Annotated in this window: 82 protein-coding genes and 5 pseudogenes; 44 read left to right on the top strand and 43 right to left on the bottom strand. The window is 73.0% G+C overall.

The window, feature by feature from the left end:
- The coding region (locus ACZ34W_RS10760) for a hypothetical protein (RefSeq protein ID WP_465603169.1) at window positions 1-327 on the top strand (327 nt) is incomplete at its 5' end.
- 25 nt (window positions 328-352) lie between these two features.
- On the opposite strand, the gene ACZ34W_RS10755 is transcribed toward ACZ34W_RS10760, so the two are convergent.
- The gene (locus ACZ34W_RS10755; RefSeq protein WP_465603167.1) at window positions 353-1,567 is read right to left on the bottom strand and encodes a D-alanyl-D-alanine carboxypeptidase family protein; all 1,215 of its coding nucleotides are present in this window, start codon (window positions 1,565-1,567) and stop codon (window positions 353-355) included.
- 142 nt (window positions 1,568-1,709) lie between these two features.
- Between ACZ34W_RS10755 and ACZ34W_RS10750 the strand changes: the two genes are divergently transcribed.
- Window positions 1,710-1,967 (top strand): SCO4848 family membrane protein, encoded by a 258-nt coding sequence (locus ACZ34W_RS10750; RefSeq protein WP_465603165.1) that lies wholly within the window; start codon window positions 1,710-1,712, stop codon window positions 1,965-1,967.
- 64 nt (window positions 1,968-2,031) lie between these two features.
- Here the strand turns inward: ACZ34W_RS10750 and ACZ34W_RS10745 are convergent, their stop codons facing one another.
- Genes ACZ34W_RS10745 through sdhC form a run of 4 tightly spaced genes read right to left on the bottom strand, consistent with a single transcriptional unit; the run spans window position 2,032 to window position 5,460 of the window.
- Entirely contained in the window at window positions 2,032-2,805 is a 774-nt protein-coding gene (locus ACZ34W_RS10745) for a succinate dehydrogenase iron-sulfur subunit (protein WP_329488025.1), read from the bottom strand.
- The gene (sdhA, locus tag ACZ34W_RS10740) at window positions 2,805-4,547 is read right to left on the bottom strand and encodes a succinate dehydrogenase flavoprotein subunit (protein WP_329488024.1); all 1,743 of its coding nucleotides are present in this window, start codon (window positions 4,545-4,547) and stop codon (window positions 2,805-2,807) included. The genes ACZ34W_RS10745 and sdhA overlap by 1 nt, the downstream gene beginning before the upstream one ends.
- Window positions 4,548-4,579: 32 nt before the next feature.
- Window positions 4,580-5,071 (bottom strand): succinate dehydrogenase hydrophobic membrane anchor subunit, encoded by a 492-nt coding sequence (locus ACZ34W_RS10735; RefSeq protein WP_329488023.1) that lies wholly within the window; start codon window positions 5,069-5,071, stop codon window positions 4,580-4,582.
- Between the two features lie 8 nt (window positions 5,072-5,079).
- Window positions 5,080-5,460 (bottom strand): succinate dehydrogenase, cytochrome b556 subunit, encoded by a 381-nt coding sequence (gene sdhC, locus ACZ34W_RS10730; RefSeq protein WP_329488022.1) that lies wholly within the window; start codon window positions 5,458-5,460, stop codon window positions 5,080-5,082.
- A 265-nt stretch (window positions 5,461-5,725) separates the two neighbouring features.
- Between sdhC and ACZ34W_RS10725 the strand changes: the two genes are divergently transcribed.
- A complete protein-coding gene (locus ACZ34W_RS10725; RefSeq protein ID WP_465603161.1) occupies window positions 5,726-6,493 on the top strand; it encodes a hypothetical protein in 768 nt (255 codons plus the stop codon).
- 13 nt (window positions 6,494-6,506) lie between these two features.
- On the opposite strand, the gene ACZ34W_RS10720 is transcribed toward ACZ34W_RS10725, so the two are convergent.
- The 3 genes from ACZ34W_RS10720 to ACZ34W_RS10710 form a co-directional block, all read right to left on the bottom strand.
- Window positions 6,507-6,992: a 2-oxo-4-hydroxy-4-carboxy-5-ureidoimidazoline decarboxylase gene (locus ACZ34W_RS10720; protein ID WP_329488020.1), complete on the bottom strand. Its 486-nt coding sequence runs from the start codon at window positions 6,990-6,992 to the stop codon at window positions 6,507-6,509.
- Window positions 6,993-7,304: 312 nt separating this feature from the next.
- On the bottom strand, window positions 7,305-8,954 hold the full coding sequence (locus ACZ34W_RS10715; protein WP_465603159.1) for an alpha/beta hydrolase: 1,650 nt from the start codon (window positions 8,952-8,954) through the stop codon (window positions 7,305-7,307).
- Between the two features lie 78 nt (window positions 8,955-9,032).
- Window positions 9,033-9,773: an SDR family oxidoreductase gene (locus ACZ34W_RS10710; RefSeq protein WP_396485561.1), complete on the bottom strand. Its 741-nt coding sequence runs from the start codon at window positions 9,771-9,773 to the stop codon at window positions 9,033-9,035.
- Between the two features lie 354 nt (window positions 9,774-10,127).
- Between ACZ34W_RS10710 and ACZ34W_RS10705 the strand changes: the two genes are divergently transcribed.
- The 7 genes from ACZ34W_RS10705 to ACZ34W_RS10675 all read left to right on the top strand — a co-directional run bounded on the left by ACZ34W_RS10705 (window position 10,128) and on the right by ACZ34W_RS10675 (window position 18,835).
- Window positions 10,128-11,372, top strand: a complete 1,245-nt coding sequence (locus ACZ34W_RS10705; RefSeq protein WP_329492130.1) for an amidohydrolase — start codon at window positions 10,128-10,130, stop codon at window positions 11,370-11,372.
- A gap of 309 nt (window positions 11,373-11,681) precedes the next feature.
- A complete protein-coding gene (locus ACZ34W_RS10700; RefSeq protein ID WP_329488017.1) occupies window positions 11,682-12,734 on the top strand; it encodes a BMP family lipoprotein in 1,053 nt (350 codons plus the stop codon).
- A 337-nt stretch (window positions 12,735-13,071) separates the two neighbouring features.
- Entirely contained in the window at window positions 13,072-14,643 is a 1,572-nt protein-coding gene (locus ACZ34W_RS10695) for an ABC transporter ATP-binding protein (RefSeq protein WP_465603356.1), read from the top strand.
- A 4-nt stretch (window positions 14,644-14,647) separates the two neighbouring features.
- A complete protein-coding gene (locus ACZ34W_RS10690; protein ID WP_329488016.1) occupies window positions 14,648-15,802 on the top strand; it encodes an ABC transporter permease in 1,155 nt (384 codons plus the stop codon).
- Entirely contained in the window at window positions 15,799-17,064 is a 1,266-nt protein-coding gene (locus ACZ34W_RS10685; RefSeq protein WP_329488015.1) for an ABC transporter permease, read from the top strand. Before ACZ34W_RS10690 ends, ACZ34W_RS10685 begins: the two co-directional genes overlap by 4 nt.
- Window positions 17,061-17,459, top strand: coding sequence for a cytidine deaminase (locus ACZ34W_RS10680; RefSeq protein ID WP_329488014.1), 399 nt, complete (start codon window positions 17,061-17,063; stop codon window positions 17,457-17,459). The genes ACZ34W_RS10685 and ACZ34W_RS10680 overlap by 4 nt, the downstream gene beginning before the upstream one ends.
- 98 nt (window positions 17,460-17,557) lie before the next feature.
- Window positions 17,558-18,835, top strand: a complete 1,278-nt coding sequence (locus tag ACZ34W_RS10675; protein WP_329488013.1) for a thymidine phosphorylase — start codon at window positions 17,558-17,560, stop codon at window positions 18,833-18,835.
- A gap of 27 nt (window positions 18,836-18,862) precedes the next feature.
- On the opposite strand, the gene ACZ34W_RS10670 is transcribed toward ACZ34W_RS10675, so the two are convergent.
- The 3 genes from ACZ34W_RS10670 to ACZ34W_RS10660 form a co-directional block, all read right to left on the bottom strand.
- Window positions 18,863-19,417, bottom strand: a complete 555-nt coding sequence (locus ACZ34W_RS10670; RefSeq protein WP_329488012.1) for a Uma2 family endonuclease — start codon at window positions 19,415-19,417, stop codon at window positions 18,863-18,865.
- Window positions 19,418-19,458: 41 nt separating this feature from the next.
- Window positions 19,459-20,133, bottom strand: coding sequence for an alpha/beta fold hydrolase (locus ACZ34W_RS10665; RefSeq protein WP_329488011.1), 675 nt, complete (start codon window positions 20,131-20,133; stop codon window positions 19,459-19,461).
- Between the two features lie 125 nt (window positions 20,134-20,258).
- Window positions 20,259-21,548 carry an MFS transporter gene (locus tag ACZ34W_RS10660; protein ID WP_465603154.1) on the bottom strand — a complete coding sequence of 430 codons (1,290 nt, stop codon included), beginning with the start codon at window positions 21,546-21,548 and terminating at the stop codon, window positions 20,259-20,261.
- 107 nt (window positions 21,549-21,655) lie between these two features.
- Here ACZ34W_RS10660 and ACZ34W_RS10655 point away from each other — a divergent pair, with 107 nt between their 5' ends.
- The 3 genes from ACZ34W_RS10655 to ACZ34W_RS10645 all read left to right on the top strand — a co-directional run bounded on the left by ACZ34W_RS10655 (window position 21,656) and on the right by ACZ34W_RS10645 (window position 24,445).
- A complete protein-coding gene (locus ACZ34W_RS10655; RefSeq protein ID WP_465603152.1) occupies window positions 21,656-22,618 on the top strand; it encodes a LysR family transcriptional regulator in 963 nt (320 codons plus the stop codon).
- A gap of 120 nt (window positions 22,619-22,738) precedes the next feature.
- Complete coding sequence (locus tag ACZ34W_RS10650; RefSeq protein WP_329488009.1) at window positions 22,739-23,887, top strand: adenosine deaminase; 1,149 nt, start codon at window positions 22,739-22,741, stop codon at window positions 23,885-23,887.
- Between the two features lie 204 nt (window positions 23,888-24,091).
- On the top strand, window positions 24,092-24,445 hold the full coding sequence (locus tag ACZ34W_RS10645) for a hypothetical protein (RefSeq protein ID WP_329488008.1): 354 nt from the start codon (window positions 24,092-24,094) through the stop codon (window positions 24,443-24,445).
- A 139-nt stretch (window positions 24,446-24,584) separates the two neighbouring features.
- Here ACZ34W_RS10645 and ACZ34W_RS10640 read toward each other — a convergent pair whose 3' ends face one another.
- The gene (locus tag ACZ34W_RS10640; protein WP_329488007.1) at window positions 24,585-24,767 is read right to left on the bottom strand and encodes a PspC domain-containing protein; all 183 of its coding nucleotides are present in this window, start codon (window positions 24,765-24,767) and stop codon (window positions 24,585-24,587) included.
- Between the two features lie 321 nt (window positions 24,768-25,088).
- On the opposite strand from ACZ34W_RS10640, the gene ACZ34W_RS10635 reads away from it, so the two are divergent.
- Genes ACZ34W_RS10635 through ACZ34W_RS10625 form a run of 3 tightly spaced genes read left to right on the top strand, consistent with a single transcriptional unit; the run spans window position 25,089 to window position 27,543 of the window.
- Window positions 25,089-25,499, top strand: coding sequence for a GntR family transcriptional regulator (locus tag ACZ34W_RS10635; RefSeq protein WP_465603354.1), 411 nt, complete (start codon window positions 25,089-25,091; stop codon window positions 25,497-25,499).
- Complete coding sequence (locus tag ACZ34W_RS10630) at window positions 25,496-26,455, top strand: ABC transporter ATP-binding protein (protein ID WP_329488006.1); 960 nt, start codon at window positions 25,496-25,498, stop codon at window positions 26,453-26,455. Before ACZ34W_RS10635 ends, ACZ34W_RS10630 begins: the two co-directional genes overlap by 4 nt.
- On the top strand, window positions 26,452-27,543 hold the full coding sequence (locus tag ACZ34W_RS10625) for a hypothetical protein (RefSeq protein ID WP_465603148.1): 1,092 nt from the start codon (window positions 26,452-26,454) through the stop codon (window positions 27,541-27,543). Before ACZ34W_RS10630 ends, ACZ34W_RS10625 begins: the two co-directional genes overlap by 4 nt.
- Before the next feature lie 165 nt (window positions 27,544-27,708).
- Here the strand turns inward: ACZ34W_RS10625 and ACZ34W_RS10620 are convergent, their stop codons facing one another.
- The 4 genes and pseudogenes from ACZ34W_RS10620 to ACZ34W_RS10605 all read right to left on the bottom strand — a co-directional run.
- Window positions 27,709-27,867, bottom strand: coding sequence for a hypothetical protein (locus tag ACZ34W_RS10620; protein WP_396485543.1), 159 nt, complete (start codon window positions 27,865-27,867; stop codon window positions 27,709-27,711).
- Window positions 27,861-28,100, bottom strand: a complete 240-nt coding sequence (locus ACZ34W_RS10615) for a hypothetical protein (protein ID WP_465603146.1) — start codon at window positions 28,098-28,100, stop codon at window positions 27,861-27,863. Before ACZ34W_RS10615 ends, ACZ34W_RS10620 begins: the two co-directional genes overlap by 7 nt.
- Window positions 28,088-28,351 carry a hypothetical protein gene (locus tag ACZ34W_RS10610; RefSeq protein ID WP_465603144.1) on the bottom strand — a complete coding sequence of 88 codons (264 nt, stop codon included), beginning with the start codon at window positions 28,349-28,351 and terminating at the stop codon, window positions 28,088-28,090. Before ACZ34W_RS10610 ends, ACZ34W_RS10615 begins: the two co-directional genes overlap by 13 nt.
- A gap of 29 nt (window positions 28,352-28,380) precedes the next feature.
- Window positions 28,381-28,806, bottom strand: a pseudogene (locus tag ACZ34W_RS10605) (ATP-binding protein); the annotation flags it as partial.
- 168 nt (window positions 28,807-28,974) lie between these two features.
- Between ACZ34W_RS10605 and ACZ34W_RS10600 the strand changes: the two are divergent.
- From ACZ34W_RS10600 to ACZ34W_RS10590, 3 genes and pseudogenes are all read left to right on the top strand, one after another.
- Window positions 28,975-29,865, top strand: coding sequence for a helix-turn-helix domain-containing protein (locus ACZ34W_RS10600; RefSeq protein WP_465603142.1), 891 nt, complete (start codon window positions 28,975-28,977; stop codon window positions 29,863-29,865).
- A 10-nt stretch (window positions 29,866-29,875) separates the two neighbouring features.
- Window positions 29,876-30,076: a DUF397 domain-containing protein gene (locus tag ACZ34W_RS10595; protein ID WP_465603140.1), complete on the top strand. Its 201-nt coding sequence runs from the start codon at window positions 29,876-29,878 to the stop codon at window positions 30,074-30,076.
- Between the two features lie 261 nt (window positions 30,077-30,337).
- Window positions 30,338-30,805, top strand: a pseudogene (locus ACZ34W_RS10590) (Scr1 family TA system antitoxin-like transcriptional regulator); the annotation flags it as partial.
- Between the two features lie 106 nt (window positions 30,806-30,911).
- Here the strand turns inward: ACZ34W_RS10590 and ACZ34W_RS10585 are convergent.
- A complete protein-coding gene (locus ACZ34W_RS10585) occupies window positions 30,912-31,355 on the bottom strand; it encodes a hypothetical protein (protein WP_465603138.1) in 444 nt (147 codons plus the stop codon).
- A 536-nt stretch (window positions 31,356-31,891) separates the two neighbouring features.
- Between ACZ34W_RS10585 and ACZ34W_RS10580 the strand changes: the two genes are divergently transcribed.
- Together ACZ34W_RS10580 and ACZ34W_RS10575 are read left to right on the top strand one after the other, a co-directional pair.
- Complete coding sequence (locus ACZ34W_RS10580; protein ID WP_465603136.1) at window positions 31,892-33,319, top strand: hypothetical protein; 1,428 nt, start codon at window positions 31,892-31,894, stop codon at window positions 33,317-33,319.
- A 104-nt stretch (window positions 33,320-33,423) separates the two neighbouring features.
- Window positions 33,424-33,780 carry a ribosomal protein L7/L12 gene (locus ACZ34W_RS10575; RefSeq protein WP_396485529.1) on the top strand — a complete coding sequence of 119 codons (357 nt, stop codon included), beginning with the start codon at window positions 33,424-33,426 and terminating at the stop codon, window positions 33,778-33,780.
- Here ACZ34W_RS10575 and ACZ34W_RS10570 read toward each other — a convergent pair.
- The 4 genes from ACZ34W_RS10570 to ACZ34W_RS10555 form a co-directional block, all read right to left on the bottom strand.
- Window positions 33,747-34,331 carry a VanZ family protein gene (locus ACZ34W_RS10570; RefSeq protein ID WP_465603133.1) on the bottom strand — a complete coding sequence of 195 codons (585 nt, stop codon included), beginning with the start codon at window positions 34,329-34,331 and terminating at the stop codon, window positions 33,747-33,749. The genes ACZ34W_RS10575 and ACZ34W_RS10570 overlap by 34 nt on opposite strands.
- 188 nt (window positions 34,332-34,519) lie before the next feature.
- The gene (locus ACZ34W_RS10565; RefSeq protein WP_465603131.1) at window positions 34,520-34,930 is read right to left on the bottom strand and encodes a hypothetical protein; all 411 of its coding nucleotides are present in this window, start codon (window positions 34,928-34,930) and stop codon (window positions 34,520-34,522) included.
- Window positions 34,927-36,522 carry an ATP-binding protein gene (locus tag ACZ34W_RS10560; RefSeq protein WP_465603129.1) on the bottom strand — a complete coding sequence of 532 codons (1,596 nt, stop codon included), beginning with the start codon at window positions 36,520-36,522 and terminating at the stop codon, window positions 34,927-34,929. The genes ACZ34W_RS10565 and ACZ34W_RS10560 overlap by 4 nt, the downstream gene beginning before the upstream one ends.
- Before the next feature lie 66 nt (window positions 36,523-36,588).
- Window positions 36,589-37,266, bottom strand: a complete 678-nt coding sequence (locus tag ACZ34W_RS10555; RefSeq protein ID WP_329487983.1) for a response regulator transcription factor — start codon at window positions 37,264-37,266, stop codon at window positions 36,589-36,591.
- 558 nt (window positions 37,267-37,824) lie between these two features.
- On the opposite strand from ACZ34W_RS10555, the gene ACZ34W_RS10550 reads away from it, so the two are divergent.
- Window positions 37,825-38,529: a SigE family RNA polymerase sigma factor gene (locus ACZ34W_RS10550; protein ID WP_380386853.1), complete on the top strand. Its 705-nt coding sequence runs from the start codon at window positions 37,825-37,827 to the stop codon at window positions 38,527-38,529.
- Window positions 38,530-38,763: 234 nt separating this feature from the next.
- Here ACZ34W_RS10550 and ACZ34W_RS10545 read toward each other — a convergent pair whose 3' ends face one another.
- From ACZ34W_RS10545 to deoC, 5 genes are all read right to left on the bottom strand, one after another.
- Entirely contained in the window at window positions 38,764-39,399 is a 636-nt protein-coding gene (locus tag ACZ34W_RS10545) for an ATP-binding protein (protein WP_359803612.1), read from the bottom strand.
- Window positions 39,400-39,446: 47 nt separating this feature from the next.
- Entirely contained in the window at window positions 39,447-39,866 is a 420-nt protein-coding gene (locus tag ACZ34W_RS10540) for a hypothetical protein (RefSeq protein WP_465603127.1), read from the bottom strand.
- A 283-nt stretch (window positions 39,867-40,149) separates the two neighbouring features.
- A complete protein-coding gene (locus ACZ34W_RS10535; protein WP_329487980.1) occupies window positions 40,150-41,052 on the bottom strand; it encodes an aldehyde dehydrogenase family protein in 903 nt (300 codons plus the stop codon).
- Window positions 41,045-42,526, bottom strand: a complete 1,482-nt coding sequence (locus ACZ34W_RS10530; RefSeq protein WP_329487979.1) for an aldehyde dehydrogenase family protein — start codon at window positions 42,524-42,526, stop codon at window positions 41,045-41,047. Before ACZ34W_RS10530 ends, ACZ34W_RS10535 begins: the two co-directional genes overlap by 8 nt.
- A 5-nt stretch (window positions 42,527-42,531) precedes the next feature.
- Window positions 42,532-43,518 (bottom strand): deoxyribose-phosphate aldolase, encoded by a 987-nt coding sequence (gene deoC / locus ACZ34W_RS10525; protein ID WP_329487978.1) that lies wholly within the window; start codon window positions 43,516-43,518, stop codon window positions 42,532-42,534.
- Window positions 43,519-43,763: 245 nt separating this feature from the next.
- On the opposite strand from deoC, the gene ACZ34W_RS10520 reads away from it, so the two are divergent.
- Window positions 43,764-44,441 (top strand): PH domain-containing protein, encoded by a 678-nt coding sequence (locus ACZ34W_RS10520; protein WP_329487977.1) that lies wholly within the window; start codon window positions 43,764-43,766, stop codon window positions 44,439-44,441.
- Between the two features lie 67 nt (window positions 44,442-44,508).
- On the opposite strand, the gene ACZ34W_RS10515 is transcribed toward ACZ34W_RS10520, so the two are convergent.
- The 3 genes from ACZ34W_RS10515 to ACZ34W_RS10505 form a co-directional block, all read right to left on the bottom strand.
- The gene (locus tag ACZ34W_RS10515) at window positions 44,509-46,224 is read right to left on the bottom strand and encodes a phospho-sugar mutase (protein WP_329487976.1); all 1,716 of its coding nucleotides are present in this window, start codon (window positions 46,222-46,224) and stop codon (window positions 44,509-44,511) included.
- 154 nt (window positions 46,225-46,378) lie between these two features.
- Complete coding sequence (locus ACZ34W_RS10510) at window positions 46,379-47,200, bottom strand: purine-nucleoside phosphorylase (RefSeq protein WP_329487975.1); 822 nt, start codon at window positions 47,198-47,200, stop codon at window positions 46,379-46,381.
- A 270-nt stretch (window positions 47,201-47,470) separates the two neighbouring features.
- On the bottom strand, window positions 47,471-47,908 hold the full coding sequence (locus tag ACZ34W_RS10505) for a gamma-glutamylcyclotransferase family protein (RefSeq protein WP_329487974.1): 438 nt from the start codon (window positions 47,906-47,908) through the stop codon (window positions 47,471-47,473).
- A gap of 78 nt (window positions 47,909-47,986) precedes the next feature.
- Between ACZ34W_RS10505 and ACZ34W_RS10500 the strand changes: the two genes are divergently transcribed.
- Window positions 47,987-49,441, top strand: a complete 1,455-nt coding sequence (locus ACZ34W_RS10500; RefSeq protein ID WP_352295404.1) for an NAD(P)H-quinone dehydrogenase — start codon at window positions 47,987-47,989, stop codon at window positions 49,439-49,441.
- A 236-nt stretch (window positions 49,442-49,677) separates the two neighbouring features.
- On the top strand, window positions 49,678-50,640 hold the full coding sequence (locus ACZ34W_RS10495; protein ID WP_465603351.1) for a DeoR/GlpR family DNA-binding transcription regulator: 963 nt from the start codon (window positions 49,678-49,680) through the stop codon (window positions 50,638-50,640).
- Between the two features lie 123 nt (window positions 50,641-50,763).
- On the opposite strand, the gene ACZ34W_RS10490 is transcribed toward ACZ34W_RS10495, so the two are convergent.
- The 6 genes from ACZ34W_RS10490 to ACZ34W_RS10465 all read right to left on the bottom strand — a co-directional run bounded on the left by ACZ34W_RS10490 (window position 50,764) and on the right by ACZ34W_RS10465 (window position 56,388).
- A complete protein-coding gene (locus ACZ34W_RS10490; protein WP_329487972.1) occupies window positions 50,764-52,539 on the bottom strand; it encodes an acetyl/propionyl/methylcrotonyl-CoA carboxylase subunit alpha in 1,776 nt (591 codons plus the stop codon).
- A 220-nt stretch (window positions 52,540-52,759) separates the two neighbouring features.
- Window positions 52,760-53,497, bottom strand: a complete 738-nt coding sequence (locus tag ACZ34W_RS10485) for a hypothetical protein (protein ID WP_465603121.1) — start codon at window positions 53,495-53,497, stop codon at window positions 52,760-52,762.
- Window positions 53,498-53,615: 118 nt separating this feature from the next.
- Window positions 53,616-54,215 (bottom strand): nucleoside triphosphate pyrophosphatase, encoded by a 600-nt coding sequence (locus ACZ34W_RS10480; protein WP_465603119.1) that lies wholly within the window; start codon window positions 54,213-54,215, stop codon window positions 53,616-53,618.
- 82 nt (window positions 54,216-54,297) lie between these two features.
- The gene (gene mmpB / locus ACZ34W_RS10475; protein ID WP_329487969.1) at window positions 54,298-54,423 is read right to left on the bottom strand and encodes a morphogenic membrane protein MmpB; all 126 of its coding nucleotides are present in this window, start codon (window positions 54,421-54,423) and stop codon (window positions 54,298-54,300) included.
- Between the two features lie 126 nt (window positions 54,424-54,549).
- Entirely contained in the window at window positions 54,550-54,771 is a 222-nt protein-coding gene (locus tag ACZ34W_RS10470; RefSeq protein WP_093861821.1) for an acyl-CoA carboxylase subunit epsilon, read from the bottom strand.
- 24 nt (window positions 54,772-54,795) lie between these two features.
- Complete coding sequence (locus ACZ34W_RS10465) at window positions 54,796-56,388, bottom strand: acyl-CoA carboxylase subunit beta (protein WP_329487968.1); 1,593 nt, start codon at window positions 56,386-56,388, stop codon at window positions 54,796-54,798.
- Window positions 56,389-56,624: 236 nt separating this feature from the next.
- On the opposite strand from ACZ34W_RS10465, the gene ACZ34W_RS10460 reads away from it, so the two are divergent.
- The 4 genes and pseudogenes from ACZ34W_RS10460 to ACZ34W_RS10445 all read left to right on the top strand — a co-directional run bounded on the left by ACZ34W_RS10460 (window position 56,625) and on the right by ACZ34W_RS10445 (window position 61,499).
- Entirely contained in the window at window positions 56,625-57,518 is an 894-nt protein-coding gene (locus tag ACZ34W_RS10460) for a biotin--[acetyl-CoA-carboxylase] ligase (protein ID WP_465603116.1), read from the top strand.
- 169 nt (window positions 57,519-57,687) lie between these two features.
- Complete coding sequence (locus ACZ34W_RS10455; protein ID WP_329487966.1) at window positions 57,688-58,812, top strand: adenylate/guanylate cyclase domain-containing protein; 1,125 nt, start codon at window positions 57,688-57,690, stop codon at window positions 58,810-58,812.
- Window positions 58,813-59,225: 413 nt separating this feature from the next.
- Window positions 59,226-60,368: pseudogene (locus tag ACZ34W_RS10450) on the top strand (GGDEF domain-containing protein); the annotation flags it as partial.
- A 765-nt stretch (window positions 60,369-61,133) separates the two neighbouring features.
- Window positions 61,134-61,499 (top strand): hypothetical protein, encoded by a 366-nt coding sequence (locus tag ACZ34W_RS10445; RefSeq protein WP_465603114.1) that lies wholly within the window; start codon window positions 61,134-61,136, stop codon window positions 61,497-61,499.
- Window positions 61,500-61,550: 51 nt separating this feature from the next.
- Here ACZ34W_RS10445 and ACZ34W_RS10440 read toward each other — a convergent pair whose 3' ends face one another.
- Both ACZ34W_RS10440 and fdhD read right to left on the bottom strand, forming a co-directional pair.
- Window positions 61,551-62,147, bottom strand: a complete 597-nt coding sequence (locus tag ACZ34W_RS10440; protein ID WP_396485514.1) for a TetR/AcrR family transcriptional regulator — start codon at window positions 62,145-62,147, stop codon at window positions 61,551-61,553.
- Window positions 62,148-62,265: 118 nt separating this feature from the next.
- Complete coding sequence (fdhD, locus tag ACZ34W_RS10435; RefSeq protein ID WP_465603111.1) at window positions 62,266-63,090, bottom strand: formate dehydrogenase accessory sulfurtransferase FdhD; 825 nt, start codon at window positions 63,088-63,090, stop codon at window positions 62,266-62,268.
- 324 nt (window positions 63,091-63,414) lie between these two features.
- Here fdhD and hutH point away from each other — a divergent pair, with 324 nt between their 5' ends.
- On the top strand, window positions 63,415-64,998 hold the full coding sequence (gene hutH / locus ACZ34W_RS10430; RefSeq protein WP_359803632.1) for a histidine ammonia-lyase: 1,584 nt from the start codon (window positions 63,415-63,417) through the stop codon (window positions 64,996-64,998).
- Window positions 64,999-65,029: 31 nt separating this feature from the next.
- On the opposite strand, the gene ACZ34W_RS10425 is transcribed toward hutH, so the two are convergent.
- Complete coding sequence (locus ACZ34W_RS10425) at window positions 65,030-65,443, bottom strand: hypothetical protein (RefSeq protein WP_352295420.1); 414 nt, start codon at window positions 65,441-65,443, stop codon at window positions 65,030-65,032.
- 210 nt (window positions 65,444-65,653) lie between these two features.
- Here ACZ34W_RS10425 and ACZ34W_RS10420 point away from each other — a divergent pair, with 210 nt between their 5' ends.
- The 6 genes from ACZ34W_RS10420 (at window position 65,654) to hutI (ending at window position 72,818) form a co-directional block, all read left to right on the top strand.
- Window positions 65,654-66,526: a MurR/RpiR family transcriptional regulator gene (locus tag ACZ34W_RS10420; RefSeq protein ID WP_329487960.1), complete on the top strand. Its 873-nt coding sequence runs from the start codon at window positions 65,654-65,656 to the stop codon at window positions 66,524-66,526.
- A gap of 69 nt (window positions 66,527-66,595) precedes the next feature.
- Window positions 66,596-66,943 carry a hypothetical protein gene (locus ACZ34W_RS10415; protein WP_465603108.1) on the top strand — a complete coding sequence of 116 codons (348 nt, stop codon included), beginning with the start codon at window positions 66,596-66,598 and terminating at the stop codon, window positions 66,941-66,943.
- 330 nt (window positions 66,944-67,273) lie between these two features.
- Complete coding sequence (gene hutU, locus ACZ34W_RS10410; RefSeq protein ID WP_465603106.1) at window positions 67,274-68,962, top strand: urocanate hydratase; 1,689 nt, start codon at window positions 67,274-67,276, stop codon at window positions 68,960-68,962.
- 11 nt (window positions 68,963-68,973) lie between these two features.
- Complete coding sequence (locus tag ACZ34W_RS10405) at window positions 68,974-70,176, top strand: allantoate amidohydrolase (protein ID WP_465603349.1); 1,203 nt, start codon at window positions 68,974-68,976, stop codon at window positions 70,174-70,176.
- Window positions 70,177-70,196: 20 nt separating this feature from the next.
- Window positions 70,197-71,543 carry a formimidoylglutamate deiminase gene (locus tag ACZ34W_RS10400; protein WP_329487957.1) on the top strand — a complete coding sequence of 449 codons (1,347 nt, stop codon included), beginning with the start codon at window positions 70,197-70,199 and terminating at the stop codon, window positions 71,541-71,543.
- Between the two features lie 105 nt (window positions 71,544-71,648).
- On the top strand, window positions 71,649-72,818 hold the full coding sequence (gene hutI, locus ACZ34W_RS10395; RefSeq protein WP_359835049.1) for an imidazolonepropionase: 1,170 nt from the start codon (window positions 71,649-71,651) through the stop codon (window positions 72,816-72,818).
- A gap of 56 nt (window positions 72,819-72,874) precedes the next feature.
- On the opposite strand, the gene ACZ34W_RS10390 is transcribed toward hutI, so the two are convergent.
- The gene (locus tag ACZ34W_RS10390) at window positions 72,875-74,968 is read right to left on the bottom strand and encodes a S9 family peptidase (protein ID WP_465603104.1); all 2,094 of its coding nucleotides are present in this window, start codon (window positions 74,966-74,968) and stop codon (window positions 72,875-72,877) included.
- A gap of 116 nt (window positions 74,969-75,084) precedes the next feature.
- Entirely contained in the window at window positions 75,085-76,593 is a 1,509-nt protein-coding gene (locus ACZ34W_RS10385) for a peptide MFS transporter (RefSeq protein WP_329487955.1), read from the bottom strand.
- A 327-nt stretch (window positions 76,594-76,920) separates the two neighbouring features.
- Here ACZ34W_RS10385 and ACZ34W_RS10380 point away from each other — a divergent pair, with 327 nt between their 5' ends.
- Together ACZ34W_RS10380 and ACZ34W_RS10375 are read left to right on the top strand one after the other, a co-directional pair.
- The gene (locus ACZ34W_RS10380; protein WP_073924168.1) at window positions 76,921-77,595 is read left to right on the top strand and encodes a response regulator transcription factor; all 675 of its coding nucleotides are present in this window, start codon (window positions 76,921-76,923) and stop codon (window positions 77,593-77,595) included.
- A 57-nt stretch (window positions 77,596-77,652) separates the two neighbouring features.
- Window positions 77,653-78,900, top strand: coding sequence for an ATP-binding protein (locus tag ACZ34W_RS10375; RefSeq protein ID WP_329487954.1), 1,248 nt, complete (start codon window positions 77,653-77,655; stop codon window positions 78,898-78,900).
- A 60-nt stretch (window positions 78,901-78,960) separates the two neighbouring features.
- Here ACZ34W_RS10375 and ACZ34W_RS10370 read toward each other — a convergent pair.
- Together ACZ34W_RS10370 and ACZ34W_RS10365 are read right to left on the bottom strand one after the other, a co-directional pair.
- Window positions 78,961-79,245, bottom strand: a pseudogene (locus ACZ34W_RS10370) (ester cyclase); the annotation flags it as partial.
- A gap of 103 nt (window positions 79,246-79,348) precedes the next feature.
- Complete coding sequence (locus ACZ34W_RS10365) at window positions 79,349-79,888, bottom strand: GtrA family protein (RefSeq protein ID WP_329487953.1); 540 nt, start codon at window positions 79,886-79,888, stop codon at window positions 79,349-79,351.
- A 207-nt stretch (window positions 79,889-80,095) separates the two neighbouring features.
- Here ACZ34W_RS10365 and ACZ34W_RS10360 point away from each other — a divergent pair, with 207 nt between their 5' ends.
- The 4 genes from ACZ34W_RS10360 (at window position 80,096) to ACZ34W_RS10345 (ending at window position 83,606) form a co-directional block, all read left to right on the top strand.
- On the top strand, window positions 80,096-81,286 hold the full coding sequence (locus ACZ34W_RS10360; RefSeq protein WP_352297982.1) for a 5-(carboxyamino)imidazole ribonucleotide synthase: 1,191 nt from the start codon (window positions 80,096-80,098) through the stop codon (window positions 81,284-81,286).
- Window positions 81,283-81,819: a 5-(carboxyamino)imidazole ribonucleotide mutase gene (gene purE, locus ACZ34W_RS10355; protein ID WP_465603099.1), complete on the top strand. Its 537-nt coding sequence runs from the start codon at window positions 81,283-81,285 to the stop codon at window positions 81,817-81,819. The genes ACZ34W_RS10360 and purE overlap by 4 nt, the downstream gene beginning before the upstream one ends.
- A 23-nt stretch (window positions 81,820-81,842) precedes the next feature.
- A complete protein-coding gene (locus tag ACZ34W_RS10350) occupies window positions 81,843-83,078 on the top strand; it encodes a dipeptidase (RefSeq protein ID WP_465603097.1) in 1,236 nt (411 codons plus the stop codon).
- Between the two features lie 102 nt (window positions 83,079-83,180).
- On the top strand, window positions 83,181-83,606 hold the full coding sequence (locus ACZ34W_RS10345) for a CoA-binding protein (protein WP_465603095.1): 426 nt from the start codon (window positions 83,181-83,183) through the stop codon (window positions 83,604-83,606).
- Between the two features lie 56 nt (window positions 83,607-83,662).
- On the opposite strand, the gene ACZ34W_RS10340 is transcribed toward ACZ34W_RS10345, so the two are convergent.
- Window positions 83,663-85,000 carry a UDP-glucose dehydrogenase family protein gene (locus tag ACZ34W_RS10340; protein WP_329487948.1) on the bottom strand — a complete coding sequence of 446 codons (1,338 nt, stop codon included), beginning with the start codon at window positions 84,998-85,000 and terminating at the stop codon, window positions 83,663-83,665.
- A gap of 214 nt (window positions 85,001-85,214) precedes the next feature.
- Here ACZ34W_RS10340 and ACZ34W_RS10335 point away from each other — a divergent pair, with 214 nt between their 5' ends.
- Both ACZ34W_RS10335 and ACZ34W_RS10330 read left to right on the top strand, forming a co-directional pair.
- Complete coding sequence (locus ACZ34W_RS10335; protein WP_465603093.1) at window positions 85,215-86,468, top strand: LCP family protein; 1,254 nt, start codon at window positions 85,215-85,217, stop codon at window positions 86,466-86,468.
- Window positions 86,469-86,542: 74 nt separating this feature from the next.
- Window positions 86,543-86,660 (top strand): annotated as a pseudogene (locus ACZ34W_RS10330) (acyl-CoA dehydrogenase); the annotation flags it as partial.

The following is an 86,660-nucleotide window of genomic DNA, read 5'->3' as shown; positions in this document are numbered from 1 at the left end:
CCGGCCGCCGCCCGCGACCGGGCCCGCGAGCGCGCCGGGGCCATGCTGAAGGCCGCGAACGAGGCGGAGGCGGCCGAGCGGGACGACGCCGCCACCGCCTGGACGGCGCTGGCCGACCCGGCCGCCGCCCGCGACCGGGCCCGCGAGCGCGCCGGGGCCATGCTGAAGGCCGCGAACGAGGCGGAGGCGGCCGAGCGGGACGACGCCGCCACCGCGGGCAAGGAAGGCAAGCACGGCAAGGACGGCGGGGGTGACGGGGACGGCGGGGACGGCGGGGACGGCGGGGACGGCGGGGACGGCACGCCGAAGGCCCGGCCCCAGGAGTGAGACCGGGCCCCCGACGGCACCGCCGTCAGTCGGCGGCGGGGCCGCCGCGCCGCCGTAGCAGGAACAGCGCACCGGCGCCGCCCGCCGCGAGGGCCAGCGCGATCCCCACCCAGCCGACCGGCCCGGGGCCCGAGCCCCCGTCACCACCGGCCGCGGCGGCCGCCGGGGCGGTCGGGGAGGCGCTCGGGGAGGGGTGCGGCGGCGGCGCGGGCGCACCGGCGGTGCCACCCGCCTGTCCGGTCGGCTCCCCGCCGGCCGGCGCCTCGTCCACCAGCCTGCCGACCGGGGTGACCCTGTCGGCCGCCGCGAACCCCCAGTCCAGCAGCGCCGCCGTCTCGTCGTAGACCTTCTGGTACGTCGAGGGGTGCATCACCGTCACCAGCAGGGTGCGGCCGTTCCGTTCGGCGGCGCCGACGAAGGTCGAGCCGGCCTCGGTGGTGAAACCGTTCTTCACGCCGATCAGGCCCGGGTACTTGCCGAGCAGCCGGTCGGTGTTGGCGATCCCGAAGCTGCCCCGCTGCCCGGTGTTCTTGTCCACCGCGCCGGGGAACTGCGCGTCCCGGGTGGCGCAGTACATCCGGAAGTCGGGATTGCGCAGCCCGGCCCGGGCGAACAGGGTCAGGTCGTAGGCCGAGGAGAGCTGGCCGTCCATGTCGTAGCCGTCCGGGGAGATCACCCGGGTGTCCCGGGCCTGCAGCGCGTCCGCGCGGGCCTGCATCTCGGCGACGGTCTGCTGGACCCCGCCGTTCATGTGCGACAGGACGTGCACCGCGTCGTTGCCCGAGCTGAGGAAGACCCCGCGCCAGAGGTCCTCGACCCGGTAGTCCAGGTTCTCCTTGATGCCGACCAGGCTGCTGCCGGCGCCGATCCCCTGGATCTCCGCGTCCTCGACCCGGTGCACCAGGTTGCGGTCGAACTTCGGCAGCACGGTGTCCGCGAACAGGATCTTCAGGGTGCTGGCCGGCGCGAGCCGCAGATGGGGGTTGCTGGCCGCCAGCACCTCTCCTGACGTCGCGTCGGCGACTATCCAGGACCGCCCGGTGAGGTCGCCCGGCAGGGCCGGGGCGCCGGGCAGGGGTGCTACCTGGGCACCGGAGAGCCCCAGTCTCTCGCCCCCGATCGCGGCCGGCGGGGGCGGCGGCTCGTGCGGGGCCGCGACGGCCACCGGGGCGGCGAGGATGGCGGGGAGCGCCGCGGCGTACGCGACGAGCAGGTGTGCGAGCTTACGGCGTGTGGGCACCAGCAGACCGTACCCAGTCGGGGCCGCCGCCGTCCGCCCCTTCGGGCCCGTCCTCCACAGGAGGGGGCCGCCGTACGCCGAACGGCCGCCCGCGCATACTGGAACCGCACACCATCTTCACCTCAGCCGCCGAGGACGCTCCATGAAGCTCAGCCGCCGCACCTCCTGGTTCCTGACCGCCTTCGGCGTCTGGTCCATGATCATCTGGACCACCTTCGTCAAGAACCTCTGGAAGGACTCCGGCGGCCAGGCCTTCACCGACGGCGACCACTCCCAGCCGACCGCCTTCTTCTGGATCCACCTCCTGCTCGCCGTGACCTCCTTCGTCCTCGGCGTCACCGTCGGCGCCATCGGCCTCCGCGGCCTCCGCGCCACCCGCCGCGAGCCCGCCGCCGAGTAGCCGCAACGCCGAGGCCCCGTCCGATCGGGTGATCGGACGGGGCCTCGGCGTGCTCGGGCAGGAACTAGAAGCGGCGGGTGACCAGGGCCCGCTTCACTTCCTGGATCGCCTTGGTGACCTCGATGCCGCGGGGGCAGGCCTCCGAGCAGTTGAAGGTGGTCCGGCAGCGCCAGACGCCCTCACGGTCGTTCAGGATCTCCAGCCGCTGCTCCGCACCCTCGTCGCGCGAGTCGAAGATGAAGCGGTGCGCGTTGACGATCGCGGCCGGGCCGAAGTACTGGCCGTCGTTCCAGAAGACCGGGCAGGACGACGTGCACGCGGCGCACAGGATGCACTTGGTGGTGTCGTCGAACCGCTCGCGGTCCTCGGCGGACTGAAGGCGCTCGCGGGTCGGGTCGTTCCCCTTGGTGATGAGGAACGGCATGACGTCCTTGTACGCCTGGAAGAACGGGTCCATGTCCACGACCAGGTCCTTGAGGACCGTGAGGCCCTTGATGGCCTCGATCGTGATCGGCTTCTCCGGGTTGACGTCCTTGATCAGGGTCTTGCACGCCAGCCGGTTGCGCCCGTTGATCCGCATCGCGTCGGAGCCGCAGATGCCGTGCGCGCAGGAGCGGCGGTAGGTGAGGGTGCCGTCCTGCTCCCACTTGATCTTGTTGAGCGCGTCCAGGACGCGCTCCTTCGGGTCCAGGGTCAGCTGGTAGTCGACCCACACCGGGTCCGGGTGCTCCTCCGGGTTGAACCGGCGGATCCGGAAGGTGACGGTGATCAGCTGGATGCCGCCCGCCTCGGCCGCGTCCAGAGCGGCCGAGTGCTTCTCCGCAGTAGGAGTGCTCATCAGTACTTACGCTCCATCGGCTGGTACCGGGTCGTGACGACCGGCTTGTAGTCGAGGCGGATGGAGGTGGTGCCGTCCTCGGCGACCTCCTGGTACGCCATGGTGTGCTGCATGAACTTCACGTCGTCACGGGTCGGGAAGTCCTCGCGGTAGTGACCGCCGCGCGACTCCTCGCGGGCGAGCGCGGAGACGGCCAGCACCTCGGCCAGGTCGAGCAGGTTGCCCAGCTCGACGGCCTCCAGGAGGTCCGTGTTGTAACGGAAGCCCTTGTCCTGGATGGAGACGTTCTTGTAGCGCTCGCGCAGCGCGGCGATGTCCTCGACCGCCTGCTTCAGCGTCGCGCCGGTGCGGTAGACCATGGCGTTGGTGTCCATGGTCTCCTGCAGCTCCTTGCGGATCTGCGCCACGGACTCGGTGCCGGTGGACTCGCGCAGGCCCTCGACCAGCGCCTGCACCTTCTCGGCCGGGTTCTCGGGCAGCTCGGTGTAGTCCACCGTCTGCGCGTAGTCGGCGGCGGCGATGCCCGCGCGCTTGCCGAACACGTTGATGTCCAGCAGCGAGTTGGTGCCCAGGCGGTTGGCGCCGTGCACCGAGACGCAGGCGACCTCGCCGGCCGCGTACAGGCCCGGAACGACGTCGGTGTTGTTGCGCAGCACCTCACCGGCGACGTTGGTCGGGATGCCGCCCATCGCGTAGTGCGCGGTGGGCTGGATCGGGATCGGGTCCGTGTAGGGCTCGATGCCGAGGTAGGTGCGCGCGAACTCGGTGATGTCCGGGAGCTTGGCGTCCAGCTGCTCCGGCGGCAGGTGGGTGAGGTCCAGGTAGACGTGGTCGCCGTCCGGACCGCAGCCGCGGCCTTCGCGGATCTCGGTGTAGATCGCGCGGGAGCAGACGTCACGGGACGCGAGGTCCTTCATGACGGGGGCGTAGCGCTCCATGAAGCGCTCGCCGTCCTTGTTGCGCAGGATGCCGCCCTCGCCGCGGGCGCCCTCGGTGAGGAGAATGCCCATGCGCCAGATGCCCGTCGGGTGGAACTGGAAGAACTCCATGTCCTCCAGCGGCAGGCCGCGGCGGTACACCAGGGCCTGGCCGTCACCGGTGAGGGTGTGGGCGTTGGAGGAGACCTTGAAGAACTTGCCGGTGCCGCCGGAGGCGAACACGACCGACTTGGCCTGGAAGACGTGGATCTCGCCGGTGGCCAGCTCGTAGGCGACGACGCCGGCCGTCCTGCCCTCGTTGATCAGCAGGTCGAGGACGTAGAACTCGTTGAAGAACTCGACACCGTGCTTGACGCAGTTCTGGAACAGCGTCTGGAGGATCATGTGGCCGGTGCGGTCCGCCGCGTAGCAGGACCGGCGGACCGGGGCCTCGCCGTGGTTGCGGGAGTGACCGCCGAAGCGGCGCTGGTCGATCCGGCCCTGCTCGGTACGGGAGAAGGGCAGGCCCATCTTCTCCAGGTCGAGGACGGCGTCGATGGCCTCCTTGCACATGATCTCGGCGGCGTCCTGGTCGACCAGGTAGTCACCGCCCTTGACCGTGTCGAAGGTGTGCCACTCCCAGTTGTCCTCCTCGACGTTGGCGAGGGCGGCGCACATGCCGCCCTGGGCCGCGCCGGTGTGGGACCGGGTGGGGTAGAGCTTGGTGAGCACCGCGGTGCGGCTGCGCTGGGTCGACTCGATGGCCGCGCGCATGCCGGCGCCGCCGGCGCCGACGATGACGGTGTCGTACTGGTGAATCTGCATGGGGGTTCTAACTCGCCTCTGGCCTCTGCCGATTAGATGTTCGGGTCGAAGGTGAAGATGACCAGGGTGCCGAGCAGCACGGTGAAGACCGTTGCGGCGCCCATGAGGCCCTTCAGCCAGAGCCGGGTGGAGTCCTTCTCGGCGTAGTCGTTGATGACCGTCCGCATGCCGTTGGCGCCGTGCAGCATGGCGAGCCAGAGCATCAGGAGGTCCCAGCCCTGCCAGAACGGCGAGGCCCAGCGGCCGGCCACGAAGGCGAAGCCGATCTTGGAGACGCCACCGTCGAGCACCAGCATGATCAGCAGGTGGCCGAGGATCAGGACCACCAGGACGATGCCGGACAGGCGCATGAAGAGCCACGCCAGCATCTCGAAGTTGGTCCGGGTGCGGCGCGGGGTCTTCTTGGTCCGCTGGCGGGCCGGCTCGACCACGAAGGCGTCGGCGGGGTTGCCGGTGCCGAGGCCCTTGCCGGTGTGCGCGTGGGCGGAGGGGACCACCAAGGCGTCGGAGATTTCCGTGGACATGTCTCAGATCACTTCCCGAACCAGGTGGTCAGCGTGTGCTGAAGGATCGGGTAGAAGGCGCCCGCCATCAGGACGACCCACACCCCGACCACGGTCCAGAGCATCTGCTTCTGGAACTTCGGACCCTTCGACCAGAAGTCGACGGCGACGACCCGCAGGCCGTTGAGGGCGTGGAACAGGATGGCGGCCACCAGGCCGTACTCCATCAGGTTCACCAGGGGCGTCTTGTACGTCTGAATCACAGAGTCGTACGCCTCGGGCGACACTCGCACCAGTGCGGTGTCCAGGACATGAGCGAACAGGAAGAAGAAGATGAGGACGCCGGTGACTCGATGAGCCACCCAGCTCCACATGCCTTCCCGGCCGCGGTACAGCGTTCCAGCCGGCACGGAAAAACCCTCCGGAAGCGATTGGGGGCTCGGCCGGCTTCGGTGTCGGTCAGCCCGGCCGGGTACGGTCCACCGGCCGCCAGCATCCTATCGACGCGTTATCGCGAACCGCCTCCGGGGGCCCGAGGTGTGATCAATCAGGCACGACTGGCCTAGTGCGGCGGGAACCCGGGCGGCTCCGGAGGCCTCGCGGCCACGCAGCGTGACCGTTCGACTGCGCTACCGTGGCCGCCGCTTCCGTCGCCGACACTCTGCCGAGGCCCCCGTGCCGCTCAGCCCGCCCCGCCGCCCGTCCCCCGCCGTCGCGGTCTGCGCCCTGCTGCTCGCCGCGGGCTGCACCACGGTCGGCGGCTCCGCCGACCGGGCCGCGCCGGCCCGCGAGCTGTCCGCCGCCGAGTTGCGGGCGGCCGCGGTGGCCGACGGCGACCTGGGGGCCGGGTACACGGTGACGGTGATGACGCCCGGTCACGGCGAGACCGGCTCGGGCGGCGGCCGGGAGGTCTCCGACCTGCCCGCCTGCCAGCCGCTGCTGGACGCGGTGACCCCGGCGGTGGCGGCGGGCGGCGCCACCGCCTCGCCGGGCCCGGGGGATCCGTACGCGGAGACCGATCTGAGCGTGGCGCGGGCGGCCGATCCCCAGGGGGGCGTGTACGGAGGACTGCTCGGCTACCGGACCGGGCGGGCGGCGCAGCTGCAGTCGGAGCTGGAGAAGCTGTTCGGCCCGTGCGCCTCGTTCGTCTCCAGCGCTCCGCCGCCGCCGGCGGAGAAGAGCCGCAAGCCGGTGCGGACCAGGCACCGGTTGGTCCGGGACGACACGCCCACGCCCGGGGGAGCCGACGCGGTGACCGGGTTCACCCTGACGAGTGAGTCGGGCAGCGTGGTGCTCGCCCAGCGTGCGGTGGTGGCCCGGGTCGGACCGGTGCTGGCGGTGCTCACCACCGTCGGCGTCGGCGCGGAGCCCGCCCCCGTGCCGGACGAGCGGATCGTCCGGCAGCAGGTGGCGAAGCTCCGCGCCGCGCAGGCGCACGGGTGAGGGCGGGCCCGGCTCAGCGGGCTCCGGCCTCGGAGTGGGTGGCGACCAGGTGCTCCAACCGGGTCAGGGCGATCCGGCGGAGCTCGTCCGAGGCGATCAGCCGTTCCTCGTCCGGGTCGTGCGCCAGCCGGGTGCGGATCGAGCTGAGCACGGTGTCGAGCATCTCCTCGGGGGCCACCCCTTCCAGGCAGACCACGAAGACGTGCCCGAACCGGGCCTCGTACGCGGCGTGGGCGGCGCGAAGGGCGGTGTGCGCCGCCTGGCTGCCGGGTGCGCGCATGCCCAGGAGCGGCTGCGGCATCCAGCTCTCGTCCGCCAGCGCCTCGGCCAGGTCGGCCGGTCGCAGGTCGTAGGAGGCCTCGCTGGCCGCGGCCAGCAGGGACTCTATGTCGGGGTAGGGCCGGTGGGCGGTGAGCCGCAGGGCCCAGCGGTGGCTGCCGCAGCAGGCCAGGAGGGCCTCCTCGGCCGCGCCGGCGTCGGCCTCGTTGAAGCGGTGCAACCCGAGGAGGGTCGGCTCGGAGCTGGGATCGAGCCGCGGTGACGGGATGTCGCTGGCCAGCGGGTCCTCCTCGTGAGGGCGGGAAGGTGCCGGTGAAAGGGGGTGGTGAAGCAGGTGAAGTATGAGGCCGCGGGGCGGTGTTCGAGACCCGCCGGGCAGCGGCTCAACGGTAGTTGAGCAGTCATCAGTTGGGGAGAGCGCACGCGGAATTCATCCGATCGAGCTATCAAGTTGTGACGTTGACACCTAAGTGTCAGCGCCCTCCCCGTTCACATCTGCTAATCGTCCAGGCCTTTCGGCCGCCGGCTCCACTCAGGAGCAGCGCGTCCCCGGCGCCGGCATCGTCCCCTCGACGAGGTACGCGGTCAGCGCGGCGTCGACGCAGCCGTTGCCCTTGCCGAAGGCGCCGTGCCCCTCGCCGACCCGGGTCAGCAGGGTGGCGTCGGCGAAGCCCTTGGCGAGCGCCTCGGCGGAGGCGTACGGGGTGGCCGGGTCGCCGGTGGTGCCGACCACCAGGATCGGCGCGCTGCCCTCGGCGCGGACGGCGTGCGGCCGCTCCGCCGTCCGGAACGGCCAGCGGGCGCAGCCGGCCTCGCTGTAGTCCTCCACCGTGACGCCCTTGGAGACCAGCGGGGCCTCGGCCAGGAGCCTGGCCACCGCCTGCTGGGCGCGCTCCGCGGTGGGCGCCGGCGGGGCGGCGTCGGCGCAGCTGATCGCGCGGTTCGCCTCCTCCATCGGGCTGAAGTGGCCCTTCTCGTCGCGGCCGTCGTAGCCGTCGGCGGAGGCGAGCAGCGGGTCCACCTTGTGCCCGACCATGGCCCAGCCGAGCGCGTTGCGCAGGTACGTCCAGGACGTCTTCTCGTCGCCGTAGAGCGCGCTGATGACGCCCGTCCAGGCGAGGTCGCGGCCGACCTTCCGGCCGTCGGACGCGGTCATCGGGTGGCCGTACAGGCCGTCCAGGAAGTCGGCGGCCTTCTGGGCGGCCCTGGCCGGGTCCTTGCCGAGCGGGCACTCGGCCGCGTGGTTCTTCACGCAGTCGGCGGCGAAGCGCTCGAAGGACTTCTCGAAGCCGATCTGCTGGTCGACGCCGTGGTCCAGCCGGTCCTGGGCGGGGTCGACGGCGCCGTCCAGGATCAGCCGGCCGGTGTTCTGCGGGAACTCCTCGGCGTAGAGCGCGCCGAGGTAGGTGCCGTAGGAGATGCCGAGGTAGTTGAGCTTCCGGTCGCCGACGGCGGCGCGCAGCACGTCCAGGTCGCGGGCGGTGTTGCGGGTGCCGACGAAGGGCAGCAGCCGGCCGGACTTCGCCTGGCAGGCGGCGGCGTGGTCGGTGGCGTTCCCGACCCGGTCGGCGGTGCGGGCGGCCGGCTCCAGCGGGGTGTCACGCTGGTTGACCTCGTCGTGCTGCTTGTCGTCGTAGCAGACCACCGGGGAGCTCTCGCCGGTGCCGCGCGGGTCGAAGCCGACCACGTCGAAGCGGTCGTGCAGGGTGCCGTCGTACTCCGTGGCGCCGTACTTGACCATCTCGACGCCGGAGGCGCCCGGGCCGCCCGGGTTGACCATGAGCGAGCCGAGCCGCTGGTCCGGCCGGGCGGCGGGCAGCTTGATCAGCGCGAGGTCGAGGGCGTCGGCGGCGGGGGCGGTGTAGTCGAGCGGGACGTGCAGCCGGCCGCAGAGCATCGCGGATATGTCGATCTTGGCCCGGGCGGCCTGCGGGTCGGCCGGGCAGGCGGCCCAGGCGATCTGCTGGCCGTAGAACGGCTTGAGCGCGGGGTCGTCGGCGCCGGTGGGCTTGGCGGTCGGCGTCGGGGTGGCCGTCGGGGTGGCCGGGGCGGCCGACGGGGCCGCGGCGGCCCCGTCCTGAGCGGGCTTGGTGCCGTCGTTGCAGGCGGAGCCGAGAAGCAGGGTGCCGGCCGCGAAAGCGGTCAGCAGAAAGCGCGGGCGGGCGGCCCGAAGAGATCTCATCGCACGTATGTATCACTGCCGGGTGACCGCGTGGATCATGGCCCCGGCGTCGGACCGCCCGCCCGCGCCGCCCGGCCGTCAGACCCGGTGCACCTTGTGGTTGGCGGCCTGGGCCCGTGGGCGGACGACCAGCAGGTCGATGTTGACGTGCGGGGGCCGGGTCACCGCCCAGGCGACGGTGTCCGCGACGTCGTCCGAGGTCAGCGGCTCGGCGACGCCCGCGTACACGGCCGCGGCCTTCTCCTCGTCGCCCCGGAAGCGGGTGACGGCGAAGCCCTCGGACTTGACCATGCCGGGGGCGATCTCGATCACCCGGATCGGCTCCCCGCACAGCTCCAGCCGCAGGGTGGCCGCGATGGTGTGGGCCGCGTGCTTGGCCGCCACGTAGCCGCCGCCGCCCTCGTACGCGGCCAGCGCCGCGGTGGAGGAGAGCACCAGCACGGTGCCGTCGCCGCTCGCCCGCAGCGCGGGCAGCAGGGCCTGCGTCATGTGCAGCACGCCGAGCACGTTCACCTGGTACATCGCCAGCCAGTCGGCCGGGTCGGCGGTCTCGACCGGCTCCGCGCCGATCGCCCCGCCGGCGTTGTTGACCAGGACGTCCACCCGGCCGACCTCGGCCGCGAAGGCGTCCACGGCCGCCCGGTCGGTGACGTCCAGGGTGTGGGCGCGGCCGCCGAGCTCCTTGGCGAGCTCCTCGATCCGCTCGGTGCGGCGGGCGGTCAGCACCACCTCGAAGCCCTCGGCCGCGAGCCGGCGGGCGGTCGCCGCGCCGATTCCACTGCTGGCTCCGGTGACCACGGCCACCTTCTGCTCGGTCATTGCCACTCCCTGGAGGAACGCGTCGGTCGGGGGAAGTACGTCGGTCGCTCGTCCGATCATCTCAATGACGCCGACCGGGCCCGCGCCGCGGTGGGGGACGTCCACCCCGGTGGGTCCTCCAGCCGTCCCGAACGGCGTCAATCCCCCGTCGGAGTGGCCCCGTGACCGCCGGTGCGGGTCGTCGTTGCACAGGGCACGCAACCCGGGGAAGGCGACTGAAACAAAATGTCATACCCACCTGCTCAGCCCCTATGCGCCCATACGGGGACTTCTTTTCGGGAAGTCGGGCCAAATCCCCCCAACAGGCCTACCCTTGTTGAGATGAACCGTCCTGAGTCCGCCCAGCCGGCCGTCATGCCCACCGCTGCCCGCCCCGTCGCCGCCCTGCGCGACCGTGTCGCGGCGCTGGAGCCGGAGCTGATCGCGTTCCGCCGCGATCTGCACCGCCACCCGGAGCTGGGCCGCCAGGAGTTCCGCACCACCGCCCTGCTGCGCGACCGGCTGACGGCCGCCGGCCTGGCCCCCCGGGTGCTGCCCGGCGGCACCGGGATGATCGTCGACATCGTCCCGGAGGGCGCCCCGCGCGGCGCCGAGTTCCTGGCCTTCCGCGCCGACATCGACGCGCTGCCCATCGACGACGCCAAGACGGACGTGCCGTACCGGTCGACCGTCGCCGGCCGCGCCCACGCCTGCGGCCACGACGTGCACACCTCCGTCGTGCTGGGCACCGCCCTGGTGCTCGCCGAGGCGGCCCGGTCCGGCGAGCTGCGCCGCCCGGTCCGGCTGATCTTCCAGCCCGCCGAGGAGCTGATGCCCGGCGGCGCGCTGGACGTGATCGCCGCCGGCGGGATGGACCGCGTCGGCCGGATCTTCGCGGTGCACTGCGACCCGAAGGTGGAGGCCGGCCGGATCGCGCTGCGCACCGGGGCGATCACCTCGGCCTGCGACCGCCTGGTGCTGCACCTGGACGGCCCCGGCGGCCACACCGCCCGCCCGCACCTGACCACCGACCTGGTGACCGCGATCGCCCGGATGGCCGCCGACCTGCCGGCCGCGCTGTCCCGCCGGATGGACCCGCGCTGGGGCGTCAGCCTGGTCTGGGGCCGGATCGCCTCGGGCTCGGCCCCCAACGTCATCCCGCAGCACGCCGAGCTGGAGGGCACCGTCCGCTGCCTGGAGCTGGAGGGCTGGCGCGAGGCGCCGGACCTGCTGCACGAGCTGATCGCCAAGCTGGCCGAGACCTACCGGGCGAAGTGGACGCTCGACTACCACCGCGGGGTGCCGCCGGTGGTCAACGAGGCCGTCTCGGTGGGCCTGCTGGAGGCCGCGATGACGGCCCGTTTCGGGCACCGGGACGAGGGGCGCGCCACGGCGGCCGCCGGCCAGGTGGTGGAGGACACCGAGCAGAGCCTCGGCGGCGAGGACTTCTCCTGGTACCTGGAGCACGCCCCGGGCGCGCTGGCCCGGCTCGGCGTCCGCACTCCCGGCGACAGCACGGTCCGTGACCTTCACCAGGGCCGTTTCGACGCGGACGAGCGGGCGATCGGGATCGGCGTGGAGCTGTTCGCGGCGCTGGCGCTGGAGACCGAGGGGGCGTAGTCCGCTCCCCGGTGGGCGTCCCGGGCCCGGTCCGCAACGGACCGGGCCCGTTGTCGGTTCACCGGGCCGGGCCTCGATCGAGCAACGCCCGAGTTATCTGCTTCCTGGCTTTTTGTCCGGTTACGTACACTGGGCAGCGCCAGTTCCGATCACCCTCCGCGTACGGGAAAGGGGCCCCGGGAAGACTGTCAGACCACGGTTTGATAACAACCCGAATGCTCCGGCGACCTGTGACCCAACCGTGTTCTACGCGCGTTACGGTGGCGTCCGACCACGCTAAACGGGTGCGTGTGAGAAGGAGATACTCCCTTGCGCCGTTCTACTAAGCTCGCTGCGGTTGTGCTCTCGGGTTCCCTGGGCATCGCCTCGCTCGCCGCTTGCGGCGCAAAGAGCAACGACACCACCGCTTCCTCCGGCTCGTCCGAGGGCGGCCTGAAGGTCGGCATGGCCTACGACATCGGTGGTCGTGGCGACCAGTCGTTCAACGACTCCGCCGCCCGCGGTCTCGACAAGGCCAAGGCCGACCTGGGCGTCGCCGTCACCGAGGCCGACGCCAAGACCGGTGAGGCCGAGGCCGACAAGGAGACCCGGCTCAAGAACCTGGTCACCGCCGGCTACAACCCGATCATCGCGGTCGGCTTCGTGTACCAGGGCGCCGTCGAGAAGGTCGCCAAGGACAACCCGAACACCAAGTTCGCGATCATCGACTCGGCGTCCGACACCCAGCCGAGCAACGTCACCTCGCTGACGTTCTCGGAGCAGGAGGGTTCGTACCTGGCCGGTGTGGCCGCCGCCCTCAAGACGAAGACCAAGCACGTCGGCTTCATCGGCGGTGTGCAGTCCGAGCTGATCAAGAAGTTCGAGGCCGGTTACAAGGCGGGTGTGAAGTCCGTCGACCCGAGCATGGCGGTCGAGACCACCTACCTGACCACCCCCCCGGACTTCTCCGGCTTCAACTCGCCCGACAAGGGCAAGGAGGCCGCGCAGGGTCAGCTGGACAAGGGCGCGGACGTCATCTACACCGCTGCCGGCTCCTCCGGCAACGGTGCCATCGAGGCCGTCGCCAACGCCGGCAAGCTGGCGATCGGCGTCGACTCCGACCAGGCCGCCCAGCCCGCCCTGGCGAAGTACAAGGCCAGCATCCTCACCTCGATGGTGAAGAACGTCGACAAGGCCGTCTTCGCCTACATCGACTCCGCCAAGAAGGGCTCCCCCTTCACCGGTGTGAAGAACTTCGACCTGAAGGCCGACGGCGTCTCGCTCGCCACCACCGGCGGCAAGATCGACGACATCCAGGGCAAGCTCAACGACGCCGCCACCGCCATCAAGAGCGGCGCCACCACCGTCCCGACCGCTCCGTAAGGCGCGCCCGGACGTCGCTGCCGCTGCCGCCTGCCCGGCAGCGCAATGATTGACGCAGCATCAGGGAGGGGCCCGGAAGGGTGCGCTCAGTGCGTACCCCCGGGCCCCGTCCCGTACCCCACCGTTTTTCTTGGCCCTCCAGCGCAACGACGCGCCTCCAGACCACCAGGAGATCGCCATCACCGCATCCGACCCCGCCCTCAGCAAGGGCGGTACCCCCAGCGCGGGGACGGCGACACCGGCCGTCGAACTGCGCGGCATCACCAAGCGCTTCCCCGGCGTCGTGGCCAACCACGACATCAACCTCACCGTCCGCACCGGCACCGTGCACGCCCTCATGGGTGAGAACGGCGCCGGCAAGTCGACGCTGATGAAGATCCTCTACGGCATGCAGAAGCCGGACGAGGGCACCATCGCGATCAACGGCGAGCAGTGCGAGTTCAACACCCCGGGTGACGCCATCTCGCGCGGCATCGGCATGGTGCACCAGCACTTCATGCTCGCCGACAACCTCACCGTCTGGGAGAACGTCGTCCTCGGCGGCGAGAAGCTCCACGGCATCGGGGCCAAGGCGAAGGCGAAGATCAAGGAGATCTCCGACCAGTACGGCCTGGGCGTGCGCCCGGACGCGCTGGTCGAGGACCTCGGCGTGGCCGACCGCCAGCGGGTCGAGATCCTCAAGGTGCTCTACCGCGGCGCCAAGATCCTGATCCTCGACGAGCCCACCGCGGTGCTCGTCCCGCAGGAGGTCGAGGCGCTCTTCGGCAACCTGCGCGAGCTCAAGGCCGAGGGCGTCACCGTCATCTTCATCTCGCACAAGCTGCACGAGGTGCTGTCGGTGGCGGACGCGATCAGCGTCATCCGGCGCGGCACCACGGTCGGCGACGCCGACCCGGCGAACGTCACCGCGCGCCAGCTGGCCGAGCTGATGGTCGGCGCCGAGCTGCCCTCCCCGGGGAGCCGCGAGTCGACCGTCACCACCACCGAGATGCTCGACGTCCGGGATCTGCGGATCGCCAAGACCGACGCCGAGGGCATCGAGCGCGTGGTGCTCGACGACATCTCGCTGCGGATCCACAAGGGCGAGATCCTCGGCATCGCCGGTGTCGAGGGCAACGGCCAGGCCGAGCTGGTCGAGGCCATCATGGGCATGCTGCCGCTGGACGGCGGCGCCGTCACACTGGACGGCAAGGACCTCTCCGGCTCGCTCACCCGCAGCCGCCGCGAGGCCGGCATCGGCTACATCCCCGAGGACCGCCACCGCCACGGCCTGCTGCTGGAGGCCCCGCTCTGGGAGAACCGGATCCTCGGTCACGTCACCGAGAGCCCGAACTCCAAGGGCCTGCTGCTCGACCCGGCCGGTGCCCGCAAGGACACCCAGCGGATCGTCGACGAGTACGACGTCCGCACCCCCGGCATCGAGGTCACCGCGGCGTCGCTCTCCGGCGGCAACCAGCAGAAGCTGATCATCGGCCGCGAGATGAGCCACGAGCCCAAGCTGCTGATCGCCGCCCACCCCACCCGCGGGGTGGACGTCGGCGCGCAGGCGCAGATCTGGGAGCACATCCGGACCGCCCAGCGGGCCGGTCTCGCGGTGCTGCTGATCTCCGCCGACCTGGACGAGCTGATCGGCCTCTCCGACACCATCCGGGTGATCTACCGCGGCCGTCTGGTGGCCGACGCCGACCCGGCCACGGTCACCGCCGAGGACCTGGGTACCGCGATGACCGGTGCCGCCCGCGGCCACATCGAGTCCGAGCCCGAGGCCGTCGAGGAGTTCCACGCGGTCACCGCGGAGGGCACCGAGGCCGAGGCCGCCGGGACCGGCTCCACCGAGGACGCCGCCGCCCGGGACGCCACCTCGTCCGACACCCCCACCGACACCGCCGACCCGCAGGCGGGGGAGTAGCCACATGACCAGTCCCAACCCCGCGGCCAAGAGCAAGCTGGCGCAGCGGTTCGACGGCGAGAAGATCGTGCTCGCCCTCGCAGCGCCGGTGCTCGCCGTGCTGCTCTCCGTCGTGATCTGTTCGGTGCTCCTGGCGACCTCGGGCAAGAACCCGTTCGACGCCTGGAACGTGATGATCACGTACGCCACCAAGTCGGACGGCCAGGTGGCCATCCTCAACCGGTCCACCACGTACTACCTGGCCGCCGCGGCCGCCGCCTTCGGCTTCCGGATGAACCTCTTCAACATCGGTGTCGAGGGCCAGTACAAGGTCGCGGCGCTGTTCGCGGCGTTCGTCGGCAGCCGGCTCGACCTGCCGTCGTTCATCCAGATCCCGCTGCTGCTGATCACCGCCATGCTGGTCGGTGGCCTGTACGCGAGCATCGCCGGTCTGCTGAAGGTCTTCCGCGGCGTCAGCGAGGTCATCTCGACCATCATGCTGAACGCCATCGCGGTGGCGATCGTCGGTCTGCTGCTCGTCCCCGGCATCTTCGCGCCGGAGAAGAGCTCGACCAGCAACTCCATCCAGACCAGCCCGGTCTCGGAGTCCAGCCACTTCTTCGCGATCAACACCGACGGCGGGCCGCTCTACGGCTTCCTCTTCATCGCGATCCTGGTCGGCGTGGCCTTCCAGTTCACCCTGACCCGCACCCGCTTCGGCTTCGACCTGCGCGCCACCGGCCGCTCCGAGACCGCCGCGACCGCCTCCGGCGTGAACGTCAAGCGCATGGTCGTCACCTCGATGGTGGTCTCCGGTGCGCTGGCCGGCCTGATCGGCATGCCCGAGCTGCTGCAGAACTCGTACAACTTCGGTCAGAGCTTCCAGGGCGGCCTCGGCTTCCTCGGCATCTCGGTCGCCCTGCTCGGCCGCAACAGCCCGATCGGCATGGCCTTCGCCGCGCTGCTGTTCGCCTTCCTGGACGCCACCGGCTCGCAGCTGCCCCTCCAGGGCGGCTTCCCGTTCGAGATCGTCCCGGTCATGCAGGGCACCATCGTCATCTGCGTCGTCGTCGCCTACGAGCTGGTGCGCCGCTACGGCCTCAAGCGCCAGCAGCAGAAGGTCGGCGCCGAGCTCGCGGCCCAGGCTGCCGCCAACGAGAAGAAGGAGGTGTCCGCATGAGCACGGCCACCGCTGCCCGCGCGAAGGCGCCGGGCGCTCCCGCCAAGAAGCGCAAGTTGTCCTGGCCGGTGGTGCTGCTGCTGATCGCGGGCGCCCTGGTCCTCTTCTCCGCCGTGGGCATGGCCACCGGCAACCACTCGCTGACCTCCTCCGGCCAGGTCACCGCCGCGCTCAGCGCCGCCGTGCCGATCGGCATGGCCGGTCTGGGCGGTCTCTGGTCCGAGCGGGCCGGCGTGGTCAACATCGGCCTCGAAGGCATGATGGTCGCCGGCACCTTCTGCGGCGCCTGGGGCGGCTACCTGGTCAACCCGTGGTTCGGCCTGGTGGCCGGCATGCTCGGCGGTGCGCTCGGCGGTCTGCTGCACGCCGTCATCACGGTGACCTTCGGCGTCGACCACATCGTCTCCGGTGTCGGCGTCAACCTGCTGATCCCCGGCATCTGCGCGTACGTCAACCGGATCTACTACAAGGACTACATCTCCGTCGGCGCCGGGGCGAACCAGTCCCCGCCGGCCGATCCGCTGCCGTACATCACCATCCCCGGGCTCTCCTCCGGGCTGAAGGACATCGAGACCCACCACTGGTTCCTGGTGTCCGACGTCGCGGGCGTGCTGGGCGGTCTGGTCACCAACATCTCGGTGGTCGTGCTGCTGGCCGGCGCGCTGATCGTGGTCAGCTACTTCGCCCTCTGGCGCACCGTGTTCGGCCTGCGCCTGCGCTCCTGCGGCGAGAACCCGACGGCGGCCGAGTCGCTGGGCGTCAACGTCTACAAGTACAAGTACCTCGCGGTCATCACCTCCGGTGCCTTCGCGGGCCTCGGCGGCGCGTACCTCTCGCTGGTCGCGGCGCACTTCTACAAGGACGGCCAGACCAACGGCCGAGGCTTCATCGGCCTCGCGGCGATGATCTTCGGCAACTGGATGCCGGGCGGCCTCGCCATGGGCGCCGGCCTGTTCGGCTTCACCGACAGCCTCCAGCTGCGTGACCCGGAGTCGGTGCACGTGCTGATCCTGGTGGTCGCCATCGCGATGTTCCTGCTGGCGCTCTGGAACCTGTACCGCCGCAAGATCCCGGCCGCGCTGATCACCTTCGTGGTGGCCGGCGGCCTGGCGGCCTGGTACGCCACCACCGAGGAGGTGCAGCGTCCGCTGATCGTGGCGACGCCGTACGTGATCACCCTGGTGGTGCTCTCGCTGGCCTCGCAGCGGCTGCGGCCGCCGAAGGCCGACGGCCAGATCTACCGCAAGGGCCAGGGCAAGTGACGGCCCCCGCGGCGGCGGTCGACTGGGAGGCACTGCGGGCGGCGGCGCGCGAGGCGATGACCCACGCCTACGCCCCGTACAGCAGGTTCCCGGTCGGCGCGGCCGCGCTGGTGGACGACGGTCGGGTGGTCACCGGCTGCAACGTGGAGAACGCCTCGTACGGACTCGCGCTCTGCGCCGAGTGCGGCCTGGTCTCCATGCTGCACGCCACCGGTGGCGGCCGGCTGACCGCGTTCACCTGTGTGGACGGCAGCGGCGGTCTGCTGATGCCGTGCGGCCGCTGCCGCCAGCTGCTGTACGAGCACGGCGGGCCCGATCTGCTGGTCGAGCTGCCGTCCGGCGTGAAGCCGATGAGCGAGGTCCTGCCCGACGCGTTCGGGCCGGAGCGGCTCTAGTCTTTGTTTCTGTTACGCGCGTAGAGTGTCGCGAGTGGGGCCGCAATCCGGCCAGCTCGCGACACTCTTCGCATTTTGAACCCCCTCTTGGAGCAGCCATGGACGCCATCTCCGTCATCAGGACCAAGCGCGACCGCGGAGAGCTGAGCGACGCTCAGATCGACTGGGTCATCGACGCCTACACCCGCGGCGACGTCGCCGACGAGCAGATGTCCGCCCTCGCCATGGCGATCCTGCTGAACGGCATGAACCCGCGCGAGATCAGCCGCTGGACCGACGCGATGATCCGCTCCGGCGTCCGGATGGACTTCTCCTCCCTCGCGCAGCCCACCAGCGACAAGCACTCCACCGGTGGCGTCGGCGACAAGATCACCCTGCCGCTCGCCCCGCTGGTCGCCGCCTGCGGCGCCGCCGTCCCGCAGCTCTCCGGCCGGGGCCTCGGCCACACCGGCGGCACCCTGGACAAGCTGGAGTCGATCCCCGGCTGGCGCGCCCTGCTCTCCAACGACGAGATGATGAAGGTGCTGCACGACGCCGGCGCCGTCATCTGCGCCGCCGGTGACGGTCTGGCCCCCGCCGACAAGAAGCTGTACGCGCTGCGCGACGTCACCGGCACCGTCGAGGCCATCCCGCTGATCGCCTCCTCGATCATGTCCAAGAAGATCGCCGAGGGCACCGGCGCCCTCGTCCTGGACGTGAAGGTCGGCTCCGGCGCCTTCATGAAGAACCTGGACAACGCCCGCGAGCTGGCCCGCACCATGGTCGGCCTGGGCACCGCGGCCGGCGTCAACACCGTCGCGCTGCTGACCGACATGTCGACCCCGCTCGGCCTCACCGCCGGCAACGCGCTGGAGGTCCGCGAGTCGGTCGAGGTGCTGGCCGGCGGCGGCCCGGCCGACGTCGTCGAGCTCACCCTGGCGCTGGCCCGCGAGATGCTCGCCGCGGCCGGCGTGCACGGCAAGGACCCGGCCGACGCGCTGCGCGACGGCTCCGCGATGGACCACTGGCGCCGCATGATCTCCGCCCAGGGCGGCGACGTCGACGCCCCGCTGCCGGTCGCCCGCGAGCAGCACGTCATCCCGGCCCCGGCCTCGGGCGTGCTCACCGCGCTGGACGCGTACGCGGTGGGCGTCTGCGCCTGGCGCCTGGGCGCCGGCCGGGCCCGCAAGGAGGACCCGGTGCAGGCCGGCGCCGGCGTCGAGATGCACGCCAAGCCCGGCGACACCGTGGTGGCCGGGCAGCCGCTGCTGACCCTGCACACCGACACCCCCGAGCGCTACGAGTACGCGATCGAGGCGCTGGCCGGCGGCATCGAGGTCGCCCCGGCGGGCACCGCGTTCACCCCGAACCCGATCGTGCTGGACCGCATCGCGTGACCCGCCGTCCTGCGCACGTGCGGCCGCTCAGGCGTACGTGCGCAGGACACCGGTGTCCAGCGTCCACGGGCCGACGGTGACGGTGTCGCCGAAGGCGAACTCCCTGCGGGACGGGTAGCCGGGCCCGTCGTGGACGATGCCGGTGCCCTTGCGGGGGTCGACCAGCAGGTAGAGCGGGATGCCCATGGCCGCGTAGTCGCGGACCTTGCCGTGGTAGTCGTTCTCCGGGTTCGACTTCGAGACGATCTCCGCCACCAGCAGGATCTCGTGGGGGAGCAGAGCTCGTCCCTCGTCGTCCAGGGCGGCTTCGGGGAACACCATCAGGTCGGGATTGCGCAGCCGTCCCAGTCCGACGTCCTCCAGATCCGCGCCACCGTGGGCGATGTAGCCGGGGTGGGTGTTCGGCAACTGGGCGTTCAGTTGCCGGGCCAGGCGGATCACGGCGAGCTCGTGCCGTTTCACCGGGGACATCATCATGACGATCTCGCCGTCAGCGATCTCGACCTTCCCTATTCCGGGAATCTGCGGCAGCTGATCGGCGATCTCGCGCAACCGGGCGTACACAGCAGGATCGATGCTCATGCTCGGAGTGTATCGACGGGCCCCGGCAGCCGCGCCGTCGCTCAGCCGGCCGCCGTGAGGGCGATCTTCAGGAACTCCTCGGGGGCCTCGCGGATCAGGTCGTGGCCGACCGGGAGGGTGTGCACGGTCCAGGCCGGGTCGTCGCGCAGGCGGTCGAAGGTCTCCAGCAGCGGGCTGTCCTCGAAGCGCTCGGCGTGGATGTAGACCCGGCGGGTGACGGCGTCGGCCGCGCCGGTGAGGGCGATCGGTTGGAGGAGGCTGGCCACCGGGTGGACGGTGGCGCGCGGGTCGAGGGCGGGGTTCGAGCCGACCACGGTGACACCGCCGCCCGCCGCGGCGCCGGCCAGGTAGCGCTGCTTCCAGACCTCGTTGACGATCCGGTAGGCCGACTCGCCGTCGCGGGGGACGAAGGCGTCCGCGTACACCAGCGCCCCGACCCGCTCCGGCACCCGGTCGGCGACCCCGGAGAGGACCATCCCGCCGTAGCTGTGCCCGACCAGCACCACGTCGGTGAGCCGCTCCGCCTCCAGCAGCCCGACCACGTCCTGCACGTGGGTGTCCAGGTCGACCACCGCGTTGTTCAGGTGCCCGCGCTCGGAGACCCCGGTCAGCGTCACCGGGTACACCTCGTGCCCGGCGGCGCGGAGCCCCTCGGTGAGCGGCCGGTACCACCAGGCGCCGTGCAGCATGCCGGGGACGAGTACGTAGCTGGCCATGGCGTCTTCTTCCTCTGGCGGATCGGTCGATCGGTCGAAGGCTCGATCGGGCTGGGCGACGCGAGGAAGGCTACGGCGGATACCCGACACCCTGTGTCAGGTATCCGCCGGGGAGAAGCCGATCGTCAGCGCCCCACCGGGACGGCCGCACGACGGGTGGTGTGGGCGCGGCGGGTGGCGTAGAGGGTGACGCCGGCGGCGAGGGTCATCGCGGTGAGGCCGACGGCGGCCGCGCCGGGCCAGCCGGTGGAGTGGTAGGCGTCGGCGCCGATCGTGCCGCCGAGGCTGTTGCCCAGGTAGTAGGCGATCAGGTACAGCGCGGAGGCCTGGGCGCGGCCCTCCGTGGCGGTGCGGCCGACGGCGGAGGACGCGGTGGCGTGGCCGGCGAAGAAGCCGGCGGTGATCAGCACCAGGCCGAGCAGCGCGCAGAGCAGCGAGTCGGCGAGCGAGAGCAGCAGGCCGGCGGTGGTCACGCCGATCGCCACGTACAGCGCGCCGCGTCGGCCGAGACGGCCGGAGAGCCGCCCGGCGGCGGCCGAGGTGCCGGTGCCGACCAGGTAGACCACGAAGATCGAGGCCGCCACCGACTCCGGCAGGTGGAACGGCGCGGAGATCAGGCGGTAGCCGACGGTGTTGTAGACCGCGCCGAACACCGCCATGAAGAGCAGCCCGAGCGCGTACAGCCGGACCAGCAGCGGGTTGCCCAGGTGGCGGCCGACGGTGCGGGCCAGCGCGCGGGCGTCCACCGGGGCGGGAGCGAAGCGGCGGGCGGGCGGGATCAGCAGCCGGAAGGCGAGCGCGGCCAGCAGCGCGAGGGCGGCGGAGGCGGTCAGGCCCCAGCGCCAGCCGAAGCCGGCGGCCGTCCAGCCGGAGATCAGCCGCCCGCCCATGCCGCCGATGCTGTTGCCCGCCACGTACAGCCCCATCGCGGAGGCCAGCGCGCTGGGGTGGATCTCCTCGGCGAGGTACGCCATCGCGGTGGCGGGGAGCCCGGCGAGGGCGGCGCCCTGGAGGACGCGCAGCACGACGAGGGTGGTGAGGTCCGGCGCGAAGGGCAGGGCCAGGGCGAGCGCGGAGGCGGCGAGCACGGAGGCCGTCATCACCGCGGTGCGTCCGTACCGGTCGGAGAGGGCGCTGGCCGGGAGCAGGGCGAGGGCGAGGCCGAGGGTGGCGGCGGAGGCCGTCCAGCTGGCCTGGCCGGGGGTGAGGCCGAGGTCGGCCGAGAGGACCGGCAGCAGGCCCTGGGTGGAGTAGAGGAGGACGAACGTCGCGATGCCGGCGGCGAAGAGGGCCAGGTTGGCGCGGCGGAAGGCGCGCTGCCCGGGGCGGTAGCGGGCGTCGTCGGTGGCGAGCGGGAACGGCTTGGTGAGGGCATCCGGCACGGTCGCGGACGCCCCGGTACTGGCGGGCTGCATGTCGTCGACGTTAAGACCGGCCGCTCTGATGCGTCCAATGCATGAATGCGGGAGAATCGATGCGCAGGAGTATGAGTGCAGGTCGAAGCGGTGAGGATGGCGCGGGAGTGGCGGAGAGCACGGACGAGGCCGATCGCCCGCACCGGCCGGCGGAGCTGGGGCCGGAGTTGCCGGCCGTCCAACTCGCGCCCCGGCTCGCGCAGTTCGCGGCGGTGGCCCGGCTGGAGCACATGACGCAGGCGGCAGTGCTGCTGGGCGTGCCGCAGCCGACGCTGTCCCGGGCGGTGGCCCGGCTGGAGGCCGAGCTGGGCGTGGACCTGCTGGCCCGTCAGGGCCGCACCGTCCGGCTGACCAGGGCCGGCCGGCTGCTGCTGGCCTCGGTGGAGCGGGCGCTGGCCGAGGTCGAACGCGGTGCGGAGGCGGCCCGGGCGGAGGCGGACCCGTCGGCCGGGCGGGTGGTCTTCGGCTTCCTGCACACCATGGGGACGGACGCGGTGCCGGCGCTGCTGCGGGGGTTCCGGGCGGCGCACCCGCAGGTGCGGTTCCAGCTGGTGCAGGACTACGTCGGCGCGATGCTGGAGCGGTTGCTGGCCGGCGAGCTGGACCTCTGCCTGGTCTCGCCGGTGCCGGACGACCCGGCGCTGGTGGCCCGGCCGCTGGACGAGCAGCGGCTGCACCTGGTGGTGCCGGCCGACCACCGGCTGGCCGGGCGGCGCCGGATCCGGCTGGCCGAGGTGGCCCGGGACCCGTTCGTCGGGCTGGAGCGCGGCTACGGGCTGCGCGCGATCACCGACGGCTTCTGCGCCGAGGCCGGGTTCGTGCCGCGGCTCGCCTTCGAGGGCGAGGACGCCGAGACGCTGCGCGGCCTGGTCGCGGCCGGGCTCGGGGTGGCGCTGCTGCCGCCCGCGCTGGTGCCCCGGCCGGGGGTGGTCGAGCTGGAGGTGACGGCGCCGCGCACCCGGCGGGCGATCGGCCTGGCCTGGGCGGCGGGCCGGCCGCCGACCCCGCCGGTGGCGGCGTTCCGCGACTTCGTGCTGGCCCGCCGGGGGCGGCTGCTGCAGCACGACTGACCCGGCGCGCCGCGCGCCCGTGCGCCGCGCTCGGCCCTTCGGAGGAATTCCCGGTGCACATTGGCCGAACCGGCCGCGCGGGTGTGGCCTGTCTACGCGCGTAGGAGCTACACTCCCGCAATGGAGAACCAGACCCCTGTCACCACCGCGGGCACCGGCCCCCGGATCCCCACCCCCGACCAGATCGCCCGCGCCCCGAAGGTGCTCCTGCACGACCACCTCGACGGCGGGCTGCGGCCCGAGACCATCGTCGAGCTGGCCGCCGCGGTCGGCTACGAGGGCCTCCCCACCACCGACCCGAAGGAACTCGGCGAGTGGTTCCGCGAGGCCGCCGACTCCGGCTCGCTGGTCCGCTACCTGGAGACCTTCGCGCACACCTGTGCCGTGATGCAGACCCGCGAGGCCCTGATCAAGGTCGCCGCGGACTGCGCCGAGGACCTGGCCGCCGACGGCGTCGTGTACGCCGAGGTCCGCTACGCCCCCGAGCAGCACCTGGAGGCCGGCCTCACCCTCGACGAAGTCGTCGACGCCGTCAACGAGGGCTTCCGCCTCGGCGAGGCCAACGCCCGCGCGGCCGGTCACCGGATCCGCGTCGGCACCCTGATCACCGCGATGCGGCACGCGGCCCGCTCCTCGGAGATCGCCGAGCTGGCCAACCGCCACCGCGACCGCGGCGTGGTCGGCTTCGACATCGCCGGTGCCGAGGCGGGGTACCCCCCCACCCGCCACCAGGCCGCCTTCGACTACCTCAAGGGCGAGAACAACCACTTCACCATCCACGCCGGCGAGGCCTTCGGCCTGCCGTCGATCTGGGAGGCCCTGCAGTGCTGCGGCGCCGACCGGCTCGGCCACGGCGTGCGGATCGTCGACGACATCACGGTGAACGAGGACGGCAGCGTCGAGCTGGGCCGGCTGGCCGCTTACGTGCGCGACAAGCGCGTCCCGCTGGAGATGTGCCCGACCTCCAACCTGCAGACGGCGGCCGCCACGTCGTACGCCGAGCACCCGATCGGGCTGCTCAGCCGGCTGAAGTTCCGGGTCACGGTCAACACCGACAACCGGCTGATGAGCGGCACCAGCATGAGCCGCGAGTTCGGGCACCTGGTGGAGGCGTTCGGCTACACGCTGGGCGACATGGAGTGGTTCACCGTGAACGCGATGAAGTCGGCGTTCCTGCCGTTCGACGAGCGGCTGGCGATGATCAACGACGTGATCAAGCCGGGCTACGCCGAGCTCAAGGCGGAGTGGCTGTTCAGCGCGACCTCCTGAGGCGGTGCGGTCGGTCGGGTGAACGCCCTGGTCACCCCTGGGTGTTGGCGTTCATCTGACTACCCACTCGTGTGGGTTAACGGCCTTTGGTCCCCGTGCGATCCGATCACTACGGTGTGGCAGTCAACGCCGACCGGCGGAGGTGGCGGAACCCGCTACCCCGCCGTGAATGTCGGCCACCGACGAGGATCCAAGGGGACGAACATGAAGCAGGCCACTCTCAAGGCCGCCGGCACCGCCGTGCTCGGGCTCGCCATCGCGGCGGTCGGCGCCGGCAGCGCGTCCGCCGACCCGGTCGCCGCGGGTGGCCTCGGGCTTCCCACCGGCGCCGTGACCAACCCCGCCGTGACCGGCGCGGTCACCGACACCGCGAGCAAGCTGCCCGGCGGTGACAAGGTCGCCGGCACCCTCGGCACCCTGACCCCGAGCGCCGGCCAGGCGATGGCCCCGGCCGCGGACGCCACCCCCCGCGCCGGCGTGCCGAGCATCCCGGGTCTCGGCAGCACCCCCGTCGGTGGCCTGACCCAGGCCCTCCCGCTGCCCGGCCTCGGCGGCTGACGCTCCCGCCACGGCCGACGGGCCGCCCGCACCCCGGTGATCCCGGGGCGCGGGCGGCCCGTTTCGGCGTTCGGACTCAGGTGCGTGGGTGCGTGGGTGCGTGGGTGCTGGGCGCCAGAGGCGTAGGGGGCGCCGGGGCTCACGGCTCCTGGGGGAGGAGCAGCCAGAGCGCCAGGTAGATCAGGAACTGCGGGCCGGGGAGCAGGCAGGACGCGAGGAAGATGATCCGGACGGTCCAGGGGGTCAGGCCGAAGCGCTCGGCGATCCCGGCGCAGACGCCGGCGATGACGCGGTTGTGGCGGGGGCGGGCGAGGCGGCTCATGGCGGTCTCCGTGTTCCTGGCGCCCGGTCCGGGCTCTCCGGAGGGCGTACTTCCATACTCCGCCGCCTCCACCCCCGGATCCTCAGCCTCGGCGGCGATCCCGACCCTGGCCTTCGTCCCCGGTGAGGAGGACCCGACCTCGGGGTTTGTCTCGGGGGTGCCCCGGAGGTTCGCCTGCGCAGGAGTGGGAAGTCGGGCGGGCCGACTTCCGGTGCGAGGGGGCTGGAGGGCCGCTCGCGGGGCGACGGTCCGGTCCGGAGTTGACGGCCGATCATCTCAGGTGCACTATTCCACTAGTTAACTAGTGGAAAGGTGGATGTCATCGTCGAGTACCTCATCGACCGTCGCGGCGGCCTCTCGCCGTATCTGCAGATCATCGAGCAGACGAAGCGGGCACTGCGGCTCGGAGTGCTCCAACCCGGTGACCAACTCCCCACCGCCCGCGAGGTGGTGGAGGCGACGGCGATCAATCCGAACACCGTGCTCAAGGCCTACCGCGAGCTCGAACGCGAAGGCCTGGTCGAGAGCAGGAGGGGTGTCGGGACCTTCGTCCGGAAGTCCCTCGCCAAACCGCCGACCGTCGAGGACTCGGCCCTGCGCGTCGACCTCGCCGACTGGATCGCCCGGGCGCGGGACGCGGGCCTGGAACGCGAGGACGTCGCCGCTCTCGTCGACACCGCCCTCGACCGCGCCTACCCCACCAGCACCGAGGCCCCCGAGGAGTCCGGGTGAACCACCCCGCAGCAGAGCACCGACCGACCGAGGACGCCCCCGCCCTGGAGGCGACCGGCCTCGGTCTGAAGTACCGCCGGCGCTGGGCCCTGCGCGACTGCGAACTCCGGCTCCCGGCCGGCCGCGTCTGCGCGCTCGTCGGCCCGAACGGCGCCGGCAAGAGCACCCTGATGGCGCTCGCCGCCGGACTCCTCGCGCCGACCGAGGGAACGGTCGCGGTGTTCGGGACCGGACCGGGCGGAGCCGCCGCCCTGCGGCGCACCGCCTACCTGCGGCAGGACAAGCCGCTCTACCCGCGGTTCACCGTCGCGGAGACCCTGCGCGCCGGTCGGGAGCTCAACCCGGGCTGGGACCAGGAGATCGCGGAGCGGATCGTCCGGCTGGGCGATCTCCCGCAGAACGCCAGGGTGGGCACGCTCACCGCCGGCCAGCGCACCCGGGTCGCCCTCGCGCTCGTCCTCGGCAAGCGCCCCGACCTGCTGATGCTCGACGAGCCGCTCGCCGACGTCGACCCGGTGGCCCGCCAGGAACTCACCGGCATCCTGATGGCCGAGGCGGCGGAGCACGGGACGACCATCCTCATCTCCTCGCACGTCCTCGCCGAGCTGGACGGCGTCTGCGACCACGTCACCGTGCTGCGCGACGGGCGGATCCGGCTCAGCGGTGACGTCGACGACCTGCTGGACGACCACCGCCTGGTGGTCGGCGCCACCGAGGGCGCCGACGGCACCCCGGCCGAGCTGGCGCGCCACGAGATCGTCGAGCTGCGCCGCACCGGCCGCCAGGCGACCGCGCTGCTCAGGCCCCACGGAGAGATCGACCCGCGCTGGGACGTCAGCCGGCCGAACCTGGAGGAGATTCTGATCGCCTATCTGCGTACCGCCGCCCCGCAGGGCCGGCCCCCGGCCGGGGTCGGCGCGCACACCGCCGGTCGCGAGGAGGTGGCGGCCCGATGAGCACCGCCGACCTCGCCACCCCGCCGCGGAGCCGCCCGTCCGGGCGTCGCCTGCTGAGCGGCACCACCTGGCTGGGCCTGCGCCAGGACCGCACGCCGCTTCTGATCGCCGGTTCCGCCCTGGTGCTGCTCTGCGGTTGGATGGTCTACCTGCACAGCCGGATCGCCGACCAGATAGCCGAATGGCGCCTCCAGGGCTGCACCGTCGTCTACTTCCCGGCGGAGTGCGAGGCCAGTCAGGCGATCACGCTCGACGCGCACTGGGGCATCGCCGTGATGATCACCGGCTGGCTGCTGGTGATCCTGCCGATCGCCTTCGGCGTCTTCTACGCGGCGCCTTTGCTGGCACGGGAGTTCGAGACCGGGACGTACGCGCTGGCCTGGACGCAGTCCGTGTCGCGGCAGCGTTGGCTGGCGGCCCGGCTGGGCGTGCCGCTGCTGCTGACCCTGGTGGGGTCGAGCCTGCTCGCGGTCGTCTCGACCCGGTTCGTCCACCAGGTCGAGGGGCGGTTCTCCCTCCCCGGCCTGTACCACTGGTTCAGCTGGATGAGCCGCAGTGCCTCCGGGCCGTCGCTGGTCGCGTCCTGCCTGCTCTCCGTCGCGCTCGGGGCCGCCGTCGGACTGGTGGTGCGGCGGGTGGTGGCCTCGATCGTGGTCACGGCGGTGCTGACCGGCGCCGTACGGTTCGCGGTGGACTCCGGGCGGTACCTGCTGACGCCGGCGCGGGAGGCGCTGGCGAGCGTCCGGATGGCTGCGCCCGATGCGGTCGGCCCGATGTCCGTGGTCCAGACCGGACGGGTGACGACGTCCTCGCCGCTCGAATCGCACATCGTGGAGAACGGTTTCCTGACCCGTGACGGCCTGCGGATCCCGGCCGACAGCGACTGGATCGGCACCCTCCCGGACGGGACGGCCGTCTGCCCCAGCGATGCCTGCCAGGCCCACTACGACACCATCGACCGGTTCTACACGCTCTACCACCCGCCGGCCGACGAGTGGATGATGCACTGGACGCAGACCGGGCTGAGCCTGCTGGCCACGGCGGCGCTGCTGGTCTTCTGCGCGCTGTGGGTGCGCCGCGTGCGCTGAGCCGGCGTCGGGTGCGGTTGTCGGGCAGGGCCTCCCTCGTGGGGCCCTGCCTTCCGCTTGCCCGGATGAGGTGGCAACTCTGCAATGGAGTGGAAAGTCGGACGGGCCGACTTCCGGCGTGTGGGGGCTGCGGCGGCTGGGGCGGCAGCCGCCGGGCGGGGTGGGTCAGCGTGGCAGCCGCTCGCGCTCGGAGTCGTCCTCGGTGCGCCGGTTCACGCTGAGCGCGGTGATCACGCCGAGCACGACGGTGAGGAGCGCGAGGGCGAGGAGGAGCACGAAGGCGGTGGCGACGAGGAAGCCGGCGGTGCCGCCGGCCCTCACCACCGGACGCCGATGACGCGGCGGCCGAGACGGGCGGCGAGTGCGTGGAGCAGTTCGTCGGCCTGGTCGCGGGTGAGCGGGAGGGCGAGGTGCTCGCCGGGGCCGGCGTTGACGTCGAGGTCGACGGCGACGCGGAGTTGGAGCGCGGCGTCGGGAACGGTCTCCACGGCGAGGTAGGCGACGGTGGTGCGCTCGGTGTGGACCGCCTGGGTGGGGAGAGGGATCAGGACGCCCACGGGTCACCCCGTTCGGCGGCGCTCGCGGCGGCGCGCAGGAGGCCGAGGAGGTTGAGGAGGGTGGCGACGGGGGCGTTGCCGAAGCCGATGAGGACGCGGCCGTCGACGCTGCCGTTGGTGGCGGCCGAGCCCCAGGCGATGCCGAACGGGCGTCCGAGTTCGTGGAGTTCGGCGAGCAGGGTGGTGACCTGGGGTTCGGTGTAGTCGCGCATCCGGGGGTCGTCCGGTGCGACCGGGGCGTGGCGGGGCATGCGGCGGCATCCAGCTCGAACCAGACGACCTTGCCGTCCTTGCGGGCGTCGGCGCCGAAGCGGTGGGTGAGCGAGCGGACCAAGTGGATCCCGCGGCCCGAGAGTTCGTAGGGATCGGCGGAGGTGCGCTGCTCGGGGAGGGTGGGGCTGTCGTCGGCGACCGAGACCCGGAGGGTGCGGTTCGCGAGGACGACGACCACGAGGGGCGCCTGGCTGCCCGCGTGGCGCCAGGCGTTGACGAAGAGCTCGTGGAGGGCGAGTTCGGCGTCGGCGATGGGGTCCGGCGGCCACCCGGAGGAGGCGAGGGCCGCACGCAGTTCGTGCCGGGCGGCGGACCAGTCTGGAGGGTTGAGGGCACGCACGAAGAACCTCCGGGAGGGGAGAGGGAGTTCGCGACGGAGGCGAGACCGTGAGCCAGGCTGTGACGGCTGCTCTGCGGCGCCCGGACAGGGCATTACTGACGCTCCGCCGTGTGATCGGTGCAACACTGAGAGTAGGACCACAAGTTCCACGCGTGCAACACGATCGGCCAAGATGGGCGCGTCAGTTGAGTAGCCTCACTCTTGTGGGTGGCGCCTCGCGCCCTCGAAGCGGGAAACTGCTCCGACACGGAAGGAAAACCCTTGGCACTCAGGACTCAAATCAGCGAGCGGCAGAAGCGGTTCGGCGCTGAGCTGAGGAGACTGCGTGAGGCCGCTGGGCTGGCGGTGAAGGATGCCGGCGCCACCATCGGCATGGGCGGTCCGCAACTGAGCCACATCGAGGCGGCGCGGACCGGGCTCGACCCGGCCCGACTCACGACTCTGTTGTCCACCTATGGGTGCACGGATGAGACCTACATGGCCATCCTGCACGAGCTAGGTGCCAGCGACGGCAAGGGCTGGTGGACGGAGTTCAAGGGGAAGGTCCCGACCCTCGCGCTGGATCTCGCCGAGGTGGAGGACCGGGCCATTCGCCTTGACGACTACCAGATCCTCTATGTCCCGGGAGTTCTCCAGCTTCCGGCGTATGCGGAAGCTATCCACGAAGACGCCTACGGCAACGCAACATGGGACATTGCCGACGCGGTCAGGTTCCGGCTTGCGCGGCAGCGCATCTTGGTCGACGACGAGCAGCGGCAGTTCCACTTCATCATTCATGAAGCAGCTCTGCGTATGAGGTTCCCGGGCGATGCGGTGATGAGGGCCCAGCTGATCCATCTTCTTGACATGGCAGAGCGCTCGAACGTCACGATTCAGGTGCTGCCGTTCACGGCGGCGAAGAAGCCGCCTCACTCAAGTTCGTTCGTCCTGTGCGACCCAGGGTGCAGCGACTTGTCCACGATCGTGGTGGACGGTCCCGGGCGGGCCGAGCATTATGGTGACCCGGAGAGCATCGTGGCTTATCGCCGGAAGTTCGAGCAGCTGGGACGCCTGGCGTTGCCAGCGGCTGACAAGGCAGATGCGCTGCGCGGTACGCCGTCACGTGACTCCTGGGGAATTCTCCATCACCTCCTTTATCTGCTTCAAGCTTGAAAGGCCTGCAATGTCCGAAATCGCCTGGCAGAAGTCGTCGTTCAGTGGCGGGGACGCGGGCAATTCATGCCTCGAACTGGCCCCCGGCGCCGGCGACCTGCGTCATCTGCGCGAGTCGGACGAGCCCGATGTCGTCGTCACGACCGACGTGGCCAAGCTCCGGGCGTTCATCCTCGGGGTCAAGGCCGGCGAGCTCGACCACTTCATCTGAGCAGCGAGCGCGGAGGGGCGGGCGGCCACCAGGCCGCCCGCCCCCACACAATCGCTCAACCGCGCAGTAACCAACTGTTCGCAGGGTCGTCCAGCCAGACCTGGTGGCCTTCGCCACTCACCGTGAGCCCGAATCGCTCCGGTCCTGGCCTTCCGTGGTCACCCCACCACCGGTATGCCGCCTCGGCCTCCTCCCAGAGGCGCCGCGAACCGTACTGCCATGCCGCGTAACGCTCGTCGTGCCTGGTGACCGGATTGCCTCCAGACGCGGGCCTACACCGACGCGGTGCTGCGGGCCGTGCAGCGGCGCCGGGTCGTGGTGGACGATGTGGACGCCGCTGTGGAAGTCCGGATGGAGCGGCAGCGGATCCTCCGCGAAGGTGACCGGCGGTTCGCCGTTCTCCTGGAGGAGTCCGTCCTGCGGTCCGGCCCCGGCAGCCGGGATGTTCAGCGCGAGCAACTGGCGCACCTGCTGACCGTGGGCGCGCTGCCCCATGTCAGTCTCGGCATCGTCCCCATGGGGCCGGGCCGTTCCCGGATGCCGGTCGAGGGCTTCTGGATCTACGACACCGCCCAGGTCAACGTGGAACTGGTCTCCGGCTACCTCACCATCACCCAGCCCAGCGAGATCGCCCTCTACGCCCAGGCCTTCGGCGAACTGGCCGACCAGGCCGTCCACGGTGAGCAGGCCCGGGCCCTGATCGGTGCGGCGATGGAGGCGCTGGCGTGACGGGCGGGGAATCTGCGCCAGCAGATTCCCCGCCCGTGAATGCTGCTCTCGCTTGCCGCCGTCCGCCGGGCGGGTGCCCGGCGGACGGCGTGGGGATGCGAGCGGGTCAGCTGGCCGGGGGAGCCTGCGGGGCCGGCGGCTGGGCGACCGGGGCCGCCTGCGGGGCCGGGGCGGGCTGGGCGTAGGGGTTCTGCGCCGCGTTCGGGTTGTACGCGGCGTTCGGGTCGTACGGGGCCTGGTAGGCCGCCGGTTGCGGGACCGCCGGGGCGTTGCTGCGGGCGACCAGGGCCTTCACGGCGTTGGCGATCAGCAGCACGGGGAGGATGAACGCCTGGAAGAACATCCGGTACTCACCGCCCTCGAAGACGAACGCGAGGTAGTACGCGTAGCCGGCGAACGCGATGCCGGCGATCACGTTGATGACCCGCCAGCCGCCGCTCAGGCCGCCGCCGACGTTGACGGCGCCGAGCACGACCATGGCGATGCCGCTGATGGCCAGCAGCACGACGTACCAGGAGAAAAGCGGGTCAACGGTGAAGTCGAGATTCACGGAGTCAATTCCTGTGGGAGGTGAGAGAAAGAAATCCTTGGGGACGAGTGGGCACAGTACTGGACCCCGCGGACAATCGCCGCCACGTTTTCGTCACGAACTCGTATACCGGCGGCGCCCCCACCCGTGCTTGGTTGGGTGAATGACTGACTATGAGGTCCTTCGGGTCTTTTGCGGCCCCGACGGCGGCCACGGGAACCCGCTCGGCCCGCCGCGATCCTGCTCACGGCCGAGCTCGGGCGCGACCTGATCATCACTCAAGGCGTCGGCTCCCAGCTCGTCACCGGCGTCCGGCCCGGCGGCCTGATCGAGGTCGGCGGCCGGGTGCGGCGAGCGGCGTGACAGCCGTCACCCGGCGTTCGTCCCGGCGACCGATACTCCTTCACGAATGGTCCACACGTTCGGATATGATGCCGCCGTTGCTGGAGGTTTGGGGGCGAAGCAGCGGGACGGACATGGCCTGCGACGAGGTTCCCTCTCAGTCCAGGCGACCCATCGTCTGCCGGGCTCGGCCCGCTCTCCTCCGTGAGGTCCCCTTGCGCACTCAGCACCGCAGTCTCCTCGCTCTGGCGGCCACAGCCACCCTGGTCTCCGGCACCGCCGTCGCCGCCGCCCCGGCGGCGCTCGCCGCCCCCTCGATCGCCCGGCACACCCAGGGCACCCTGGGCGCCCAGACCCAGAACGGGCCCGTGTCGATCACGCTGAGCGGCCTGCCCGGCACTTTCACCGCCGGTGCGGCGCCGGTCGAGTTCACCGCGACCCTGAAGAACTCCGCCGACCACGCGGTCGACGCCACGACCGGCTTCACCCTGGCCGACGTCAACTCCGGCATCAAGGAGACGCAGCTCAAGCTGGAGTTCCAGTCGCCCGGCGGCACGCAGTGGAAGAACGCCCTGCTCAGCCCCGGCCAGACGGTCGGCGCGGTGTGGGAGCTGGACACCTTCGCCACCAGGATCAGCGTGCCGGCCGGGGCTTCGGTCACCTACCGGCTGCGTCTCGCCGTCACCGCCGGCGCCGTCGGCGGCACGGCCACGGCCGGGTTCCGGGCCGTGGTGTCGGACCCGACGCTGCCCCCGGAGCAGCGGATCTCCACCCCGGCCAGCGAGTTCGGACGTTTCACCATCGCCCCGGTGGGCGGCCCCAGCACCCCGCCGGTGACCGCTCCCGGCCCGGCCGAGCCGAGCGTCGAGGGCGTCCCCGCCTCCTTCACCACGGGCGGCGAGGCGAAGGGCTTCAAGCTGGTCCTCGCCAACCACAGCGGCAAGGACATCCGCGTCCTCCCCGAGGTCACCCTCCAGGCCGGGAGCACGCTGCCCGCCGACGCGGTCCGGTTCGAGTTCCAGTCCCCGGAGGGCGAGTGGCTGGCCGCCAGGCCCCTCCCGGAGCCGGCGACGAGCAGGCTGATCCTGGGGCTCCCGTCGGGCAGCAAGGACGCCGACCTCGTGAAGCTGCACGACGGCGAGTCCCGCACGATCAACGTCCGGCTGGCCTTCGCCAAGGATGCCCCGGTCGGCGCCGCGTCCGTGCTGCTCACCGGGCACAGCATGCCGGAGGTCAGCGGGCTCGGCGTCACGACGTCCAGCCGGGCGGTCCCGTTCGGCATCGCGGCGCCGGGCGGCGCCGGTACGCCGTCCCCCACGGCGTCTGCGACGCCCTCCGCCACCGCGACCGCCACCGGGACGGCGAGCGCTCCGGCGAGCCCCGCTCCGGTGCCGACCGCGCCGTCGGCGGCCGCGGTGGTCGTCGCGCAGGTCACCGCCTCGGCATCGAACGGCCCGGCGACCACGGCCGCTCCGGTGCCGGTGCCCGTCCCCGTGCCGGACCAGGCCTCCGGGCTGGCGTCGACGGGCGGCGGGTCCTCCTCCGCGCCGATGGCGATCACCGGCGGCATGGCGATCGCGATGGGGCTGGGTGCCCTGGTGGTGCTGCGCCGCCGGCAGCGCACGCAGCGCCCCGGCCGCTGACCGCCCGCCGGGTACGCCCGGCCGGGCGGAGCGAGCCGGAGCGGGCGGGCGGGCCGGGGAGGGCCGGGCGGGCCGGAGCGGGCGGGCCGGGGAGGGCCGGGCGGATGGAGGAACCGGAGTTCGTCGCCGAGCTGACCGGCGCGGGGGAGCGGCGGATCGAGCTGCTCCGCGCCCTCCGCGCCGTGACCGGGCTGAGCCTCTGGCACGGCAGGCTGCTGCTGGACGACCTGCCCGCCCCCGTGCGGGACGGAAACCTGCGGGACCTCGACGTCGCGGTGGCCCGCCTGCGGGCGGCGGGCGGGCGGGTCACGGTGCGCTGCCGGGCGTGCGGGCGGGTCGCCCCCGACGACGGGCGGCTGCTCGACCCGGGCTCGTGCGCGGTGGCAGCTCCCGGCTGCTTTTCCTGCCCGGCGAGCAGCGAGCCGCCTCAGCGGCCGTGGGAGGAGACGGGCTCCGCGTAGACGGGAGCGTGGGTCGGTGCGTGGACCGGCGTGCGAGTCGGCGTGCGAGTCGGCGTGTGGGCCGGCGCGGGGGCCCGGGCGGGCGCCGGGCGGTCGGCGCCCGCGCGGCGGGGCCGGAGCAGCAGGGACCGGCAGCCGGGCACCAGGGCCAGGTGGACGATCGCCACGCCGACGCTGGCGAGCAGTATGTGGTCCACGTTCAGGATGTGGCCCGGGGCCCAGGAGGAGAGGAACTCCAGGGCGGTGGCCAGCAGGGCGGCGGCGCCGGTGGTGCGGAGGAAGGACGGGAGCCAGGGGGCCCGCAGGCGGCCGCCCGAGAGCGGGAGCAGGACGCCGAGCGGGGCCAGCAGCAGCAGTTCGCCGAGGACCTGCCAGGCGGTGGAGGAGCGGAGCGAGGCCAGCGGCGTCAGGTTGGCGTCGTAGACCCAGGCCACCGGCAACGGTCTCAGCACCAGCCAGCCCGCCAGGGCCAGGTGGAGGGTGAGGCCGACGAGGCCGACCAGCCGTAGGGGACGGTGGACGGCCGCCGCCGGCCCGGTCTCGGTCCGCACGCCGGAACGCTCGTCGCGTGCCCTGGTGCCATCTCGCTGCACGCGGGGAAGGACGTGAGCCGGTGGCGCGGCGGTTCCACGCCCGGCGTGAACATTCCGCCACACGCCCGGAGCGGACCGAAACGGCCCGGAGCGCCCCCGTTCGGACCCGATCCGGTCGAGATGCGGCCCGGATCCCACGGAGTCGATCAGCGGCAGGTGGCCGACGCCGTCGGCGACGGTGTCGCCACCGCGGTGAACACGTTGTCCGCCGGCGGGGTGGACGGCACCGGGGTCACCCGGGTGACCGACGGGGACGGGCTCCCGAAGAACTTCGCCGAGGAGTGCGCGGCGGGCGGTGTCGGGCCGACCGGTGACGGTGCGGCCGGCGCCGTCGGTATCTGCGGCGCGGTCGGGCAGGCCGTCCGGCTGGCGGGCGCGCCGGCGTCCACCGGGACGGCGGTCGGGCGGATGCCGCACCCGGCGGCGAGGGCGGCCAGCGCCACCAGGGCGGCGGCGCCGAACACCCGGCCCGGGCGGGAACCGCGGTCCGGGCGGGAACCGCGGACGGCGCGGGCCCGGTCGGCCGGACCCGCCGGAACGGACGGGCGGGAGGTCACAGCGCACTCTCCTCGGAGTCGTCGGCCGACGGCGGAGGCTGGGTCCGCGGCAGCGTCAGCGTGAACACCGCCCCCACCTCCCCGTTCGCGGCCGTGATCGTCCCCCCGTGGATCTGCGCGTTGGCCATCGCGATCGACAGGCCCAGACCGCTGCCCTCCGAACGCGCCCGCCCCTTGTCCGCCTTGTAGAACCGGTCGAAGACGTGCGGCAGCACGTCCTCGGGGATGCCGGGGCCGCTGTCCGAGACCTCGACGATCACCGTTCCGACCGCCGGGCCGACCACCGGGCCGTCATCCTCCCGGCCGTCCGTCGGGCCGTCGGCCGCGCCGTCCGCCGGAGCCTTCGCGGGGCCCTCCTCCCGGACCGTCACCCGCACCGGCGAGCCGCCGTGCTTGAGCGCGTTGCCGATCAGGTTGGCGAAGACGACGTCCAGCCGGCGCGGGTCGACCACGGCCCGGACACCGCGCGGCGCGTCCAGCTCCACCGCGTCGTACCAGGCCCGGCCGTCGATGCAGGACATGATCAGATCGGCGATGTCCACCTCGTCGGCGACCAGCTTGGCCGTACCGGCGTCGAAGCGGGTCACCTCCATCAGGTTCTCCACCAGGTCGGAGAGCCGGCGCGTCTCGTTGACCACCAGCCGCACGGCCGGCTCGATCATCGGGTCCAGCGACTCGGCCTCGTCCTCCAGGATGTCCGTCACGGCGGTCATCGCGGTCAGCGGCGTCCGCAGCTCGTGCGACATGTCGGCGACGAACCGCCGGCTCTGCGCCTCCCGCGCGCTCAGCTCCTCGACCTGCTCGTGCAGCGACTCCGCGGTGCGGTTGAACGTCCTTGCCAGATCGGCGAGTTCGTCCGAGCCCTCGACTTCGAGCCGGGTGTCCAGATGGCCCTCGCCGAGCCGCCGGGCGGCCTCGCCTAGCCGCTTGACCGGGCGCAGCACCGTCGCCGACGCGGCCTGGGCGAGCAGTGCCGAGCCGATCAGGGCCAGCAGCGTGGCGATCGCCAGCGACCAGCCGAGCGTGCTCAGGTCGGCCCGCTCGTTCTCCAGCGACTTGAACATGTAGGCCGTCGGCCCGGTCGGCACCACCTTGGTGCCGCCGATCACGAACGGCCGCCCCTCCAGGTTCTGCCGCTGCCAGTACAGGTGGAACGCGTACGGGTTGTTCTCGGTGAGCTCGCGCGGCTTCGCGACGGTGTCCCGCAGCCTGGCCGGGACGTCGGCGAGCGTGTAGGTCAGCGGGGCCGAGGAGGCGAGGCAGCCCGGGCGGGCGGGGTCGGAGACCACCACCTCGTAGCTGAGCCCGGAGCTGGCGACGCTGGCGGCGAGCTGGTTCAGCTCGGCGCAGGTGGCGTTCAGCGGCAGCTCGGAGACGTTGCGGGTGAGCGAGACCCGGAAGTCGTTGAGCGCGGTGTTCTGGGCGCGCTTGAGCACCGCGTCCCGGTTGAGCCAGTACGCGATGCCGGAGGCCGAGACGGCGGCGAGCAGCGCGACCGCGGCGAACACCGCGATCAGCCGCACTCGCAGGGAACGCAGCCGTCGCCACGGGCCCGAGGAGAAGCGGCTGGTCGTCGTCTGAAGGTCAGTCACGGGAGCCTGTCGTTGCGGAAGATCAGGAGAGGCGGGATATCAGCAGCGGGGCGCTGCCGGGCGCGGTCACGCCGGCGGGTCCAGACGGTAGCCGACCCCGCGCACCGTGCGGATCAGGGTGGGCGCCGAGGGCACGTCCTCGACCTTCGCCCGCAGCCGCTGGACGCACGCGTCCACCAGCCGGGAGTCGCCGAGGTAGTCGTGTTCCCAGACCAGGCGCAGCAGTTGCTGGCGGGAGAGGGCCTGCCCGGGCCGGCGGCTGAGCTCCAGCAGCAGCCGCAGCTCGGTCGGCGTGAGCTGGAGGTCCTCGCCGTCCTTGGTGACGGTCATCGCCGCGCGGTCGATCACCACGGTCCCGTACGCGGAGGAGTCCGAGCTCTCCCGCTCACCGCGTCGCAGCACGGCCCGGATCCGGGCGTCCAGGACGCGCGGCTGCACCGGCTTGACGACGTAGTCGTCCGCGCCGGACTCCAGGCCGACCACGACATCGATGTCGTCGGACCGGGCGGTGAGCAGGATGATCGGAAGCTGGTCGGTGCGGCGGATCCGGCGGCAGACCTCGAAGCCGTCGATTCCGGGCAGCATGACGTCCAGCACGATGAGGTCCGGCCGCTGCTCCTTGAAGAGCCTCAGACCGTCCTCGCCGGAGGCGGCGGTGGCCACTTTGTGGCCCTGGCGGGTGAGAGCGAGTTCGAGGCCGGTACGGATGGCGTCGTCGTCCTCGATCAGTAGGAGGAAAGGCACGGCCTCATTCTGGCTCACCCGGAGCGCCGAATCACCCCCCGGCACCGGTCACCGACCGGGTGGGAACCGGAACCCGAGCCACCGGCGTCCGTCACGGCGGGAGGCGATGCGGGACGAAAGCCCCGCCCCTGTGACAGCCCTGTGACAGTCGACGGACAGCGTCATCACAACCGGCGGGCAAGATTTTCCATGTCGCCGCAGGACAGCGGGCCAACTGGCCGGCTGAACGGCGGCAACAGGAACCGCTCGTACCGACCAAGGGGGCGCACGATGAACGCCAGGCTGCAGACCCGGACCAACCCGGCTGACCGCACCGCGCGTTCGTCATCGGCCACCCACCGGACCCGGTACGAGGTCAGGACCGACGAGACCTCCGGTGCCGTGACCGTGCGGGGGTGCGCGCACAGCGCCGGTGGAAACACTGTCGCCTGCCGGGTGAGCGGCGGCGGCAGGCAGGGGGAGCTGTACGGGATCGGCCACCGGGGGAACGTGGCCGACTCCGCCAACACCCTGACGCTGCGGGGGATCCTCCCCGTCCGCGTCGAGGGCAAGGACACCCTGGGGGGGAACGGGGGAACCCGGGGGATCGGGGGGAGCGGGCTGCGGAAGGTCGACTCGGGGGAGTCGGCCGGCCGCGGGGCCGCGGGTGCGACGCTGCTGCGGCTGAACCCCGCGGCGACCCGCACCGCCGAGGCGGGACAGGGAGACGCGCAGGGGGAGCACCCGGCCGTCGCGGAGGACTACACCACGGAGTTCACCGCGTACGTGCGCGAGCGCCGCGCCTCCCTGTACGCCACGGCGTACCACCTGACCGGTGACCGCTTCGAGGCCGAGGACCTGCTGCAGAGCGCGCTCTTCAGCACCTACCGGGCCTGGGGCCGGATCACCGACAAGGCCGCGGTGGGGGGCTACCTCCGCCGCACCATGACCAACCTGCACATCTCCGCCTGGCGGCGCCGCAAGGTCAACGAGTACCCGACCGAGGAGCTGCCGGAGACGGTCGGCGACACCGACGCGATGGGCGGCACCGAGCTGCGCGCCGTGCTCTGGCAGGCGCTGGCCAAGCTGCCGGAGAACCAGCGCACCATGCTGGTGCTGCGCTACTACGAGGGCAAGACCGACCCGGAGATCGCCGACGTGCTCGGCATCAGCGTCGGCACGGTCAAGAGCAGCATCTGGCGCGCGCTGCGCCGGCTGCGCGACGACGAGCACCTGAACAAGTCGGGCGACACCGCCCGGGCGTTCGGCGAGCTGGTCGCCTGAGAACGGCCCCGCGAGGGGCGAGGGACTCCCGTCGGGGGACGGGTGAGGACGGTCAGGGAAACTGGCAGCGCCGGCTCGGGGGAGCGGCGTAACCGGGGGGAGCCCGATGACCGTCCGGGAAGGCGGCGGGCCCGGTGCGGGGGAGACGCACCGGGCCCGCCGTTCTTCGTGCGTGAGTGCGGGCATGCGGTCGTGCCTGCGGGCACGTGCGGGCGTGCCGGCCCGCGGTGGAGCTCAGACCGCGGAGAGCTGCCGTCCGGCCGCCGCGCGGATCCGCCGGTCCGCCTCCGGGCCGGTGCAGGGGTGGGCGCCCAGTTCGACCTGCCGGCCGACGATCGAGCGCTCGGCCCGCATCAGCCGCCAGCCGCGGCGCACCAGGACGGGCAGCGACTTGCGGCTCTCCCGGACGTCCCGGCGCAGCCGCCGCCAGGCGGTGGTGAGCGCGCCGTTGCGCAGGCACAGGGCGTCGCCCAGCAGGCCCTCGGCGGCGCAGGCGCCGGCGATCTCGGCGGCGAAGATGCCCTCGGCGATGAACGCGGGCGCCCCGGCGAGGTCCAGCACCTGGGTGGAGACGCGGCCGTTGGCCGGGATCGAGTACACCGGGACTTCGGCGCGGCCGCTCTCGTGGAGGCCGCGGATCGCCGCCAGGGCCTCGTCACGGTGCCAGGCGAGCGGGGAGTCCCAGTCGACCGCGCCGTCGTCCAGCAGCGGCAGGGTGGGGTCGTCCCCGTCCTTGTAGAAGTCGTCGAGCTGGAGCACCGGCAGGCCGCTCCGTTCCGCCAGTGAGGACTTCCCCGATCCGGAGGGCCCGGACAGCAGGACCACTCGGGCACGGGCTATCGGCGCGGCATTCAGCGGGGAGTCACTCACGGGACACCAGTCTGACGCATCGGGGCCGGATGCCGAAACCCGTCGGGTCACACCTTGTGCGGCGACTCCGGTGCGGCGAGGGCGAGGTGCAGCAGCGGCAGGTACCGGCTGTCGACCTGGAGGAAGACCGGCTGCCCGGCGCCGGGTGCCAGGTAGGCGGTGGCGGCCCAGTCGTGGTGGTGCCAGGTGTCCGGCTCGGGGGCCCGGAAGGCCCCGCCGGCGGCCAGTACGACCGGGCCGGCGCCGTCGAGTTCGCGCGAGCCGAACTCGGCGCTCGCGGCGCCCGGTGTGACGCGGATCCTCCCGCTGACGTAGCGCGGCGGCCAGCCGGGGCCGTCGGAGCGGGCCGAGCAGGGGATCCGGACCGGCTTGCCGGCGGCCAGTCGGCGCCGGGCGCGGGCCACGAACAGCCTGCGGACGAACCCGTCCGCGAACAGTGCCATCAGCTCGCCGGCGATCTCTCCCACGCGGTGCCCCCCTCGGTGTGCGGTGTCGCCCCAGTCTGCGCGGGGGCGGGGGCCGGCCGGGAGCGCCGAAAGGATGGCGGGCCGGCGACGAAAGTCGACGGATCCAGGGAGGAGAGCCGCCGGGGACACCGGAGGCGGAAAGTCGACGGACCCGCGCCAGGGGGGGAGAGGCGCGGGTCCGTCCAATGACCGTCCGGGCCCTGGGGGGGTGAGGGCACTGGGGACGGCCAGCTTGTGGAGTTGTTACTCGGTGGGCCCACCGGGCCCGGGGGTGACGAGGAGGTCAGATCCCCATCGGGTGCCAGACCGTCTTCGTCTCCAGGAACGAGAGTAGCCGGTCGGTACCGGGAGCATTGGTCCAGTCCTGGGCGAACGGGTCCAGCTCCGGACGGACCACCCTCTTCAGGGTATCCGCGGCGGCGGCTTCCAGCGCGCCCGCCGCGCCGGGACCGTCGGCGGCGATGGCGCCGGTGAGGTCCACCGCGTTGACGTCCTGGTGCGAGGCCAGGGTGGGCGCGATGTCGGCGGTCCGGCCCGAGATGATGTTGACCACGCCGCCGGGGACGTCCGAGGTGGCCAGCACCTCGCCCAGCGACAGGGCCGGCAGCGGGGCGTCCGCGGCCGCCGCGACCACCACGGTGTTGCCGGTGGCGATGGCGGGCGCGATCACCGAGACCAGGCCGAGCAGCGAGTGCCCGTAACCGGCCTGCGGGGCGACGATCCCGACCACACCGGTCGGCTCCGGGGTGGAGAGGTTGAAGAACGGCCCGGCGACCGGGTTGGCGCCGCCCGCGATCTGGGCGACCTTGTCGGTCCAGCCCGCGTACCAGACCCAGCGGTCGATGGCGGCGTCCACCAGGGCGGCGGCCTTCTTCGGGCCGACGCCCTCGGAGAGCGCCACCTCGGCGGCGAACTGCTCGCGCCGGCCCTGCAGCATCTCGGCGACGCGGTACAGCACCTGGCCGCGGTTGTACGCGGTGGTGCCGGCCCAGCCCTTGACGGCCGCGCGGGCCGCCAGCACGGCGTCCCGGGCGTCCTTGCGGGTGCCGAGCGGGGCGTTGGCCAGCCACTCGCCCTTCGAGTCCGTCACCTCGTACACCCGCCCGCTCTCGGAGCGCGGGAACTTCCCGCCGACGTACAGCTTGTAGGTCTTGAGGACATCAAGACGGCTCACGACATCAGACATCGAGGTAGGCCTCCAGACCGTGGCGGCCACCTTCGCGGCCGTAACCCGACTCCTTGTAGCCGCCGAACGGCGAGGTCGGGTCGAACTTGTTGAAGGTGTTGGCCCAGACCACGCCGGCCTTGAGCCGGTTGGCGGTCCAGAGGATGCGCGAGCCCTTCTCCGTCCAGATGCCGGCGGAGAGGCCGTACGGGGTGTTGTTGGCCTTGTCGACCGCCTCGGCCGGGGTGCGGAAGGTCAGCACCGACAGGACCGGCCCGAAGATCTCCTCCTGGGCGATCCGGTGGGCCTGGCTGACGCCGGTGAACACGGTCGGCCTGAACCAGAAGCCGGTGCCGGGCAGCTCGCAGGCGGGCGACCAGCGCTCGGCGCCCTCGGCCTCGCCGGCGTCGGTCAGCGCGGTGATCCGGGCCAGCTGGGCGGCCGAGTTGATGGCGCCGATGTCGGTGTTCTTGTCCAGCGGGTCGCCGACCCGCAGGGTGCCCATCCGGCGCTTCAGGGCGTCCAGCAGCTCGTCGTGGATCGACTCCTGGACCAGCAGGCGCGAACCCGCGCAGCAGACGTGGCCCTGGTTGAAGAAGATGCCGTTGACGATGCCCTCGACCGCCTGGTCGATCGGCGCGTCGTCGAAGACGATGTTCGCGGCCTTGCCGCCGAGTTCCAGCGAGAGCTTCTTGCGGGTGCCCGCGATCTGCTTGGCGATCGCCCGGCCGACCGGGGTGGAGCCGGTGAAGGCGACCTTGTTGACGTCCGGGTGCGAGGTGAGCGCGGCGCCGGTGCGGCCGTCACCGGTGACGATGTTGACGACGCCCTTCGGCAGGCCCGCCTGGCGGCAGATCTCGGCGAAGCGCAGCGCGGTCAGCGGGGTGGTCTCGGCCGGCTTCAGCACCACGGTGTTGCCGGTGGCCAGCGCCGGGGCGATCTTCCACGCCAGCATCAGCAGCGGGAAGTTCCACGGGATGACCTGGCCGGCCACGCCCAGCGGGCGCGGGTTCGCGCCGTAGCCGGCGAAGTCGAGCTTGTCGGCCCAGCCCGCGTAGTAGAAGAAGTGCGCGGCGACCAGCGGAAGGTCGACGTCGCGGGTCTCGCGGATCGGCTTGCCGTTGTCGATCGACTCCAGCACGGCCAGCTCGCGGCTGCGCTCCTGGATGATCCGGGCGATCCGGAACAGGTACTTGGCGCGCTCGCTGCCGGGCAGCGCCGACCAGTCGGCGAAGGCCCTGCGGGCGGCGGCGACCGCGCGGTCGACGTCCTCCTCGGTGCCCTGGGCGAACTCGGCGAGCACCTGCTCGGTGGCCGGGTTGACCGTCTTCAGGGCCTCGCTGCCGGAGGAGTCGACGAACTCGCCGCCGATGAAGTGGCCGTACGAGGTGGCGATGTCACCCGCGGCGGCGGGGGACTCGGGTGCCGGGGCGTAGCTGAAGAGGCCGCCGGTCGGCTGGGCCGCGGGCTCCTCGATGTTCTTCTTCTTGGCCATGGTGATCAGTCCACCGTCACGTAGTCGGGGCCGGAGTACCGTCCGGTGGTCAGCTTCTGACGCTGCATCAGCAGGTCGTTGAGCAGGCTGGAGGCGCCGAAGCGGAACCAGTGCGGGGTCAGCCAGTCGTCGCCGAGGGTCTCGTTGACCATCACCAGGTACTTCATGGCGTCCTTGGTGGTCTTGATGCCACCGGCGGGCTTCACGCCGACCTGGACGCCGGTCTGCGCCTTGAAGTCGCGGACGGCCTCCAGCATCAGCAGGGTGACCGGCGGGGTCGCGTTGACGGCGACCTTGCCGGTGGAGGTCTTGATGAAGTCGGCGCCGGCCAGCATCGCCAGCCAGGAGACGCGGCGCACGTTGTCGTACGTCTGCAGTTCGCCGGTCTCGAAGATCACCTTGAGGTGGGCGGCGGTGCCGTCGGGGCGCTTGCACGCCTCCTTGACGGCGACGATCTCGTTGAAGACGTCCAGGTAGCGGCCGGAGAGGAAGGCGCCCCGGTCGATCACCATGTCGATCTCGTCGGCGCCGGCCGCGACCGCGTCGGCGGTGTCGGCGAGCTTGACCGGGAGCGCGGCGCGCCCGGCGGGGAAGGCGGTGGCGACGGAGGCGACCTGGATGTCGGTGCCGCGCAGGGCGTCCTTCGCGGTGGCGACCATGTCCGGATAGACACAGATGGCGGCGACGCGCGGGGTGGCCGGGTCGGACGGATCCGGGGTCCGGCCCTTGGCGCACAGCGCGCGCACCTTGCCGGCGGTGTCCGCGCCTTCGAGGGTGGTCAGGTCGATCATCGAGATGGCCAGGTCGATGGCGTACGCCTTCGCCGAGGTCTTGATCGAGCGGGTACCGAGAGTGGCGGCGCGCGCCTCCAGGCCGACCTGGTCGACGCCGGGCAGGCCGTGCAGGAAGCGGCGGAGCGAGGCCTCGGACGCCGCAACGTCCTCAAGACCGCTGCCCGCAGCGCCGGGGGCATTGGCTGCAAGAGTGGACATAGTCACCACACCAGCATATCTACGCGCGTAGCCAACCGCTAGGGGGCCCGCTTTTCGATGCCGGACCGAGATCTCGGCCCGGTGGGCCCGGCCCGGAAGCGCTCGCGGCCGGGGAGCGGCGGCGGAACGGCGGGGGAACGACGGGAAGCGGCGGGGCCCGCCGCCGGGCCGGGGGCGACGGCCGGGGCCACCACGGTGATCGCCACCCCTGTAGATCACGGGGTGCATGGGGCAGAATCGTCGCCATGACCGAATCCGACGGCAAGCCCCACCAGGGCTCGGCCGGCTCCGACGGGGAGCCCGTGTACGCCGACCGCGTGTACCGCTCCATTCCCGGTGTGATCTCCGGTGTGCTCCTGCTGGCCGTGGCCGGGTGGCTGATCGGGGACGCGGTGCTGAACGGGACGGGCAGGACCCCGTACGTCGCGCTGGCCGCGGTACCGGTGTTCGCCTTCCCGGTGATCGCCTACACGCTGCGGCCGGCCGTGCGGGTGAACGACCGCCGGCTGGTGGTGCGCAACCCGCTGCGGACGATCACCGCGCCGTGGGCGGCCGTGGACGCCCTGCGCGCGGGGTACTCGGTGGAACTGCTGGCCGGGGGCCACAAGTACCAGGTGTGGGCCGTGCCGGTGTCGCTGCGCCAGCGCAAGCGGGCCAACCGGATCCAGCAGCGCGGCGGCGGGCAGCAGCACGCCTCCCGGCTGGGCACGGCCTTCGGGCGGCCGGCGCCGTCGGTGGTCGAGGGCGCGCCGGACCCGAACCGGGCCTGGTCCGACCAGGTGGTCGCGATCCTCCAGGAGACCGCCGAGCGGAACGCGGGCCGCCCCGACGCGGCAGGCCCGCTGGTCGTGCGGTGGTGCTGGTGGATCATCGCGCCGACCCTGCTCGGTCTGGTCGCGCTGATCGCCGCGATCGTCGCCTGAGCACGCCGAGGAGCACGACGAAGGGGCCCGCCGGGAACGGCGGGCCCCTTCGGCATGCGCGGGTGGATCAGGCGTCGATGCCGGCGGCCGCGGCCAGGTCGCGCTTGATCGCGCCGAGCAGCTCGGCGGCGCGCTCCCGGGCGGGGGCCAGGTCGGCGGCCGAGCCGACCGGGAGGACGACCTCCAGGTAGCACTTCAGCTTGGGCTCGGTGCCGGACGGCCGGACCACGATCCGGGCCGAGCGGACGCCCTCGCCGGCCAGGTAGTAGCGCAGGCCGTCGGTGGGCGGCAGGTCGGCGGAGCCGGCGGTCAGGTCGTCGGCCCGGGTGACCGTCAGGCCGGCCAGCACGGTCGGCGGCCGCTCGCGCAGGCGCTGCATCGCCTCCGCGATCAGCGCGAGGTCCTCCACCCGGACGGAGAGCTGGTCGGTGGCGTGCAGGCCGTGCTCCAGCGCCAGGTCGTCCAGCAGGTCGGCCAGGGTGCGGCCGGACCGCTTGAGGGTCGCGGCCAGCTCGGCGACCAGCAGGGCGGCGGTGATGCCGTCCTTGTCGCGCACGCCCTGCGGGTCGACGCAGTAGCCCAGCGCCTCCTCGAAGCCGTAGCGCAGGCCGTCGGCGCGGGCGATCCACTTGAAGCCGGTCAGCGTCTCGGCGTAGCCCAGCCCGGCCGCCTCGGCGATCCGGCCGAGCAGGGTGGAGGAGACGATGGTGGTGGCGAAGGTCCCGGTGGCCCGCTTGGCGACCAGCGCGGCGCCCAGCAGCGCGCCCACGTCGTCGCCGCGCAGCATCCGCCAGCCGGTGCCGTCGCCGCCGGCGGTGCCGTTGGCCGGGACGGCCACCGCGCAGCGGTCGGCGTCCGGGTCGTTGGCGATGACGATGTCCGGGCCGACCGCGGCGGCGGTGCGGAAGGCGAGGTCCATCGCCCCCGGCTCCTCCGGGTTGGGGAAGGCCACGGTCGGGAAGTCCGGGTCGGGCTCGGCCTGTTCGGCGACCACGGTGGGCGCGGGGAAGCCGGCCCGGTCGAAGGCGGCGACCAGGGTGTCCCGGCCGACGCCGTGCATCGGGGTGTAGACGACGGCCAGGTCGCGCGGGCTGTGCGGGTCCACGATGGAGACGGCGCGGGCCAGGTAGGCGTCCACGACGTCCTCGCCGACGACGTCCCAGCCGTCCTCGGCGAGCGGGACCTCGGCGAGCGAGCCGATCGCGTCGATCTCGGCGGCGATCCCGGCGTCGGCCGGCGGGACGATCTGCGAGCCGTCGCCCAGGTAGACCTTGTAGCCGTTGTCCTGCGGCGGGTTGTGGCTGGCGGTCACGGTGACCCCGGCGGCCGCGCCCAGGTGGCGGACCGCGAAGGCGAGCACCGGGGTGGGCAGCGCGCGCGGCAGCAGGGCGGCCCGCAGGCCGGCGCCGACCACCACGGCGGCGGTGTCCCGGGCGAAGTCGAAGGACTTGTGCCGGGCGTCGTAGCCGATGACGACGAGGTCGCCCAGGTTCTCCTTCTTCACGTACGCCACCAGGCCGGCGGCGGCCCGGATCACCACGGCGCGGTTCATCCGCATCGGGCCCGCGCCCAGCTCGCCGCGCAGGCCGGCGGTGCCGAACTGGAGGCGGTCGGAGAACCGCTCGGCCAGTCGCGACCAGGCGAGCTTGCTGTCCGACTCGGCGTCCGGGCCCTCGGCCGCGGCCAGCAGCGCGGCCAGCTCCTCACGGGTCTGCGGGTCGGGGTCCTCGGCCAGCCAGGTCCGGGCCCGGGCGAGGAGATCGGTGGTGGGTGCCTGCGTCATGGCTGCGACTCCATGGGGAAGTGCGTCGGTTCGGTCGGCCGGAGGGTTCCGCGAGAGTGGGGCGCGCATGCGGACGGGGCCCGCGGGCGGGTGTGATCAGCGGATCACAGCCGCCCGCGAACCCCGTCGCTCACGATTGTGCGTCAGAGCCGGATCAGATCCGCTCAAGGACCTTCGCGAGCAGCGCGCCCATGCGCTCGGCGGAGGCCTTGCCGGCCTCCAGCACCTCGGCGTGGTTGAGCGGCTCACCGGTGATGCCGGCCGCCAGGTTGGTGACCAGCGAGATGCCGAGCACCTCGGCGCCGGCCTCGCGGGCGGCGATGGCCTCCAGCGTGGTGGACATGCCGACCAGCTCGCCACCGATCACCCGGGCCATGTGGACCTCGGCCGGGGTCTCGTAGTGCGGGCCGCGGAACTGCACGTAGACGGCCTCGTCGAGGGTGGAGTCCACCTCGCGGCAGAGGTCGCGCAGCCGCTTGGAGTAGAGGTCCGTCAGGTCGACGAAGTTGGCGCCGACGATCGGGGAGTCCGCGGTCAGGTTGATGTGGTCGCTGATCAGGACCGGCTGGCCGGGGACCCAGCCGTCGCGCAGACCGCCGCAGCCGTTGGTCAGCACGATGATGCCGCAGCCGGCGGCGGCGGCGGTGCGCACGCCGTGGACCACGGTGGCCACGCCGTGGCCCTCGTAGTAGTGGTTGCGGCCCAGGAAGATCAGGGCGCGCTTGTCGCCGATCTTCACCGAGCGGATCGTGCCGGCGTGGCCGGCCACGGCGGGGGCGGGGAAGCCCGGGAGGTCGGTGACCGGGAACTCCGCCACGGTCTCGCCGAGGGCGTCGGCGGCCGGCACCCAGCCGGAGCCCATCACCAGGGCGACGTCGTGGCGCTCGGCGCCGGTCAGCTCGCGCAGGCGCTCGGCGGCGGCCTGGGCGGCGGCGTAGGGGTCGGCGGAGACGACCGACTGAGGAGATGCGTTCACAGGTCCGAGGATAGACGGGAATCGGCTACGCGCGTAGAAGATCCCGGTACGACGTGCCGGATCGTTACCCGGATGGCGTGAAAGTACAGCTCGGAGGCCTGCTTCAGGCGGCCCGGGTGGGAGCAAGCTACAGCCGTCCGGCGCCGCGCGGCCGCCGCCGGGCCGGGCGGGCGCCGAGCCGTGCGCCGGCCCGGGGCGGCGGGCGCCCGGCCCGGGGGAGTCGGGGCCGGGGGGAGTCGGGGGTGCGGCGGTGCCGCGCGGGCCCGGAGGTCAGCAGGGGCGGCGGCGCAGGTCCAGGACGTAGTCGTGCGGCGCCCCGGCGCTCTCCGCCGCGTCGGCGACCAGGCCCAGGTAGCGGGCGGCGGGCAGGCCGCCCTCGTAGTCGTTGAGCACGTACGTCCAGACCGGGATGTCGCCGTCCAGGGTGTGCGCGCGCAGCTTGATCTTGCGGTAGATGCCGAGCTGGACGCCCTCCCAGCGGTCCAGGCCCTCCTCGTCCATCGGCGCGACGTCGTAGAGCGAGACGAAGACCTGCTCCTTCTCGTCCTCGACCACGGTGGCCAGCGAGCCCTCCCAGCCGAGCTGCTCGCCGCCGAAGGTGAGCCGCCAGCCGTCCAGCCACCCGGTACCGCGCAGCGGGGAGTGCGGAGCGCGGCGGGTCATCTGCCGAGCATCGAGGTTGGTGGCATACGCGGCGTAGAGGGGCATGGGGTGCAGCCTACGGCGACTGGGCGATCGGACAGAAGCCCCGACCCCGGCGTGGCAGCGCGCTCGGCATACGGGACAATGGTGGACGTGACTCGGATCGTGATCATCGGTGGCGGACCCGGCGGCTACGAGGCGGCGCTCGTCGCCTCCCAGCTCGGCGCGGAGGTGACCGTCGTCGACCGCGACGGTCTGGGCGGATCGGCGGTGCTCACGGACTGCGTGCCGTCGAAGACCCTGATCGCGACCGCGGAGGTGATGACGACCTTCGACAGCTCGTACGAAGAGCTGGGCATCATCGTCGCCGACGACACCCCACCGCTGGAGCGGCAGGCCCGGGTGGTCGGCGTGGACCTCGGCAAGGTCAACCGACGCGTCAAGCGCCTCGCCATCGCGCAGTCCCACGACATCACCCAGTCGGTGACCCGGGCCGGGGTCACCGTGCTGCGCGGCCGGGGCCGGCTCGGCGGCGGCGGGCAGGCCGTGGACGGCTCCCGCGAGGTGCTGGTGGACGCGCCCGACGGCAGCGTCCAGTCGCTGCACGCGGACGCGGTGCTGATCGCCACCGGCGCGCACCCGCGCGAGCTGCCGGACGCCCAGCCGGACGGCGAGCGGATCCTGACCTGGACCCAGGTGTACGACCTGGAGGAGCTGCCGGCCGAGCTGATCGTGGTCGGCTCCGGTGTGACCGGCGCCGAGTTCGCGGGCGCCTACCAGGCGCTCGGTTCCAAGGTCACCCTGGTGTCGAGCCGCGACCGGGTGCTGCCGGGCGAGGACCCGGACGCCGCCGAGGTGCTGGAGGAGGTCTTCCGCCGCCGCGGCATGAACGTGATGGGCCGCAGCCGGGCCGAGACGGTCAAGCGGGTCGGCGACCACGTCGAGGTGACGCTCTCCGACGGCAAGGTGATCAGGGGCACGCACTGCCTGATGGCGGTCGGCTCGATCCCCAACACCGCCGAGATGGGCCTGGAGGAGGCGGGGGTGAAGCTCAACGACTGGGGTCAGATCAAGGTCGACCGGGTCTCCCGCACCAGTGCCCCCGGCGTGTACGCGGCCGGTGACTGCACCGGCGTCTTCATGCTCGCCTCGGTGGCGGCCATGCAGGGCCGGATCGCGATGTACCACGCGCTCGGCGACGCGGTGCAGCCGCTGAACCTGAAGACCGTGGCCTCCAACGTCTTCACCGACCCGGAGATCGCCACCGTCGGCTACACCGCCGCCGACGTGAGTTGCGGCAAGATGGACGCGGTCGAGGTCAAGCTGCCGCTGCGGGGCAACCCGCGGGCCAAGATGCAGGGCATCCGGGACGGCTTCGTGAAGCTGTTCTGCCGCCCGGGCACCGGCATCGTGGTCGGCGGCGTGGTGGTCGCCCCGCGCGCCAGCGAGCTGATCCACCCGATCGCGCTCGCGGTGGACGCCAATCTGACGGTCGAACAGGTGGCCAGCGCCTTCACCGTCTACCCGTCCGTCTCCGGCTCGACCGCCGAGGCCGCCCGGCAGCTGCACATCCGCAAGCGGGCCGACGGCGAATCCTGAGCACCGGACGCGCAGTTGGGGGCGGCTGCCGGTCGGCGGCCGCCCTTCGCGCGGGCGGGTCCGTCACCCGGACGGCGGGCGCAGTCCCGGGTTGCTGACGGCGCGTATTGTACGGTCACGCGCCGCTCGTGCGTGAGCAATTCCCGCTACTAGCTGCAAACGCCTGAAAGCAGACGGTCACGCAGGTTACCGTCGGTTCTGTGTTTGCAGCAGAACGTCGCCAGTTGATCCTCGAAATGGTGCGCGCCAACGGAGCTGTGTCGCTCCGCGAACTGGCCCGCGTCGTCCAGACCTCCGAAGTGACCGTACGTCGTGACGTACGGGCACTGGAGGCAGAAGGGCTCCTCGACCGCCGGCACGGCGGCGCGGTGCTCCCCGGCGGCTTCAGCCGCGAACCCGGCTATCCGCAGAAGACCCACCTCTCCGCGGCCGAGAAGAGCGCCATCGCCGATCTCGCCGCGGGCCTGGTGGAGGAGGGTGACGCGGTGGTGGTCGGTGCCGGTACCACCACGCAGGAGCTGGCCCGCCGACTGGCCCGGGTGCCCGGGCTGACGGTGGTCACCAACTCCCTGCTGGTCGCGCAGGCGCTGGCGCACGCCAACCGGGTGGAGGTGGTGATGACCGGCGGCACCCTGCGGGGTTCCAACTACGCCCTGGTGGGCAGTGGCGCCGAGCAGTCGCTGCACGGGCTGCGGGTCTCCAAGGCGTTCATCTCCGGCAGTGGACTGACCGCCGAGCGCGGGCTGTCGACCACGAACATGCTCTCCGCGAGCGTGGACCGGGCTCTGGTGCAGTCGGCTGCCGAGGTCATCGTCCTCGCCGACCACACCAAGCTCGGCGCGGACACCATGTTCCAGACCGTCCCGACCGAGACCATCACCCGGCTGGTCACCGACGAGCACGCCGCCGCCGACGACACCACCGCCCGCGAGCTGGACGCGCTCGCCGACTGCGGGGTGCAGATCGACCTGGCGCCGCTGAGCGCGGCGCCGACCGGGGACGCCCCCGTGCACGGCACCGGCAGCGGGCCCGTCCACCAGACCCAGCCCGGCCCGCTGGCCCGGCGCGCGGCCCCGCCGCCCGGCGGTGCCCCGCTGCCCGGTCAGCGCCGCCCCGGCGCGCACGGCGGCCCCGGTGGGCCGGGCGGTCCGCTGCCGGCCCGGCTCGCCGAGCTGGGGGCCGTCCAGCGCGGGCGCTGACGCCGCCACCGGGCGGGCGCCGTGCCGGTGGCGGCGCCGACCGGTACCGCCGTCGCGGGGCCGGAAACGGAACCGGTCCGCACACCCCGAGGGGCGTACGGACCGGTCCGGCGGCCTGAGCCGTCAGTCCTTGATCTCGCAGAGCGCGGCGCCGCTGCTGACGCTGCCGCCGACCTCGGCCTTGAGGCCGACCACGGTGCCCGCCTTGTGGGCGTTCAGCGGCTGCTCCATCTTCATCGCCTCCAGGACGACGATCAGCTCGCCCTCGGCGACGACCTGGCCCTCCTCGACGGCGACCTTGACGATGGTGCCCTGCATCGGCGAGGCCAGGGTGTCACCGCTGACCGCCGAGCCGGCCTTCTTGGCACCGACCCGGCGCTTGGCCTTGGCCGCACCGCCGGTGGCGGCCGCCGGGGCGGACGCGACGCCCAGCGAGGACGGCAGCGAGACCTCGATCCGCTTGCCGCCCACCTCGACCACCACGGTCTCGCGGCCCTCGGCCTCCTCGCCCTCGCCGGGCGCACCGGCGAACGCGGGGATGGTGTTCTGGAACTCGGTCTCGATCCACCGGGTGAAGACCGTGAACGGTCCGTCGCCGCCGTGCACCTCGGGCGCGAACGCCGGGTCGGTCACGACCGCGCGGTGGAACGGGATGGCCGTGGCCATGCCCTCGACCTTGAACTCGGCCAGCGCCCGGGCGGCGCGCTGCAGCGCCTGCTTGCGGGTGGTGCCGGTGACGATCAGCTTGGCGAGCAGCGAGTCCCAGGCGGGGCCGATGACCGAGCCGGTCTCGACGCCCGCGTCCAGCCGGACGCCGGGGCCGGACGGCGGCGCGAACAGCGTCACCGTGCCGGGCGCGGGCAGGAAGCCGCGGCCCGGGTCCTCGCCGTTGATGCGGAACTCGATCGAGTGACCCCGCACCTCCGGGTCGTCGTACCCGAGCTCCTCGCCGTCGGCGATCCGGAACATCTCGCGGACCAGGTCGATCCCGGTGACCTCCTCGGAGACCGGGTGCTCGACCTGGAGGCGGGTGTTGACCTCCAGGAAGGAGATCAGCCCGTCCTGGGAGACCAGGAACTCGCAGGTCCCGGCTCCGACGTAGCCGGCCTCCTTGAGGATGGCCTTGGACGCCCGGTACAGCTCGGCGTTCTGCTCGGGGGTGAGGAACGGCGCGGGCGCCTCCTCGACGAGCTTCTGGTGCCGGCGCTGCAGCGAGCAGTCACGGGTGGAGACGACCACCACGTTGCCGTGCCGGTCGGCCAGGCACTGGGTCTCGACGTGCCGGGGGTTGTCCAGGTACTGCTCGACGAAACACTCGCCGCGACCGAAGGCGGCGACCGCCTCGCGAACCGCGGACTCGTAGAGCTCCGGGATCTCCTCCAGCGTGCGGGCGACCTTGAGGCCGCGGCCGCCACCGCCGAACGCCGCCTTGATGGCGACCGGGAGGCCGTGCTCCTGGGCGAAGACGACGACCTCGTCGGCGCCCGAGACCGGGTCCGGCGTGCCGGCGACCAGCGGGGCACCGGCGCGCTGCGCCACGTGCCGGGCGGTGACCTTGTCACCGAGGTCGCGGATGGCCTGCGGGGGCGGGCCGATCCAGGTCAGGCCCGCGTCGAGGACGGCCTGGGCGAACTCGGCGTTCTCCGACAGGAAGCCGTAGCCGGGGTGGACGGCGTCCGCCCCCGAGTCGGCGGCGGCCTTCAGGACCTTCGCGATGTCGAGGTAGCTGGTACCGGGGGTGTCGCCGCCCAGCGCGTAAGCCTCGTCGGCCGCGCGGACGTGCAGCGCATCCCGGTCCGGCTCGGCGTAGACGGCGACGCTGGCGATACCGGCGTCCGAGCAGGCCCGGGCGACGCGGACGGCGATTTCTCCGCGGTTGGCGATGAGCACCTTGCGCACTGTGGCTCCCTTCTTGAACCTGGTCGAGTTTATGGATTTCTGGGTGGTACCGGCGAGTAGCCCCAGGTTGTGAACTATCCCACACGGAGGGTGATGCGTTCGGGGACCCGATCCGCGACCCGGTCGGGGTCTTCCCAGGTGGGTGCCGGTGCCGTCGCCGGGAGCCGTCCCGTGCGGACGGTGACGGGGCGGCGCGGCGACGCGGTGGCCTTGGCCACACTCACCCCGCGGGGGCCGCGGAGCCGGCCCGCTCGCGGGCCGGCGCGGTGATGTCGGCGGCCAGTTCCACCACATCGGGGCCGTAGGCCTTCGGGTTGACGACCTTCAGGACCAGGGCGAACGAACCGTCCTCACCGTACCGGCGGGCGAGCCGGCGGTGGTTGGCGACGAGGTAGCGGACGCCGGCGTGGTTGGCGATGCCGGTCTGGCCGGATATCAGGAAGACCGGGCGCCCGCCCTCGGGGGTGGCGAGGCGCGCCAGCAGGGCGTACACCTCGGTGTCCCAGTCGACGGTGAAGGTCCGGTCGCCCACCACGATGACGTTGTTCGGGCCCTCCGAGCCGTTGGTGACCGTCACTCCGGGCAGTCCCCAGGCCAGGTGGGCGGCCATCCGCTCGTTGCTGCTGGGGCCGCCGAAGCAGAACTCGGTCTTGGTGCCCAGGCCGCGGTGGACGACGTCGTGCGCGACCAGGTCGGTCCGCGCGTCGCACTCCTTGACCAGTGCGGCCAGCTCCATCAGCGCGTAGGCGTCGCGCCGGGTGACCGTCCGGGCGTGCGCCCCGACCCCGACGCTGCGGTTCACCACGATCAGGCACTCGCTGCCGGCCGGCAGGCCGAAGAAGGCGCGGACCCGCTCCAGCCGCCGGCGGCGGCGCAGGTTCTGCGCGAGCCAGGCGAGCGCGGCACTGATCGCGCTCGCCACCAGCCCCAGCAGCACGTTGAGCAGACTGTCGGTCATCGGCCTGTCCCCTCCCCGTTCGAACGGCGGCGGTCAGCCTAGCGGGCTCCCGCGAGGGCCACGGGGACGGACGGTGAGGGGACCGGTCGGTCCTCGTGGCGGGGGAGCCGGCGGCGGATCAGGCCCAGAGGTCGGTGATCCGGACGCCGAGGTCGGCGAGCAGTCGGCGGAGCAGCGGCAGGGAGAGGCCGATGACGTTGCCCGGGTCGCCGTCGATGCCCTCGACGAACGGCGCCGAGCGGCCGTCCAGGGTGAACGCGCCGGCCACGTGCAGCGGCTCGCCGGAGGCGATGTAGGCGGCGACCTCGTCGTCGTCCGGGGTGCCGAAGCGGACGGTGGTGGAGGCGGTGGCCGAGGACTGCTCGCCGGTGGCGGTGTCGATCACGCAGTGCCCGGTGCGCAGCACCCCGGACCGGCCGCGCATCGACTGCCAGCGGGCGAGGGCCTCGGCGGCGTCGGCGGGCTTGCCGAGCGCCTGGCCGTCCAGCTCCAGCACCGAGTCGCAGCCGATCACCAGCTCGCCGCCGGTCAGCTCGGCGGCGACCACCTTGGCCTTGGCCTCGGCGAGGACGAGGGCGAGCTCGGCGGGGCTCGCGGCGGTGATCGCGTCCTCGTCGACGCCGCTGACCACCACGCGCGGGTCGAGGCCCGCCTGGCGCAGCAGCCCGAGGCGGGCGGGGGAGGCGGAGGCGAGGACGAGGGCGCGGCGGTCGGTCATGCCCACCAGGGTAGGGGGTGGGCCGCCGTCGCTCCGCCCGCCTGCCGGGGGCCGGTCCGGGCGCCGGTCAGACCATCACCGGTCAGACCATCAGCAGGACGGCGATCAACAGGAGGCAGGCCGCGAGCACATGGCCGGCGCGGCGGAGCCTCTCCTGCAGTCGGCGGGCCTCCGGGGAGGGCTCGTCGCGGGGGTCGGACCAGAGCACCTGTCCAGGGTGCGTCGCGCCGCCGTGGTGACGCCTGAGTACGCGTACTCAGCTTTCGGGGCAATCCGGGCGCGCGAAGGGGGTGGGCCGCCGGACGGGCCGGCCTCCCACCCCCTCCCGGCGGTGCTAGCCGGCCCAGCCCGAGGTGCGCCAGGCGTTGACGCCCGGGCGGGGGGTGGCGCGCAGCCGGCGGGCGCGGTCGTTCCAGGCGGAGTCCGGGCCGGCGCCGGCCCGGCGGGCCGCCTCGGCGGCCGCCTGCGCGGCGGCGGCCCGGGACTGGACCACCGCCAGGACGGTGGCCAGCTCCTCGGGGGTCGGCTGCCCGTGCAGCACGTGGATCGGGGCCATGGCTCAATCCTCTCGCGGCAGCGCTTACAGGGGGATGTTTCCGTGCTTCTTCGGCGGCAGCACCTCACGCTTGCCGCGCAGCGCGCGCAGCCCGCGGACGATGTGCCGGCGGGTGTCGCTCGGCGCGATGACGGCGTCCACGTAGCCGCGCTCGGCGGCCAGGTACGGGTTGAGCAGGGTGTCCTCGTACTCGGAGACCAGCTCGGCCCGGCGGGCGTCGACGTCGGCGCCCGCGGCGGCGGCCTCGGCCAGCTCGCGCCGGTAGACGATGTTGGCCGCGCCCTGCGCGCCCATCACCGCGATCTGCGCGGTCGGCCAGGCCAGGTTGAGGTCGGCGCCCAGGTGCTTGGAGCCCATGACGTCGTACGCGCCGCCGAAGGCCTTGCGGGTGATCACGGTGATCATCGGCACGGTGGCCTCGGCGTAGGCGTAGATCAGCTTGGCGCCGCGGCGGATGATGCCGTCCCACTCCTGCTCGGTGCCGGGCAGGAAGCCGGGCACGTCCACGAAGGTGATCACCGGGATGTTGAAGCTGTCGCAGGTCCGGATGAACCGGGCGGCCTTCTCGCTGGCGTTGATGTCCAGGCAGCCGGCCAGGTCCATCGGCTGGTTGCCGACGATGCCGACCGGGTGGCCCTCGACCCGGCCGAAGCCGGTGATGATGTTGCCCGCGTACAGCGCCTGGGTCTCCAGGAACTCGCCGTCGTCCAGGACGTGCTCGATCACCGTGTGCATGTCGTACGGCTGGTTCGCCGAGTCCGGCACGAGGGTGTCGAGTTCGAGGTCCTCGTCGGTGACGGAGAGGTCCGCCTCCTCGGGGAAGGCCGGCGGGTCGGAGAGGTTGTTGGAGGGCAGGTACGAGAGCAGGCTCTTGACGTACTCGATCGCCTCCTTCTCGTCCGCGGCCAGGTAGTGCGCGTTGCCGGACTTGGTGTTGTGGGTGCGCGCGCCGCCCAGCTCCTCCATGCCGACGTCCTCACCGGTGACGGTCTTGATCACGTCCGGGCCGGTGATGAACATGTGCGAGGTCTGATCGGCCATCACCACGAAGTCGGTGATCGCGGGCGAGTACACCGCGCCGCCCGCGCAGGGGCCCATGATCAGCGAGATCTGCGGGACGACCCCGGAGGCGTGCACGTTGCGGCGGAAGATCTCGCCGTACAGGCCGAGCGAGACCACGCCCTCCTGGATCCGGGCGCCGCCGGAGTCGTTGATGCCGATGACCGGGCAGCCGGTCTTCAGCGCGAAGTCCATCACCTTGACGATCTTCTCGCCGAACACCTCGCCGAGCGAGCCGCCGAAGACGGTGAAGTCCTGCGCGAAGACGGCGACCTGACGGCCGTCGACGGTGCCGTAGCCGGTCACCACGCCGTCGCCGTACGGGCGGTTCTTCTCCTGGCCGAAGTTGGTCGAGCGGTGCCGGGCGAACTCGTCGAACTCCACGAAGGAGCCCTCGTCCATCAGCTCGACGACGCGCTCACGCGCGGTCAGCTTCCCCTTGGCGTGCTGCTTCTCCACGGCCTTGGCGGAGCCGGAGTGCACCGCCTCGTCGATCCTGCGCCGCAGGTCGGCGAGCTTGCCGGCGGTGGTGTGGGGGTCGTACGGGGCCTCGGTCATCGGGTGGGCTCTCCCTGATCCATGGGCCGCGGCCTGTTCGGTGGTACGCGCGTCTGGGCGGGGACACGCGCATGAGGGCAGGGCGGCGCAACGAACTACCGTCGAGTAGCGTAGCCAGCACCGGGGCTTTCCGGTTATGGCCAGCGACACAGTGTGTCAACGCCCGTTCTGCGGGACGATATGGCGGCCTACGGCCACCGCGCGGCGGGCGGGGCGAAACCCCTAGTCTCGTGGTCATGACCGACTCCGACACCCCCCGCCGCAGTGGACTGCGCGGCTTCGGCCACGCCGGGCCGTCGCCCTGGACCGATCTGGACCGGCCGCCGCTGGACGCCGAGGCGCTGCGCCGTGACCTCGTCCGGCCGGGCGGGTTCTGGACCGCGCTGGACGTCGTCACCGAGACCGGTTCCACCAACAGCGACCTCACCGCCCGGGCCGGGGCCGGCGCGCCGCAGGGCGCCGTGCTGGTCGCCGAGGCGCAGAGCGCCGGGCGCGGGCGGCTGGAGCGGCAGTGGACGGCGCCGCCCCGGTCGGGGCTCTTCCTCTCCGTCCTGCTTCGCCCGGACGAGGTACCCGTCGAGCGGTACGGCTGGTTGCCGATCCTGGTCGGCGTCGCCGCGGCCGCCACGCTGAGCCGGGTCGCCGAGGTCGAGGTCGGCCTGAAGTGGCCCAACGACCTCCAGGTCACCGTCGACGGCGCGGAGCGCAAGCTCGGCGGCATCCTCACCGAGCTCAGCGGCGGCGCGGTGGTGGCCGGCCTCGGCCTCAACGTGTCGCTGCGCGAGGGCGAGCTGCCCGTCCCGACCGCCGCCTCGCTGCTGCTGGCCGGCGCCGCGGTGACCGACCGGTCCACCCTGCTCCGCGCGCTGCTGCGCGAGTTCGCCGTCCTCTACACCGAGTGGACGGCCGCGGCCGGCGACCCGCACGCCAGCGGTCTGCTGGCCGCCTACGCGGACCGGTGCACCACGCTCGGCCGTCCGGTCAAGGTCCACCTGCCGGGCGACCGCGAACTCGTCGGCGAGGCGGTGGCGATCGACGGCGACGGCCGGCTGGTGGTCCGCACCCCCGACGGTGCACGGCGTCCGGTGGGCGCGGGAGACGTCGTCCACGTGCGCCCCGAGCCGCGCTGAGCGGCACTCTTCACCTCTCCTTGACCCGGGCGGATGCCCCGGATCGCGGGATTCCGTGCGAACATTCCACCTGGCAGCAGTGTGAGGCGCGCCACTGCCCGGCGGGTGGCGGGCGCGTTCGGACAGGCAGGACACGAGGCAAGTGCGGCGACCGCACGGGGACGGACCGGTGGCAGAGGACGGCGGCAACGGCGGTACGGCGGGCTCCGACGACCAGACGGTCGCGCTCGACCTGGAACGCCTGATCCTGGACGCGCCACGCCGCTACACCCCGTACCAGGCCGCGCGGGCCGCCGACGTCCCGATGGAGCTGGCCACCCGCTTCTGGCGGGCGATGGGCTTCCCGGACATCGGGCAGTCCCGGGCGCTCACCGACGGCGACGTGATCGCGCTGCGCCGGCTCGCCGGTCTGGTGGAGTCGGGCCTGCTCAGCGAGCCGATGGCGATCCAGGTCGCCCGCTCGACCGGGCAGACCACCGCCCGGCTGGCCGGCTGGCAGATGGACACCTTCCTGGAGAACCTCACCCAGTCCGTCGAGCCCGGGCTGACCCGCGCCGACGTCGCCTACCCGCTGGTCGAGCTGCTGCTGCCGGAGCTGGAGCAGTTCCTGGTGTACGTCTGGCGCCGCCAGCTGGCCGCCGTCACCGGCCGGGTGGTGCAGGCCGCCGAGGACACCGAGATCACCAGCGGCCGGCTGGCCGTCGGCTTCGCCGACCTGGTCGGCTTCACCCGGCTCTCGCGCCGGCTGGAGGAGGAGGAGCTCGGCGAGCTGGTCGAGACCTTCGAGAACACCTGCTCCGACCTGATCGCCGGCCAGGGCGGCCGGGTGATCAAGACCCTCGGCGACGAGATCCTGTACGTCTCCGAGGACCCGGGGACGGCCGCCGAGATCGCGTTCAGCCTGATCGAGGCGCTGGCCGAGGACGACACCATCCCCGCGCTGCGGGTCGGCATGGCCTTCGGCACCGTCACCTCGCGGATGGGCGACGTCTTCGGCACCACGGTCAACCTGGCCAGCCGGCTCACCTCGATCGCCCCGAAGGACGCGGTGCTGATCGACGGCGAGTTCGCGGCCGCGCTGGAGCAGAACGGCAGTGTCGCCCCGGCCGACGCGGACGGGCCGGGGCTGGCCGAGGCGCTGTCGGCCGCCTCCGGACTGCCCGCCTCCGGGCTCCCGGTGCCGGCGCCGGACGCGGGGCGCCGGTTCAGCCTCCAGCCGATGTGGCGCCGGCCCGTCCGCGGGCTGGGGCTGGTCGAGCCGTGGCTGCTGTCGCGGCGGCCGCGCGGCGAGTAGCGGGCGCCGCCCCGGACCGCCGGGCTCCCGGAGGCCGCGGGGAGTACCCGGCCGCTCACGGGGTAGGCGGACGTCCGGGCAGGGCGCGGCGGAGTCCGGGCCGGTGGCACGGTCACCCGGCGGGGCCGGTGGCCGTCGTCCGAAAGCCGTACGGCTGAAACCGGTCCGGCCGGGCGGATCCGTGCGGGCAAACGGGGCATAACCGAGCGAAACCGCCCTAGTCTTGGTGCAGGCGGACGGGTCCGGTTCGCGGTGGGTGAGCCACCGCGCCGGACGGGACCGAGCACAGGGAACGGGGCGAGCCGGTGGGCAGTGAGGCGATCACGACGGACCGCGGTTGCGTGTGCGACCGCCCGGAGCTGCCGGCCGCCCCCGACCCGCGGCTGACGTCCGTGGTGGAGCTCGCCCAGGACATGGCGGGGGCGCTCACCCCGCTGGAGGCGGTCCGCGCGGCCGCCGTCCGCGCCACCGAGGCCCTCGGCGCCACCATGGCGGCCGTCTCGGTCTGGGACCGGGAGTCCGGCCGGCTGCGGGTCCTGGTCAACTACGGAGAGCTGGCGCCGGGCGAGGAGGAGCTGCCGGAGGACGAGTCCTACCCGGTGGCGGACTTCCCCGAGATCGTCACCTACCTGGAGGAGCGCTGGACCACCGGACGGCTGCCCCGCGCCTGGCTGCAGAGCGCCGAGAACACCGAACTCCACGCCGGGCACGCCCACCCCACCGCCGGGGCCTACTGCCAGGAGCGGGCCGCGGCGCTGCGCCGGCGCGGCCGGGGCTGCTGCGTGGTCGCCCCGATCGTGCTGCACGGACAGGCCTGGGGGGAGCTCTACCTGGCCAGGTCCACCGGGACGGCGGAGTTCACCGAGGGCGACGCCGAGTACGCCACCCTGCTCGCCGCCCAGATCTCGGCCGGGCTCGCGCAGACCGAACGCCTCGCCGACCTGCGCAAGCTCGCCTTCTCCGACCCGCTGACCGGGCTGGCCAACCGGCGGGCGGTGGACGCCCGGCTGGAGAGCGCACTGGAGGCGCACAACCGCGACGGCACGGTGGTCTCGCTGGTGGTCTGCGACGTCAACGGCCTGAAGCGGGTCAACGACCAGCTCGGACACGAGATGGGCGACCGGCTGCTGGAGCGCTTCGCCCACCAGCTGTCGCTGGCCGCCGCCAGGCTGCCCGGCAGCCTCGCCGCCCGTCTCGGCGGCGACGAGTTCTGCCTGCTGGTGGAGGGCCAGAAGGCGGACGAGGTGGTCGCCGTCGCCGAGGAGCTGTGCGCGCGGGCCCTGGCGCTGGCCGAGGGCGAGGGCGTCGCCTGCGGGGTCGCCTCCACCGGGGACTCGATCGGCCCGGTCACCACGCCCGACCGGCTGTTCCGGCTCGCCGACGCCGCGCAGTACCGGGCCAAGGCCGCCCGCGCCGCGCACCCGGTGGTGGCCGGCCGCAGCCACGGCCCCGGCCTGTCGCCGGACCCGACCGTGCTGCTGGCCGACGCCGCCGATCCGCACCACCGGGCCGACGGCCGGGGGCGCGTCCCGGGCCGGCCGGGCGCCGGCGACCGGCGGCGGTTCCGCGGCGCCGCGCACAGCGCCGACCCGGGACAGCTGCTCACCGCCGTGCTCGCCGCCCTGGACCAGCGCGGGGTCACCCGCTCGGTCCACCCCGCCGACACCATCGGCAAGCTGGCGGTGGTCGCGGAGACGGCCTCCCGGCTGCTCGACGCGGTCGGCTGGTGGGTCTCCTACGTGCCGCCCGGCTCGCACCTGATGCGCACCGCCCAGCACGCCGTGTACCGGATGACCAGCGGACCGAGCAGCTCGCGGGCGGAGACCCAGCGGGCCCAGATCGAGGCCCCGGACGCCGTCTTCGACCTGCGGCACTACCCGATGACCCGGCAGGCGGTGCGCGGCGGGTCCTTCGCGCTGCGCGCGGGCGCGGCCGGGAACGACCCGTCCGAGGAGGCCATGCTGGTGGTCAGCGGCTACCGGGGGATGGTCGCGGCGGGCGGCCAGAACCCGGCCGGCGGCTGGCTGGTGGAACTGTTCGCCGACGACGCGACGCTGCCGCTCGGACAGGTCGCCAGCGCGATGCGGGCCCTGGTCGCCGTGGCGCTCTCCGGCCCGGCCTCCCCGCCGCCGGGCTGAGGCGGGCCCGGTTCGTGGACGGACCGGTTGGGGGGCTTGTGCCGGTTCGGTGACCGGCCTGTTCCGAGCCGGTCGCGGTCCGGTGCGGAGGCTGCCGCGGGGCTGGGCGGCGAGCCCCGGACGTGGGATGGTATCCGCCGTCGGCGGGCCACGGGGGCCGGGCCGGAACGGGGGTCGAAACCCATGCGCGCTCGTCTGACGAGCCTTGTCCTCTCCGCGGTGCTGGCGCTGGGCGGTGCCACGCTGGCAGCCGCCCCGGCGGCCGAGGCCGCGCCGCGCGCCGCCGCGGTCAGCACCGTCGCCGGTTCCGCCGCCGGTTCTGCCGCCGCGGGGGGCGCCGTCCAGGCGGCCCAGGCGGCCCCGGCCGTGGCCGGGCAGCAGGACGGCACCCGGCTGGCCGGGTCCAAGGACAAGTCGAAGTCGAAGAAGAAGAAGAAGGGCTTCTTCGGCAAGATCATCGGTGTGGTGATCGGCATCGTGGTGGTGCTGATCGTGATCGCCGTGATCATCGCGGTGGTCGTGATGCTCCGCCGCCGCAACCGGCAGTAGACCGCGCGGGCCCGTGGACCCGGTGGGTCCACGGGCCGGCCGCCGGACCGGTCACGGCCGCAGGGCGCGCAGGACGCCCGCCACCAGACGGTCCGCGTAGGCGTGGTCGAGCGGGCCGAGGCCGTGCAGCCAGCGGTAGTACATCGGGCCGTAGAGCAGTTCGACGGCGAGGTCGAGGTCGGCGTCGGCGGCGATCTGCCCGGCCTCGCGGGCGGTGCGCAGGCGCTCCCGGGTGACCTCCAGCAGAGGGTCCAGCAGGCGCTCGCGGTACTCCCGCAGCAGGGCCGGGTCGCGCAGGTGCTCGGAGACCAGGCCGCGGCCGGTGTTGTCGAAGCCCGGGTCGGCGAGCTGGTCGGCCGTCGGCCGCAGGACGGCGCGCAGGTCGGCGGCGAGGTCGCCGGTGTCGGGCAGCGCCAGACTGCCGGAGGCGTTCTCGTTGGCGGCCTGGAAGGCGTCGAAGACCACCGCGCCCTTGGAGGGCCACCAGCGGTAGATGGTCTGCTTGCCGACGCCGGCCCGGGCGGCGATCGCCTCGATGGTCAGCTTGCCGAAGCCCACCTCGGCCACCAGTTCGGCGGCGGCGGTGAGGACGGCCTGGCGGGAGCGCTCGCTGCGGCGGGCGGGATCGGGAGAGCTGCTGCGGGTCATGGGCCCATTCTAGGGCGCTGGCGAAACGATACGTCTCGTCTTGCTGGAGGATCGGACCGAGCCCGCACGCTCCGGGGCGGGTCGGCTCTCCGAGGCGGGGCGGGCGGTGGTCGGCCGGTCAGCCGCTGACCCGGTCCGGGCGGGTGTAGACGTTGGCGCGTTCGCCGCGCAGGAAGCCGACCAGGGTCAGGCCCAGCTCCTCGGCGAGGTCCACCGCGAGGGAGGACGGCGCGGAGACGGCGGCCAGCAGGGGGACGCCCGCCAGCGCGGCCTTCTGGGTCAGCTCGAACGAGGCGCGACCGCTGACCAGCAGGACGTGCCCGGTCAGCGGCAGCCGGCCCGCGCGCAGCGCCCAGCCGACCACCTTGTCCACCGCGTTGTGCCGGCCGACGTCCTCGCGGGCGCAGAGCAGCGCGCCGCTCGTCCCGTCGAACAGCCCGGCCGCGTGCAGGCCGCCGGTCGAGTCGAAGGTCCGCTGGGTGGCCCGGAGCCGGTCCGCCAGCCCGTACAGCAGGGCCGGGGGGACGGTCAGCGGGTCGTCCCCGACGGGGTGGCGGACGTGGGTGCGGACGGCGTCCACCGTGTCGCGGCCGCAGAGGCCGCAGGCGCTGGTGGTGAGCAGGTTGCGGTGGGCGGAGAGCGGGAGGGCGCGGGCGCCGCGCAGGGCCGCGTCCACCACGTTGTAGGTGTTCGCGCCGTCCTCGTCCGTCCCGGCGCAGTAGCGCAGGGCCGCGAGGTCCTCGGCCGTGTGCACCAGACCCTCGCCGACCAGGAAGCCGGCCACCAGGTCGAAGTCCTGGCCGGGCGTGCGCATGGTCACCGTCAGCGGCTCGCCGCCGACCCGGATCTCCAGCGGCTCCTCCGCCGCGAGGGCGTCCGGTCGCGTGCTGCGGCCGTCCCCGTGCAGCCGCACCACTCGCCGCCGTGCCGTCGCCCGCGTCATCGGTCCTCCGCCTCCGTGCCGTCCGTCGACCCCAGCGTGCGGTATCGGGGTGGCGCTTCGGAAATCGGGGTGGGGCCGGTGGCCGGGCGCCGGTGGGGGCGACTCGTGGGGCGGGCGCCCGTCACCTGATCGGCGATGCCGCGAGGCGGCAGGCGCCCGCCGTCGGCGAGGGTGGCGTGGAGGTCCCGGCCGGGCCGTCGGCGCCGGCGCGCCCTCCGGCGGGACGTGGAGGGCGGCCGCGGCCGGCTCCGTCCGGCGGGCGGGAGTCCGCCAGGTGGGATCCACTGGTTGTCATATCTTCATTCAGCTGGTGTGATGATGCATATGGATATGCACAGTGCTGTGGCCCCCGATGCGCCCCTCGTCCAGGTCGGCAAGGCCGACGTCAGCGCCGAGGACGTGCTGGCCGTCGCCCGGGGCAACGCCCGGGTAGAGATCGGTCCGGACGCGCTCGCCGAGATGGCGACCGCGCGGGCCCGGATCGAGGCCCTCGCGGCCGAGCCGCGCCCCGTCTACGGCGTCTCCACCGGCTTCGGCGCGCTCGCCGTCCGGCACATCAGCCCCGAGCTCCGCGCCCAGCTGCAGCGCTCGCTGGTGCGTTCGCACGCCGCCGGGATGGGCCCGGCGGTGGAGCGCGAGGTGGTCCGCGCGCTGATGTTCCTGCGGATGAAGACGCTGGCCTCCGGCCGGACCGGCGTGCGCCCGGTGGTCGCCCAGACCATGGCCGCCATCCTGAACGCCGGCATCACGCCGGTGGTCCGCGAGTTCGGCTCGCTCGGCTGCTCCGGCGACCTCGCCCCGCTCTCGCACTGTGCGCTGGTCCTGATGGGCGAGGGCGTGGCGACCGGCCCGGACGGCGTCGACAAGCCCTCCGGCGAGCTGCTCGCCGCGGCCGGCATCGAGCCGGTCGAGCTGCTGGAGAAGGAGGGCCTGGCCCTCATCAACGGCACCGACGGCATGCTCGGCATGCTGGTGATGGCCATCGCCGACCTCCAGCGCCTGTTCACCACCGCCGACATCACCGCCGCGATGACCCTGGAGGCGCTGCTCGGCACCGACAAGGTGCTCGCCCCCGAGCTGCACGCCCCGATCCGCCCCCACCCCGGCCAGGCGCTGAGCGCCGCCAACATGCTGGCCGTCCTCAAGGGCTCCGGCCTCACCGGCCACCACCAGGACGACGCCCCGCGCGTCCAGGACGCCTACTCGATCCGCTGCGCCCCCCAGGTCGCCGGCGCCGGCCGCGACACGGTGGCCCACGCCGCCCTGGTCGCCTCCCGGGAGCTGGCCGCCTCGGTCGACAACCCGGTGGTGCTGCCGGACGGCCGGGTCGAGTCCAACGGCAACTTCCACGGCGCCCCGGTCGCCTACGTGCTGGACTTCCTCGCCATCGCGGCCGCCGACCTCGGCTCGATCTCCGAGCGCCGTACCGACCGGCTGCTGGACAAGGCCCGCTCGCACGGCCTGCCGGCCTTCCTCGCCGACGACCCGGGCGTGGACTCCGGTCTGATGATCGCCCAGTACACCCAGGCGGCCCTGGTCAGCGAGAACAAGCGGCTCGCCGTGCCGGCCTCGGTCGACTCGATCCCGTCCTCCGCGATGCAGGAGGACCACGTCTCGATGGGCTGGTCGGCCGCCCGCAAGCTGCGCCAGTCCGTCGAGAACCTCGGCCGGATCCTGGCCGTCGAGCTGACCGCCGCCTCCCGCGCGCTGGAGATCCGCCGGCAGGCCGACGCCAGCGGCACGCCCTCGCCGGCGACCCTCGCCGCGCTGGCCGTCGCCCGGGAGGCCGGGGTCGGCGGCGCCGGCCGCGACCGCTTCCTCTCGCCGGACCTGGAGGCCGCCGCCGCGCTGGTCGCCTCCGGCGAGCTGGTCCGGGCCGTCGAGAAGGTCACCGGGCCGCTGGCCTGACGAGGCCGCCGCCGCCCGGGGCGGGCGGGAGTCAGTCCCACTCGCCCCGCGGCGGCCGGGCGCGCTTCTCCTCGCGCCGGTCGGCGGCGATGGCGGCGTAGTTGACGCCGACGATGCCGGCCCAGCAGACCAGCAGGCCCATGAAGCCGTTCGAGCCGCTGGTCGCGATGCCGGTCAGCGGGATGCCGAGGACCAGCGAGATCAGCGGCAGCTTCGAGCCGGAACGGCCGAAGGAGCGCCGGCGCAGGTGCTCCGCCGGGCCGTAGCCGTCGAGCCGCTCCGCCACCCGGCGCTCCACCCGGGCGTCGAGGCGGGCGTCCAACCGGGCGTCCAGCCGGGCGAGGAACGAGTCGACGATCTCCGACTCGTACTCCTCGCCCAGCTCCTTGCGGGTCTGCAGAGCCGCGTCGAGGTCGCGTCGCAGTTCGTCCTGGCGTGTGTCCATGGCGCTCAGCCTGGTGCAGCGCCGGGGCTCCAGTCCATCGGTTCGCGCCGGGATCGGGGCGGATCAGGGGGAAATCAGGGTCACCCGGAGGGGTGATCCGCACCGCCGGGGGGTCTCATCGGGCGTCCCGGCGTACGAGACGTCTTTGCCAGCGGCAGTCCGCTGCTGCACAGTCGTCGTCCGAACAGCTCGCACCCGGAGGTACCGCTGATGACCGCCACCGACGACACCGGCACGGTAGGCCCCTCCGCCCGACTCCTCCAGCTCTTCGAGGGCCACCGGCTCACCCCCACCCAGCGCCGGATCGCCCACTCGCTCGTCCGGCACGCCACCGAGGCGCCGTTCCTCTCCAGCGTCGAGGTCGCCGAACTGGCCGGCGTCAGCCAGCCCTCGGTCACCCGCTTCGCGGTGGCCCTCGGCTACGACGGCTACCCGGCGCTGCGCAAGCAGCTGCGCGAGCTGGGCGCGGGGGAGCCGAGCGCCGCCCCGGAGACCCCGGACGACGTGGTGCGCAACGAGCACCAGCAGGCCGTCCTCGCCGAGATCGAGCACCTGCGGCTGCTCGCCGAGCTGCTCGCCGACCCCGAACCGATCATCCGCGCGGCCCGGCTGCTCGCCGCCTCCCGCCCGCTGCCCGTCCTCGGCCTGCGGGCCGCCTCCGCGCAGGCCCGCGGCTTCGCCTACTTCGCGGCCAAGGTGCACCCGGACATCCGACTGCTCGACGAGGGCGGCAGCATGCTCGCCGACCGCCTGGAACAGGCCGCCGCCGCCGGCGCCTCCGCGCTGCTCTGCTTCGCCCTGCCGCGCTACCCGCGCGAGCTGATGGACGCCCTGACGGTGGCCCGGGACTGCGGTCTGACGGTGCTGACCGTCGCCGACAGTGCCTTCGCGCCGGTCGCCAAGCTCTCCGACCTGATGCTGCCGGCCGCCGTCGGCACCGGCCTGGTCTTCGACACCGCGTGCGCGCCGATGATGCTCGGCCGGGTGCTGCTCCAGACCATGTGCGACGAACTCCCCGGCGCCGAGGCCCGGTTGGAGTCGATCGAGCAGTCCGCGACGGCTCGTGGGCTGTTTTTGGAGTAGGACCGTACTTGGGGCGGGAATCCTGTCAACAGGCCCCGGAGCAGGGCCGACCGGCAGGGGGAGCCTGTGATGCGCGTGATCCACGAGATGAAGTTCGTCGGCCGACTCGCCTCGGGCGCCGACGAATGGTCCTGCCCGGCCTGCGGACGCCGCGTCACCCTGCGGCGGCTGCCCGAACCCGAACTCGTCGTCCTCGACGCCGGTGACGAGAGCGCCGTCCACGTCGGCGTCATCGAGCCCGACGGCCGCGCCGCGGCGGCCGCCGACAAGTACGGCCTCGGCCCCGTCCAGGAGATCCCCCGCCCGCCGCGTCAGGCCGCCGCGGCCGCCCCGGCCGCGCCCGCGGACCCCGACGCCGACGACCGCCGCTGGCTCGCCGAGATCGGCATCGACTGGGACGGCGACGCGGCGGCCTGACGCCGGGTCGGGTCGGCCGTCCGCCTCGCGCGCCCGCCGCGCAGGGCCGGGCGGCTCCCGCGACGATCCCGCGCGCGCAGGCCCGTGCCTCGCCCGGACTCCGCGGCGGCCGTCGCGCGGCTGTCCGGGGTGTACGGCGGGGCGCGTCGCCGTGCCCTCCACCCGGCGGCGCCTGGGCCGAGTGGCTGGTGTTCGCCCGACTCGGGGTAGCGCGGCGGGGTTGTCGCGATGCCGGCTGATCGGATGCGCTCAGGTCTGGCCGGAGACTGAATGATTGGATATATTCAGCCAAGTCGAGCTTGAATGAATTCATCCGTAGGGAGCCGGGACATGGTGCAGCAGCAGGCGAGCGGGCCGCGCGAGGTGCGGGCGGCGCGCGGTACGGGGCTGACGGCGCAGGGGTGGCAGCAGGAGGCTGCCCTGCGGATGCTGATGAACAACCTCGACCCCGAGGTGGCCGAGCACCCGTCGAAGCTCGTCGTCTACGGCGGCACCGGCAAGGCGGCGCGGGACTGGCGCTCGTTCGACGCCATGGTGCGCACGCTGGAGACGCTGAAGCAGGACGAGACCATGCTGGTCCAGTCCGGGCGGCCGGTCGGCGTCATGCAGACGCACGAGTGGGCGCCGCGCGTGCTGATCGCCAACTCCAACCTGGTCGGCGACTGGGCGAACTGGGAGGAGTTCCGGCGGCTGGAGAGCCTCGGCCTCACCATGTACGGCCAGATGACCGCCGGATCGTGGATCTACATCGGCACCCAGGGCATCCTCCAGGGCACCTACGAGACCTTCGCCGCCGTCGCCAACAAGCGGTTCGACGGCACCCTGGCGGGGACGATCACCCTCACCGCCGGCCTCGGCGGCATGGGCGGCGCCCAGCCGCTGGCCGTGACGATGAACGGCGGCGTGGCGATCTGCGTCGACTGCGACCCGTCCCGGATCTCCCGCCGGATCGAGCACCGCTACCTGGACGTCGAGGCCAAGAACCTCGCGCACGCGCTGGAGCTGGCCACCGCCGCCCGCGACCGCCGCGAGCCGCTCTCCATCGGCCTGCTGGGCAACGCCGCCGAGGTGTTCCCGCAGCTGCTCTCGATGGACGCGCCGATCGACATCGTCACCGACCAGACCAGCGCCCACGACCCGCTGAGCTACCTGCCGGTCGGAGTCGCCTTCGACGACATGGCGACCTACGCGGCCGAGAAGCCCGCCGAGTTCACCCAGCGCTCGCGCGAGTCGATGGCCCGGCACGTCGAGGCGATGGTCGGCTTCATGGACGCCGGCGCCGAGGTGTTCGACTACGGCAACTCGATCCGCGGTGAGGCCCAGCTGGCCGGCTACGACCGCGCGTTCGCCTTCCCGGGCTTCGTCCCGGCCTACATCCGGCCGCTGTTCTGCGAGGGCAAGGGCCCGTTCCGCTGGGCGGCGCTCTCCGGCGACCCGCAGGACATCGCCAAGACCGACAAGGCCGTGCTCGACCTCTTCCCGGAGAACGAGTCGCTGCACCGCTGGATCAAGATGGCCCAGGAGAAGGTGCACTTCCAGGGCCTGCCGGCGCGGATCTGCTGGCTCGGCTACGGCGAGCGCGACAAGGCCGGCGAGCGGTTCAACGACATGGTCGCCTCCGGCGAGCTGTCCGCGCCGATCGTGATCGGCCGCGACCACCTGGACTGCGGCTCGGTCGCCTCCCCGTACCGGGAGACCGAGGCGATGCTGGACGGCTCCGACGCGATCGCCGACTGGCCGCTGCTCAACGCCATGGTCAACGTCGCCTCCGGCGCGTCCTGGGTCTCCATCCACCACGGCGGCGGCGTCGGCATCGGCCGCTCGATCCACGCGGGCCAGGTCACGGTGGCCGACGGCACCGCGCTGGCCGGCGAGAAGATCCGCCGGGTGCTCACCAACGACCCGGGCATGGGCGTGATCCGCCACGTCGACGCCGGCTACGACCGGGCCGACGAGGTCGCCGCCGAGCGCGGCGTCCGCGTCCCGATGAACGAGCACGGCCCGACGGGTGAGCTGTGACCTTCGAAGAGATGTGGGCGGAGCTGCTCCCGGTGGGCCGCTCCGCCTCCTCCGGCGGCTACCGCCGCTTCGCCTGGAACTCCGCCGACACCGAGTGCCGGTCCTGGTTCGAGGAGCAGGCCCGCGGCCGCGGGCTGACCTACGAGCTGGACCGCAACGGCAACCAGTGGGCCTGGCTGGGCGACCCGGCGGGCGAGGGCGCGATCGTCACCGGCTCGCACCTGGACTCCGTCCCCGACGGTGGCGCCTTCGACGGCCCGCTCGGGGTGGTCTCCTCCTTCGCCGCGCTGGACGAACTCCGCGGGCGGGGAGCCGAGTTCGACCGGCCGCTGGCCATCGTCAACTTCGGTGACGAGGAGGGCGCCCGGTTCGGCGTGGCCTGCATCGGCTCCCGGCTGAGCGCGGGCGTGCTCGGCCGCGACCAGGCGTACGAGCTGCGCGACGCCGACGGCGTCCGGCTGCCCGACGCGATGGAGAAGGCCGGCTACGACCCGGCCGGGATCGGCGCGGACGGCGACCGGCTGGCCCGGATCGGCGCCTTCGTCGAACTCCACGTCGAGCAGGGCCGCTACCTCGCCGAGGACCAGCCGGTCGGCGTGGCCGGCGCGATCTGGCCGCACGGCCGCTGGCGGTTCGACTTCCACGGGGAGGCGAACCACGCCGGCACCACCCGGATCGAGGACCGCCGCGACCCGATGCTCACCTACGCCAACACCGTGCTCGCGGCGCGGAAGAAGGCGCGGACGGCAGGGGCGCTGGCCACCTTCGGCAAGGTCGCGGTCGAGCCCAACGGCACCAACGCGATCGCCTCCCTGGTGCGCGGCTGGCTGGACTCCCGGGCCGCCGACGAGCAGACGCTCACCGCCCTGGTCGAGGAGATCGAGCGGGCGGCGTACGAGCGCGGCGACCGCGACGGCGTCCGGGTCGAACTGACCCGCGAGTCCTACACGCCGGTGGTGGAGTTCGACGGCCCGCTGCGCGACCGGCTCGCCCGGCGGCTCAACGCGGCGGGCGCCCCCGACGGCGTGCCCATCCTGCCCACCGGCGCGGGACACGACGCCGGAATCCTGGCATCGGCGATCCCGACCGCCATGCTGTTCGTACGTAACCCGAGCGGGGTCTCGCACTCCCCGGCCGAGCACGCGGAGACGGCCGACTGCCTGGCCGGCGTGACCGCCCTCGCCGACGTACTGGAGGACCTGGCGTGTCAGTAGGCCGTGCCGGAGGCGCGCACATGACGACTTACTGGGCGGAGCACGCCTGGCTGCCGCACGCCAACGGGCCTGTGGTCGAGCAGGACGTGCTGATCGCCACCGGCCCCGGCGGCCGGATCACCGCGGTGACGCCGGACAGCGGGCCCTGTCCGCCCGGCGCCGTCCGGCTGGCCGGGCTGCTGCTGCCCGGCCAGGCCAACGCGCACTCGCACGCCTTCCACCGGGCGCTGCGCGGCCACGTGCAGGTCGGCTCCGGCACCTTCTGGACCTGGCGCGACACCATGTACCGGTTCGCCGGGGCGCTCGACCCGGACAGCTACCTGGAGCTCGCCACCGCCGTCTACGCCGAGATGGCGCTGGCCGGGATCACCGCGGTGGGGGAGTTCCACTACCTGCACCACGCGCCCGGCGGAAGCCGCTACGACGATCCGAACGCGATGGGCGAGGCGCTGATCGAGGCCGCCGCCCGGGCCGGGATCCGGATCACCCTGCTGGACACCTGCTACCTGTCGGCCGGCTTCGGCGCCGAGCCGACCAGGCCGCAGCTCCGGTTCAGCGACGGCGACGCCGACGCCTGGGCCGAGCGGGTGGAGGCGCTCAAGCCGCGCGAGCACGCCCGGATCGGCGCCGCGATCCACTCGGTGCGGGCGGTACCGGCGGAGCAGCTCGGCACCGTCGCGCGGTGGACGGACGGCCGCCGGGCCCCGCTGCACGTCCACCTCTCCGAGCAGACCGCCGAGAACGACGCCTGCCTCACCGCGCACGGCGTCACCCCGACCAGGCTGCTCGCCGACCACGGCGCGCTCGGCCCGCGCACCTCGGCGGTGCACGCCACCCACCTCACCGACGAGGACATCAAGCTCCTCAGCGACTCCTCGACCGCCATCTGCATGTGCCCCACCACCGAGCGGGACCTCGCCGACGGCATCGGTCCGGCCCGCCGGCTCGCCTCGGCGGGCTGCCCGATCACCCTGGGCAGTGACAGCCACGCCGTCATCGACCCGTTCGAGGAGGCCCGCGCGCTGGAGCTGGACGAGCGACTGCGGACCAGGACCCGGGGCCACTGGACGGCCAACTCGCTGCTGCGGGCGGGCACCGAGGACGGACACGCCTCGCTCGGCTGGCCGGAGGCCGGGCGGATCGAGGCCGGCGCCCTGGCCGACTTCACCGTGATCGCCCTGGACTCGGTGCGCACCGCCGGGCCGCCGAGCCGGCTCGGCGCCGAGATCGCGGTGTTCGCCGCCTCGGCCGCCGACGTGCGGCACGTGGTGGTCGGCGGACGGCAGATCGTCCGGGACGGCGCCCACCAGCTGGTGCCCGACGTCCCGGGCGCGCTGCGGTCCTCGATCGCCGCGCTGAGCTGCTGAGTCCCCGTACCTCCCGGGGGCGGGCGGGGGCCGACCCCGCCCGCCCCCGGGTCCAGCCCCGAAAGGCCTGATGTGAGCACCCCGAGCAGCCCGCAGAGCCAGGGCATGCCGAGCACCCTGATCACCGGGATCGGCAGCCTGGTCACCAACGACCCCGCGTACGGGACCGGGCCGCTCGGCCTGCTCACCGACGCGGCCGTGGTGGTGGACGGCGGCACGGTCGCCTGGGTCGGGCCGGCGGCCGAGGCGCCCGCCGCGGACGAGCGGTTCGACGCGGCCGGGCGGGCGCTGCTGCCCGGCTTCGTCGACTCGCACGCCCACCTGGTGTTCGCCGGGGACCGCACCGCGGAGTTCAACGCCCGGATGTCCGGCCAGTCGTACACCGCGGGCGGGATCCGGACGACGGTGGCCGCCACCCGGGCCGCGAGCGACGCCGAACTCGACGCCAACCTGGCCCGGTTCGTGCGCGAGGCGCTGCGGCAGGGGACGACCGCGATCGAGTGCAAGTCCGGCTACGGGCTGACCGTCGTCGACGAGGCCCGGGCGCTGCGGATCGCCTCCTCGTACACCTCCGAGACCACCTACCTGGGCGCCCACGTGGTCGCCCCCGAGTACGCCGACGACCCGGCGGGCTACGTGGACCTGGTCACCGGCGACATGCTGGACGCCTGCGCGCCCTACGCCCGCTGGGTGGACGTCTTCTGCGAGAACGGCGCCTTCGACGGGGACCAGGCCCGGGCGATCCTGACCGCCGGGATCGAGCGCGGTCTCACCCCCCGGGTGCACGCCAACCAGCTCTCCTACGGCCCGGGCGTCCAGCTCGCCGTCGAGCTGGGGGCGGCCTCGGCCGACCACTGCACCCACCTCACCGACGAGGACGTGGCCGCGCTGGCCGGCTCGGAGACGGTGGCGACGCTGCTGCCGGGCGCGGAGTTCTCCACCCGCGCCGCCTACCCGGACGCGCGCCGGCTGCTCGCCGCGGGCGCCGTCGTCGCGCTCTCCACCGACTGCAACCCGGGCTCCAGCTTCACCAGTTCGATGGCGTTCTGCATCGCGGTCGCGGTCCGGGAGATGGGGATGACGCCGGACGAGGCGGTCTGGGCCGCCACCGCGGGCGGCGCCCGGGCGCTGCGGCGCACCGACGTCGGCGTGGTGACGGTCGGCGCCCGGGCCGACCTCCAGCTGCTGGAAGCGCCCTCGCACGTCCACCTCGCGTACCGGCCGGGCGTCCCGCTGACGGCGGCGGTCTGGCGGGCCGGGGTCCGCGAGGTCTGACCTTCACGGCTCCGGGGGCTGGGGGGCGACGGCGACCGCCGTCGCCCCCCAGGTCGTTACCGGCCCCGCGCGGCGAGGCCGCGGCGCAGGAAGTCCAGCTGGTGCAGCAGCAGGTTCTCCGCCACCGTCTCGTCGCTGGGGGAGTGGGTGGCCCCGCTGAGCGGCAGCAGCTCGTGCGGGCGGCCGGCGGCGAGCAGGGCGGCGGAGAGCCGCAGCGTGTGCGCGGGCAGCACGTTGTCGTCGGCCAGGCCGTGCACCAGCAGCAGCGGCCGGCGCAGGCCGGCGGCGTCGGGGATCAGCGAGCAGGCGTCGTAGCGCTCCGGGTGCTCGTCCGGGTGGCCGAGGAAGCGCTCCTTCCAGTGGGTGTCGTACAGCCGGTGGTCGGTGGGCGCGGCCCCGGCCACCGCGGCGTGGAAGACGTCCGGGCGGCGCAGCACGGCCAGGGCGGCCAGGAAGCCGCCGAAGGACCAGCCCCGGACGGCGACCCGGTCGAGGTCCAGCAGCCCGGGGCGGGCCAGTGCGGCCTCCCGCAGGGCCTCGACCTGGTCGTCCAGGACCGGCGTGGCGATGTCCGCGAACACGGCCTTCTCCCAGTGCGGGCCCCGGCCGGGAGTGCCGCGTCCGTCCACCACCAGGACGGCGAAGCCCTGGTCGGCGAACCACTGCGAGACCAGGTCGGGCCAGCCGCCGGCCGCGGTGGCCTTCTGCAGCGCGGGCCCGCCGTAGGGGTCGAGCAGGACGGGCAGCGGGCCGTCGCCGGGGCGGTGGCCGGTGGGCCGGAAGAGCGTGGCGCGAAGCTCGCGCGGGCCCAGCCGGAGCAGCTCGGGCCGGGCGGTGAGGACGGGGCGCTGCGCGTGCGAGCGCAGGTCGACGGCGGGGCGCCCGTTCCGGTGGACGATGGTGTGCCCGCCGGGCGCACCGGGCGTCCGCGCGGTGTGGACGAGGGTGCCGTCCCTCCGTACGCCGGTGTGCGCGCCGGGCGCGGAGCTGAGCCGTACGGCGCCCTCGGCCGGGTCGTACGACCACAGGTGGGTTTCGGTCGGCTCGGTGGAGGCGGTGAAGAGGACCTGTTCGCCGTCGGTCCCGAGCACCGAGCGCAGTTGGAGACCGGGCGGGGTGACGGGCTCGCCGCCCACGGTGAGCCGGCGGGTGTCGCCGAGGTCCGCGGCGTCGACCAGGACCCCGGCGGCGGTGCGGACGGGCAGGCCGGGGACGAGTTCGACCCAGTGCTCGTCCCGCTGCTCGGCGAGCGTCCGGGTGGCGCCGTCGGCCGGATCCACGGCGAGGGTGCGGACGGTGCGCTGGTCCCGGCTCTGCACGGCGGCGAAGGGGCCGTGGGCGTCCCAGCCGGCGGCGGCCAGGTACTCGAACCCGGCGCGGTCCCAGCGGGCCTCGGTACGGCCGCCGTCGAGGTCCAGCAGCCAGAGCGAGACGTCGGCGTTGGCGGTGCCGGCCAGCGGGTAGCGCAGGACGCGCGGCGGCCGCGCCGGATCGGCCGGGTCGGCGAGGTGGAGGCGGGCGAGCGGGCCGTTGTCCACCCGGGCGGCCAGCAGCCGGGTGCCGTCCGGCGACCACCAGTACGCCCGGGTGCGGTGCATGGACTCGGCGGCGACGTGGTCGGGGACGCCGTACGCGACCTCGGCGTGCTCGGGCTCGGCCAGCGCGCGGTCCCCGGTGCCGTCCACCCCGATGACGCGCAGCGCCCCGTCACCCACGTAGGCGATCCGGCGGCCGGTCGGGTCCGGGCGCGGGTCGTAGACGCCGGTGGCGGTCGGTATCCGGCGGACGCCGCCCCCGGCGGGGTCCGCCACCCAGAGCTCCCCGCCCAGGGCGAAGACGACCGTCCGGCCGTCCCGGTCGGCGGCGAAGGCGGTGATTCCGGTGGCGTGCACGCGGGAGCGCTCGCGGCGGATCCGCTCCGCCTCGGGGACGTCCCGGCCCTCGCCGCCCAGCCCGGCCGGATCGGCCAGCAGCCGCTCCTCGCCGCTGTCGGCGTCCAGCGCCCAGAGACAGCCGACCGGGTCGTCCCCGGCCCGGCTGCGCAGGAACAGCACCGTCCGCCCGCTGTCGCAGACGACCGGATGGGCGGGCACCCCGAGGGAGAACCGACGGGTACGGGCGAGCTGACGGGGCAGCGATTCACTCGACATGCCCGACACCCTGACACGCCTCGGGGCGGTCACGCGTCCGAAAAAGGGCCGGTACGGATCTTCCGATCCGTACCGGCCCCTCGTGCCGGGCGTGCCCGGCGGTGCTTCGGGGTGCGTCAGTGGACGTTGCCCATCAGCTTCACGACCTTCTTGCGGTACATCGCCAGACCGATGCCCGCGACGATCGCCATCGCACCCTGGACCGCGAAGTACCAGGTGCTGCCGACCACGCTGTCGCCGAGGACGAGCTGGAAGATGGCCGCGACGCAGTCACCGGCGGTGACGGCGAGGAACCAGACGCCCATCATCTGGCTGGCGTACTTCGCCGGGGCCAGCTTGGTGGTGACGGACAGGCCCACTGGGGAGAGCGTCAGCTCACCGACCGTCTGGATCAGGTACACCATGGCCAGCCAGAGCGGGGTGACCTTGGTGCCGCCCGCGGCAGCCGCCATGGCCAGCATCATGACGAGGAAGGAGGCGCCGATCATCAGCAGACCGAACGCGAACTTCATGGTGGTGCTGGGGTTCTTGGCCTTGTGGGAGAGGGCCACCCAGAGCCAGGCGAAGACCGGGGCCAGCGCCATGATGTACAGCGGGTTCAGCGACTGGAACCAGGTCGACGGGAAGTCGAAGCCGAACAGCGTGGACGAGGTGTTCTCGTCCGCGAAGATGCTCAGAGTCGAGCCCGACTGGTCGTAGATCATCCAGAACACGGCGGCGGCCACGAAGAACCAGATGTAACCGCTCATCTTGGACTGCTCGCCCGCGTCGAGGTCCTTGTCGCGCTTCACCTTGGCGAAGACGAACACGGGAAGCGCGATGCCGGCGATCGAGAGCGGCCAGATCGCCCAGTTGATCGTGAAGTGGCCGGTCAGCGCGACGACCGCGTAGAACACGGTGGCCAGCGCCAGCCAGAAGCCGGCCTTCCTGAAGATCACGCGCTTCTCGGCTGCCGAGATCGGCGAGGTCACCACGTCGCTCTTGGCGCTCAGGTGGCGGCTGCCCAGCATGAACTGGATCAGGCCGATCGCCATGCCGACACCGGCGAGGGCGAAACCGAGGTGCCAGTTGACGCTCTGGCCGATGGTGCCGATCACCAGCGGCGCCGCGAAGGCACCGAGGTTGATGCCCATGTAGAAGATGGTGAAGCCACCGTCACGGCGAGGGTCGTTCGGACCGTCGTACAGGTGGCCGACCATCGTCGAGATGTTGGCCTTCAGCAGGCCGGAGCCGAGCGCGATGAACGCCAGGCCGACGAAGAACGACACGCTCGCCGGAACGGCCAGCAGGAAGTGGCCGATCATGATGATCGAGCCGCCCACCGCGACGGTCTTGCGGGCACCGAGGAATCGGTCGGCGATCCAGCCGCCCGGCAGGGCCAGCAGGTAGACCATGGCCGTGTACACGCTGTAGACCGCGCTGGCCACGGCCATCTTCATGCCGAGACCGCCCTCCGTGATGGAGGCGGTCATGTAAAGGACCAGCAGGGCGCGCATGCCGTAGTAGCTGAAGCGCTCCCACATCTCACTCATGAAGAGAGTGGCGAGTCCACGGGGGTGCCCGAGGAAGGTCTTGCCGCTGGGAGAGGCCGACTGAATGCCGGACTCCAGGGTCGTAGACGCCATGTGTAGTGGTTCCTTGCTGACAGCGTCCGCCTAGGGGGGTACGGCGGACGTGGACCAAACCACTGTACGTGGCCAGATTTGGCGTTATCAGCTGACAAAACACGCCAATTAGGTATGGCGATGGCAAAGTCTGCGATCAATCTGATCGATAGATCCATGGTAGGGCTGGACATGTTCCTTCGGATGCAAGACCCAGCCGTGGAATCTTCGCCGAACGGGCGGCTGGGGCATGTCCGTTGAGCGGTGATCGCGCTCCGTATAACGATCACGCTCTGTGAACTACCTCACAGCGCAGGCCCCCTATCCCCGGCGGACTACCATCACCACATGACCTGTGTGCTGCTCGCCGAGGACGATCCGGCGATCTCCGAACCGCTCGCCCGGGCCCTGCGACGCGAGGGCTATGAGGTGCTCGTCCGCGAGGACGGTCCGGCCGCACTGGCCGCCGGGCTCACCGAGGAGGTCGACCTCGTCGTCCTCGACCTCGGTCTTCCCGAGATGGACGGCCTGGAGGTCTGCCGCCGCCTGCGGGCCGACGGCAAGAGCTGCCCCGTCCTCGTCCTCACCGCCCGTGCGGACGAGGTGGACACCGTGGTCGGCCTGGACGCCGGTGCCGACGACTACGTCACCAAGCCCTTCCGTCTCGCCGAGCTGCTCGCCCGCGTCCGTGCCCTGCTCCGGCGCGGCAACGTGGACCAGCTCACCACCGGCGCGCACGGGGTGAAGATCGACATCGAGTCCCACCGCGCCTGGCTCGGCGAGGAGGAGCTGACGCTCTCCGCCAAGGAGTTCGAGCTGCTGCGGGTGCTGGTCCGGGACGCCGGGCGGGTGGTCACCCGGGAGGAGATCATGCGCCAGGTCTGGGACACCACCTGGTGGACCTCCACCAAGACGCTGGACATGCACATCTCCTGGCTGCGCAAGAAGCTCGGCGACGACGCGGCCAACCCCCGCTACATCGCCACCGTGCGCGGAGTGGGCTTCCGCTTCGAGAAGAACTAGCCCCTCAAGAAGAAGTAGCCCCCGTAAGGGGAACGAACCACCACGGGGAGCGGCCGCGTGAAGCGCCGGATGATCAACTCGCTGCTGGGCGTCGTCCTGGTGGTGGTCGCGGTGTTCTGCGTCCCGCTCGCCCTGGTCGAGAAGCGCACCATCGTGAACTCGGCGCAGGACCGGGTGGACGCGGCCGCCGTCCGGGTGCTCGCCCTGGTGGAGAACCGGCTCTCCGCGGGCGAGCCGGTCACCGGCGACAAGTTCGCCAACCAGGTCACCGACGGCCAGTACGTCGAGGTGGACATCCCCGGCAAGTCCGTCGTCTCCAGCGGCGAGCGGCCGGCCGGGACCCACCTGCTGAAGTCCGTCGAGCAGGGCGCCAGCGGTGAGACCGTCACCGTCGAGCAGTCCCGGGCCGGCGTCGACCACGAGATCGCCAACATGCTGCTGCTGCTCGGCGTGGTGGCGCTGCTCGCCGTCCAGGCGGCCGTCGCCCTGGCCGTCTGGCAGGCCAAGCGGCTGGCCCGGCCGCTCACCGACCTCGCCGAGACGGCCGAGCGGCTCGGCTCCGGCGACCCGCGCCCGCGCGACCGCCGCTACGGGGTGCCCGAGCTGGACCGGGTCGCCGAGGTGCTGGACGTCAGCGCCGAGCGGATCGCCCGGATGCTCACCGCCGAACGGCGGCTCGCCGCCGACGCCTCGCACCAGCTGCGCACCCCGCTCACCGCGCTCTCCATGCGGCTGGAGGAGATCACCGCGGTCGCCGAGGATCCGGAGACCGTCAAGGAGGAGGCGACCATCGCCCTCCAGCAGGTCGAGCGGCTCACCGACGTCGTCCAGCGGCTGCTCACCACCCAGCGGGACCCGCGCAGCCCCACCGCGGTCGCCTTCGACCTGGACGACGTGGTCAAGCAGCAGGTGGAGGAGTGGGGCCCGTCGCTGCGCGGCACCGGCCGGGTGCTCCAGGTGGAGGGCCTGCACGGGGTCACCGCCGTCGGCACCCCCGGCACGGTGGCCCAGGTGCTGGCCACCCTGATCGAGAACTCGCTGATGCACGGCGCCGGGCTGATCACCCTGCGGGTGCGGCCGTCGGGGACGTCGGTGGTGGTCGAGGTGCAGGACCAGGGCGCCGGGGTGCCGCCGGAGCTGGGCAACCGGGTCTTCGAACGGGCGGTCAGCGGGCGCAACTCGACGGGGATCGGCCTGGCGGTGGCCCGCGACCTCGCGGAGGCGGACGGCGGCCGGCTCGAACTGCTCTCGCTGAAGCCGCCGGTGTTCGCCATCTTCCTGGGCCGCAGCCAGCGCGAGGCCTGAGCGGCAGGTCCTTCGCGCGGCGCTCCCGGTCCGGCCCCTGCGGTGCTCTCAGAACCGGGTGTCGCGGACCACGTCCAGGTCCGTGAAGGTCGGCGGCTCGTCGCAGAGCGCGACCATCTCCCGGAAGATCCGGTCGGTCTCGGGCAGCGAGGAGTTCTTCATCGCGTCCTCGTAGGAGGCGAACTCGACGATCTCCACCAGGTGCCGCGGGTCCGCGCGGTCGGCGCCGACCATCGCGTGTCCGACCGTCCGCCGGCCCTCGGTCTGTTCGGCCCAGCTGTCCATCAGCCGGTTGAGGTCGTCCACCTTGTCGGTCTTGCAGTCGATGATCTGGACGAACGCCATGGCGAGCCTCCTGGGATCCCCCGGGCCTCGATCGTTCGCCGGCCGTGCTCGCCCTCGGTCACCACTGTCCTCCCGCCCGAGCGGGCGGTGCAAGGGGGCGGGCCTATTCGGCCTTGGCGTACCGGATCTCCTCGGCGGCGAGCACCAGCTCGGCCTGCGCGACGACCTCGGCCGCCGGGGCGGGCTCGGCGCCGGTCTCCGGGACGGCCGTGAAGACCCACGTCCGGTAGGAGACGAAGCGGAACACCGTGGCCACCGCGAGGCCGGCCACCTTGGCGGCCAGCTGCTCGAAGTGCGAGTCCAGGCCGAGCACGTAGACCGAGAAGCCCAGCACCCCGGTCTCGATCAGCATCCCGGCGCCGCTGAACAGCAGGAACAGCGTGATCTCGCGCTTGCGCGAGGCGGCGTCGCGGTCCCGGTACAGCCAGTAGCGGTAGCCGAGGTAGTTGGTCGCGATGGCCACCAGGGTGGCGGCGATGTTGGACCGCAGCGAGGCCAGGTGGAACCCGTTGATGCAGATCCAGAAGACGGCGAAGTTGACCACAACACCGCTCAGGCCGACGATGCCGAACTTCACCACCTCGCCCGACAGACCGCGCAGTCTCTGCGTCAGCGGGGGGTTCGACGCTGCGGTCGTCGCCATACCGGGCTGCCTCCATGTGCTGCGGACGAGGGGGCCCGGAGCGGATGCGCGGCTGGCCCCTTGAGCCCTGCGTGCACGCACATGATCGGACCACGCGTACCAGGACCTAGCGGTCCAGGCTACCCGGTTCCGCCGATCGGCTCAGCCCCCAGGGCTCCTCGCTCCCTGGGACGGTGCCCGCCGGCCGTACGGTTCCATGGCGGTTCCATGGCCCCCGACCGGCCCGGATATCCTGGCGGGGTGACTTCCCCGGGCAATGCGAATTTTCCAGTAGTGGGCATGATCGGCGGCGGGCAGCTGGCCCGGATGGCACACCAGGCGGGCATCCCGCTCGGGGTCCGGTTCAAACTCCTCGCCGACACGCCCCAGGACTCCGCCGCGCAGGTGGTCTCCGACACCGTCCTCGGCGACTACCGCGACCTCGACACGCTGCGCCGCTTCGCGGCCGGCTGCGATGTGATCACCTTCGACCACGAGCACGTGCCGACCGAGCACCTGCGGGCCCTGCAGGCCGACGGCGTGGCCGTCCGGCCCGGCCCGGAGGCGCTGGTCAACGCCCAGGACAAGGGCGTGATGCGGGCCAGGCTCGACTCCATCGGGGTGCCCTGCCCCCGGCACCGGATCGTCTCCGGCCCGGCCGACGTGACGGCCTTCGCCGAGGAGGGCGCCGGCTACCCGGTCGTCCTCAAGACCGTCCGCGGCGGCTACGACGGCAAGGGCGTCTGGGTCGTCGACGACGAGGAGCAGGCGCACGCGCCGTTCCTGGCCGGCGTCCCCGTGCTGGCCGAGGAGAAGGTGGACTTCGTCCGCGAGCTGGCCGCCAACGTGGTCCGCTCGCCCAGCGGCCAGGCCGTCGCCTACCCGGTGGTGGAGAGCGTCCAGGAGAACGGCGTCTGCGCCGAGGTGACCGCCCCGGCGCCGGACCTCGACCCGGCGCTGTCCGACGAGGCCCAGCAGCTGGCCCTGCGGATCGCCGGCGAGCTGGACATCACCGGCCACCTGGCGGTCGAGCTGTTCCAGACCCGGGACGGCCGGATCCTGGTCAACGAGCTGGCCATGCGCCCGCACAACTCCGGGCACTGGTCCCAGGACGGCGCCGTCACCTCGCAGTTCGAGAACCACCTGCGGGCCGTGCTCGACCTGCCGCTCGGCGACCCCCGGCCGCGCGCCAAGTGGACCGTCATGGTCAACGTGCTCGGCGGCGACTACCCGGACATGTACCACGCCTTCCTGCACTGCATGGCCCGTGACCCCGGCCTGCGGATCCACATGTACGGGAAGGACGTGAAGCCCGGCCGCAAGGTCGGTCACGTCAACGTCTTCGGGGACGACCTCGACGACGTCCGCGAGCGCGCCCGTCACGCGGCCGCCTACCTGCGAGGAACGATCACCGAATGACCTCCTCTTCCCCCGGCCCCCTGGTCGGCATCGTGATGGGCTCGGACTCCGACTGGCCGGTCATGGAGGCCGCGGCCCAGGCCCTCGACGAGTTCGAGATCCCCTACGAGGTGGACGTCGTCTCCGCGCACCGGATGCCGCGCGAGATGGTCGCGTACGGCGAGGAGGCCCACCGGCGCGGCCTGAAGGCGATCATCGCGGGCGCCGGCGGCGCCGCCCACCTGCCGGGCATGCTCGCCTCGGTCACCCCGCTGCCGGTCATCGGCGTCCCGGTGCCGCTGCGCTACCTGGACGGCATGGACAGCCTGCTGTCGATCGTCCAGATGCCGGCCGGGGTGCCGGTGGCCACCGTCTCGGTGGCGGGTGCGCGCAACGCGGGCCTGCTGGCGGTGCGGATGCTGGCCGCGTTCGACCCGGAGCTGACCGAGAAGATGACCGACTTCCAGGCCGAGCTGAACAGCCAGGCCACCGAGAAGGGGAAGAAGCTGCGGGCCAAGGTGGCGGGTTCCGCCTCCTTCGGCTTTGGAAAGTAGTCATATCGGATACAACAGCTCGTATGACCTCTGAGCTGTTGGACTCCGCTGAGCAGCCCGACCCGGCCGCCCTGCTGGACCGTGCCCGCGCCCTCCTCCGCGACACCCCCGTGGTGGACGGCCACAACGACCTCCCCTGGGCGATGCGCGAGCAGGTCGGCTACGACCTCGACACGCTCGACCTGGCCGCCGACCAGAGTTCACGGCTGCACACCGACCTCGCCCGCCTCGCCGCGGGCGGGGTCGGCGCGCAGTTCTGGTCCGTCTACGTCCCCTCGCGGCTGGCCGGCGACCACGCCGTCAGCGCCACCCTGGAGCAGATCGACTTCGTCCGGGCCCTGGCCGCCCGCTTCCCCGACCGGCTCCGCCTCGCGTTCACCGCCGAGGACATGGAGGCCGCCCGCGCCGACGGCCGGATCGCCTCCCTGATGGGCGCCGAGGGCGGCCACTCCATCGACTCCTCGCTGGCCACCCTGCGCGCCCTGTACGAGCTCGGCGTCCGGTACCTGACGCTCACCCACAACGACAACACCCCGTGGGCCGACTCCGCGACCGACAAGCCGGCGGCCGGGGGCCTGACCCGGTTCGGCGAGGAGGTCGTCCGGGAGATGAACCGGCTCGGCATGCTGGTCGACCTCTCGCACGTCTCCGCCGACACCATGCGCGACGCGCTGCGGGTCAGCGAGGCGCCGGTGCTCTTCTCGCACTCCTCGGCGCGCGCCGTCTGCGACCACCCGCGCAACGTCCCGGACGACGTGCTCGGCCGGCTGGCGGCCAACGGCGGCGTGGCGATGGCCACCTTCGTCCCGAAGTTCATCCTGCCCGCCGCCATCGAGTGGACCGCCGCCGCGGACGAGAACATGCGCGCCCACGGCTTCGACCACCTCGACACCACCCCGGCCGGGATGGCCTGCCAGCGGGCCTTCGAGCAGGCCACCCCCCGCCCGGTCGCCACCCCGGCCACGGTCGCCGACCACCTCGACCACATGCGCGAGGTGGCGGGCATCGACCACATCGGCATCGGCGGCGACTTCGACGGCACGGCGTTCCTCCCGGCCGGGCTGGACGACGTGGCCGGCTACCCCAACCTGATCGCCGAACTGCTCGGCCGGGGCTGGTCGCCGACCGACCTCGGGAAGCTCACCTGGCACAACGCGGTACGCGTGCTGCGCGACGCCGAGGCCGTCGCGCGTGAGCTGCGGACCACCCGCCGCCCGTCCATCGCCACCCTCGCGCAGCTCGACGGCCTCGCCGGCTGAGCACCAGCGCGGCCGGCCGTTCCCGGCCCGGTCCGCCCGGGAATGGCCGGGCGGACCGGGGTGCTGGCAGTGGTTGAGTCAGCGGCTGCGAGGAGGCAGGGCATGTACGGCGACCCGGAGACGGTCCGCAAGATCCTTACCGAGCTGGGCGACACCTGGGCCGTGGTCGGCCTGTCGTCCAACCGCCGGCGCGCCGCGTACGGCGTCGCCGAGGTGCTGCAGCGCTTCGGGAAGCGGATCGTGCCCGTGCACCCGAAGGCCGAGACCGTTCACGGGGAGCAGGGGTACGCCTCGCTGGCGGACATCCCGTTCGAGGTCGACGTGGTCGACACCTTCGTCCGGTCCGACCTCGCCGGCGCGGTGGCCGACGAAGCCGTGGCCATCGGCGCCAAGGGCGTCTGGTTCCAGCTCGACGTGGTGGACGAGGCCGCCTACGCGCGGGCCCGCGCGGCCGGTCTCGCGATGGTGATGGACAAGTGCCCCGCCATCGAGATCCCCCGGCTCGGGCTCGGCGGGCGGTTCGGTTAGCAGGCACGAGGCCCGCCGGTCGTCGGAACGACCGGCGGGCCCCGGCGCGTGCCGCGTCAGCTCGGGCGGCCCAACGCCCGGTACGTCCAGCCGGCCGCGCGCCAGGCGTCGGCGTCCAGGGCGTTGCGGCCGTCCAGCAGGCGGCGCTCGGCGACCACCGTGCCCAGCTCGGCCGGGTCGAGGTCGCGGAACTCCTGCCACTCGGTGAGGTGCAGGACCACATGCGCGCCCTCGGCGGCCTCCAGCGGGGACTGCGCGTAGGCGAGGCCCGGGAACATCTTGCGGGCGTTGTCCATCGCCTTCGGGTCGTACACCGTGACCTGCGCGCCCTGGAGCTGGATCTGGGCGGCGACGTTCAGCGCGGGGGAGTCCCGGATGTCGTCGGAGTTGGGCTTGAAGGCGGCGCCGAGGACGGCGACCCGGCGGCCGAGGAAGCCGCCGCCGCACTGCTCGCGGGCCAGCTCGACCATCCGGGAGCGGCGCCGCATGTTGATCGAGTCGACCTCGCGCAGGAAGGCCAGCGCCTGGTCGGCGCCCAGCTCCCCGGCCCGGGCCATGAACGCGCGGATGTCCTTGGGCAGGCAGCCGCCGCCGAAGCCCAGGCCCGCGTTGAGGAACTTGCGGCCGATCCGGTCGTCGTGGCCGAGCGCGGTGGAGAGCAGGGTGACGTCGGCTCCGGCCGCCTCGCAGACCTCGGCCATCGCGTTGATGAACGAGATCTTGGTGGCCAGGAAGGAGTTGGCGGCGGCCTTGACCAGCTCGGCGGTGGCGAAGTCGGTGACCACGAACGGCACGCCGGCCGCGATCGGCTCGGCGTACACCTCGCGCAGCAGCCGCTCGGCGCGCTCGCTGCGGGCGCCGACCACGATCCGGTCCGGCCGCAGGGTGTCCTGGACGGCGAAGCCCTCGCGCAGGAACTCCGGGTTCCAGGCGAGCTCGGCGTCCTCGCCGACCGGCGCCAGCGCGGCCAGCCGCTCGGCCAGCCGGTTCGCGGAGCCGACCGGCACGGTGGACTTGCCGACCACCAGCACCGGCCGGGTCAGGTGCGGGGCCAGCTCGTCGATCGCGGCGTCCACGTAGGACATGTCGGCGGCGAACTCGCCCTTGCGCTGCGGGGTGTTGACGCAGACGAAGTGCACGTCGCCGAACTCCGCGGCCTCCTGGGCGGAGGTGGTGAAGCGCAGCCGGCCGGTCGAACCCTCGTGGCCCGCCACGTGCTTGAGCAGCAGCTCGGACAGGCCCGGCTCGTACATCGGCACCCGGCCGGCGGTCAGCGTGGCGATCTTCTCGGGGTCGATGTCCAGACCCAGCACCTCGAAGCCGAACTCCGCCATGGCGGCGGCGTGGGTGGCACCGAGATAGCCGGTGCCGATCACGGAGATGCGGAGGGTCACGGGTTCCCCTTTGCGGAATCTCGACCTTGCCTGCCGTGGGACGGGCAGGACGTGCGAGCACCGATGCTATCCGCCCGTCCGGACCCGGCCCAGGCCGTCCCGCCTGCGCCGATGTTCCGGGCACCCGGGTGCTGCCGCCGGGCGCCGGGTGTGCGCCGGGCGCGATCCGGCGGAACCCCCACACGGGCGCTGTGACCGGCGGCACAATGCGCGCATGGATCCGAAGCCCGAGAGCACGGACACACCGGACACACCCCACGCCGAAGAACCGCCGCGCCCGCCCCACGCCGAAGAACCGCCCCACGCCGCCGAGGCGCCCCACACCGAAGAACCGCCGCGCCCCGACGGGTCCGCCGGGCCGGCGGAGGGGCTCAGCCTCTTCGGGCCGCGCGCCGGCGGCGCGGAGGCCGCCGGGCCGGACCGGGGCCCCGAGCCGCCGGCCCGCCGCCGTCGCACCCGCCGCGTCCTGCTCTGGACGCTCTCCGCGCTGCTGGTGGTGGTCCTCGGTACGGGCGGCGCGCTCTTCTGGGCGGCCGAGCACTACGCCTCCTCGGTCACCCGGATCCCGGACGCCTTCCCGACGGCGCCGGAGTCCGCCCAGCCGAGGCCCGTCCCGGCGAGCGGCCTCAACCTGCTGCTGGTCGGCCTGGACGCCCGCTCCGACGTGCCGACCACCGGCAGCCGGGCAACGGCCCCGGTCTGGCAGGAGGGCGCGGCCCGCAGCGACACCATGATGCTGCTGCACCTGTCCGAGGACGGCCGCAGCGCCTCGCTGGTCTCGCTGGCCCGCGACACCTGGGTGGACGTCCCCGGGCACGGCAAGGCCAAGCTGAACGCCGCGTACTCCTGGGGCGGCCCGGCCCTGATGACCGAGACCGTGCAGAACCTCACCGGCATCCGGATCGACCACCTCGCCGTGGTCGACTGGAACGGCTTCCGCGCCCTCACCGACGCCGTCGGCGGCGTGGACATCACCATTCCGCGCACCATCGAGGCGGCCGGCGAGGCCCGCGCCTGGGAGGCCGGGACCCATCACATGGACGGCGCCCAGGCGCTGCTGTACGTCCGTGAGCGCTACGGTCTGCCCGGCGGGGACCTCGACCGCACCAAGCGCCAGCAGAACTTCCTGCGCGCGCTGATGCTCCGGGTCATGGACTCCGGCACGCTGGCCAGTCCGTCCCGCCTCGGCGGCCTGCTGCAGTCGGTCGGCGAGGTGGTCAGCGTGGACGACCGGCTCTCCAACACCGACCTCTTCCAGCTCGCCTGGGGCCTGCGCTCGCTGCGCGCCGACGACGTCCGCTTCATGAACGCGCCGTTCGGCGGCTTCGACACCCGCGACGGCCAGAGCGTCGTGCTGCTGGACGAGCGTCCGGCGGCGCAGCTCTGGGAGGCGATGCGCAACGACCGGATGCCGGAGTACTTCCAGGAGCACCGGGCCGGCGACACCCTCGGGTCCGACGTCGACTGAACCTAGGCAGCCGCAGGTCGGAGCCCTAGGATCTACTTAACGGTAACTAACAACTGAGCGGCGAGGCAGGCATCATGGCGGGCAGCGCAGGGTCGGCGGACTTCGATCTCTTCCGGATCTCCGAGGAGCACGAGATGCTGCGTGAGGCGGTGCGTTCGCTGGCCGAGGCGAAGATCGCTCCGTTCGCGGCGG

The sequence above is a fragment of the Kitasatospora sp. NPDC022856 genome (assembly GCF_055561235.1).
This window is presented reverse-complemented; position numbering and strand designations above follow the sequence as displayed.

Excerpts from the sequence above, each read along its gene's own strand:
- ACZ34W_RS10695 (WP_465603356.1), top strand. The coding sequence starts at position 13,072 with ATGGGTGAGAACGGCGCCGGCAAGTCGACGCTGATGAAGATCCTCTAC.
- ACZ34W_RS10380 (WP_073924168.1), top strand. The coding sequence starts at position 76,921 with ATGACCTGTGTGCTGCTCGCCGAGGACGATCCGGCGATCTCCGAACCG.
- ACZ34W_RS10365 (WP_329487953.1), bottom strand. The coding sequence starts at position 79,888 with ATGGCGACGACCGCAGCGTCGAACCCCCCGCTGACGCAGAGACTGCGC.
- ACZ34W_RS10465 (WP_329487968.1), bottom strand. The coding sequence starts at position 56,388 with ATGACCGAGGCCCCGTACGACCCCCACACCACCGCCGGCAAGCTCGCC.
- ACZ34W_RS10385 (WP_329487955.1), bottom strand. The coding sequence starts at position 76,593 with ATGGCGTCTACGACCCTGGAGTCCGGCATTCAGTCGGCCTCTCCCAGC.
- ACZ34W_RS10745 (WP_329488025.1), bottom strand. The coding sequence starts at position 2,805 with ATGAGCACTCCTACTGCGGAGAAGCACTCGGCCGCTCTGGACGCGGCC.
- ACZ34W_RS10445 (WP_465603114.1), top strand. The coding sequence starts at position 61,134 with ATGCGCGCTCGTCTGACGAGCCTTGTCCTCTCCGCGGTGCTGGCGCTG.
- ACZ34W_RS10420 (WP_329487960.1), top strand. The coding sequence starts at position 65,654 with ATGACCGCCACCGACGACACCGGCACGGTAGGCCCCTCCGCCCGACTC.
- ACZ34W_RS10710 (WP_396485561.1), bottom strand. The coding sequence starts at position 9,773 with ATGACCGAGCAGAAGGTGGCCGTGGTCACCGGAGCCAGCAGTGGAATC.
- ACZ34W_RS10675 (WP_329488013.1), top strand. The coding sequence starts at position 17,558 with ATGGACGCCATCTCCGTCATCAGGACCAAGCGCGACCGCGGAGAGCTG.
- ACZ34W_RS10535 (WP_329487980.1), bottom strand. The coding sequence starts at position 41,052 with ATGTCTGATGTCGTGAGCCGTCTTGATGTCCTCAAGACCTACAAGCTG.
- ACZ34W_RS10625 (WP_465603148.1), top strand. The coding sequence starts at position 26,452 with ATGAGCACCGCCGACCTCGCCACCCCGCCGCGGAGCCGCCCGTCCGGG.
- ACZ34W_RS10390 (WP_465603104.1), bottom strand. The coding sequence starts at position 74,968 with ATGTCGAGTGAATCGCTGCCCCGTCAGCTCGCCCGTACCCGTCGGTTC.
- hutU (WP_465603106.1), top strand. The coding sequence starts at position 67,274 with ATGGTGCAGCAGCAGGCGAGCGGGCCGCGCGAGGTGCGGGCGGCGCGC.
- ACZ34W_RS10575 (WP_396485529.1), top strand. The coding sequence starts at position 33,424 with ATGGAGGAACCGGAGTTCGTCGCCGAGCTGACCGGCGCGGGGGAGCGG.
- sdhA (WP_329488024.1), bottom strand. The coding sequence starts at position 4,547 with ATGCAGATTCACCAGTACGACACCGTCATCGTCGGCGCCGGCGGCGCC.
- ACZ34W_RS10425 (WP_352295420.1), bottom strand. The coding sequence starts at position 65,443 with ATGGACACACGCCAGGACGAACTGCGACGCGACCTCGACGCGGCTCTG.
- ACZ34W_RS10665 (WP_329488011.1), bottom strand. The coding sequence starts at position 20,133 with ATGGCCAGCTACGTACTCGTCCCCGGCATGCTGCACGGCGCCTGGTGG.
- ACZ34W_RS10335 (WP_465603093.1), top strand. The coding sequence starts at position 85,215 with ATGGATCCGAAGCCCGAGAGCACGGACACACCGGACACACCCCACGCC.
- ACZ34W_RS10750 (WP_465603165.1), top strand. The coding sequence starts at position 1,710 with ATGAAGCTCAGCCGCCGCACCTCCTGGTTCCTGACCGCCTTCGGCGTC.
- ACZ34W_RS10515 (WP_329487976.1), bottom strand. The coding sequence starts at position 46,224 with ATGACGCAGGCACCCACCACCGATCTCCTCGCCCGGGCCCGGACCTGG.
- fdhD (WP_465603111.1), bottom strand. The coding sequence starts at position 63,090 with ATGACGCGGGCGACGGCACGGCGGCGAGTGGTGCGGCTGCACGGGGAC.
- purE (WP_465603099.1), top strand. The coding sequence starts at position 81,283 with ATGACCTCCTCTTCCCCCGGCCCCCTGGTCGGCATCGTGATGGGCTCG.
- ACZ34W_RS10485 (WP_465603121.1), bottom strand. The coding sequence starts at position 53,497 with ATGACCGACAGTCTGCTCAACGTGCTGCTGGGGCTGGTGGCGAGCGCG.
- ACZ34W_RS10360 (WP_352297982.1), top strand. The coding sequence starts at position 80,096 with ATGGCCCCCGACCGGCCCGGATATCCTGGCGGGGTGACTTCCCCGGGC.
- ACZ34W_RS10405 (WP_465603349.1), top strand. The coding sequence starts at position 68,974 with ATGTGGGCGGAGCTGCTCCCGGTGGGCCGCTCCGCCTCCTCCGGCGGC.
- hutI (WP_359835049.1), top strand. The coding sequence starts at position 71,649 with ATGCCGAGCACCCTGATCACCGGGATCGGCAGCCTGGTCACCAACGAC.
- ACZ34W_RS10345 (WP_465603095.1), top strand. The coding sequence starts at position 83,181 with ATGTACGGCGACCCGGAGACGGTCCGCAAGATCCTTACCGAGCTGGGC.
- ACZ34W_RS10530 (WP_329487979.1), bottom strand. The coding sequence starts at position 42,526 with ATGGCCAAGAAGAAGAACATCGAGGAGCCCGCGGCCCAGCCGACCGGC.
- ACZ34W_RS10640 (WP_329488007.1), bottom strand. The coding sequence starts at position 24,767 with ATGAGCCGCCTCGCCCGCCCCCGCCACAACCGCGTCATCGCCGGCGTC.
- ACZ34W_RS10735 (WP_329488023.1), bottom strand. The coding sequence starts at position 5,071 with ATGTCCACGGAAATCTCCGACGCCTTGGTGGTCCCCTCCGCCCACGCG.
- ACZ34W_RS10495 (WP_465603351.1), top strand. The coding sequence starts at position 49,678 with ATGGTGCGCGCCAACGGAGCTGTGTCGCTCCGCGAACTGGCCCGCGTC.
- ACZ34W_RS10350 (WP_465603097.1), top strand. The coding sequence starts at position 81,843 with ATGACCTCTGAGCTGTTGGACTCCGCTGAGCAGCCCGACCCGGCCGCC.
- ACZ34W_RS10595 (WP_465603140.1), top strand. The coding sequence starts at position 29,876 with ATGTCCGAAATCGCCTGGCAGAAGTCGTCGTTCAGTGGCGGGGACGCG.
- ACZ34W_RS10650 (WP_329488009.1), top strand. The coding sequence starts at position 22,739 with ATGGAGAACCAGACCCCTGTCACCACCGCGGGCACCGGCCCCCGGATC.
- ACZ34W_RS10440 (WP_396485514.1), bottom strand. The coding sequence starts at position 62,147 with ATGACCCGCAGCAGCTCTCCCGATCCCGCCCGCCGCAGCGAGCGCTCC.
- ACZ34W_RS10715 (WP_465603159.1), bottom strand. The coding sequence starts at position 8,954 with ATGAGATCTCTTCGGGCCGCCCGCCCGCGCTTTCTGCTGACCGCTTTC.
- ACZ34W_RS10610 (WP_465603144.1), bottom strand. The coding sequence starts at position 28,351 with ATGCCCCGCCACGCCCCGGTCGCACCGGACGACCCCCGGATGCGCGAC.
- hutH (WP_359803632.1), top strand. The coding sequence starts at position 63,415 with ATGGATATGCACAGTGCTGTGGCCCCCGATGCGCCCCTCGTCCAGGTC.
- ACZ34W_RS10460 (WP_465603116.1), top strand. The coding sequence starts at position 56,625 with ATGACCGACTCCGACACCCCCCGCCGCAGTGGACTGCGCGGCTTCGGC.
- ACZ34W_RS10670 (WP_329488012.1), bottom strand. The coding sequence starts at position 19,417 with ATGAGCATCGATCCTGCTGTGTACGCCCGGTTGCGCGAGATCGCCGAT.
- ACZ34W_RS10480 (WP_465603119.1), bottom strand. The coding sequence starts at position 54,215 with ATGACCGACCGCCGCGCCCTCGTCCTCGCCTCCGCCTCCCCCGCCCGC.
- ACZ34W_RS10645 (WP_329488008.1), top strand. The coding sequence starts at position 24,092 with ATGAAGCAGGCCACTCTCAAGGCCGCCGGCACCGCCGTGCTCGGGCTC.
- ACZ34W_RS10690 (WP_329488016.1), top strand. The coding sequence starts at position 14,648 with ATGACCAGTCCCAACCCCGCGGCCAAGAGCAAGCTGGCGCAGCGGTTC.
- ACZ34W_RS10705 (WP_329492130.1), top strand. The coding sequence starts at position 10,128 with ATGCCCACCGCTGCCCGCCCCGTCGCCGCCCTGCGCGACCGTGTCGCG.
- ACZ34W_RS10500 (WP_352295404.1), top strand. The coding sequence starts at position 47,987 with ATGGTGGACGTGACTCGGATCGTGATCATCGGTGGCGGACCCGGCGGC.
- deoC (WP_329487978.1), bottom strand. The coding sequence starts at position 43,518 with ATGTCCACTCTTGCAGCCAATGCCCCCGGCGCTGCGGGCAGCGGTCTT.
- ACZ34W_RS10400 (WP_329487957.1), top strand. The coding sequence starts at position 70,197 with ATGACGACTTACTGGGCGGAGCACGCCTGGCTGCCGCACGCCAACGGG.
- ACZ34W_RS10660 (WP_465603154.1), bottom strand. The coding sequence starts at position 21,548 with ATGCAGCCCGCCAGTACCGGGGCGTCCGCGACCGTGCCGGATGCCCTC.
- ACZ34W_RS10520 (WP_329487977.1), top strand. The coding sequence starts at position 43,764 with ATGACCGAATCCGACGGCAAGCCCCACCAGGGCTCGGCCGGCTCCGAC.
- ACZ34W_RS10470 (WP_093861821.1), bottom strand. The coding sequence starts at position 54,771 with ATGGCCCCGATCCACGTGCTGCACGGGCAGCCGACCCCCGAGGAGCTG.
- ACZ34W_RS10505 (WP_329487974.1), bottom strand. The coding sequence starts at position 47,908 with ATGCCCCTCTACGCCGCGTATGCCACCAACCTCGATGCTCGGCAGATG.
- ACZ34W_RS10685 (WP_329488015.1), top strand. The coding sequence starts at position 15,799 with ATGAGCACGGCCACCGCTGCCCGCGCGAAGGCGCCGGGCGCTCCCGCC.
- ACZ34W_RS10415 (WP_465603108.1), top strand. The coding sequence starts at position 66,596 with ATGCGCGTGATCCACGAGATGAAGTTCGTCGGCCGACTCGCCTCGGGC.